Here is a 115343-nt window from a genome sequence, read left to right as displayed (position 1 = left end):
TAAAAGTCGCTTTCTGGTACATCTTCTCCAACTTCAAAGGGACTAGATAGCAAAGTCTCAATTTCTACTTGCTTAATACCCTTATATTGTTTACCTTGCCCACCCTGTCTGCGCTGGATTTCTGCCCATACTGCTTCATCACTAAATCCTTCTAAAGCAGCAGCTACTTTTTGCTTCCGGCGTTCTTTTTTAACTTCATCGCTACTTTCTGCATACTGAAGGAAATCTTCATAAACTGAATTAACCGCCTTTTGCAAAGCATCATCCGAGTCTGGTAGAGAAATGACACTCAGAAGCTGGGAAAAGTAAGCATTGCTGGCAGAGCGAACCAAAAGCCGATTATATTCTGGTTTCCCTGTTGACTCAGAAATACAGAGTTCTTGAGCTTTGGGGCCAAGCCAAGGGCGATGTCCTTCGCACTTTCCTAAGACCTTGCCATTGGGTACTGTTGCATCTGATAACTGACGACGAGCTTTACAAGCCTCACAGCGCACAAAAATATCAGCAAAATCGTTGCCAGATCCGCCCTCATCAAACCATAGCTGACCCCGACAGTTAGCTTGAGAGTTTTCATGGACAAAACCACGCCAATCAATGTCTTTGATATGCCCATTAACACAAGCTTGTACAAAGCGCACAGGTACGACTGGCACTTTCTTTCTGTCAGCATTGAGATATTTACCAGTTACCAAACTACCCCAAGGCAGTAGAGGACGTGTGCGGTAAACTTTGGCATTGGGCGCTGCTTCATTTGGTTTAGGCCAAGTTTCTTCAACTTGAGCAACAAACCAAGTGGGGAAAGCGAAAGCTGTAATTCCAGTGCGAGATGCCTTCGGGTCTTTCTCGTCTACAGGTGGCGCATATAAGGCAATATCATTAACCCCTAAAATGTCAGCGACTCTTTCCTTTAGTCGGTCTTCGTAAATACGTTTTTTGTCGCCGTGCCAGTGGTTGAGTCCGCCAATTAGGATGGAATAATCGGGTAAATCCACCATTGCCCCAGGGCCAAAAGTAGATAAAATTTGGCTTTGGCGAATTTCTCCAGATGGAGGACGCTTTTTGTTTGATTTACTCATGATTCTTCCTCCTCTACCTCAAATCCGTCAGGATTGCGAACCCACAAATTAACTGTTGGCTCAACATCACGTAAACTGCGTTGAGCTTTAAATTTTCGTTCTTCTAGTGGTTTTTTTTCTAATTCCGGGTCAAGTGGGTCGAATAATAAAGGCGGTGCTTCCCCAACCTCACGCTGATATTGAAGGTTAATTTTTTCACCAGCAATCCGTTCCCATAAATCTAGTAAATCCTTAACTCGACCCCTGACTTTTTGACGGAGTGCTTCAGCATCAGCTGCATCAAGTTCTTTATCGTGCATCTCGGCACGCAAGGCGATCGCATCGATGACAAAATTTAGCTCTTTACGGTGCTGAAGAATGTCAATCGCACGAAGTGGTGCTGTCATCCCAGAATGTCCCAAACGTGCTAGAGCAACGGTAATCGCAGCAATCCCTCGATCAATAGCACGAGGAGAGAAAGGCGTAACACTGGTAGCTTCTACTGCCCTATAGAAAGTAGCGTGCCAAGCAAAAAAACGTTCATAGTGTGAGCGATCGCGCGGTCGGTGAACGTTGAGTAATGTAACAACTAATCCGGGTCGGTCTTCATCCCGTCCCACACGACTGGTAGCTTGAATGTATTCTGCGGCTGTTTTAGGTTGACCCAAAACTACCATTAAGCCCAAGCGTGTAATGTCCAGACCGACAGAAATCATGTTGGTAGCTAAGACTACATCAACACGTTCTTTTTGGTCAAATGTTGCTTCTAAGCGGCTCTTGGTATCTGCAACTTCACTTGTGCTGACACGAGAAGTCAATTCTTCCGGTTCATCGTCGATTTTCCGATCCGCAAACAAACCCGAGCTTTTACCGACCCGTTTACGTTTGCTATAACCAATAAGCCGAGAGTTGACTTCATCTTCAACAATCCGCCGACTACCACCCAGTTCACGCAAGGAATTAAAATATCCGAGTAATGTCATGTAGGGGTCAGCCGGATTATCAGGGTTTTTGCTCCCACCTGCTGCTAACCATTCCTTCTGTGCTGCTCCCAACAATGCTAGATAAGTACGTAATAATACTACTTTCAGACTTCGCCCTTGAGCAGCAATTCCGACATAAGTTCGAGCATTCTTTTCTTGAGCCGGCACTGTCTTTGCAAAAAAGGAATCGCGCCGGTCTGGCCCTGGTGGCGGAAATACATCAACTTCATTTCGCCCAAACAATGCCTGAATCTGCTTGGTTGCCCGTCGCACTGTCGCGGTGGAAGCTACAATCTTCGGGCGGATTTTTTGACCATTTATCTCTCGACTGCATAAAGCATCAATTGCAGTTTCGTAAAGCCCTACCATTGTCCCTAAAGGGCCAGAAATCAAATGCAGTTCATCTTGAATAATTAAATCTGGTGGTGGCAAATCAGCATCAAGTGCTTTACCTCTACCTGGATAAACAGGGCTGTAAAAGCCATCTTTATCATGACGTTCTACACGTCCAAATAAAGCACCTGTTTCTCCTACCCAAGGCAAACTCGCAAATTTATCTACTGTAGCGATCATAAAACACGGCAACCGGCGATAAATCGGTTCGTCTACTGCTAATACTGGTAAAGGGCGATCGCCTCTAAAACTACAACGGCGATTGGCGCAACTTATACGCAAGTCTATTGGTTGGTCTGGATTTGGTAATAGCTGAAATGAATTGCGGTTGAATTTAGTTCCGCACCAAGGACAGTTTTCTAAAGGAATGGGTGAAGGTTTGCGATCGTTGTTTAGGAAGGCAATGGTACGCGAACGGGCGCTGTTTTCATCATTGTCTCCCTTCTTGCCCATCCGGTTAGGTGTGGCTGCTTGTCCTACCCACAACCCAATCTCAAACGGCCATTTCCCCAGTTTTTCTACATCTTGTTCCCGTTCCAACTCTAAGGCGCAAATCATCGTCGCCGCACGTCCTAGTTGGTCAAGAGTGAGGAGGCGCAATGTGTAGCGCATCAGCACACTGAGTCCAGCAGAGTCGATACCAGGATGACGTAGCCGCCGTAATACAAGTGTAAAAGCTGCCAATCCCAAATAAGCTTCAGTTTTACCGCCACCTGTAGGGAAGAACAGTAAATCTACCAGTTCTCGGTCTGAATGTTCGGGGTTAGCAATTCCTACCAAGTTCATTAGCAAGAAAGCCAGTTGAAACGGTCGCCAAGTTGGAGGGGCTACAGATTCGGGAGTAATGTTTTTCTTATGAGTCGCACGCTGGCGAATTGCTAAGGCGATCGCTCGATTGGCAATGCGAAACGCATCTAATACTTGTGGGTTATCCAATGCGCTTAAACCCGCAGCAATCCGGTCTTTAGCAATTCCGGCTCGATCTAATAGGTCTTTAGCTACACCTAAGCGTTTTTGCCCAGTCGGACATTTGACTCGTTGCTCATCTATCCATTCAGAATAAGCACTAACCATTGGACTGAGCAGATTTCGCAATGCTTCTGCTGTCGGTGCAGCGGCTAAGGCTTCCATGCCGACTTCGACATCTTTAACCTGGGTTGCAATTACCTTTTCTACGTCAGCAGTTGGTATCCAAGCCGTTCTTACTTCCTGACAGCCACCATTGGGATTTGCAACTGCAATTGCAGAAACATTATGACCAACAGCGTATTCGTAATCATCCCTGTATTGCAAATCAGCAACTTTCTCATCCCAGTCATCGCCATCTCGCCCACGTAAGTTGGGGCGTGGTACAAAGGAATCGGTTGTCTGAATTATTAAATTCGTTTGGAAAGCATAACCAGCATCCCGCTTTTGGTCAGGGCTAGGGCGGCGATGATTAACTAAGAATACTGAAACTGAGCGTGTTCCTGCTGGTACTAATTCCTCAGAAGTTACGGAGCGAACTGAGACAACCAGTTGTAAACCATCGCTGTTTGGAACATCCAAATATGTTGGAGAACTGCTTCCACTAAGGGGAATCTCTAGTTGTTTAGTCGTATTGCCTAAATTTAAACCAAGGTCTAATTGAGTCGGTCTGCCGCTTGTACGCAACGGTACGGTCAGTTCTGCCTCTCTCGGAACTCTCTGCCAATCACCTGTGAAGGTAATTTCTTTTCCTTCGGTATCTGGTTTGGTTAGTGGTTGGTAATCGCCCCACCTGACAGTGACATGAAGTTGGTTAACGGTTTGGGGTAAAAGCACACTTAACCCCATTGAAGAAGGGAAATAGGCTTTACGAGCAAAGGCTTTCTCTGGAATCTTTTCGTCTTCGCCAGAGCCAACACGTCCAACTTCGTCCATTTCCTCATCGCCAGAGTTATCCACAACTGGTGCGCCGTAGGGTACAAGGAATCCCGTGAGATACCACTTGGAAGGAGCTTGATCTAAAGTTTCTTCAGCATGGGCAACATCATCGGGTGTTGGCCCTACAAGGTCAAGTTGTAAGGCATCAATCAGATGCGATCGCACTTCGGCAGATGTGGTCATAATATTCTCTGGGAATTCATTGGCTTGACTGACGTTAAACCTATTTAGACAGAAGCAGATGGGAAGCCAGGAATAGTTAGATTCGTTTCTGTCGCTTTCCGCGTTTTTCCTGCCTTTTTAGTATTCCCTTTTACCTTAGTTTTCTCAGCAGTCTTACCACCTAAAATTTCCGCTTCGGCGCGTTGCTGGTTGAGTTCGAGTAAACGGGCTAATACTTCGTCGTGAATTTCTTCAGGCCAACGGTAGCGCCAAGGTTTTTTCTTCTGGCGTTTACTGGTGTTTTCGTCGTCTTCTTCATCTTCGTAGTCAAGTAGGAAGGTGCAGTCTGTGGAAATATCTGTCCAGCTGTAAGCATTGAGGACAGCGCGATCCATTTGGGCGTGGAGTAAGCGTAGTTGTAAAATATCGGGGTGGCGTTCGTCGGGATCGTGGAAGCGGTTGTATGTGTCGGTGAGTCCTTGGTTATTGCGAACCATTAAGGCGGCGCGGTATTCGTAGTATTCTTTGCCTATGGTTTCTAGGGTGGGGTTTGTTTCCCAATTTTCAGGGAAGGGGAAGGTTTCAAAACAGTCCGAGGGAGAATAACGAAGCGTACTTCCTAAAGATGAGCTAAGGAATTTAGCCCAGATTTCATGTATGCGAGATTGAAGAATAGAGAAAAACTCAGCCTTATTATTGGGAAATACTACTAGTCCCTCTGAATAGACCATCCTAGAAGATAAAATTGCAAAACCAAGATACTCAGTTACCCGTGAAATAACCAACACTTGATTAAGCTGATTTATGGTTTTAAATAACTCTCCCCTTTTCTCAGCATATTGCCACCAATAATTTCGATAGGAAGCACGATTATCAAGTAGCCGCTTAGGTTTGACCTTACTTTCTATAATTTTCATCAAATCATAGTAGTTCCGAGCCTCCTCTTCGCTCATATCACCAAAGTTAATTACATAACGTTTATGTGTATGAGTTGGACTTGAGTTAACCTCTTCACCCCCAATATAAGGAAAAATTCTCTCTGCATTTTTAAGATTATTTTCAATCAATTGGTGCATTTCAGCAATAGGTGTAGCATCAGGATTTGAATTATCAAAAGTAAAACCCATTCCTAAAAGGATACTACCTTGAAAGCTTTTCTCAGCATTCGCCAATAACACCTTTGGATCTTCATTGCCTCCTGCATGAAATAAAAACGCAGAAATTAAATTTACTTCTCTTCTATCTAGCAATTTTCTATTTTCATATTTCCCTTTAAAAACATGAATAACACTCACCACAACCGCCGCTAAACCAGGCCACTTTAACCGCTTTTGAGCATTGTAAATCGTACCGCCCTGCTCACAGAGATATCTCAAACCTGTGCTGCGAGTATCACCTTGGGCAATGGTATTTGTAGCAATCAATCCAAAACATCCACACTGGCGTAAAAGGCTAAACGCTCGTCTGAAAAAATGCGCTACCAAATCAGCATTCCCATGAGATTCGGGATTAACAACTTTCAACCAATCCTGATAACCAGAAGCATGAGCATTTATTGTTGTATTCTTCCCGGCAAATGGCGGATTACCAACAATTGCATCAAACCCCGGATTATCTCTATCAAATACCTCTGGAAATTCAATCTCCCAATTAAATGCTGGAACTGGTTTCTCCCCATACCGCAATTCTGCACAAATTCGCCGGACATCTAAATCATCTTCCTGATTTTTCTGCCATTGATAAAACTTCAACCATGAATTATCACGCTCATCCTTTCTCGCCTTATCCTTATCTTTGGCGAAAAATGAAGCAATAACTAAATCCCCTTTCAGCCGAATATACCCCAACTCTGTTTCTATATTTTTGTAAAATTCGCGTTTGGCTGCGTAATTATCTTCATCTAAATTGTGAATTCCATTGCGATAAAACTTCGCTTTCTCCATTGCTAGATTAAACAAAGGTAAGTTTGGGTCTTTATAAGTTTTGTCTTCATCCCAAGTAAACGTTTTAATTTGTTCAGAAGTCAACCCAACTAAAGAATCTCCCCACTTCAACGCATGGTCTAAAAATGTGAAAGGATGAGCCTTTGCCAAAGTCGCCAACCACAAAGATAACTTAGCCAAATTCACTGCAAAAGGGTTTTTATCCACACCATACAAACATCGTTGCGCCACTAACCGCCGCGCATAAAGTAACGGTTCTTCATCAATTGGAATTTCAGGTAATACGTTTTGCTTATTCCACGCTTCAACTAATTTCTCTGCCAACTGACGACAACTTTCGACCAAAAATGCGCCCGAACCCATCGCCAAATCACAAACTTTCAACTCTAAAATCTGCTCAGGTGTGGGGTTTTCTCCCAAAGCCGATAAAATCGGTCTGAGAGTTTCTTTCACAATCGGCTCAGTCAATGCACGAGGCGTATAATGAGAACCACTACGCCGCCGTTCTTCCCCCGGTTGCAAATACAAAGAACCTACAGGCATTAAACTCGGCGTTTTCGGTGATACCTTGCGTCCTAAAGCTGCCACTACATCCTCTGATGTCCTCGCATCCTTTAATTCTGTTAAGGATTTACCAGTAATTTCACAACCTGCAACATCCTTCAAATATTTCGCGCGATCGCTTGCCTTAGTTTTGACAACTTCCTCAACGCTAACAACAACTGTCACCGAAGATTTAGAACCGAATGGCACTAAGAAAAGCCGAAACACTTGCGGGTTAAGCAGTTTGCAATTGTTTTCGTAATTCATGCCGGGATTTCGTCATCAAGGGGTAAGCTTTTGGGCGACGTTTACGGACTCGTGGTTCACTTCTGCCAGGGCGATCGCTCACAGCTTTGTGAGCAATAACTTTAAGTAAAGTGCGGTAAATTTGGAGACGTTTTGTTGAAGTTGCTGCTAATAATTCGGGAATAAAGTTATTTAAATGATGACGAGTACCTTGGAGTGACAGGCGTAACGGGGGAGTACCATAACTAGTGCCTGCCGACCACATCAAACTACGAAGTAGATTATAAGCAAGTAAATAAACGTAAATTTCTTTGCGTACCATTGAGGGGGTTTTACAGCGCAAAACATCCATACCCAAAGTAGTTTTAAGATGTCTTAAATCTAATTCAACGTCCCATCGCTGACCATAAAGCCCAACAATTTCCAGAGTAGAATAGGTTTTTGTATCTAATAGAGTAGTGATTAAACTAACTTGTTGACTCCGAAAACCAGGAATAAAAATGTAGTAGTAAATTTCGCGTACAGTTATGGAAGTAGGTAAGGCTGAAAATTCATCATTACTCAATCCTGCGGGGCATCTTTTAGGCTTATACCAAGTAACAAGTTTGTCACAATCTCCAATAACTTTGCCTTTTCGCATAGTAGTTGTACGAGATTGGTGTTTGCGAAATACGGCATCACAATCAAGTTGTTTAATAGCAAACATATCGGCGTAAGCACAAAAAGCTCTATCACCTAAAAGCACATCATTTGGTTTGAGAAAACTGTACAACCTCCGAGCTAATTTAATATCATGAGTGTTCAGAACATCTATGCAAAAAGCAGTAGCGGCTCCCGTTAATAAACTGAATATCACACCAATTTTGGCAATTGGGAACCCACATCCTGGTTTTTGAGTGCTAGGTTGAGGGTATTCTTTCTGGTTCTCTATAGTGTCAGGCATAGATACTGTTGACCCATCTATTACCAACACATTCCGTCCACACCATAAATGTTCTTGGGTCACTATCTCTTCTAAATTTTGTGCAGAATAATTGAAAAGCTTCTCTAGTAATTTTTCCGGTAATCTTGCTCGTGCTTGGCAGTATGCACTTGTATCTGTTGATGGAATTTCTACTTGTTCTTGTGCTAGATGTGCAATTATTTTACTCACAGCGTTATGGCAAGTTTTATCAGTATCCAAAACCTGAGATAAAAATGCCCATAATGTTATTAATGGGTCAAATAACCGCTTTTTATATTTAACTTTTAGCTCAGAGATTGCAAGTCTGATCACAGACTCTGGCAATACTTCTTTAAACGGTAGTCCCAAACTTTGGCTAAATTTATCCTTGAGGATTTGTACTCGTAATGTCACAGTAGTAATTATCGTATGTGCTTGCTCGTTTCAAAGAAAGTATTCCATGAACGAGTAAGCTTTTTCTACCTTCAAAAACTTTTTGGGTAACCCTCCACTGTTACCGCTTCTATTTCACAGCCCCTATAAAAAATAGCGATCACAGCCAAGTGTCTACTGCTATTAACGCATTCATACTTGTAATGCTTATGCAGCACGGTTTATAGCTTTTCTTAGTGCCATTCGATTTAGAACCTTTGGGTTTACTCCAAACACCGATAGCAGGACTACTTGCTCTTTCTACCTCATAGCCCATAATCGCTTCATAAACAGACCCAATTTGTTCGACATCTAGAGAACGGTAAGACAGACGTTCTCCATCCAGTACCAACAACCCTTGCAATACCCTGTGAATTACCCCATCTGAAACGCGAGGGGGTTCAAGACTTTCCCCTGTTTGATATTCTGTAGACTGGAGACGACCTTCTAAAAACGGATATTCATCTGGGTCAAATAGTTGTCCATGACGGGCTGGTAAATATAAATCAGCATGACCACCGCCGTCGTAAACTAAACGGAACAGACTCAGCAACCATGCCCAAGCACCATACCTCTGATCCATTGTATCTGGATAGTTGCCTGCATCTTCTCTCAATCGCTCGTAAAGTCCACTAACTGAGTAGTAACGTGTATAAACTGCATCTTGAGACATCAGCCCCCTGTCTTCAGCGTAAAGCAAGAACACCAACCGCAGCAAAATGGTAATCAGTCCACCGTAAATATGTTGAGGTGCAGTGGTGGCGATGTCACTCACTAAGCGGCTTTTACTGGTTGCATCTGCGATTTGGAAGCCACGCAGTAAATCCCATAATGCCTCTAATACCTGCTCTGCTAGCTTAATAGAAACATCGTTTTGATATTTCCGGCTTTTCTCCAGAATTGCAGACAAACGGCGATCGCTAGGGACATTAAACAGTCTGTCAGCCGAGAGCAACATCTCCATTGCACCCAAAATCAGCCGCCCAGATACCTCACACATTGCCTGTACAGGAAAAGTCAGGTGTCCCGATGACTCTCCAAGTGGTGCATAAACCAAACGCAATTCTGTACTGTTGCACAATAGCCCAGTGTAAACTTTCGTTTCTTTCAAAAGGCGCTCAAACTTAGACTGGGGGCTGGCGTGCCAACCAGTAGATTTACTATCCTCCGCCCCAGCGTTGTCAAGTTCAGTACCATCAGGAAGCACCTGTACCAGCATCATCCAGTTGCCATTAGGGTCGGGTACAGCATAAGTGGGTGTCAAAACTTCGTTGTAATCTGGGAGTGCGATCGCTAATTCCTCTGGACTGGCAACTAAATCTTCTGGTTGCCAACCTAAAACATTGATAGTGAAAGCAGGAAAGTCGTCAATTCCAAAGGTTTCCTTGCCTATCTCACTGGGCAGAGGTTCACGTCTGGCAACTGTAGCAAGTGTTTGTTGCAGTTCCACCACATTGCGATTAACCACAGCTTGGGCTGCTGACAATGCCGGCGGAGACACCACCAACCCCACCGGCTGGAGAAAGCCTAACCATTCTTTATGTAAGCGAATTTCTGGATCGTTTGCCATAGTTTATACTCCCTCTAGCCGGAAATCGGCCATAAATAAATTACGCCGACTGGCTCAACTCGCACTGCTTTTACTTTGTAGGCGGCTTCAATTCGGGCTGGTTCTGAAATTAATTCCACTGCGATCGCTTGCAGGCGTTTTTCCCAATGGCGATGGTCTGCATCCAATTGGCGCTGTTCTTCTATGAATGGAAGAGACAACTGCACTGCCTTAGATTCTTCTTGACACTTGATAATTCGGGTCTGCTGTTCCTCCAAAATGTTCTTCATCTCAGCAGCTTCTTTAGTACCCCGATTGGCCAGCTTTTTCTCAGCACTTTCAGCCAAAGCTGTGGCGCGGCGTTCCAGATGGGGAATTAATTCTGCTACATCTTGGGCAGCACTTTTTTTCAATCGCTCTTTTACCGCTTCGGCAACTTCCAGTAAGTGAGGGGAAGCCAGGGAATTTTCCAGTAATTCCAGTACATTATCTTTCTCGCCTTCTCTTAAAGACTGAAGTTTCTTGCGTCCTCGGCTAGTTGGATCTGACCACTCTGCTGCGACTGCAATTACCTGATCGTGTAAGCGAGAAGCCCGTTCCCCGTATAGAGCCAGCCGTCCCAGTGCAATCACTTTTGGCATGGGGTCATCAGTCAGACAAACACAAGCACGAGTTAATTCATCATGTAAGAAACCCTGAGCTAAAAATCTACTCAGTAAACGCTGGACAATTCTGTGTTCTAAATGCAGATGAACTACATCCCCATCTAAAGAACCAGGATCTCGAAATACTACAGGGCGAATCGGTGCTTCTTCTCGCCATTCCCAAGGCTTTTGTCCAATCTTGCGAGGTGTTCTCAGGGTATCAAGTGTAGTTGACCATGTTGGATCTGCACCAGTACGCTGGTCGAGAGCCGGAATTGTCCAACGCGCAGTTACAGGATTGTTAGCAACTTCATTCACATCTACAGGGGCAAGTGTTGGGACTCCCAGAATTTCTAAAGAAGCAGAGATGGCATTACGGAAGTGATTGTCATCTAGTCCCAACCAATCCCGCGAGTCTTTCAACATTTCTTGTAAATTCTCAACTTGTTTAGTCAAATCCTGTTGGCGAAGTCTCGCTTGCTCCAGTTCCTCATTAATTACCTGTGTATTTACTGTTTCTTTGTTGTTAAGTTGCTCTGCTTTATTTATCGAATCAGTAAGATTATTTACTTCTTGGTGGCGAATTCCATTAGCCAGTAAGCGCGACACATTTCTTTCAACTACTGGTGCAAGAGAGCCAAGTTCTTGTTGAATCGTCACTGTTTTCCGCACCAGTACATCTAATACTTTGTCTTCTGTGCGTTGCGGTAAGACAAAGTAGTAACAATGGACAACAGGCGATCGCTGTAATTTGCGGTCAATCCGTCCATTACGTTGTTCCATCCTTGATGGGTTCCACGGCACATCAAAGTGGAACAAGTCAGCACAGTTATTTTGCAGATTCACTCCCTCCCGTGCTGCATCTGTAGCAATCAGGATTCGTAGGGGATGACGTGCTGGGTCAGCGTTAAATGCACTTTTAATCGCTTCGCGGCGTTCTTCTCCAATACCCCCGTGAAATACATCTATGCGTTCCTGTTCGCGGTTAGAATTAGCGATCGCACTTTGTAATTGCTGTTGTAAATAACGTTTCGTATCTGTATATTCTGTAAAGATAATTACTCGCCGTTCTAACCAACCAGCATTCGGCTGACCCAAATCGGGACAAAGATTTTGACGAATCCACTCCACCAGTTGTTGAATCCGTGGATCTGGCTGATAGCGAGAGGAATTAGCGACATCTGCCATTTCATCTAAAATCGCTAATTCACGCGCTGTTTGGCCGGCAGCCTGCATACTAGCTGCTGCCATTTGAGCATCTTCTTCTGCAATTACTTCCTCTTCGGAAAATTCAGCCCGTTCGTCATCAGCACCAGGGGATTCAAACAGCAACGGTAGACTGACTTGATGTGTGGATGGGCGGTGAGCCGCTTGCTTTTCCATCCCCGTCCGATGCACCTTTAAAGTCCGAGCAAATGCCTCTATGGAAGATAAAAGACGCTTTTGTAGTGAAGTGATTACTAACATCGCTGTAGTCTGGGTAGACTTCGCTGCATCTTTGAGCTTTTCCTCACGCAGATTGCGATATTGTTGCAGCAATCGGGATAATTTGAGTTCGGGCGCGTCTTCTGGGAGGTTATCAATAACTATAGGAAGAACGTAGCGTTGGGGAAACTCTTCTCCGATCTCTCGTAAATCTTGTTTTAAGCGCCGCACCATTACAGTGTCCAGCAACTTGCGATTACGAACGGGTACTCCTCGGCAGAAACGCTGAGGATCAAGAATTTCTAATAAGGCGGCGAAGCTGTTGGAATGTCCATTGTGGGGTGTGGCAGACAAAAACAGCTTGTGTTCAAAACGTGGTGCTAAGTCTCGAACAGTTTTGGTAAGTTGGGAATCAACCGCATACTTTGCACCACTCGCAGGTGCAGCATTATGAGCTTCATCAAGGATGAGCATGGAAGCAGCCGCAAAATCACCAAGCCAGTCCCGTAATGGCGCGGTGTATGTTTCATCTCGTAGCAAAGCGTGGGAAATAATGAACCGGGTGTGCGTCATCCAAGGGTTAATTCCATAACCCCGTTCTTGACGACGCGCAGCAATAAACTCACGATCCAGAATCATAAATGTGAGTCCAAAGCGACTCTCCATTTCCTCTTGCCACTGTCGCACTACTGAAGGCGGACACGAGATAACTACTCGCCTAACTTTCTGCCGCATCAACATCTCACGCAGTATCAGTCCCGCCTCGATGGTTTTCCCCAAACCGACATCATCGGCAATAAACAAACCGACTCTAGGCATCAGTAAAGCTTTACGTAGCGGCTCTAATTGATAAGCTTTGACTTCTATACCTGCTCGGTAAGGCGCTTGGAAAAGCTTGGCATCTGTGGAGGTTACGCAATTCCACCGTAATGTGTGCAAGTAAGCGGAAAACAAACGTGGATTATCAAAGCCTCGATTCGCTATGGAATCCCATGATGTCGCCCCTACGATTTTTGCGTCTATTTCTCGTTCCCATAGGACTTCTAACGATTCTCCTAACGCATCATCTTCTAAACAAGAAAGACTAACTTTTGTGTCTTGCTCTGGAGACGGTTTCGACACAACTTCTTCTACAAGATATTGCCGCGATCGCACGCGCACAATCTGTCCAGTTACAATGTCAGTCACTCGTGTCTTCCCCCTTGTAACTGGATTGGTATTCTCCCTCCTCTAATCATGAGAAACTCGCTCCCCTAAACCCTTATGTCTAATGACTGGTTGGACTAGAGTGCTAAGAAAGCAACTATGTTTTTTATAAGTAGCAGGTATAAAATAGCATATTGATCTATTCGAGTCTTAGCACCTGCTACATCTTATGAAGTATTTTTATATACGGCTATATTATTTAGCTAATTATCAAGGAAATTTTAAAGCTTTTATTTGATAAGTAATTTACAGACTATTTTTCTCAGAGGTCTTACGTAGATTAGTTTTCAAGCGTAGGGTAAAAATAAAGTTCCTTAGTGATAATACTTAGCTTTTCTCAAGTAAGCTATAAGCTTCCTTTGATTAACGATCGCTTTATGGTTTTTGAGGAAAATTTCTGTACTAATTTTGTACAATTGCTCCCAAAGTACCCTTGACCGCACGTAAATAGTCAGATGGGGATAGCAGAAGCAACATACCTCGCATTCCACCAGAAACAGTGATCTGCTCAAATAGGGTTGCTGTTTCATCAAGGTAAACTGGATAGTCTTTTTTGCTAGCTAAAGCTGTCACACCCCCACGGATGTATCCTGTTAGTGGCTGAACTTCCTTGAGGGCAACCGTCTCAACTTTGCGGTTTCCCGAAATCCGTGCCAAGGCTTTTAAATCTAACTGAGCATTTCCTGGCACAACAGCAAAACAGATACCTGTTGTGTCACCTCTGACTACTAGAGTCTTAAAAACTTGCTCTGCGGGAAGTCCTACTTTCTGGGCTGTACTTTCAGCAGCCAGATCGTCAGGATCTACTTCATAGCTCAGGATTTGGTAGGGAATACCTAGTTTGTCCAGTAGTCGAGCAGCATTAGTTTTCATTGCTCTTATTCCCAATCCTCAATCACCAGCCCACTAACGCGACTAAATTCTCTTATGTTGTGCGTGACTAGCGTCAAGTTGTTCACTAGGGCGATCGCTGCAATCTGTAAATCATAAGGCCCAATTGGTGTACCAAGCATCCCTAGCTCTGCCCGAATTGTGCCAAAAATCCGAGCCGCCCGATCATCAAAAGGCAAAGATACAAAATTATTTAAGAATGCTTCTTGTAATGTTAAAGTCCGTGTGGGATTATTACTTCGCATTGCACCATAGAATAGTTCGGCTTTTACTACCGAACAAACAACAATATCTGCTGGAGATAGCGATTCTAACCTCTGCCTCACAGCAGACATAGGACGATTCAGATAAACAATACAAGCATTCGTATCTAACAAAAATCTCACTCTAATGGCTCCCTAGTGTCATACTCACCTTGGGGATATCTTTGAATTGGGTCATCTGCTAGTGATCCAGCTGTTTGTTCAAAAAATCCGGCTGGCCATCCCAATTCTTCGGGTGTTTTCGGGGGCGCTGATGGTTCTAGCTGTTGATATATTACTGTTACTTCTATTTCTTTGTCTGTTATCCCCACGGGGATATTAAGATGCAAAATGCCGTCAGCCCCAACATGAGAACATAACTTAATACTTTGCATTACTGTTTTCTCCTATTCCTTGGTTTATCGAGAATTGGGTAGTACCTCATCTATGATGCCGTATTCTTTCTCAATAAAACCCAATAGCTTCTCTTCCACAGGAGTCAAATACGGTCGCTTCAACTCCCCCAAGCTCTGTGCTGAAGCACTTGGAGCATCTTCCAAGTTCTCGTTTTCTCGTGACCTAATGATGCGTAGGCGTAGCCCGCCGTAGGCATCGCTCAAAAACTGCATCTGTTCACATTCAGCAGGCAAGTAATCATAGGACTTCAGGTGTTGCAACCCAACCGTGTGTTCGCCATGCCAAAGTTTCACGGTACAACTCCATCTTAGCTTAGTTGGTTGTCCTGGGTAGCACAATCACTCTCAGCAAGTGTATGGATCATTGGACTTTTCAGTACTTTATAAGTATATATCCGTAGCGACAATGTAATATACATCGTTTATTATCGTTATTCTAAGAACTAGCTAGAAACCAGCGTAAATATTCTATCCAAAATTTATAAATAGTATTAAAGCTATGAACAAAACAAGTTGGTTTCCTGCTTGGCTGCCTAATCCACAATCGTGGATGAAGGCTATGATATTAGCAATACCAGCGTACTTTGGCGCAACTGTAATTTTTGCCTTTGAATTTTGGCGTTATTCTTTAGTAGGCAGTCTTCTAGTTATTACAGGTAATGGCGGTAGCGGTCTACTTTTTTTCTTTATTATTTCTGTCGGTGCATTGTTATTAGCTCTGATTTGGTTTTCAATTTTGGCAGGAGCGTATTCATTTCTACTCAAGTTTCTATGGTCAAATTCACCACAATGGTTAAGATTACCAAAGTTTAGCTTATTAGTTATTCGAGATTTCGGAATACTTGTGTTATCAATTTTGCCAATTGTTGGTATTTTTACAATTTATACTTTGTTTATTACTGGTTTGAAACAGAGCTTGACTGATTTCAGAACACCTAAACTAAGCTATGATGTTTTTCTGCTAAGATTTTGGTGGCTTTGGTTCATTTCTGCTGCTTATCTTTACAATTTGTTTATGAGGAAAAGAAGTATTGTCATCAAGTGACAGTAATATTTTCAGTATAATAAATATCCTTGACCAAGCTGCTGTAATAATTTTAAAAAACTGGTTAGAAATTCGTTGCTGGTAGTTTCACCTCCCAACACTGTACTCCTTCTCAATCACACTCAATAGTTTCTCCTCCACCGCAGTCAAATATAGTCGCTTCACTTCTTGGTTGCATTTGTTTGTAAAGTTTGTAATTTCAATTGCTAATGAACTGAATGCACTTTCAAGCTATTCTATTAGCCTGAACCACATCTTCTTAACTATATCTTTAGATAACTAGATATATCTTTATGCAATTTATACCAAATAATACTTAAAAGCCAGTATATTAAATAGCTATCGTGATTAGTAAACTCCTATGTCTGCCTCAAATCCAGAAAGTATAAACTCTGCCTTAAAAGTTGCAAGTATAGCTTCTAGTGCGTTGCTTGAAATAGCTCCTCCTATCTCGGCATCTCTTATCGAAGAAATCGAAAAAGAGCAAAAAGAAAAGCGAAAATCGAACAAATAACAAATACAGTCATAAATTTTAGCCTTAAACTTATGAGAAATAAATCAAAATTACATCCAGGCAAAGTCATACATTTATTTTCGGAAATTCAAAATCATCTTCATAATGGAACTATTTCCCATGAGTTGAACCAAATTGCTAAATCTACTAGGGATAAAGAAATATTAGAGATTTGTACCCGTGCCGCAGATTGTCTAGAAATTGAGATCGATACCAAATTTTATAAAGTTAATATAGAGCAGCATTCTCACTCTTTACAAACGCTTGTCAAGCATATAAAAAAAGCTAAAGAACTTTTTGACAAAGTTATAGAAATCATTCCTGATAGCAATCCAAAGTGGACAGAATCTTTATTTAAAGCTACTGAGTCTCAATTAATCTCTTTATCAAATTACTATTCTCTTCTCGATAAAATTCCAGATATCACTGATATTCATGGTGAACCAATTAAAATTGGTGATCTCGTAGCTATTGATTGTAAAGATGAAAAGGACAGGAGCTACCAACATTATGGATTAATTACACCTAGCCAACAGGGTTTTAGAGTTGCCCATTTTTTTACAGGAGCAACAGTAAAAGTTCAAAATAGCCTTGTGGAGAAAGGTTTTGGTTATGTACATGAAGTATCCTACTCTCCAGAGTGGATAGTTAAAGAGCATTTGTCTGATTCTATTCCTTTTAGCCAAGTTGAAGGACGTATAAAAGAGTCAAGAAAGGAGGAGAGAAGAGTTTGGAACAAGCTTAGTTATAATTGTGAGCATTGGGCAAGGCAGATGTTTTGTGGAGAACCAATATGTACTCAGATTGAAGAATTAAGAAATAACAGCAATTAAACCCTAGAAAGATAAATATAATTTTAAAAAACAAATTGTTTAATTAATAAAATAGCCGAAATCTCAAAATTCTTAATAATATAATAAGTGTTAGAAAATTTTAAAAATTTACCCTATTTAAGGTTAGTAGATAAACAAAAATTAACAGAAGCTTCTGCAATCTATTTCGCTGTAGCTCGCGATCAAGTTCTCTACATTGGTCAAGCAGTAAATCTTAGAAGCCGTTGGCTAAATCATCATCGTTTACCACAATTAGAAGCAATTAACCGTCGGTGTGAAGTCAAGCTATTTTGGTTAAACTGCTTACCGATTCAGCTTAATGAACTAGAACGCCAGTACATACAGTACTATTGCCCAACTTTAAATCAAAGTAAAGTACCTCAAAAAAAGTTGTTACCTAGCTTTCAAATGCTAACACTGTCGCTCAAAAAATTAAACGGGCGAGTGCTGGTTTTCGGAGTATGTCCTACTAGTGAAAAACTTCCGCTCAAAACAATAGTTATAGGTTATCTGGCTAACTATACAGAAACTCGGCTTGCAACAACATTAGTTCGGAAGAGTTTGCAAGCTGTAAATAGAAAGCCCAATAGTTTATTTAGATGGATTGAGTACGACCGGCTTAAAAATGGCGCTCGTTGGTTAACTAGGTGCAATGGTATCGAAACAAGGCTGATTCCTTGGTTTGAAGAACGCATTATGCACAACCCTAGTATGTACAGAGTCATGGAAGAGAAACGTTTTGGAGTTTGGACTTCAATCCCATTAAATGACTATGAAGCAATGAGGCAAGACGTGAAAGCTATGTCATTTACTCAAAGATTGGAATTAGCACGAAACTCAGAAATTGGCTGGAAATTATTTCCTTTGGAATGTGGTTCACAGTTGAAAGTTGTCAGTGGTGTAGAGCTTCTCTGTCTTACCAGTGAACAGCTACAAGTATTACTGGATAAGAAGCCCTACATACAAGAACAGCATCCAGGTATATGTGCTATTGATAAAGATCCAGTTCCTAAGTTACTATTTTAGAGTTTTTTTTATTATTTCCGAAATGTACTGCTGAGTTATATTTCTGATAATCGGACACTAGACTTAGGGCTAAATTGTCTTAAAAAAGAATCTTTAAAGTATGATTCATCACAACGAATAATATAATTTCTTAACTCCGGATCAGCCCTAAACCATTCTCCACTCATTCTTAAATGTCTAAATTTGGTATGGAGGTATGTTTCCAACTCTTGAGATTTTTTAACACTATCTACTGGTATAACTTTCAGAATTTGTAAGAGAACTGGACTACTAGTTTGTAGAGATTGTAATCGCTTCTCAACATCGCTAGCTCTACCAATTTTGATTGCATAGCTATCTGAATTAAAAATGAAATAAATAAATGCTTTATTAGGTTTTATCTTTCCTTCTAGAGAGATACGTTTGTTACCGGGAGTGATTAATTGAACATCGCTATCTGCCCATGAAAGCAGCCATGATACAATAGCTTCAGTAGTTAAAGAATATTGTGCATATAAAGCAATATTCTCCCCTTTTATATGAAGTAGAAATTTTTTCTTCTTGCCTCTAATTTCTGGAGGATGGATATAATAGTGGGACTGGTAGTTAGGTTTAATCCAGGGTAGCTTATCCTCTGGCTGAATAGGACAGCAGTAAGGCTCTGGATTAAGAATAGCAATTACTCCAGTATATTTAACAGGAATCTGTAATCTTTGAGCTATATTGTAATCCATCTTTACCCAGCCTAATCCTTGCAAAATATCCTCTGGGACTTTCTCGATAAAATAGACAGTTAAATTTTGCGTAGACATTTGAGAATTTCTAACGTTGTAGGTCGATGGAAATTTTTGCTAAGTTTTTAAAAATGCTGAAAATATTTTAGTATCTAATTTAACTTAGAAAATAAAAATTCAACGCACTGAAATTATCTTTAGCCGTATTCAGACTCCAAAACGCTCAAAAGTTTTTCTTCCACAGCAGTTAGATAAGGGCGATTCAGCTTCCCCAACGACTGCAACAGACTTTTGACTGTCTCCTCCAGCGAATCGGAATAGACTCGACTGATGCGATCGCTAATCTGCTGCATCTGCCCACACTCCTGGGGCAAGTAGTTGAAGGATTTCATGTGCTGCAAGCCAACTGTGTACTCACCATCCCAAGTTCTGACGGCGCAGCTGAATTCGCCCACATGATTAACGATACCCCAACAGCCACCTTTGCCTCTCAGTTCGGGATTGTCCTTAGCAAGAATTTGGCATACTTCGCCTAACTGGTAGGTGTTGGGTGCTTGGGTGCGTTCCATTATTTGCTGCACTACATTTTTAACGATTCTAGCTGGTGGCACTTTACCCCCTGACTGCTCCACTGCTTTTACCCACACTTCTTGCTGTTGTTGGGGTTCAAGCTTTGTCATTGGTCTGACTTGACGTTCGTTAGTTGGCAAAATGTGATCCATTGGATCACATTTTTCCATCAAATTATCGAAAACAACCGCCGCATCCATTAAAAGATAAGATTGCCGACGACTATGCCCAAAGCGCTCGCGGCAGTATTCCTCAAATGTTTTATGCGTAGAGCGATAAAGCCGTCTGTCCCTCAATTCCGTCAGTGCTTTGCCGGCCTCAAAAAACGCCCGTTCCACCTTCCGCTCCAGGTGCAGGCGATCGCGCTGTTCTTCTTCTGTCAACTCTGGAACTTCAACAGCAGTAACATCAATTGTTGCTGAACCTGGGTCTTCTTGCTGGGAGATATCCTCGTTTACAGAGTTAGCTGCTGAAGCTGAATCGGCAGATGCGCCAGAGGTGGCTTTTTTGCGTCTACGAGGTGGTTTGTTCATCATTCCACCTTTAATTTGCCAGTGTTTAAGCAGGAATTGAGTTCTGCCATTATGTAACTGTATTAGCTAACATCACCTCTGTTGAACCAGCAGTTACTTTGTCCTAGTCAATGAACTGTACAGTAGCTAACGGATTGACAATTATTTTTTAAATAAATTTCTATTTAGTTTTCATGCTGACCTTTTTTCAAATGGCAACACTACACCACCAACAGATTTTTTTGCTTTCTTGCTGCTTTGAGATTTAGACTCATCTACAGGACTATTTTGCTCCGTGGCTGGAGTAATTGTACTTATGGGTAGTTGTGAGTTTTCCTCATCATCGTCCGGTACACGAACTAGTAACTCACCAACTTCGCATTGTAAAATTTTGCACAACTTATCCAGCGTATCTAAAGGTATTGACTTAGCTTGTCCATATTCAATTTTTTGAACATTAGTCAATGACATCTCTAGTCGTCTTGCTAGTTCGTTTTGCGAAAACCCTCTGGCGTTTCTAATTTCTTTAAGTCTTACTTCCACAGCCATAATTTGAATTCATATAAATAGACTAACCCACTCTCAGAAGTCTATCTATTAATAGTATTTATTGTAAATGTTTATCGTATAACCAACTCTTATCTTACCATCTGTTGTATTACCCACTATTAGTTGGTAATATATAAATAACAGAGGGCAATCACTAGTCCTGGAAAAACTTAGCGCGATTGCCCTTTGTCCTTACATTCAAGGAATCTATATCATGACATATCCCAAATACACTCAGCAAGACCTTTCCCGCTATAACCTCCCCCGTCTCAAAAGAATCGCTGCCGAATTAGGCATTACACCCACCGGAGACAAAAGAGCAGCTGACACCTGGGTAAACGCAATCATCGCTCACCAATCCACCAAGCTTCATAAAGTCACGGACAGCCAAGCCCTCGCCCAAGCAGAACTCGACGACTACATCGCCAACCAAGCCCAAGCGATTGCACCCGAACCACTGACAACAAAAGAAATATCCTTTTACGATCACGAAATATATTCAGGCAATCATTTAATTGCCACCATCAGCCACGACGATGACCTAACACAGCCTTGGGTAGTCATGGTAGAGGGTAAAGAGAAGTTTCGAGCTAACACTTATGCAAGATGCCACCGCTTCATCCAATGGCATCACCAAGACAGCACACTTAGCGAACCACTACCCACCCAAACACAAACACCCCCCACGACCGAAAACCGAATCATGGCGCATATCTTCAACGAGTGCCAGAAGTACGGGTTTGAAATTCTCGACGATGGCATTTACAACAGCAACGGCGTAAAGCTGGGACAAGTCGGATGCACTAACGGTAACTGGTGGGTAATCCTGGGTTCTTATGGTCAGCAACAGTATTCCAACTCTGTGTTTGATGCAGTGCGATCGCTGTCGATGGTGGATGTGTCTTGTGATGATAAATCCATTTTTGATGAATATTTTTTAGAGCAACCCTTAGAACAGCTAACTGGCAATAAATTGCAACGGCTGCTGGAGAGGGCGGAGTTAGTGACAGCGTAAAGAGGCAGGGGGGCAGAGGGGCAGGGGTGCAGAGGGGAAAGAATCTGTACAAATCTCTCCTCTGCTCCTCCGCTCCTCTGCTCCTCTGCTTCATTGTCCCTTCATTCACCTATTCATCTATGAAACCGACAATCTCGATCCCTCAACACTGGCCCTACCCTCGCTTTAACTTGGAACAGCGTACACAACAGGGCATCATCCTGGGACTTTATTACTATCCTTTGGGTACAGAATTAGCTGAACAATTTGATGATGGTTGGCGCTATGTACTGATGCTTAACAAGAATTCTGATGAAATATCCTACTTGAAAGAGGATCAAATCCAACCTCTCACGCCAGAAGAATTATTCCAGCAAATTTCCGCAGAGATTGACTTTTATCAACAGCAAATAAGCATTCTCAACCGACAATGGCTAAGGAAGCAAACAACAGCTTTGACCGTAGAGCAAATCATTTGCTGCGTTCGATTCGGCTTTGTGGTGGTTGTGTTCCATTGCACCGTTTGCAATTCCAATTCTCCGATTCAGTAATTCAAACTTTGCTAGATAAAGAATTGGTGCAAGTGCAGAATACCGGACGCGGCTTTTTGTTGGAGATTGCCAAGGATTTTTAGGTTATTAATCCCAGGAGAGAAAAGCATGATTGACCATATTAACGCACTTCAAACAAGTTGGTATCTTTCCCCACCTTGGCGTGGAACAATTCCACCCGTTGAGGTGAATTTACTGGAGAGAGTTTACTTAAGAACCACAAGAACATTTGGCTATTGCTGCGGTATGCAATGGAAGCATGAGTGCTGGATTTATTCAATTGATTGCCGTAATGAAATACTCCACGCCACACAAAACCAAATCATCGGGACGGGAGAATTAGAAACTCTCACCGTGCAAAAACCTGCTTTCGTTCTGGGCGAAAGAGTAATGCTCTGTTCTCACGATAAGGGAACAAAGCAACGGCTGATTTTAGGGATTGGGCTGGTGAATAATTCTTGGTTTTACCTTGTTGAATTGGTGTCGCCAACCTTAACTCAATCACGGACTATATCGAATCGTTTCTCACTGGTTGGTGAAAAAAGTTTGGTGCGCGTGAATGTCTAACTCTCTCTAATCAACAACAAAAAATTATCACCCAACTAAATTTATGTCACAAATCGAAGTAGCTCAAATTATTGAACAGATAAAGCAAGAAATCACTGTTGACTCTAATGGACAAGGTAAAGCCAGTATTCGGGCAACTGCAAGGCTGGCAGATGTACAAGATTCTTCGCTTCGTCGTGCGTTACTAAGTGCGGCACTGCAACCCTCTGCATTAGCCCAAAGCCTTATACAACAGGGATTTAGCCCTGCGGCACTGGAAACCTGGAATGAGGGAATACCTGATATGGGTGTTGCTGCCGTTATTGAATATTACGCTTTTGATGCTGGGCGGCACTGCAAACAGCAAGCCAGACTTGTATGCAAAGCTTTTAACCGGATCGGTGTTCGTGCCTGGATGCAAGACATTATGGGCTGGACAAAACCTGCTACTCAACCACAAGAACAACCCCCTACACCAACCCTCCCTCCAGTTGAACAGCGATTGCATACTCTTGTCCTGGCCATGAAAACTTTAGCTGAGTTAACTGGTGGCAGACTCAACCCGTACATGGAACAGCAATTCAAAGACTATGCCGGCAACCTTTTGGCTGAACATAACAGAAAATTGCTAACCGGCACAAAAGAAAAATGGCTTGGCGTGGTCAACTTTGCAGAGAGCGAACTGGGAAAGAAAGTCCCCCTAAGCGGCACTCACTACCGGGGACATCTTGGGACATGGGTGAGAACATTCTACCCACACTTGGGCGATCGCCAAGAAACGCGATTGGTTAATGGGGTTCAACAGCCCATCTATGTCTACGCTTGTCACGATCCGGCTGTTGCGGCTGGGTTGACCAAAGCTATAGAAGAATTTTTCGCTCACCCCAGTCCTGGTGCAGCGTTAAGGCAGGCGGGGGCTTTCGCTAGTAAGAAAGAACCAGTGCTGACCAAGTGAAAGCGAACGCCCCCACCACAGGAACGTTCGCTAACTAAAGATGGAATTTTTTGCTGAAGCATCGAATATTACCAATAACATTAAAAGCTTCTCTTTCATGCAGTCAAGCAACTAACAGTATTTTGAAATTATTTGTTACAACGATGACTTGTCTAGCAAATAATACACATCCCAGAAAGTGTCGTCACTTCAGGATTCCTAACAATCAAAATAAAAAGCGATTGCCGCTCAATAAGTAACAATCGCCACACAAAAACACTCATTGCATCTCTAGAGTAACAACAATGAAAGCCATAGTTACAGTAGTTGAAAAAATCACATCGGAAGCTCACATTAATATTCCTGACGGTTTAGCATTAACAGCAATTAAGCAGCATATAACAGACCGCTATAACAGTGGCGAGATGCTGACTGAGATGAACATTTTCCACGTTGATTTTGAATCTATTAGCGCTCACATTGATTCAAAACCTTATATTACTTGGCATCAAGGCAACCCTTGTGATCACCGTCAGTATTACTTTTGTAAACTTGGAAGATTTACTTTGACTCTGTTAACTGACACAGAGCAAAACTTAACTCGTACAGAAGTTTACTTTGGGCATTACAAGCAACTTATTTACACGTCAGAAAAAGAGATATCCATTGATTTGGCAACAGTTGAACTCCAAAATTTCTTAAGTGGATTAGCTGTTGAACTTCAGACTTTAAGCCACATTGAATTTAGTGAGGATGAAGTATGACTGTTGCACCATTATTAACACCAGAAATCACCGTCATCGAAACTGTTACCCGACATCCTCTAAACTTTTACGAGTCTCCCTCATGGTTCACAACTGAACTACTGCGTCATGTTCCGTTATCTGGTGTGATTGGTGAGCCATGTGTCGGACATGGGGCGATCGCATCATTACTATCGGTGTGGCCCTACACCAAGCAAATGTGGACGAACGATATTGATCCACATAAAGCGGCTGATTACCAAATGGATGCAACACTATCCGAGTCATGGGCTAAGTTTCCCGATTGCGACTGGATCTGCACTAATCCACCATATTCGGAGTTTGCTGCACCAATTATCAAGAATGCCTACCAGAAAGCGCGTGTGGGTGTTGCCGCATTCCTATTAACCAGCTTTCTAGAACCCTGTGATGACCGGGCTGATTTCTTGCAGCAGCATCCGCCGTCACTTGTACTGATTCTGCCACGCTTCTGTTTTCGGAAAGACAAACGGGGTACTCGTTGGGCTACCGATAACATTACCATCTCGTGCTTTGTGTGGGACAAACGCGCAACAGGGCAGCAAATTATTATTCGTCCCAAGTCGGCGATCGCTGGGTTTTACAAGAACCCTGAACAGGCTATTTCACAAGAACGGGCAGAAGAAATTGTTCGGGCGATCGCCAAAGGAGAATTATGCAACAACTAACTTTATTTCCCGAATCTACTCCTACTTTACCAGTCAACTATTATCCAGAATTTCTGAACAAGGAAGAAGCCGACGAACTCTATCAACATTGCCAAGAACTGCAATGGCAGCAAAACCAAATCAGGATGTTGGGTAAAACTATGCCTGTTCCGCGTCTGGAGTGCATTTATGGTGACGAAGGGTGTGATTACCTCTACTCCAAGAGTGTACTGCTCAAACCATTACCTTGGACTTCATCGCTGGCCCAACTGCGAGATAGGATTACTGCTGCTAATGGTTACAGCTTCCGCATTGTCATCGGCAACCAGTATCGCAGTGGTATCGATTCAATCGGCTGGCACAACGACAGTGAAGCTTCGATGGGGCTAAATCCTGCGATCGCATCCATCAGTCTGGGTTCGGTGAGGAAATTCCAAATTAAGCCCATCGGGGGCAAGCCTACTGACTTTTGGCTGGAGCATGGGAGTCTGCTGGTGATGCTTCCAGGTTGTCAGAGTACTCATCTGCATCAACTTCCAAAGACTAATAAGGTCGTTAGTACACGGATTAATCTAACTTTTCGACCGCACGTTGGGGGTAAAAGATGACCTCAAGTTATCGCTATTGCTGAGGTTTATATCCAAGATTATTAATATTCAAGGAGGATTTTATGGGATTTCGTAATGGTAAACCCTCTAAACAGTTTACTGCAATTCCCAACAGTTTAATTCGTGATCACAACGTTACTGATTCAACATTTAGGTTAATTTCTTGGGTAGCTTCTCACGATGAAAACTTTGATATTAATTTTACGGTAATCGAAAAACATTTGGGGTACAAACGAGACAAAATCCGTAATGCTATCAAAAACGCTGAACAAAATGACTATTTAGTGAGAGTTCAAGAGAACAATCCGAACAATGGTAAGTTTGACTGGCAATATTACATTTTTACCAGCAAAGAAGACACAAAGTTATTTCGAGAAAATCATTCATCCATAGGTGAGTCATCCGTAAGTGGGTCATCCATAGGTGAGTCATCCGTAAGTGAGTCATCCGTAAGTGGGTCATCCGTAAGTGGGTCATCCATAGGTGGATCGTCCATAGGTGGGTCATCCATAGGTGGGTCATCCACCCCTCATATAGAAAAACAATTAGAAGAAAATAAATTAGAAGAAAAACACATACAAGAAACACCCCCAACTCAGAACGCACTTCCCGCCCAAGAATCGTGTGTGTGTGAAACTGAACAACTAAACCTTGAAAAACCAACTCCAGAAAAACCAAGCTTAGAAGAATCAACCCCAGAAGAACCAACTCCACAACAACCCGCTTTCTTGTCAAAAAATTCTGAGTCTTTGCAACAAACCGATAACCCCTCAAAAGGATCAACTATTGCGGCGGGGTCGTTCGGTAAAAACGAACAATCGAACAATCCTAAAAAACCAAAATTTCAGTCAATTGAAGACTTGGTTGACATGGTTTTAGTAGACCCAAGCATCATGGCAACTGACTCGTTACCAGCCGTATACAGGACAGAAATCAAAATACGTGGTTGGCGTTTCCCCTGGCGTACCGCTACCAGAGACAAGATTTACCAAACCTGCGATCGCCGACTGGTGGAGTTGATCGCAAAACAGAGGGCTAAGTGGAGTGAGCATGAATCTTGGCAAGAGAAAATCCCCACTGTCATCAAGTCAATTAGTAACTTAGAAGGCTCTAAAGCCGGACTAGAAGAATTACTGGGCTATTGGTCACAAGTTGTTAAACCCTCAGCAATACCAGAACCAACAACACAACAAAAACCGGATGAAACACAACCCATCGGTTACTACTCAAATCGTTCTCTTGATTGGCATAAAGCCACATTCTCTGAACTTCTAGATCGCATGGATGAAGTTGGTAAAGACAAAGCGATCGCTTCTTTTAGCAGCCGTTATGACCAACAAGACCCAGGTGCAACGCTCAAATGGTTGGATTGGTTAAAGCTGACACATCCCTCCATGTATTCCTATTTACATCCGCAAGCTGCGTGAGCAATATGGAATCTAGATTTTCTAGAAATCAAAATTTTCAAATGAGGTGAACTATGACACAAGACAAAACAAACTTCACATCGCAACAAGACCGCTTACCCCCACAAAGCATTGAGGCTGAAGAAGTAATACTCGGTGGCATCATGCTCGACCCAAATGCCATGAGCCGAATCAGCGATCGCTTAGTGACAGATGCTTTTTACATCAATGCCCACAAAGACATCTATCAAGCAGCCCTACGACTGTACAGCCAGGGATTACCAACGGATTTGCTTTGCATTACCAACTGGTTGTCTGATAATGGCTTATTATTCCGTATCGGTGGACGCAATAAATTGGCCAGTCTGGTTGACCGTACTGTGTCAGCTGTGAACATCGATGTTTTAGCTGACTTGGTAATGGAAAAATACCAAAGGCGGCAGTTAATCCTTGCTGGCACTGAGATTGTTCAACTCGGTTATGCCACCGAAACCGATTTACCTGTAATTCTCGACGAAGCCGAACAAAAAGTCTACAGCATTAAGTCTGAGCATTCTGCCTCTGACTTGGTTCATATTTCTCATGCCCTAGCCGACACTTTTACCGAAATTGAAGTGTGACTTGAAGAAGATTTTGGACAGGTTTGGAAGAAGAAATTGGACAGGTTGCAGGCTGAAATACTTATAACTTCGTTAAGAGAAGAATAAAGCCATTGTCCATTTGGAAGAAGAAAATGGACATAATAACAAAAATAGAACAAGAAAGTGGACACAAATGCAATAAACTGAAAAGGAGAATTAAACTCCAATCAATGCTTACATTTGAAGAGTTTGAGCAATGGTGTAGTCAACTCAAACTGACTCAGAATACCCGTAGTCTTATAGCTCAGATTCGCTTATCTCCACCATCTCGGAGGGTACAAGGGAATTATGGCAATGTTTGTGGGAATTATTGCAGTCAAAAGATGGGTCATACCATTCAGTTTGAATCCCATCGGGGAGAACTAGCACATATTATTGACAAATTAGAGCATAACCGACAAGTTTTAGAATATTACGACCAACCGCCACCAATAGAATTAAATTACATTTCAAAAAGTAATCGCCAAGTTCGTACAAGCCATACTCCAGATTTTTTTGTAATCGAAGTCAACTGGGTAGGATGGGAAGAATTTAAACCAATTAGTGAATTAATCAAAAAAGCACAACAACAACCAAACCGCTACGTCCAAAATGAAGCAGGAAATTGGCTTTGTCCACCTGGAGAAGAATATGCTCAAAAATACGGACTTAACTATCGGCTGAGGACAGATATCGAACAAAATGTAATTCGGTTGAGAAATTATCAATGGTTGGAGCCATATTTTCAAGACGAAGAGTTAGAAAAAAAATCAGAGTAATAATCAAAGAATAGTATCTATAGTCAAAGGGAATCCGGGAATAACTTATAGTGAATTGCTATTAGCCATAACTGGAATTAGCCCTGACAAAATCAATAGTTTAATTGCCCAAGAAAAGTTGTTTATCAATTTTAATACTGCCCCATTAGCCGAACCAGACCTTGTTCATATTTTCCCCACATTAGAACAAGCCGAATTTTATGAGAAAGAAGAATTATCAGGTCTAACGAAAGATACCTCAAGTCAGGGCAACAAAGAAGTTCAACAACTACTGCTCAAAGCACGTTCTGAAGATTTAGAAACCGCTAATGCTCGATATGAGGGCCATAAAGCCATACTTAGAAGAAAATTCTCCACCTATTACCAAAGCCAGTCGCAGTATTCGTCGTTGGCGTCAACAATATCAGCAAGCACAAAAGCTATATGGAGAAAATCATGGTTATGTAGGCTTACTCCCTAAACATTTAGATAAAGGGCATCATCAAAAACTAGAACCAGCACTCTTAGATTTTATGGCAGAATTCATTAAAAAACATTACTTTACTGCCAAAAATAGACGAGTGAGTGGAGTTTATCGAGAATTTCAATTAGCCTGTAGTCAACAAGAACCTGTTTTTAAACCCCCCTCAGAAAAAACATTTCGTGAACAGATTAAAAGACAAAAAAATTACCAACTCACTCTAGCCCGCCAAGGCTCAAAAATAGCTAAACAAACTAAACCATTTCACTCAAACAGTGAAATACCCAAAGACGGAGAGTTACCCTGGGAAAATGCTCATATTGACCACACTTGCTTAGATATTAACCTAGTGAGTTCCTTAATTTCTCTAGCAACTTGCAATATTAGTAGTGCTATTGACAGCGAAAAAATGAGCTTAGGTCGCTGTTGGGCAACTTTTCTAGTAGATGGTTATAGTAAACGAATTTTAGCAGTGTATATTTCCTTTGAGCCACCTAGTTACCGTAGTTGTTTAATGGTAATTCGGATTTGTGTCAAAAGATTTAGCCGATTACCTCAAACCATAATTACCGATAATGGAAAAGAGTTCCATAGCGTTTATTTTAAACAACTGTTGGCTTATTACAAATGCAATCATAAATACCGCCCATCAGGAGAACCTCGTTATGGAAGCCCTGTGGAAAGAGTGTTTGGCACAACTAACACGTTATGGTTGCATGAATTACAAGGAAATACTCAAATTCTCAAAAACACCAGACAAATAACCAAGTCTGTTAACCCCATCCATCAAGCCGTCTGGACAATTGGTGAGCTTTATCAATCATTAGAAACATGGGCTTATTCGATTTATGATAACCGACTCAATTCAAGTTTGGGACTTTCCCCATTTCAAGCTTATGAAACTGGTATCCAATTAGGAGGTTCAAGAGAAAGTCGTCGTTTGGAATATGACCAAACCTTTTTAATTTTAACCTTACCTTCCCCCCATAGTGGCGATACCCGAATCGTACAGCCCGGAAGAGGAGTGAAGGTAAATCATATTTATTACTGGTGTCATGCTTTCCGTAATCCAGAGGTGGAGAAAACAGCAGTTTCGCTCAAAATTGACCCGTTCAATGTTAGTGTTGCCTATTGCTATGTTAAGGGGCTTTGGCATGAATGTACGTCGAATCATTATCCCTATCTCCAAGGACGCACGGAAAAAGAACTACAAGTTATTAGTACTGACTTACGCCAACGCAAAAAACATAAAGGTCAGGCGATAGTTTTATCTAATACTGAATTGATGGAGCATTTACAAGGGGCTTATCAAGTCGAGGAAAAACTGCTTAAACAACGCTTACAAGCATTAGAAAATAAAACGGTACTTAATTTAATTGAAGGGAAAGAACTTTCTCCAAACAGTCCTCAATTGACTCACTTTGATGAAATAGAAAATAATTCATCAGTCTTGATAAATAACGCTAATAATGAAGAAACTCTTGAATCTTACGGAGAATTTTAACGGATGGAACAACAGCGATTACCTCAAGAATTATTAAAGGCTCCTATATCTGAAAGGGTGACATTTTTTGTGAATTATACAATGGCTCATCCTCATCTAATTCAGACTTTTAATCAGGTGATGCAATCAGTTTATCAAGCACCAGGGATTTCCTTAATTTTCGTAGTAGGAGCAACTGGAGTAGGGAAAACTACCCTACTGCGACGTTTAGAGCAAAAACTAACCGAGAAAGCCTTACCTGAATTAAAGCACAATCAGGGTAAAGTCCCTGTAATTGGTTTAGAAGCTAAAGCTCCAGAATTTAGTCAGTTTGATTGGAAAGATTTTTATATTCGTCTATTAAAAGTACTAAACGAACCTTTAATCGAAAAAAAGATTAATTATGGGCAATCTTGCTCCTCGTGGCGGAGTGCAGTGGAATCGGCTTTGATTCATCGTTCTCCGGATGCTTTTTATATTGATGAAGCACATCATCTTGCTATGTTACCTAGTGGTCGGAAATTAAAAGATCAACCCGAAACTCTCAAATCTCTAGCCAATCTAACTCAAGTGAAAATTATTCCCACTGGAACTTATGACTTATTACCTTTAATTGATTTAGGAGATCAGTTATGCCGACGTAGTAAAACCATTCATTTTCAACGGTATCATGCTGATAATTCGCAAGAAGCTAAAGCTTTTAAAAGTGTGGTGCAAACTTTTAGTCAATATCTTCCTTTACCTCAACAGCCAGATTTATTATCTAATTGGGAATTTCTTTATGAGAGGAGTTTAGGTTGTGTAGGTATTCTTAAAGATTGGCTTTGTGTAACACTTAATGATGTTTTAGAGAGTGATGGAAACGCTCAGACTATTACTTTATCTGACTTGCAACGTCATGCTTTAGAGGTACGTCAATGTTTGGTAATGCTGAAATCTATTACTATAGGTGAACAACAACTACAAGAGTCATCAGAGGATTTACTCAAACTACAAAAAGACTTGAAATTAATTCCCTCATCTCATGGTACTGCTCAGGAGAAACACAATCAAAGCAAGAAAGAGAAAAAACTACTCATTCGCCGATTGCACAAACTTCTCCTCGCCGTTATCAGGGCAAACGCATCTAAAGTATAAGAATCCTTTAATAGCAAGGGTTTTGGCGTTTTTTAATTTAGCCTATTTTTTCATCAAGATCCTTGCCCAGCAAGGGTTTCAGAAATCCCGTGCGTTCGCCCTGTCGCCGTTATCCCTTAAAAAAGCAGGAATCAGAAAAGGAGGATAAAGAAACAGATTTTTTTCATTCCTTTTGATTTAGGAAATTTTACAATTCAAAACCTACCTAAAATCAGTCATCTTTATCCTCTACAACCAATAGGTTTAGGAACTCCTAATACTGAGAGTTTAAGTAGCTATTTACAAAGATTAGCACAACAGCATTGCCTTCGCTCTTGGCAACTTTATACTTATGAACTTGTTCCTTTGATTCAACATCAGGAATATTTATTGCATAAAGATACTAAAAAAACTTCTCTTAAACAGATATTTTTAACTAACAAAAAAACTGCATCTAATTTATCAGTTATAAATGGACTTCAATCTATTACTCCAGTCATTGTGACAGCTATAGAGCAATTAACATCACGTCAAGATTTATATTCTTTAACTTTAATGAGTTGGCTGAAAGTTTTTGATTCAGCAGAGTTGCTTTTGAAACCTTCTTGTGCTTGGTGTCCTTATTGTTATCAAGCCTGGCGAGAGCAAGGGCAAGTTATTTATATTCCTTTGCTCTGGTTAATTGAATATGTTAAATTCTGCCCTCAACATCAGATTTCTCTAGAGAATACCTGTCCTTCTTGCAATCAAAAAATGCTAAATTTTTGTCAACCAGGTTATTGTTCTCATTGTGGAGAATGGTTAGGTCAAACAAAGTATCCCTTGAAGTTGACTACTTATTTTCGCTCGATGGGATGTTTGTCAACCTATCAACGTAACATCTCTTACTTACAAGAGTTAATTGCGATTACACCTTATTTGTCAAAACAACCTCAGATTAAAGATGTCTATTCGTACCTTCATGAACGTTGCGTGCATCTTGATGAACAAGGGTTAAAAGACCTCTCTTTTTCATTCTGGATGAGTTCCCACTTAATCGCTAAACCTCAAAGCTCTGACACTGCTTATAAACCACGTATTTCTTTGCATTTTCTTTCTGAAGTTTTTCGTTGTTTTAATATAACTCCTCGTCAACTTTTCCTTTAATTCTCCCGGTTCGCCCATTTTAAATTGAGTTAGAAAAAAGCTGGACGATTTAATGGGGGTTATAGCCCATAATACAAATGTACTCTCCTCCCGACTTTGCGCGTAGTTTACCGCCGTAGGCATCGCATAAAAATAGAGTTTTTAGAGCAGGGTGGTAGTTCAAGGTAAATTTATAGTAATGGCTAAAACCATTACTACACCTAGATTTTCTGGTTTTCGGCAATTTCTCGAACTCCAAAAAAAATGAGCGAACCGGGAGTTAATTTTTCTAGATGTTATCTTTTTCATGTTTTTGGAAGGTAAAGTTGGACATCTAGTTTTGGAAGGTAAAGTTGGACAACCTGTCCAAAATCTTCTTCAAGTCACATGAAGCGCGTCATGCTGGTACAGGCTCACCAGCAGCAAGGACTGGATTTTATGACCTGGACAGTATACTTGGCGGTGGTTTTCGCAAAGGACGGTTGTATGTACTAGCTGCTCGTCCTTCTGTTGGTAAATCCGCTTTGGCTGGTAATCTCGCTCTTAATGTTGCCAAAACTGGGAAGATGCCGATCTGCGTTTTCAGCTTGGAAATGTCTACTGATGAGTACGTACAGCGATTTTTAAGCAGTGAATCTGGCATTGAAAATAATTTTCTAGAAACTGGGAATGTGAATGAAAGCCAGTGGCAACCCTTAAGCGTGGCGATCGCAGAGTTAAGTGAACAACAGATTTTCATCAACGACGAATCTTGCCCTTCTCTTAATCAAATCCGTAGCCAAGTCCGCCGAATTTCATCCCATTACGGTGGTGTTGGGCTTGTCATCATTGACTACTTACAACTTATGGCTCTTGATACTGATTCACGGGTGAACATGGCTCAACGAGTCGGTGAAATCAGCCGGGGATTAAAAAGATTAGCCAAAGATTTGGATGTGCCTGTACTGGCTTTGTCCCAACTCAACCGCGAAGTTGAACACCGTAACGATAAACGCCCTGTACTAAGTGATTTAAAAGACAGTGGTGCTGTTGAGCAAGACAGTGATGTTGTAATCATGCTTTACCGCGAAGAAATGTATAACCCCGATACACCAGATCGTGGCATTGCTGAGTTAGTCGTTCGCAAGCAACGCAATGGCCCCACCGGTACAGTCAAGCTTTTGTTTGACCATCAGTTTACCAGATTCAAGAATTTATCTCGTGGTCGTAGTTTTTAAGGCTCTACTGGAGGATAAACATTGTTTTTTATGCAAGACAGGGAACTGAGAATGATTGAAACTTACCAACAACTTTTACAACAATGGGCGGCTCTTGCCCCTGATGAATGCTCTACTGCTGACCGGGATTATAGATTCAAGATTAAGATACTACCCAAAGTCGAAAAGTGTTCTTTCGACAACCCTTGGCGCTCTGTTACTTCAGAAAATCTAACTTGGCGGCTTCATGTAGCTGAAGATGTAATTCTCAGACAGTTGAATTTTATTCTTCTAACAGTTCTACATCGCTGTTCTGACCGTCAGTCCAATATCAATTTCACTTTCACAGAACTTGGAGCTATCGCCACAATCTGCAACGGACTGCGTTCAAAGCCACATCCACATCCAGCGATCGCGGCATTAGACGCATACATTCAATTGCTGGAGTTTTAAAACTCATGAAAGCGCTATCTGTTCGTCAGCCTTGGGCATGGGCAATTATTTATGCTCTCAAAAATATTGAAAACCGTGGCTGGCCTATCAATTATCGGGGCGATATTCTCATTCACGCCGCCAAAACCTGTACCAAGAAAGAGTACCAGCTAGCGAGAGAATTTTGCCAAGGGATGGGGGTAGTAATCCCAGAGTTAATCTCTCTACGTCGCGGCCAAGTTATTGGCATTGTCACAATAGTTGATTGCAAGTTTTCACAAGTTGCATCTGGCTGGGGAATGGCTGGGCAATACCACTGGAAGCTGGAGAATCCGCGAGAGATTACACCAATTCCCTACATTGGGCGGTTAGGAATTTTTGAAGTGCCAGATGATTTGGTGATGGAGGTGGCTGCATGATTAAAACAGCCCCAAGCAATACCCTACCTCCGAAAGCAAAATCAGTAATAGCTGAGTTATCTGCAACACCCGAAAAATTCTTAGAGGACGACCTTAAAAGCTCACAAATTCATGGTCAAGGATGCCTCTATCCGTATCTCGAAAAGAAAAAGCTACTTGATGGTTCAATAGTTTTTTACCCACGAGTTATAGGTGAGCGTGACCTAAACAACCCGATTCAGTGGCGATGGGGATACAACTGGGAAGAACGAGTTGATGGAATATGGAAAGGGCGAAGTATAGGTTCAATTCCCCCTGGCGCTGTGACAATGATCCGTCTAATGCAACAACAGGGGGCAACAAGAGAAGACATCATCGCCTTCATCAAAAAAGCGAAAACCAAAAACCTATCACCAAAATTAGATGTCTGCAAAAATTTTGAGAACACAAAATTAAAACCAGTACTCCCAGATGATGCACCGATCGCCGTAGTACTATTCGCTGGTGGCGGTGGGATTGAAGCGGGGATGTTACAGGCTGGTATTCGCCCAGTCATTGCAGTGGAACATGACCCAAATAAACCAGACTTGAGCAGGGCGATCGCCAAAAGCCATCACTACAACTTTAGCGAGTATGGCTGTAGAATAATCCAACTAACAGTTCAAGAAGTAGTACAGTCAGGATTTATTGGTTTTCCCCGCCGCCCCGATTACCTCCACGCCTCCCCGGTGTGCGCCAACTTCAGCCAAGCTCACACTGCAAAAGCAGGTATTGGGATTGAAACGGCTGATGATCTGACGGCTGCCTTCGCAGTTGCAGAAGCCATCCGACAGTTGCAGCCACGGGTGTTTACGCTCGAAAATGTCCCACGCTATCAGATTAGTCAGAGTTTCAGTATCATTCTGTCAGCTTTAGAACAAGAGGGGTACTCGGTTGATTACAACGTGGTCAACATGGCTGATTTTGGGTTGCCCCAGGCGCGGCGGCGGTTAGTCCTGATTGCAAGTAGGGGGTTTCGGGTTGCCCTACCTTCGGGAGCTACACCTTGTGGTTGGTACTCAGCGATCGCTCACCTCATCCCTACAATGGCTGATTCACAGCTGCTACCTAAACAGCAACAAGCTTTGGAGAAATTTTTAGCCGGGAATGCGCCGACACCACTGCTAATAGAAAGAGTGGGGGGACGCAAGTTACCCAAGTACAAGCCAGGGTCGCACCCCGCTAATACCATTCTGCGATCCCACTTCACAGATCACAAAGGCTGCAACCGTAGTAAGTTCGCTGATATCTGTTTGCCTGATGGTACGGTCAAGTCTTTGTCTATCCAAGGTACAGCCATTTTGCAAGGATTTCCGTCCTGGTATGAGTTCCCAAAAGAGACTGCTACGGCGGGGTCAATCATTGGCTATTCCGTGCCTCCCAGTTTTGCAACACAACTATTTATATCTGCACAGAGCAAATTATTAGGAATGACTGTATGACTAACCTTGTCCCTCTGCATGACGAAGATTTGGGGGATTGGTCGGAATTGGGGATTTTGGGTTTTCTTTCGGGGTTGCAGTAGGAATTCTATCGAGGGCGGTTGGTGGCGGTGGTGTCAGGGTGAGGGTGGAGTGTCTTGCGGGGGCGAGGGGTGCGCGGTTGGGTTTCGTTGGGAAACTTGTTTTCAGGTACGTTTTGTGGTTTATCTAATAGTCGCACATCTTTCCAATCTGTATCCTCGTGAATATCAGCAGTTAGCGTATGCATGTCTTTTAGCAATTTGGTGAGTTCGGCAATCATTTATACTTTGTTTATTTATACTTGCTCTGCGAAGTACATAAGTATTTAATAGATATATATACTGAAACGTCTTGTGCTTGAAAACAAGGTACAACATGAGATTCCAAAGAGTCCACAAATCGACCGCTACCAGTTCCCAAACACCCCAGAACAACCCACAATTGGCACATCGTCCCTTTGGTATCCAGGCTCAACAAGTATCAAAAACGCCTCTTACGAAGGTGGAAATTGAAAATCAGACCTTGCAGCAACAAAAGTTTGAGACAACGGGGCTGGAAATTAAGCAGAAGTATGGCACGATCACACCAGAGGAGCAAGAAAAGCTGGGCGTGTTGCAAGCCAAGATAGATGACTTCTGGGTTCAGAAAAAGCAACAGACTAAGGGACAGCCTGATTTGCTGGAAATTCTCATTAAGAATCAGCAGAGAACTCCGATAACAGAGTCAGCCACAACAATTCAGCCTCAGCTTTCTATTGGGGAAACGGGGGATAAGTACGAGCAAGAAGCCGACAAAATAGCAAGTCAGGTAGTACAGCAGATTCATGCACCGATGCCTAATCATAAAATAGATAAGAGCCAGCCCGATCGACTAGGGGCTGAGGTAGATGTAATCGACAGGAAAACGACAAAAAGTGAGTCAGCTAAAGTGGCAAGTGTCACAGATGGCATACAGTTTAAAGAAAACAAAGTAAGCGGGGATATTATCCAAAGGGTTAGTGTTAAAGAAGCTATTACAAAGTTTGAAAAAATAGCAGAAGAACAAAGAGTAGATATAGAAACAGCACGGCAGCAGAGAGCGAGAAAACCAAAAGCAGCCCAGGTAGCGTCTGAGCCTATCAAAGCAGAGATAGAAGCGCAGCAATTGGAATCACAACCTTTATCAAGCATTTCGGCTGAATCACAAGCATCGGACTTTAAACCTCAAGAATCGCAGGTAAACTCACAAGAGCAGGAAAGTGAGAGTTTAGAGGGAGATAAAACCGGGAAACAACGCTGGCAGAAATTGAAGAAGATAGTCAAAACAGATTCATCTACGAGTCAAATACCTGGCAAGACGAAAACTTTAAACTATTCGGATTCGATATACGGAGAAGATAGCGATGAAAATTACTGGCTAGAGGCATGGGATGCACTGCATCGACCTGCCTTTGAACTCGGTGGGAATTATTCGAACCAAGGTGGGAAATTTGCAAAGTGGGTCCAAGAGTGTGGAATTATAGAATGGCTGGATGAGAAGGAGAATAGAGATCAAGACATGAGAACGGCGTTCGATGAACAAAAGAAAAATGGTGTTGCTGATTTCTGGAAGTGGAAAGAAACTTCGGGATACGCTACAGATTCTTCATCGCCGCCAGATACAATTTCCTTCTGGGATTGGCTAGAGCTAAAAATGCAAAAGGAAGAATTTGAGGAAGACGAGAAGATTAAGGAGAGAAACTCATACCTTGGAATACAGTCTGACCCAGAACGCGAAGAGGAAATCAGGCAAACAAGAGAAGAAAAAAGGCAAGAGAGAGTTGAATATCTAAAGTCAAAAGAAGAGCGTAAAAACAAAGAAGTCACCATTAGCGGCGGTCAATGGACAGATGCCTCTGGAGATTCTGTTAGCTCGATGGATAAAACAGCTTTAGGTGCGCCGGATGGTGGAGAGAATTGGATGATCTTTGTTTTAAGCCCCGATGGTAAGTTCTATGCAGATGCTCATGAGGAAGGTAAGTATCACCACTCAAGCGCCTTAGCTGGAATTCCAGTCAAGGGTGCTGGAGCAATCAAAGTTATAGGTGGCACGCTTGAAGAGATATCTGATAAAAGCGGTCACTACAAGCCCGATATGCATCAAATGTACACCACTTTAATGCAGTTGCAGAAATGTGGCATAGACCCCAAAACTTATAAGGTATATACAAGAGATTTAGGCGACATACAAGGCGATCAGTGGATTGAGAAATATCTCCAAACTCCAGAGTATAAAAAATATCGCGCAACTCAAATAGCCAATGCTTTTACTATGAGTGGTAGAGATCATAGGGATAAGAAAGCCCAGCAGGAAAAAAGAAGTTAGGGCGATCACTAGCTAGAACGGCAAAACTAACTGGAGAGGTGAGACTAAAAGCTTAATTACCTATGTGTCTTAGAAAATATCAAACGAGTATACTATGCTTCCAACCTACCTCTAGCAAGTTTTACCGCTCTAGAATATTTCACCCTTATCTTGGGCAAGGAGTCCAGGGCAACACTTGAAAAGGGAAATAAAATAGGGGACTTTTAAAATCTTGTCCATGCTTTACATATAATTCGTTTGCCATGTAATACTCTTCAGTTCAAGTTTTGTACTTTATGCAAAAAGAGCGAAAAACTTTTAAAGCTGCACTATACAGGGATTAGACGCAATAAACCAAGCCCAATGCAACACCCTTGGCTGAATGCGTGTAAACCAATGGTTGTCAAAATTTGGTCAAACATGAATCCACCATTACCCAAGGAACAATCGTCGGCTGTGGAGGGCGGTTGTTACTTGGGCACAGGAGAGGCGATCGCTTACCATAGGCGCACTTTCACAAAAATACTCTACTGAGTTATTCACATCAATAGAGTATATAAATTTACTATAATCATCTTTTACAAACATTCAATTTATAATTTGGCAACTATTTATACCTCTCTATAAGTACTCAACATCTTATCTACAGCGATCGCATCAAGCACTGCCGCTATCTCTTGACACCATAGGTCATATTCGTGCGTTACCCCTGGGACTCTTCAAGGGCAGCGATCGCTACGCAAGAGAAATCAACTTCTCATTTTCGCTTTTGTATAGCAGAGGAGAAAAAGTCGTAATTAGCAGGGATAACGACGTTGTTTCCATGAATTCGCCTCCACATAGTTAGTGGAGGCAATAAGTCTAGCGGCGACAATTACGGATTTGCAAGGAGCCTGCACAAGAATTGAGAATTTAGCTTTCACTTTCTCGCTTATTTGCCGACCAATGGTCGGCAAATATGTTTCGATATGCGAGTAGACAACATCATAGCTATTGTTAAATCCGTTTCTACGACTGGCTATTCGGCATCGCGCTCCGCTCCCGTCTCTAAAAAGTAATCCACGCCCATACAACTAACTTTCTGGCAAAATGCCTCGGATTCGCTGATAAGTTCTTGTATTCTGGGATATCCCTTCTTTGTGCAAAGCCGAATGATTCCTATAGATATGAAACGACTCATCAAAAAAAACCCTAACCCAGTTCGCAAGAAAACAGAAGCAACCCCACCACCAACTGAACCCATTGAGATGCTTGAGAGCCAAAATATTCCTGAACCAGTAATTGAACACAATCCACCTGTGTACATTGAAGACTACGTTTCCGAATCCGAATACATTTCTGAACACTATCGCCCCCTCCGCTCCGTGGGTAACTCCGGGTGGCAACCGTCTGATGTGTGGCGCGAGTTGAGGGTTGATGATTTTTGTCGTGGGTGACAGTATTTAAACAGCACTATGCCTGCGGTTCTTGCTAGCCTACGCTAAAATATAATGCCTGCATTTTGGAATAATGGCAATTGAATTACTTGGTTTTTTTTGGCATTATCCAGGTTGGATAAGGAAATACCCAGCAACCTAATACTACGATTCTCCAGTTCAATTGACTCAAACAGCGCTTTGGCTATCTCAAAAATCGTAGATAGTTCACTGATGGGAGCAAGCATTGTCTTACTACGGGTTAAACGCTGATAATCAGAAAACTTGACTTTTAGAGTTAATGTGCGTCCTCGCGTTTCATGCTGCTGTAGCCGTTGCTCTACAAGGGAGGCAATCTGCTCGATTTCTTGCAACATCTGGCTGATATCGCTTAAGTCTTGTGCAAATGAGGTTTCTGCACCAATGGACTTGCGAACTCGATTTGCTTCAACTGGGCGGTCATCTTCTGCCCTGGCAATCTTATAGTAATAATTACCTGCTTTACCAAAGTGGTGTGTTAGCTCCAGGAGCGATCGCTTCTTTCAAATCTGCGCCAGTGTGAATGCCGAGTGAGTGCATCTTCGCCGCCGTAACTTCTCCAATGCCGTGGAACTTCTCAATCGCTAGCTGCTCTACAAATGCGATCGCATCCTCTGGCAAAATCACTGTTAGTCCATTGGGTTTATTTTGACCTGATGCCATTTTTGCAAGAAACTTGTTAATCGACACGCCTGGCGGTTGCTGTCAGCTTATTTTCCTGGAAAATCGCAGTTTTAATGTGTCTTGCAATAGTTGAAGCGTAGGTGATGTTTTGCTTATTCTCAGTAACGTCAAGATATGCTTCATCTAGCGCAACCCCTTCCACTAAATCAGTGTAACGTTTGAATATGGCGTGGATTGAAGTGGAAATATCTCGGTAAACATCGAATCTCGGTCTGACAAAGATAAGCCCAGGACATTTCGCAAAAGCGGTTACTGAAGGCATTGCGGAATAAATGCCAAACTTACGGGCTTCATAACTGGCTGCTGCAACCACACCTCGCTGATTCGGACTGCCACCGACTACTAACGGTTTACCTCGGTAGCTAGGGTTGTCCCTCTGTTCCACCGATGCGTAAAACGCATCCATATCTATGTGAACTATTTTTCTCACTTGCAAGCAGAGTGAAGCATTAGAAAGTTAGGCTAATCGGTGCTTAGTAAAATACTATATTACCAGTCTTGTAGTACATTAGCACTACTTTTTCAAATACCAATTATTCGTTCTGAGGTGATGTTCGGGTAAATGCGTCATTGCTCACACTTACCATCAAAGAGTGACATCACACACAACATTTTTTCTTGGTACGGTGGTGAGAACAATCACTATCTTGGGCACTATCCCTTATTCCATTAAACTCATTCTTGATTGGGTGAATGCTGAAATATTAACCTTGGTTATTGTTAAGACTAATTTAGATACAACAACCCTATGCCAAAACAACGAGTGTCACATAAGCAAGCAGGTAATTAGATTGATTTTTAAGAGATATATCCTTTTAAAAAGTATCCACTTACAAGAGTGTCAACCTAATCAATTACCTTATTTAATTAGTTGCAATACAATGTTTCTAAAGATTTATATCCCTAGTTTTAATCCCTTAATGCAAATATTTTTATGCATATTTACCACAGTAATTATTAGTAGATTGTGCGGCACAATTTCTTTTGCACTACTGCTTTACATCACAACATAGTTAAGTTTACCTAAAGCCAAAAACTACTTGCCATATCTACTGGATGTTTCGCAGCAGTCTCTAGCTTCATACCAAGAGTAATTATTGGGTTAGCTGTAATGTTGATTAATTCTGGTACAAAATAGCCATGTTAATTGGGGCAGGTTTGGAATGTTTATTGTTAGTCTTCATTTAGCTTATTTAGGCAATTTGCATGGATATTATTTTATATAAATATAACATTAAAATTCCAATGATTAATAAACATATTAACTACCCTAATTCAATCTTAGGAGTGATTTTATCGTTCATTTTTGGGCTGTTTTAAATACTGTTTGTTCTAAATTTCTGATAGGCTAAATTTCTGATAGGTTAAATTTTTAATATGCTCCAAATAACCTTAGACAAAAAGGCATTACTAGCACTGATGCTGCTCGTGCCAGCTCCAAGTATTGGTGTTGCAACCCAATTGTACTTCCTACCCGGATTAGAAGGATACTTAGTAGCTTTACTATCAAAAGTATGGCTTCTATTATTTCCAGTTATTTGGTTGTCTTTTGTCGATAAAAATGCTTTAAAAATTCAATATCCTAAAAGATCCGACTTGCTGGCTGGAGTTGGATTAGGATTAATAATGTTATTTGTTATCTTAACTGTTTATTGGCTATTGGGCTGGCGGTGGATTGATACTGAATATGTTCGAGAACGAGCAAGGCTAGTTGGATTCAGTAGCTTTAATATTTATTTACTAGGTGCAGGATATTGGATATTTATTAACTCTTTGCTTGAGGAATTTGTCTGGCGTTGGTTTGTTTATCGTCAGTGTGAAATTTTAGTATCAAGTCGTTTAGCTGTAATACTGTCTGCACTGTTTTTTACGATTCACCATATTATTGGTTTAGCAGCTTACTTCGACTGGCGTGCAACAGCATTATGCTCCTGCGGCGTGTTTATTGCAGGTATTATATGGTCATGGTGCTACTTAAATTATCGTTCAATTTGGATTGGATACATTAGCCATATTTTTGCAGACATAGCAATTTTCCTCATTGGTTGGCAGCTTATATTTGTGTAATCAAGATAAACTAATATGGGAATAATAGCTTCCTTCAGGTAATGATAATGACATAAACCATGAGCAATACGTTTTTAATTCATGATTGTTAGAACGAGGTTTTGTTGGGTTGCAACAAGACAAGACGATTTCTCAAGGGCAGTGACTCTCAAAAAAATACTCTACTGAGTTACTCATCTCAGTAGAGTATATAAAACTACATTTATTACCTTTTCACTAAAATTTATTTTATACAATAGTAGGTATTAACACCTCTGTATAAGTACTTGAAATATTGATTGTAGCGATCGCCAACTTTTCTTTTCCATTAATTCACCTCCACATAGTTAGTGGAGCGACAAATTAAAAAATCGCTGTACAATTTCAAGCAATTCATCTTGACTAAAAACGATTGTCTCTTGCCATTAATGCTGACCTTGGATTGTATACGCACTCATCACCGTTCATCCCGCAACCACTCTAATCCAATCCTCAAAGCTGCCTCCGCCGTGTAATAAATCTTTTGTTCCCCGAATATGCCACCTGTCCGGCTGATAATCCGAAACTGCCAGCAATGCCCTGGCGTGTAAAAAACCATTAGGACACTGCTGTTGACACAGAGTACGGTATCAACTTTAACTTGAGACATTTACTGGTGTTGTGGGTGTGATGATGTATTTAAATAAAAGAACTCAGGAGTCAGGAGTCAGAATTCAGAATGACTCCTGAATGAAAAATCAATGAGTAAAAGGGTTCAAATTCCCACTGTCTATACGGTGTCTACAATTGCTTAGGGTTTGAATCTCCAAGCGATTGTGATTCTGAATTCTGAATTCTGTCTTCTGACTTCTTCTTTAATTGTCTGGGATTTCTCACCCAATCAAACCCAAATGCCGATGAAATGCTTCAACAGCATTCGCCACACCATCTTCACCCCTAATCTTCTCACCCAACTCTTGTGCTTTCTTCCGCATCACCTCATCGCCCAATACGATTTCAATCGCTGCTGCTAAAGTTTTATCTGACACTTTCTTGTACGGTATCGGTTGTGGGCTGACTCCCAACCGAGTTAGCTTTTCTCCCCAAACTGGCTGATCTGCAAAAAAGGTACAGTAATTGATGGTGTCCCTGCACGTAACACTGCCGCCGTTGTACTAGCTCCTCCGTGATGGACTACTGCTGGCACTTGAGGAAATAACCAATCATGCGGAACTTCCTTGATCACAAACACTCGTAGCGAATCTTTTATATTCACCGTTCTTCCAACGTTACCCCAGCCTGACAATATAATCCCGCCTTGATGGGTTTTCTTTAAGGCTTCCACGATGTAATGTGTGAGATATTCTGGATTGGGCATCGTCATGCTCCCAAATCCAAAACACAAAGGTAATTGCTTTCGCCCAAGAAAATCCTCTAGTTCCAAGGGTGGCTCGTATTCGGAGGCTTGGTCAATAAACCAAAACCCAGTTACATACACCCATGCAGGCCAGTCACGGGGTTTTGGGATAACGTGCGAACTAAACCCGTACAATACAGGGATTCTTGATACATTCGCCGGAGTATTCTGTCTGAAGCGTCTGCCCAAATATGGTAAAGGCGGCAATTTCAAAGTTTCTGTTCTAAAGTGATTGAGCAGTTGACGATATCTTTGCCAGTGCAAAAACTCTACTAGTAAGTAGCTGCCATAGTTGATTAATTTCTTTAGCGGGTTTTTAGTTATTTGAGCAAATCTCAAAAACCCAAACATCCCTGTAGGAGTCAACGGCAGAACTGATGCAAAAAAGCAAGATACGCCTAATTTCTCTGCAATGTGATATCCAAAGGTAGCTAACGGCGTGTAGATAATTACCTCACTTCCCTGACACGCACTCCAAGCTGATTCCAACTGTTGAAGTAAAAGCTTATCTGCTTCTTCTTTTTCAACTTTTCTCCCGCAATCAATCGCTGTCCTTGTTTCGATTGTAGAAACTCTTCCATATTGCCAGCGATCGGTGCAAACTTTAAATCAAACTTCCTAACAAATAACTCAAAGTTCTCATGCGTTGCAATCGTTACTTCATGCCCCGCACGCTTCAAGCCAATAGCCAAAGCGCAGTATGGTTGCAAATCTCCTCTTGAACCTACTGTTAGGATCGTAATCTTCAGTTTTCGACTTGGTGCTATAGGTAGACTTTGGCTCAAATGCTTTTTCAAAATGAAAACTCCAGTATTCAAAAATTGTACTAATTTCCTGTGCCTCTGGGCGATAAACCAATACAGTTTAGATCAGCCCGTTTTTTCGTAACTGGTCAAAACAATTCACGCATGATCAATCTCATGAAATGGTCAAGGGAATCCCGTTATCTTTGGGTTTTAAATTGAGAATAAATGGCACAGCTTTCAATACCCAATCGGACACGGGTGTATAATTAGCAGCTTCTTCTCCAAAACTAATAGAGAGCATATCTGTATGAATAATCCCTGGATTAAGGGGTATAGCTGCCATACCAAACCGCAAGTATGTTATGCGGGGTCTAAATCCCCGTTACAAAACTTACTTGCGACTTGCGAAAAAGTCACTTGCGACTTGAGTTTAATCCTTCTATTGCCCACTTAGAAGCGCAGTATGGTGCAACTTGGGGTGAAGTCGAACGTCCCCAGCCAGAACTAAAGTTGACAATAATGCCCTGTTTGTTTTTTACCATTTCTGGTACGAAATGGCGAATTATATTTGCTACTCCTTTGATATTGATATCTATACAGATCAGAAAATTCTTCAGATGATATTTCCCACAAAGGTGCTGGATAATTGGTAATTGCCGCATTATTAATTACTATATCTGGCGGTTCATATTTTTGAAGTACGTCTTGGGCTCATTTTTTTGACAAGGTGTTCATCTGCCACATCTACAGATGTGAAATCGTTGGGCGCACTAAATTTTTGGCGTATTTTATCAATAGCATCTGATGAACGGGCGCAACCAATAACAGTATGTCCCTGTTGAATAAAACCCTCGGTCATCGCATAACCTAGACCTTTACTTATGCCTGTAATTAAGATGAGCTTACTCATATATTTCTGGTATTATTAGATTTCAGTTTTTTTCGGGTCGGTTTCGTGGAGGTAAGGTTCGTCCATCATAAAACTGAGTAACTAACTTACTTAGTCCGAGCCATGCTAGTGCAAAGATTAAGGGAGCTAGAGTTTCAATCACAACTACTACAACTGATGTTGTCTGAAAAATAAAAAAGCATTGGAGTCCAAGCCAAAGTAAGTACTGTTGCAACTCCACTCCCAAATCTCAATCGCTCAATAATAGAAAGCGCCGAGCTACAACTGGCACATTTTTCCGTATGAGAATGATACCTCTCCAGAAGCACGGACTTTGCCAATGGGGGAGAAAAAGTCTCTTTGCCAAATGGTTCAGCATTATATTGGTTTACCCACTGACGCAATTCAAATACAAAACTATCTGCTTTGGTTGGAAGGTAAAAGGCTTTATTAAAGTTAGGGCTACCTCCTTTAGCTTCAAGATACCTTTCTTGATAGTGGAGAAAAATTTGATCGTCTTCTAAAACACCATTTTGTCCAATGTGGTAATACCAACGCGGTCTGAGCTTAATAAACCAACCTGGAAGTTTATCAGGAAACTTAAAAGGAAAACGTGCAAATACACGACATTCTCCTTTACGTATGGGTGTAGCATAAACAACGGTTAGAATTCTGCCGCGCTGGGAGTTGATGTCGTGCCACATTAAACTTGGAGCGACAAAGGTTGTAGATAACTCTCCTGATTGCCCTGGTTTCAAACCTTGTTTCCAAATCCCTTTGAATCCATGTTTCCCAGATTCAATCACTTCAAGTTCCAAAGGTGCTGCATTTGCCCTATTGCCTACCGTTTTATGGTGTGTAAACGATATGTGGCTAGGGTCTAGTATATTTTCTAATAGTGTTAATGCATCATAAGGTACATCTCTAAATGTATTAATTACAACCCATCCTTCTGGAGATTCTTCTAATGGTTCAATTATTGGAACTTCGGTTTTGGCGGCATTTTCATATTCACCAACATATACAAATAGTAGTCCTTGCTTTTCAACTGTTGGTAATGATGCCACACAAGCTCGTTTTGATATCTCTGCTGTTCCACCTTTGACTTGTTGGGGAATCCTTTGACAATTTCCATCGCCAGAAAAAGCCCAACCGTGATAGGGACATTCCAACAGCCCATCGTCACTAATCCTGCCTTCAGACAACGGTGCTAAACGATGAGGACACTGGTCTTCAAAGCTTCTCCAAGATTGGGCAAGTCTATCCCACCAAATTACAATATCTCTTCCCAGCACTGTAAAAGGCGTTGGTTTTGATTTGTCTAAATCCTCTAGGTAATGGATGGGATACCATGTCTCTTTATAATCAAAACTATTCGGATCGCTACCGCCCCCAGGCTGTTTTGAGTGAAAACTATCTCTGATATTGACTTCTTTCTCAAACATTTTTGATGTTTATTAATTTTTATTGCCTACTCTCAGATTTATTTTAGCTAGTATGAACATTGGCTGTATGGCGATCGCATTTCCATAAATGATTTTATGAATAGCTACTAAGCTCGACTTTATCCAAAATTAAGAACTTGGTTCTCCTTATAGAGCAAAAGCCCTAGCTTTTTGGCAAAAACTTTTTCCATTCGCTAAAGCCGATGTAACGAGCTTTTCCCTGACGCACTACTTCAGCGAGTGCCGTCATAGTTTCTTCCAAAGGCGTATTTTGAATCGTAGCGATGGCATTGGTACAGGTCAACGTATGTCAAAAACCCAAAAGAATTTTGACTTCTAGACAATGATCCTACTGCGATCGCTTTTAGGCATCTGCCCGAAAAAGATATTTATGTCCAATTAATAAATTCTTACAATTTGGGACTCGTATTTTCCATCGATTTGGTGTACCTTGTTAATTCTGTGCAATTATTAATACCTAACTTCTTGCAACTTTACTCAGACAAATTTTAAACCAATGCCTTCGAGGAAACATCAATGAATACTTCTAATGAGATACATACAAAGAAAATCATCAAAAAATCCGACAAGCTTACCCTGAGACAGATGAAGTTAATCGAGGAGGCTGAAGACCAACTTCTTCAAGCTAATACTGACAATTCTACTGCCCCTGTGGTTGAAGTTGAGGAGAAAACAGTAGCGATTTCAGAGCCTAGAGTTCCTGACTATATTCCATTGCTTGATAATCCTCCAGTACAATCTGTGGGAAATTCCGGCTGGCAAGTGTCTGATGTCTGGCGGGATATTCGGGTAGATGACTTTTGTGGGTGATACTCCTGATGAACATAGGCAAAAAAGAATACGTTGCTCCTACGGTGTACGTACTGTCACAAACAGGAGTTGCTCTTTGGTAAAGAAGCCTACTAAATAATCAACGATAGCATTAAAGTTGAGTGCGTAGACGCTTAGGCGGCAAGGCGATAGACATTGCAATAGCTCAATGGGTAAACGAAAGAGAAAACATCAGAAGACATCCTTCCCTTGGATGGTAGAAGAAGAAAAATCTGTTTATTACAAAGACTGGTAACGAAATAGTTACAGATGCTGGATGGGAGAAAATTTCATTTAAAGAAGCGAGAAAACTATTTAGTCCCAGAAACTTTTCAAGAATGGTACGAACTGTTCCTAGAAAAGACATCTCCAAAATAGTATCATTCTGTGATAAAGAACATTAAAGAGTGATTTTGGCACAGGAGCATGAGCAATATACTGAATTACATTGAAGAGAATCCTAAACAAACACAAAGGTTAATAGGACTTGAATATGAACAGTTACAACAATTAATCCTAAATGCGGAACGTTTATATCATGAAAAACAAGCTTCGCTAGAATCTAAGAAAGTTAGAGTTATTGCTGGTGGAGGAGGTCGCAAACCAAAATTACCTATTCCCGAACAAATCATTTTAACTTTGGTGTATCTCCGGCATTTAACAACCTTCCAACTTCTAGGTATTCAGTTTGAAGTAAGCGAGTCTACCGCCAATGATACATTTAACTATTGGTTGCCTAACTTGCGAGAATTACTGCCATCAGTTTGCTTGAACAAATAAAAAAAAACGCTTCTGACTATGATGTAGTAAAAGAAATACTCACAGAATATGAATTAATAGTAGATAGCTATGAACAAGTTAGAGAAAGACCTGGAGACAATAATGAGCAAAAGAAATATTTTTCAGGCAAGAAGAGTAATCATACATTTAAAACTCAAATGATTATTTTACCTGATGCTAGCGATATCGTTGATGTTGTAGCAGGTGAACCTGGGCCAAAAAGCGATATAACTTTGTTTCGAGAATATCGGTTAGAGTTTGATGCCAAACAAAGATTTAAAGGGGATAAGGCATATATTGGAGAAGATTTAATTACAACTCCAATTAAGAAACCAAGAAATCGAGAACTAACAACTGAACAAAAAGAACAAAATAAAATATTTTCATCTAAACGGATCTTTGTTGAACATCGAATTCGATCAGTCAAAATATTTCGAGTTGTTCAAGAAAGATTTAGGTTAAATCCCCCACAAATATGAGCAAGTAATCTTGACGATTTGTGGACTAGTAAGGTTACGAATTCGAGCGCTAATATTACCATTAGAAATATCGGCTATATCATCAGGTTGAAATTACCGCATATAACTAAATATTTTTGCCTAATTATCAACAGTAAATATCTCAAAGTCTTATTTTATCGTACAGAGTAACTAATTTAAGATGATTGCATTTACGGGCTACAGCCTAGCCACACAAAGGCTTTAACTGTTTTCGGAGATGTCTAAAATACAGATATCCCTCTTCTGTCACTTTCCGAGTATTCTGAATAAAAGGATTAAAAGAAAAAACTCTGGAAGATAAGCAGGGCAATGGATGTAGAATTACAAATCCTGAAACATTTGGCAAGAGATGCCCACCCAACAGTTGCCATTATAGATGAATATTGTGCAGAGTATAAAGACCTGTTTAAGGAAGTAAGAAATTATGAGTGCTTCAAATATTTACATCTGGGAATAATGTCACCAATTAAAAGAAAATCGTTACCAGAGATAGCGAAAGCCGTAAGTATAAATTCTGCACAGTCATTACATCATTTTTTAGCTAATTCAGATTGGTCAGTAGAGGAATTAAAACAACGAAGATTAAATAAACTCAAAAAAGTCTTAGATGGCAATGCGATTACAGTAGTAATAGATGAAACAGGAGACAGGAAAAAAGGTAGAAAGACTGATTATGTAGCCAGGCAATATTTAGGGAGTGTTGGAAAAGTCGACAATGGAATAGTTTCAGTCAATGTTTATGGAGTTTACTCTAATATAACTTTTCCTTTAAGTGTAAAAATATTCAAACCAAAAGGGACGCTAAAAGAAGGAGATAAATATAAAACTAAAATAGAGTTAGCATCAGAAATTATTACAGAGCTAATTGAATCAGGCTTTACTATTAAATTAGTACTGGCGGATAGTTTATATGGTGAAAGTAGCGAATTTATTAGAAAACTAGCTGAATATAAATTAGATTATGTCGTAGCGATAAGAAATAATCATGGAGTCTGGCTGCCAGCAGGACAGAGGGTTAGAGCGAACAAGTGGTGTAAATTTGAGAGAACATTTAGCAATGATAAATCAGAAATTAGATACATTAGGGAAATAATTTATGGTAAAAAAGAGCCATAACTTACTGGGAAATAACTACTGACCCAGAAACTATGCCAGAAAATTCAACAACATTTGTAATGACAAATCTTCAAGGTAATCTCAAGAAAACTTTAGGTGATTTATATGGATTAAGAACCTGGGTAGAATATGGTTTTCGACAGTGTAAGCAGGAATTAGGCTGGACAGATTATCGTTTCACAAATTTTCAACATATTGATAGATGGTGGGAAATTATTTTTTGTGTTTACACAATGATTAGTTTAAATTCTTCCACCTTGTTAGGCTTAAATAAATCTGGTCAAATTGAACCTGAGTTACAAGAAAATAGTGATGTTGATTTTTCTAATCATCAACAATGGAACCATGAATGCGGATGGAAAAACACTTTAAATAATTTGCGTCTCATTGCCCAACCACTATTACTATTTTGGTTGATTTATCCCTGGATACATATTTTCCAAAATTCTAATTTATTGCTGGGATTCAATCAATTAATTAGTGCAATGAATCAATTTAAACCCTATTATGCTTCTGGATAATTTCATTTAGTTACTACTTGCTTATTCCGGAGAGTGACAGAAGAGGGATATAGCGTTTCTCAATCTAGTGAGGTACGTTTTTAAAGCTACTTGTTTTGATATAAAAGGTTCGTGTGTACTTCAGTAGCCTGGGAAACGCGATATCTCGAAATACTTTCAGAATCTAACGTAGATATAGATTTAGATGATGAATCAGCAATAGTTGTAGCGGTTGAGCAGGCATGGGTGAGGTTTGTTCAGCTTGGTTGGGTTCTATTGGGTTATCTGTAAATCATTGTGAGGTCTGGTTGAGACTTGCAAGTGCAGCTTGCGATTCGCCCAGATGCCTTTGGTCGTTTGTACATTCGTTCCATGTAGTCCACCAGCGTGGGGAAAGTGACGAGTAGCTGAACTTCGTTCGCCCAATCCAGTGTGTAAGCAAGCACAAAATCAGCCACTGTGACGTGTTCACCCACTACAAACTGCCGATCCAACAAATGGTTCTCTAAAACGACAGCCATACTGGTGAAGTCTTGCCGAGCGAGAGGTATTTCAGCAGGCAATCTCAACTCTTCTGGGTATATAAACGTGTGGCGAGCGATACGCCATAGCGGCTGTTCCAATTCGGTGGCAGTAAAGAGGAGCCAACGATAAAGCTGTGCTCGCAGAAGCAAGTCTGTAGGTACCAGGTTAGATTCTGGGTACTTCTCACCGAGGTACAAAGCAATGGCTACGGATTCAGTGATGATATGTTCGCCATCGATGAGTACAGGGAGCTTGCCAGTGGGATTGATGGTGAGAAAATCGGGTGTACGGTGTTCACCTGCCCGTATATTGATGGAGATTGCTTCAAATTCCACCCCAAGTTCCTGGAGAACCCAGCAAACTCGAATTGATCGCGTGGGAGCAAATTCATAGAGTTTCATGAATCAACCTCAGTGATGTGCAAATATCTTTCATCTTGTTGTTGGTCAGTGGTCAGTGGCTATTTACAAAGGACAAAGGACGAATAACAGATGTTGGTATAGGCTCAGATGGGGAATGGCACGCTTGTTAATCGCAAAGCCCTGATATAACAAGATTTTGAGTGTGGGGAGTGTGGGGGGTAAGACTTCTTCCCCGTCCTCCCACACCTCCCACACCCTGCCAGCAAGGAGGTTTCAGCTTTTCAAGCGTGCCATTCGGCTCAGATGGTTTGTTCGCAGTTGATCATCCACGGTGTCCCAAACTGATCGGTCAACATGCCAAAGCGCGATGACCAGAAGGTTTGCGTGATCGCCATCTTCACCTTGCCGTTTTCTGCTAGAGCGTGAAAAAGCCGTTCTGCCTCAGTGATTTCAGGAACGCTAATTTGTACGTAGAAACCTTGCGGGGTTTCAAAGTATCCTGGTGGGCAGTCAGATCCCATCAGGAGGCGATCATCTAGTTCAAGGCAAGCGTGCATGATTTTGTCTTGCCATTCCGGTGAGACATTTTCGGCGGAAGGTGCTTCTTTGTGTGTCATCATCATAGTCATCTTGCCACCCAGACATTGTTCATAGAACTTGAACGCTGCCTCACAGTTGCCGTTGAACATCAGGTAAGAATTGAGTTTCATTGATTTCTCCTTTTGTAATCGATTCTGCGTTTTGATGAGCGGATCGTTCGCATATAAACATCATTTGCGCGGTTGTTGATGACGTTACTCTTGCTGCTGCGTTTCAAGTTGAGCGCGAATGCGGTCTTCCTGCTCCCCTTAAGGCGGGTGTCAGGACTTCACCAAAATCCTCTGCCTCGAATACGGGACGAATCTCAATCTCGGAGTCTCCTGGCATAGGGTTAGGGCAGCGCTTGACCCAAGCAACTGCCTCTTCCATTGAGTTCACCTGCCACAGCCAGTACCCTGCCACTAGCTCCTGCGCTGGAGTGAAAGGTCCTTGGGTGACGGTGCGATCGGTTCCTGAAAAGTGAACTCGCACCCCTTTTGAGCTAGGATGAAACCCCTCAGCGGCGAGCAAGATACCTGCCCTAGCTAATTCTTCGTTGTACTGCCCCATTTCAGTTAAAAGCTGTTCGCTCGGCATGACCCCAGTTTCAGAGTCTTGGGTTGCTTTGACAAAGACCATGACTTTCATTGTGAAATCTCCTGTTGAATGGTTTTGAGTTAGATTGCGAGGGTTGGGTGTGCTGATTAGCGCAAAGCGCAACTCCGAAGGAACCGCTAATCAGCAGCGACACGCTTAAGTTCATCAATCTCGATCTTCTTCATTTGCAGCATGGTAGTGGTCACTTTTTGAGAGGTTGCCGCGTCGGGGTGGTTGAGTAACTCAATCAGAATGCGAGGAATAATTTGCCAGGAGACACCGTATTTGTCTTTGAGCCAGCCGCATTGCTGTGCGGTTTCATCCCCCATAAGCAGACAATTTTTGCCAGTAATCGTCCACGTCCGCCTGGGTATCGCAAAAGATTTGGAAGGAAATCGCCTCGTTAAATTTGAAGGTCGGACCACCGTTGAGTGCTGTGAACGGCTGACCATCAAGTTCAAAGCTGACAGTCATGACGGCTCCGGCTGGTTTTCCGTGAATTTCCTGTCCAGCGTCTCCATATCGACTGACGTGGACAATTTTGGAATTGCGAAAAATCGACGTATAAAACTGAGCGGCGGCTTCGGCTTGATCATCAAACCATAAACAGGGAGTGATTTTGGAATTGTTTTGCATGAGGGTTCTCCTTGAGTTCAAGCGGTTAAGGACGGTCAACAAGAAGGGTGTGGGGTGTGGGGTGTAGGGTGTAGGGTGTAGGGAAGACTGCATTAGTCCGGGCTTGAACCCCCACCAATGCTATCGTCTTGACTCATACGGGGCTTGTAACCAAGAGTGTTGTTGGGGCTAAATATTCACTACACCCCACACCCCACACCCTATACCCCGCCCCAACGGGGCTTGGTCAGGAGCTGTGCTGGTAGTCCCGCAACTTCGATGACAGGACGGATTTCGACGGTGCCGACTTTTGCACCTGGGATGCGGGTGGCGATCGCAATGGCTTCATCCAAATCCTGAGCATTAACGAGGAAGAATCCACCCAGTTGTTCGCGGGTTTCGGCAAATGGTCCATCGGTCACGAGTGATTTGCCATCACGGACTTGGACACTGGTTGCGGTTGCAACAGGATGGAGTGGAGCCGTCGCCAGAAATTGTCCTTGAGTATGCAAGTGCTGGGCGAGTTGGGCAGATTCCCCATAGCAATGCTCCCGCTCGGTGTCGCTCATGGCGTTTTCGTCCATATAAATCAGCAGCAAATATTTCATTCGGTTGCCTCCTTTGTGATTAAGTCGAACGGGAATTGTCCAAATCGACACCTGAGTGCAAAAATTTTGTCTAGTACAATTGAACTTATCTCCCTTTATCAGTCAGTCGAACGGCAATTGCTCAAATCGACACCTTGCCCAAAATTCTTTATGTCTCTTTGTCAAAGGTATGGCTTCAATCCCAAAAATAGATGTGGCTCAAGCAATTGCTGCCCTTTATCGAACTGAATGGGGGCGCATTGTCGCTATTCTGATTCGGCTGGTCGGAGATTTTGATGTAGCTGAAGAAGCTGCACAGGCAGCATTTACAGCGGCAGTGAATCAGTGGGAAAGCGACGGTATTCCTGATCGTCCCCGTGCCTGGATTATCCGAACTGCCCGGTACAAGGCGATCGATCGCCTCCGACGACGCACGAAACTGACCGAAAAACTGGAGTGGTATGCGGCATCTGGCTTAATTCCATCCACTGAAGAACCAACCTATGACAGTGATGAAATTGAAGACGATCGCCTGCGATTAATCTTTACCTGCTGTCACCCGGCACTGGCAACGGAAACTCAAGTAGCGTTGACCCTCCGAATGTTGGGTGGACTGGAAACCGACGAAATTGCCCGCGCCTTTCTTATACCGACTGCAACAATGGCACAACGGTTAGTTCGTGCTAAACGCAAAATTCGAGATGCAGGCATTCCTTACAAAGTACCTGAGACGACTGATCTCGCTCCCCGGATAGAGGCAGTCCTGACAGTCATTTATCTCATCTTCAACGAAGGCTATGCCGCAACCAAAGGAGATGCGCTCGTGCGGGCTGACCTCTGCATCAAAGCGATTCGCTTGGGGCAACTGGTGCGGCAATTACTGGCACCCCAACCCCCATCTGAAGTCACAGCACTGGTGGCGCTGATGTTATTGCACGATTCGCGGCGCAATGCGCGTCTAGATGAGGCAGGCGATTTGATTTTGCTAGAAGATCAGGATCGCAGTCGTTGGAACCATCTACAGATTGCTGAGGCGTTACCTCTGGTAGAGGAAGCGTTGCGGGGTAGAACCGGAGTGTATGCCCTGCAAGCGGCGATCGCAGCCCTCCATTGTCAGGCAACCCGCGCCGAAGAAACAGACTGGGCGCAGATCGTGCGGCTCTATGAGGTGTTGGAACGCTTGCAGCCCTCACCCATTGTTACCTTGAACCGAGCAGTGGCGATCGCAATGGCAGACAGTCCTCAAGCCGCATTTGGACTGATTGATAGCCTTGCTCCAGAACTGGACAGCTATCATCTCTTTCATGCCACCCGTGCAGATTTATTCCGGCGTGTTGGAGCGTTAGAGGAAGCGACCCAGAGCTATACACGGGCACTAGAATTAGTGACAAATGACAGTGAGCGTCGTTTTCTGGAACGTCGGTTGCGCGAAGTTCAACCTAACATTCAGTCCGGCTAAGGCTTTACAACAGTTTAAAGCGCCAGGCATCCATGATGCCGTGGAAAAAGAAATGAAAAATCTTCTAACAGGGTGAACTTGTAACTTAACAAAAGGCAAAAGAAGACAAGTCGGCTTAGTACTTTAGTACTGTTATAATCCAATCGTTTCATCAAGTTGTGTTAGGGTGCAGCAAATCACCAATCGGCTCTCTGGCACATCCACATCCACCTCAACTGATAGAGGATTCCGACATGGATAACAATCCCAGCATTCTCTCGCACGTTTCGATTGGTACTAATGATTTTAAACGAGCGATCGCCATTTGTCGTAGTGCGGTTCCTGCGGCGAGCGTTCGCGGAGCCTCTCGCAGAGAAGCCATCGCTCTGTGAATATAGGGCAATGCAGCGTTCATTGATGTGCAGTTATTCAATTTCTCCTCTTTCTCCCCACCCTCCCCACACTTCCCACACTCAAAAATCTTGTTATATCAGGGCTTTGCGATTAACAAGCGTGCCATTCTAGTCTGCGGCAAAATTTCACTAAGCCTAAGTGTTTAAAGTATAAAATAACACTTTAAATACTTAGCTGTCTGGAGAAAAGGTATTAATCGTATTTTATGTCGGATAAAAGATAAGGGTATCTTATTTTGTCTTCAACCGCGATCGGGTATACTTAATTTTTAAATTCAAAGCTGTGACTTTAGCCATAAGTTGTCACAATAGGACAACTTATGCTTGGATCGAGGAGTGAAAGGAGATATAACTGGCATCACCGTAACTTGGAGTCCGGTTGATGTTACTGCTTCGCTTGCAGGCTGAACTGCTGGTAGGCTTGAATCAAAGGCAGAAGCGAGGCTAACTTTCGGACAACTTTTAGCTGGTTTTTCAACTGTGTGACAAGTGATTCCTTGGTTTTCAACTTTGAGACAACTTTTAACTGTATTAGTTTTATGGCAGAAGAAATTTGCCTACGATAGTATCAGTGTTTCACGTTCAAAGGCAGACAACTTATACCTTGTGCTTTGGACAGATTTTGTCTAAAGTCACAATACTGAACTTTCTTCAGAACTACCGAGTGCGATCGCATAATTAGTCAACTCCAAACAGACGAGGCTTGGGATCTAGATTTATACCTTTGGTTGCACGATTAGATAAGGTTTGCTGCCAATTTGATGCAAGCAAAGGACAAGCAGCCAGTTCAGCAGAAGCTTCTCGATCATTTATTTGATGATGCATAATATCGTTAGCCAAGGCAATCGTCCATTGAGGGAAGGGGCGATCGCACAGAACAAAGAACTGCTCCCGTTTCACATAACCTTCCTTGAGAACACGGAAATACCAGCCAGTCTTGCCTGTTTTCTGAACTTGCAATGCTAGATCCTTTATTTGCCAACGTCGTGATATTTTCCAACAGGGTTGACGAGGCTGGGAAACCTGGATACATGCTGTTCCAATCTCATAGGTATCGCCAATACAAACTGATGTTTCTGTCATTTCTGCAACAGTAAAGTTTTCTCCAAATGCACCGTACAACAGTTCGGATTGATTGAGTGCAACCTGCCAAGTTGGATAATGCTGAACAGCATAAGCGAGTACTGCTTTTTCAGGTCCTCCATGATATCTCAAGTCAGCCTGTCCATCGCCATCTAAATTAGTTTTTCCCAACCAAACTGCTTCTTCAACTGGGTCTTTGAAAAACCCAGTTGACCATCGGCGATCATTTAGATCATGAGAATTTTCCACACCCAGATATTTAGGAAGACCTACCTGAATAGAAATTAGATAGGGTATTTTCATTAAGATATGGACTCACGGATTGCGGTATATTGCATATACTAATTATAAAAAATGGGGGATAATTTATTTTTTGGAAGTCTCTAACTCTTCAACCGCATTGCGATAGAGAATCAGAGAGGTTTGATGCAAAGTCGCTAGTGCTTCTAACTGATCGTGAAAATCACAATTGAGAAGACGATACTTATCCACGCAACATCTGATTATTTTTCTCAAAATAAGCTTGAAGAAAGAAGGTTTTTCTTTCTTCAAACTTATTCCTTGATTATAAACTGCTGTTGAATAAGACTACCCAGGAATCGAAGGCTACTTCAGGTCATTGATAGAAGCGCCGAAGTTGATATGGAAAGGTGTATTGTCAATAACCAAAACTGGTACTGATTTCACACCCAAACCTTCTGCTTCAGAAATACGTGAGCTTTCATTACCAAGATTTACTATCTCAAGGGCATATTGTGATGGGTCAAGAGCTGTTGTGAATTGCTGTTCAGCAGCCAAACATACTGGGCATCCTGCGTGGTAAAACACTGCGTTTTTCATATTCTAATTTACTCTTAACTATTAGGCGTTGCTAGTCCTAATCCTAAATATAGGAATCCGGTTTGATTACTTAAACTTTTTTAAGATAAAAGGCTTAATGAATAAGACTTTCAGTCTCAGTACACTCTCAAAATTGAAGTCGGATTTCTATAGTACGAAGTACGAAAACTTTTAAATTAGTTAGGACTCCTAAACAATAAGTGAAGCAAAATAATTTGTCAAGGGGGTAGAAAGAGAAAACCCAGGAAATAGGTTTTTTTTCAGCCTCTCATTCTACATACTTGCCCAAATAGCAGCGATCGCGGCATCATAGTTTGGCTCAGAAGCAATTTCTGGTACAATCTCGCGGTAAGTTACCTTACCACTTTGATCTACCACGTAAATAGCACGGGTCAGTAGTCCTAATTCCTGAATTAGTAGTCCCCAGCCCCTAGCAAAATCCATACTTCGGTAGTCAGAGAGCATAATAATATTCTCAATTCCTTCGGATACGCACCAGCGACTTTGAGCAAATGGCAAATCTGCTGATACTGCATAGGCAACTATGGTATTACCTAGTCCTTTGAGAGCATTGCTAAACTTTTTCGTTACGATCGCACAGACTGGAGTATCTAGCGAAGGCAATGTGAGGAATAGCCGCACCTTTCCTCTAGAACAATCTAGCGGCAGCACTGGCGACAGATCGCTGCCGCTCACCCTAATATCACGTGCCATATCGCCCTCTTTGAGTTTTAAGCCTACTAAGGTTACGGGTTGACTGTGGAACGTAACCATTTCTACCTCATGTTGTTAAGAAAATTGAGTTGATGATTTAAAGAAGATGATGTTATCCTTACTTGTAATTAGGAGTCCTAACTTTCAGCAAAACTCAACAATTTCCAACTAGACGTGACTACCAATCCATTTGACACATCACAAGACCCCATTAGACAACGAGTGATGGTTGGGCTGAACAAAATTAGCCTCGCCCTAAAGACCTGTGCATGGCAAAACGCAGGACAGCAAGGGCTAACACCAACACAAGGACAAATCCTAACTTTACTACGTTCCACGAGTAATTTAGGGATGCGGTTGTCGGAAGTGGCTGATGGACTTGCAGTCACACCAGCGACAGCAAGCGATGCAGTGACTGCACTAGTAGAAAAAAACTTAGTTCAAAAGAGTAGAGCACCAGATGATGCTCGTGCTATAGCTATTACTCTGACAGAGCGAGGGGTGCGTGAAGCAGACAGTGTGGCTAGCTGGCCCGACTCTTTGCTGAGTGTCATGGATGAGCTTTCCGTATTGGAGCAAGAAGTCTTCTTACGTTGTCTGATTAAGATGGTGCGATCGCTCCAAGAACGGGGTCAAATTCCTGTTGCTCATATGTGCGTTACCTGTCACTTCTTCCGTCCCAATGTTTACTCTGATTGCGATCGCCCTCATCATTGTGCATTAGTGAATGCACCTTTTGGCGATCGCCACCTGCGCCTTGAGTGTCCAGAGCATATTACCGCCGAACCACAGGTAGCCGAGCGAGCTTGGCAAATATTTCTTTCTCAAACAAGGAACTGATCAAGTATGCAAAACCTTAGTTTAAAGTCAACAGAGAATTACGAGGAGTATCATTAAATCTAAATCAGATAACTCATAGATAGTAGACAATCTTAACTGTTGACTCAGTGTAATAAGCTAATTGTCATTCAAATTGCATCTTTGCGTCTCCTCGTCTTTCTGGGGATTTTAACCATGCAACTTGGATGCAGATGAGCTTACTAAAAATAAAATTACCTGTATATCTTCGCTTTACGCTCTTGGCATCCTATGCGGAAAGTTTTAAGCATTCATATAGTTTTTTTCAAATTTGTCCCTGACATAAGATTGCTATATATTAATTAGCTTAAGAATATTTTCTGTGCGGTGGGATCTTAGACTACCAGTACCAAACCCCTTGAATACTTATTGCTATTGAATATATAGATAATTATCTTGTCAACTAGCTCATACAAGCCTTTATGGGCGTAATTAGTCATAAATACCCACCCACGTCTTAGATTTATTAGAGGAAAAAGATTTTCAAATTGTTCACAATTTATTGCATAAAAGCTTATAGGCATCGTGATAAGTAGTTAAGAACAAAAGATAGCGATTAATTTTTGATGTAAAGCGCAATTAATCAAAGAGTACCCTTTAGTGTACCCCCGATATTACCGGAATTTTATCGCTGCTCTTGTAGAACTATTTAAGAGCTTACCCAGGTTTAAAAACTATGTTTACAGCAACTAAAAATATTGACATTTCAGAAGCAGTTAATAAAGCCTACCGTAGCCCATTCAAGCGTTGGGATGAAGTAAGTTGGATTCGGACAAAACCTGTGCGACAGGATTCAATTTCTGGGCTACCATTCTCTCCAGAATTAGTCCCACTTGCCTCGCATCAGGCAATTGCGATAGATTCTAATCGTTGGATGACTGTGCTTGCTTATCGGCTGTTGGCGCATCTACAATTCACGACTTTGTTGGAGTTGAATCATGTCAATCCCGTATGCAGTACATTAGCCCAAGGAAGAGCGCCTATTTCTTTGACTACTGAACAGAAAAACGATGCCTTACGTATTTATTGCGATGAAGGTGGTCATGCACTTTTTGTAGAAATGTTGTCAATGAAAGTAGAAGAAACTTTTAGTCTTGACCATTCTGTAATTGGACGACCACAATTTGAACGTACTTTGGATAGGCTCATTTCTGAACATCAAAGTCGCATATCACCCAACCTCATTAAGCTCTTTTTTGTCACTATTTCCGAGACATTAGTAACAAAAGTTCTTAACGATGTCCCTGCTGACCCTCGTGTAGCATCAGTTGTGCGTGATGTTATTGGCGATCATGCTGCGGATGAAGCTTTGCATAGCGTTTATTTTCGCCACTTGTTCCCTATACTGTGGCATCATCTTTCACCCTACGAACAAGAAGAAATGGGTCAATTACTGCCACAATTAGTCTGGGCATTTTTGGGGCCAGATCGTCAGTACGAGTACAACATTCTTAGACATTTAGGATTTAATAGAGAAGAAGCAGACGGAATTCTAGAGGAAGTTTACGTATCGAAAGAAGTAGCAGCAGGAGTCAAACAAGCAGCCAAACCTACATTAAAAATGTTTGATGCCTGTGGTGTATTTTCGATGTTTTCTATCCAGCAATCTTTTGCTGATTACGAGTTGCTGTAGTCTTATATACAGGAATCAGACTTGAGTTTTGCTAAGTATACTCAGAAGATTTTTTAAAAAAATCCTCTGAGAACAAAAACATCACCTGGCAGGCTTTTAGTCAGCTTGGCTTTTCAAAAATCAAATGGGATTCCTTCCTATAGCAGTCTTAAATAATTCGTGAAATCTTCTCTTTCTTTTTTTAGTTTATTTATTAAGGTGATAAACATGAAAAATGCCATAGTAATTAGGCATTTAGCTTTTGAAGACCTCGGAAGTTTGACCAACGTTCTTAAGCAACAAGACTATAAAGTGACCTATGTCGAAGCAGGACTTGATAGCCTAGCTGAAATTAATCCTCTGACTCCGGATTTGCTCGTTATTCTTGGGGGACCTATCGGCGCTTACGATGAGCAGGATTATCCCTTTATAGTTGATGAGATGCGTTTACTAGAAAGTCGTCTGGCATCAGATTTACCTACATTAGGAATATGTCTGGGCGCTCAACTGATGGCACGTAGTCTTGGAGCCAAGGTATACCCTGGGAAAGAAAAAGAGATTGGCTGGGCACCATTAGAACTCAGTAATGCTGGTATTGATTCCGCCCTAGCTTACTTAGCGGTAGAGCATACATCTGTATTGCACTGGCACGGGGATACCTTCGATTTACCCATAAACTCTACTTTACTTGCCTCTAGTGCCAAGTACCAAAACCAAGCATTTTCCTGGGGTAAATCTGGTCTAGCATTACAGTTTCATCCAGAGGTAACTGCTTCTGGTCTAGAGCGTTGGTTTATTGGACATGCTTGCGAGATCGCTCTCACTTCTGGTGTTAGTGTCGCTAAATTACGCCAGGATACAGCTGACTATGCTGCCACCTTAGAGGTTCAAGCCACCAAGTTTTGGCAAGCTTGGTTGGCATCAGTTTTTGCTCCTGAAGCAATACTTGTCGGTTAAGAGGGAAAGGGGAAAGAAAAAACCTTTCCTCAAAACCAAATTCTGATTTGAAAATGCTTTATCTCAAGCAGTATTGGCTCCTGAAGGCAATAATTCAGTAAACAGAATACAGAACATTTAATTAATTCCATTAGAACAATACAAAAAATAATGAATATCGAAGTTTTGGAACGCAGTTTTGCGTGTATAAAACCTCATGCCACAGAGTTTGTAGCTAGTTTTTACAGTAATCTATTTACTGATTACCCCCAAGTTAAACCTTTGTTTGCCAACAGTAATATGATTGAGCAGGGAAAGCATTTGATGAGTGCCTTAGTACTGTTAATTGATAATTTACACGAACCAAATGTGCTAACGGACACGCTTAAGCGCTTGGGAGCAAGGCATATAAAATATGGGACTATTGGAGAACATTACCCGATGGTAGGTACATCGCTATTAAAAACATTTAAATCTTACTTAGGGACGGACTGGACACTAGAGGTAGAACAGTCTTGGACAGATGCTTATGAAGCCATCTCCAGCGTCATGCTAGAAGGGACAAAGGATATGTGACTAGTTTTGGATTTTTTCAAGTCAACCGAAGGCGATCGCATCGCTATCGAGGATGAAGACCGACTTTCTTTCATCCCTCATCCCTACTTTCATAGGAGGTACTAACAATAGATACATACATATTGGTAGATTGTGATTTTCACGATGAGTTAGAAGCATTGGCAACTCTGCGTCAGCAGTGCAGGATCGTGTATCGGAATGCGGTAGATAAGGTGGTAGAGGTACAAGAGCGAATTGTAGATGTTTACGCCGTAAATAAAGCTGATTTTCTCTCTTTGAAGGATGGAACTGAAATCCGGTTGGATCGAATTGTATCGGTTAACGGTAAACCGATTGCCTACTGCTCAAATTAAAAAGAAGAAGCGATGTCTGGCGACAAGCCGCTTCTCTACGAGACGCTCCACGAATGCATCTACGCTCTTGATGGGTTACATCAATGTAAAGGCATCAATCAATTGGACTCAACTCCTCAGAATAGTCCATTAAACCTATCTATAAAGGACTAGGAAAATGACAAGAATAGAGCTTTGTATTGAACGCTTATTGCAGGGGACGTTTGAACTAAAAGCGTTGAACCTGTTGTTTGTATTTCAGGTGAACTGCCCGGGTTGTTTTATCTACGGTTTCCCACTAGTCAATCAGATTTATCGGCAGTATCAGGATAGTGGACTCAATGTCCTGGGACTGGCAACAGCGTTCGAGGATTTTGATTACAACACCGCAGAAAATACTCAATTGCTATTGACAGAAAAGAAGACAGTCGGAGCTACACGAAAGGCTTTAGGAGAGAACTATTCGCAGTCAATCGACTTTCCTATTGCTATGGATTGCCTGATCACAACCGCAAAATTGGAGTCACCAGAAAACATGAAGTTTTTATGCGAGGCGATCGTTGGTTTTGATAACCTTAAGAGAACACAGCAAGATCATCTCCGCCAGAACATAAAAGCCTACTTGCAGAGAACAAAGCAAGCATCGGTAACATTTTCTCTGAATCAACTTCCAGGAACTCCTACATTTCTTTTGGTTGATCAAAACCTGCAATTACTCGAAGGATGGTTCGGACATACTGATGAAGCAACAGTAATTGATTTACTAGAGCGATATACAGGAACTTTAACTGCAATTTGAATTAGGGATTTGGGACTGGGAAGATTCCCAATCAAATCTTAAAATAATTTCTTTCCCAGTCCCGGAACGCCCAGGTTTCACCAAGTTGGCTCACTCGTTGGGGAACCCTGAGCCGAGATCCTTATGAGTCAATAATTAGCCGACAATATTTGATTTTTCACTCCTTAATTATTGACTGAATTGTGGACTCTAGCAATAGTTTTCAAAATGGCAAACCCAAACTTAGAGTGAATTTCTCCTTGAGGATTTTCACATTATTTGGCATACTATAACTAATTATGAATAGTTGGACATCATCCAATAGTTTTGATTGTCTGTAAATTAATAAAACTTTAGAAAATTTAAAATACTTAGATAATTATTTATGTAGTTTTTTGTTTCAAAAAAGCAACATTATTTAACACAAATAGGCTAATTATTTCAAATCAAGTTATTTGTATACGACTTGCTGTACTATTTGATTTTATAAGGTAATAGAAATCAAAAGTAAATAATTGTTACACTATCATGTATTTTATTAGCAATTATTGTTATTTAAGACATTGATTACTAATAGCAACATAATGAATAATTATTTATGACGATTTTACTTAGGTTTTTTAAAAAGTTTATTACCACTCTTACTGAGGGGATAAAAACATGAAGCCCATGTCAGCAATACGGCGGAAAGAGTTTAGTGATAATTTAAACTTAAAAATAGATCAATTACGTCAAGAAAAATCTCCTACACTTATTAACCAACCTATTAGTAAGAATGGTTGGCAAGAACCGTTTTTATCTCCATTAGTAACTGTTCATGCCGCTCTTTTGCGAACTGGCAAGGTTCTTTTTATCGCTGGTTCAGCTACTGACCTAAGAATTTTCGAGCAAACCTGTCCTAATCCTAATACTACTTCCATTAATAGCTGCCCAGCAGATCCCAATGACACCACTGTTTGTCCTCCGTGGGGGTTAACTGACTCTTGTACAGTCTGGGACCCAAATCAAGGTACTTTTTCCCGTCCGCCTGTACCGCTTGATAACACAGGGAAACCAATTGATATTTTCTGTGTTGGTCATTCGTTTCTACCTGATGGTAGGTTATTAGCTGGTGGTGGAACTTCTGGATACGCTCCAGACCGAGGTACAACATCCACTCTTGTTTTCGATCCGATTGACGAAAAATGGATCAAAGTAGCGTCCATGAATAGTGGCCGTTGGTATCCTACTTTCGTAACGCTGGGTAGCGGCAGAGTCTTCAATATGACTGGTATAAACAACCAGGGGAACGATGTTGATTTCAACCCAGAAATCTTTTCTAGATTAGGGTGGACTTCTTTTTCTAAAGCAACAAGCAAGTTCCCAACGTATGCACAGTTATTTCTCCTGAGTGATGGTAGAATATTTTACTCAGGTGGTTCGTTTAATGAAAACGATGTCATCACGTCTCGCATATTAACCTTGCCCAAGGATTTCTCCAAACCAATCAAAGAGCTAGAAGTGCCTGGATTGTATGAAGATCCAAAGAATCTCAATCCTGAAAATCCTGAAGATCAACGCAACCATGCCACTAGTGTATTGCTACCACCTGCCCAAGACCAGAGGGTGATGATTATTGGTGGTGGGTCAAAGTTTACTATCGGCGGTTTGACGACTGAAACAGTATATATTGCGGATCTCAAAGAACCATTACCAACTTATCAGCAAGCACCATCTTTAAGTAGGCCCCGAATGCATGTTAATGCGGTGATTTTGCCAGATCGTACAGTATTTGTTTGTAATGGTAGCACAATAGGTGAAGACACAAAAGTAGCCCTACTGCCAAGCGAAATATATAATCCCGCTACAAATACTTGGACAGTTGTAGAAGCGCAAGGAGTTCCTCATGTCTATCATTCAATAGCATTACTCCTGCCAGATGGAAGCATAGTTACAGGCGGGGGAACTCCTACAGGCGCTTGTAATGAATTACGTATGCAGGTTTATAAACCGTCGTATATGTCGCAGCCACGACCAGCGATCCAAAGCATTCCCGAAAAAATCGGTTATGGTGCAAAATTTACAGTGCAGACTCCTCAAGCAAAAAATATCAAATGGGTCAACTTGATTAGACCAAGTGCAACTACCCATAGTTGCGATACTGAACAACGGCTAGTAGATGTGCGAATCACCTCAAAAGATACCTCCTCCCTCGATGTCAAGATAACACGTAACCGCAACCTAGCCCCACCGGGATGGTACATGCTCTTTATTACTGACAAAAATAATATTCCATCAGTGGCAAGTTGGATTCAATTAACTTAGTACCAAGTTGAAATATCAATCGTTCTACAGGACTATGCTGTATCAAGTGCATTGAACCTGTCTTCTAATCATAAAAACTAAAAATTTTGGGGGTAAAAATATGGCTGTGAAATTAACACGTCGGCAGTTTAATGGGTTAATAATCGCCACTACTACTATAGGTGGACTGGGAGTTTATCCAAGCAGTGTATCTGCACAAACGGCAAAAAAGGGGCTGGTTATTGTTGGTGTGGAGCATGGTGATATTGTCAAAAATTCTCAAGCAAGCATCGTTTCTAACATAGATGCTACCTTAGCATCTGACGACGATTCTAACAGAGAATATGTAGGTAATATTGTCACAGAAGATTACGCTGGAATGATAGAAGACTATACTAAACTACCACCCAGTAATACTCCAGCTAGCTCTATTCAAGCAATTATTTTACGGTTCTTAAATTTAGAAACAGGAAAAATTACTCGTCGGATTGTGAATCAACCAATCCTCTCTCCTGGTGAGCGATTAACTGGTTTAACTTACTTAACTGATGGTACTCTCTTAGTAGCTATTACCCCTGATAGTGCTAGTGCAAATGGATCTGAACCAACTCGTTTCGTAATTCTAAATAAGTCTTCTCAAACTATATCCGTTTCTGGGCTAAAAGTTGATGAAGCACTTGATAGTTTGCTGTTGCTGAAGAGTGGTTCACTTATTGGTCTCGTTACAAAAAAAGATGGTACAGGGCCCGCTCAAATAGTAGATGTTAACCCTAAGACTGGCAAAGTTAGCTTCACTAATCGGATTAGTTTACCCGCAGATCGGAGATTCAGCTGTTTGGCTGAATCTCCCGATGGAACACTTTATACAAGCGTGTTCCGAGCAAATGCTACTACAGAACTATTAAAACTAGACTTGGCACAAAAAACAGTTAATGTTGTGGCAAAATTAACCGTCGATTGTATGTCTTGGTATCATGGTATTCAAAGCCTAATATTCACTCCAGTAGGCCAACTTGTGGCATTAGGTAATCTCGAATATCGATTACCTAATTCCGTTTATACTATAGGAGTGGATACTGGAGTGATGACTAAGGTAAGAGACTTGGAAGCTTCCAGAGCAACACTTTTAACAAGTACATCCACCAACTGGGGAATCAGTTAGGGGAGAAAATCCCATTTTGTGAAAGAGTTACGGAATTGACGCTCTGCGCTCTAAAGAGATTGAGTCGGTATCCGTGTTATTTAGTGCCGCATCGCTGAAAACCCATACTCCGTCTACCTTTGATTCGGAGTAATTTATTGACCAACAAAGAGTTACTAATTAGCTTTCCAGTACCTATCAAATATGAGTCCTATAGTCCAATACCGTTCAGTTAAGCCCAAAAACCTTGGTAAAGACGCGAAATTGTACTTCGTCCCGCTACGCTAACGCGTCTCTACAGGTTTAAAATCAGTACCAAAAATCCTTAACTGAACTGTATTGACTTCTAGTCGCTCGGTGAGTAGTAAATTAGACTTTTCAAACAACCTCTAAAACCCTTACAGAATAGTAATTACGTTAGCGTAGCGGGGCGTAGCCCATTACGAATTACGAATTACGCCAAGGGCTTGTACAAAAAAGCTATTCATCTTCGTCTCCTGATGGTCGTTCGCTCTCGCTTTGTTGGCTGTTCCACTCCAAAACAATACGCTCTAGCATTTCATCCTGCGTACAGTTATTTACAATAGCGTATTCCTTAATTAACTCTGTTACTTTTAGACTAATCTGGCATATATCTAGTGGGTTATTCCTTGCGGTTTTCATGATCTTTTAAGAGAATATTTAAGCAGTTTTGCTGTTTCTGTTACTAACTGCTCCACCAAAGGTTTTTGGATCTACAGACGCAAGAGCCTTCAGTATTGTCAGTAAAAGCGATCGCTGGAATTTATTTTTCTTTTGAAGACATAAATGTTCGTAATTTTTGTATTAGCCTAGCTCCTGTACTATGATTTGGTGTTGTTTGATTTTGTGAATTAGTTGATTAACTACGATACAAAACTTAATTCTTGATGATTTTTGCAATATAAACCTCTTTCAGGAATTAACCAAAAGAATTATTGCCATTCTCTATCCTCAAGTTCCTTTATCGGCAACAATAAGGTGGCTTCAATTTCTTGCCTAATAGCAGCTGTCACTTCACAATTGCTATGCAGGCAATCGAGTAGTAACTGATTAGCATCATAGTAGCGTTGCAACACTTGCTCTTGCTCAGGGTTAAACTGCCACTCGTGGTTAATATTGCGATAATTAATCACTGTCTTGTTTACCTGTTGGGCCCAAGCTGAATAGTTTGTTTGCGACCATAGCTCAAACCGTTGTTGACTTTGACCAGAATTTGGCAATTCGTCAGAGAGTTGTTGCAAGGATTTATGGAGTCCAACATCCAGAACAATACCCAGAATGTTGCTCATAGCTTCTCCGCAGGCGTGGATGTGGGCAAAGTCCTGACTCCCATCAATTGCACACTCTATCAGCAGGTCATCTAATGCCACATCCAGAAACATCCCCTGGTCGAGGCTGCTGGCTAGGGCAAAGTGCGAAGCTATGTGAGGAGTCCGACTCAAGGCTAGGTAAAATGCTCTCACTGTCGCATCTTTGGAGTGGGTAGGAATACTGCGAGATTTTTGGCTAGCCCAGGTCAAAAACTCTTGTAAATAAGCGTCTTGGGCAACGAGTGTATCAATCTGTTGCTTCATCAACAGTACTAGAGAGTCTGCACTCCTGAGCATGGTGGCGGTTAACAAGAAGATTTCGCGCCAGTGGGGGTCGGTGATATGACTGACTAGACCGAATAGCGCTTGCCCAAATGCCTCTAAGTTATGGCTGGCAACGATTTTCCTCGCTGTGAAGTATTCTTGAAATGCTAGATAGGAAAAGGAAAAAATTCCCCGCGCCCGTTCTGCCAGTAGTCCATGTTGAGCCTCGATTGACTTCAGCACTGCTTCACTTTCTATTTGCAATTCTTCTGCATCCATTGGCAGGTTGCTTAGATTGTCAATATAATCACCAATGTATTGCTCAACGATGCGTTGCTCAAAAAAGTACTGACCCTGCTCAAATGTCGCGGCTGCAATCTGACTTAATAACTTGAGTTTTTGTGATAATAAAAACCCTCCGTAAACGTCATCCCGTTCAACGCCTCTGGCTTCATCCCATTTGCCTAATAGAAGGTCTAAACCTTCTTTATAAAAGTCAGTCCGCTTAGTCGGAAATTTTTCTTTCCCGTGAAACACCCAACAGGCAAGATGCAGAAATAGGGGTGTAACGACGAGTTGGCGAAATTGCCAATTTTCATCTAATTCCAACTTCTGAATAAACTTAACAGAGTGGGCAAGACCATCTTTTTGGTTGGTCTTGGTAAAGGCCAGAAACCATTTTTGAGCGAAGGCTCGGATTTGTTCTAAGGTAAATGGGGCAATTTCAACATCGGTAAAGCTTCGGAGTCTGAGTTTTTGAGCTGCTGTTCGACAAGTCGCCACGAACCGATTTTTGTGATACTTCTCTGAAAACCTCCGAATCTCGTTTAAGACAGGATTGCTTTGTTGGTTAAGAACTTCATCCATGCCATCAAGCAACAGTAATACCCTACCTTCATTCAGCAAGGTTTCGATGACTGAGGGATCGGAAATTCCGGATGTGATAAATTCCTGGCGGATGTAGTTTAATAGGCTGAACTCGTTGGTAATCTTAGACTCTTGGGCAAAGTTTCTCAGTGTGATGAAGACTGGCACTTGATTTGCCGCAAATGCACTTTGGTTACATTGAATGGCAAGATGTTGCAAAAAGGTGGTTTTACCTACTCCTGGTTTGCCTAGCACCCTGAGCTTGGAGTGTGTTTCAACTGCCTGTGTACCAGGTATTTGTTTCTCGTCAACTTCACCTAAGCCAATACGGTCAAATTCTTTGGGATCAAGGTTTTGCAGATCGGTGATTTCTAACCACTGAAGGCTGGCAATTGACTCCAAAATATTCACATCTATATATATGTCATCAATCGCAACTGGACGGCCGATATCCAATAACTGCAAAATACCACACTGGTCTTGAATTTTGTCGAAGCGTTGCGATCGCACTTTTTCCACTAACTTATTAATATCCGACGCAAGAGGCTGCGCGTATTCTTCTCGTTCCAAAAATTCTGCTGGAGGATTAGTCGCAATCTCCCGCCAATTCAATTCTAAAATCAAACAAATTTCAATAAAGGTATGACGCTCAACTGGACGACCACTCAAAAACCGCCAAATTGGTTGTCTAGTCTTGAGGTTGACTTCTGCTGCTAGATTGTCTTGTGTCCAACCCTTACGGGCAAACGCTCTTTTAGCCTCTTGAATCCCAGTGAGTGATGCTTGGAGCGATCGCTTGACCATAAAAAAAACTTCTAAAAAAAACTTCTAAAATCAAGAACTCAAATTTTTATTAACATCTTTGATCCTAAAGTTTTTTTTGTGGTAATCACTCTCTCCTTGGTTAAGGATATACACGCTTAAGAAAAAATACTCTAGCTCTAGTGAGATGCTGTTACATATATTAATTTTTGTAATAAACTCAAACATTATGAACTTATTTTAATACATTTCAAACTTGAATAAATACTTAATCTCAAGCACCCATCTGTCATGCTCTAGGAAGTACAGATTAAGGGCTGATCAATATTCTTCCTTATTCACTATGATTTTAGCTTGAGGATAAATATGAATTTTTTATTAGTTAGTAAAGTATATAAAATCATTGAGCTTGCTGAATTAATCTATTGCCCAAAGTCATCAGATATCCTGTTTGGCAAAGTAAATATACCAGAAACTTTTCTAGACAAATTGTCTAATTATTTAGAAGATTTTGAAATGACAGGAAGAACATCAATCAGAGTACTACATAAATATATAGACGATTTTTCTTTAGAAGAAAAAGGACAAGTTATAGCCCCAGGGCGAACGCACGGGATTTCTGAAACCCTTGCTGGGCAAGGATCTTGATGAAAAAATAGGCTAAATTAAAAAACGCCAAAACCCTTGCTATTAAAGGATTCTTATACTTTAGATGCGTTTGCCCTGGTTATAGCCCTTATATGGCTTGGTCAATATATATCCTGTGAACAACCATCAGACTTAAACGATTTAACTGCACAAGCACTACATCTCATCCCTCAAAACTATACAACTAGTTATATTATCGAAAAGGCTTTCCTAGCTAAATATCTTCGCTCCGGGCTGAAAAAAATAAATAATAACCACTGCAACAATTAAATTGAATAGCTGCGTGCGGTCTTTTCTATCTGATAGCAGCATTTAATGATGATGTCGCTCCTTCTTTGAAGATATACGACCTATGAATGCAAGATAGAGTGGATGTTTGGGTTGAGCAGGAAACTCATAACTAATAACATCTATAGCATTGTTAAAACAATTCACAATTCGCAATTCGCAATTTGCAATGACGCTCTCTACGAGACGCTAAAAGCGAACGCGGACTCGCTACCGCTACGCCAACGCAATTACGTTTTGCCACGGGGATTTAGACCCCGACCCAAAACGGGCTGCCTGTAGAGGTAGGGGACTTAAACCCCCAAAGTTCGTTAAATAGTTGAGTCCTAACCTTGGTTCCCGTTATGCTTTGGAAATACTAACATATAGTTGATCTTTAGCAAGTCTAAACATTTTGGTAGTGGTAAATATGTAGTGATAATAGAGATTTAATAACTAAAATTATTTATTTTTAACTTTGGATAAAAAGACTAGAAAAATAGTTGGAGTTTACATAGGTGAGCGCAGCGAAGACGGAGCTAGAGGATTATGTAGTGGGGAGAGAGGAGGCTAAGGGTAAATCAATTGAGAACACACATCCTTGATGGGGGAGATCACGAACTGAGAGTATACCCTTGTTTAGCGACACGGAGCGTCGTGAAATTGTTAGCCCAATCCCCACTCCTGATTTATCTGTTCCTATCTGAGAAAAAGGCTTAAAGAGTTCTTCCGTATCACCAGGCGGGAGTCCTCCACATTGATCCTCTATTTCAAGCAAAACACGCTCACCTACAGCCTTACCGCGTATCCATACAATCCCACCCTTCTTGGTGAACTTAATGGCATTTTGAACCAGATTCGATAGGGCAGATATTATTAGGTGACGATCTATTAAAACCTCCAATTCCGGCGCTACCTCAATACGCACCTCAATTGATTTCCCACTTGCTTCAAACCATGCAGTAGCCTCAACTTCACTGACTAGGTGAATAACTCGATATCTCTTATATTGGACAGTTGGGTCGTTCCACAGTCGCACCTCAACAAGTGAACGATCAATAATTTCTCTCATACGCCTATGGGCATTTTCAAGAATACGAGATGTACTTCCATTGGTTCCGACTTTCCCTGTGATTATAAGTTGGGAAGCTAAAGTAGCGGAGGTCAAAGCATTTCGCAACTCATGTGCTAAAAATCCAAGACGTAGAACCTCATCCCGCTCTGCATTCTCGCGCTGACCTCGATTAAACTCTGTAACCGCTTCAGCGATAGCGATATCGAGGCAGAAATTTAATCGATTGAATTCACGAGGGGATGTTATTTCACTACTATTTGCCTGAATATACTGAGTGATAGATTGACAAAGAGCGCCGTAGCCATGAACAACCTGAGAAATGCTGTAGCCAAGTTTTAACGACTCTTTCCCCCGGCGCTCTGCTGCGGCTCTGTGAACACTTTCTATAGAATTGTTATGTGCTTCCCCAGATTCATCTATATCAGCATCAGCACGTAATACCTCAATGAGTTCATCGTAGAACACAGGTAATCCTCTTTCCATTTCGTCGCTCGAACTTCTGGAATCAGCAAGACGCGCGATCTTTTTTGAACACAAGGCGAGAATTTCGTCACGTTCTGCTAATAAAAATTCATGTAACATTATGAATGTTCTTAATTTTAGACTTATTCTAGCATCAGGAGATCGCTAGAACAGCGATCGCACCCACCCCGATCCACCCCAGAACAATTTCTCATCTCCTCGCCGAGGCTAAGTATTTAACCCACATTACGCACGTCATTTTGTAGTATAAAAAGCAATATAAAAATCTGGAAATAGTTACTAAATTATCCGAGTATAAATACTAAATCTCTATTATCACTATATATTTATCACTACGAACATTTTTTCGTTGTCTAAGCTGAATAATGCTACTGTTACAATATCAGATATTGCTGAGGATAACGGTATTATCAACATCATTAAGATAGTGTTAATTACTGCCGGAACAAACGTTAGATAAATAACTTATTTGTCAGGCAGTAATTATCTATAATCGCAGCCCCATTATTGCCTTAATGTATAAACTTAGGTTAGAAATCACTCAAGTCACTTAGTCGTGAACTGTTCCATCGGGCATTTTTGTTCCAGTCAATCCGACTCTCCGCATATTTGCCCCGTCGATATCTGCGCCAGTCAGGTCTGCCTTATCTAAATATGCCCCGTCCATATCTGCCCCAGCTAGCTTTGCTCCTTTCAAGTTAGCTTCACTCAGTTCCGCTCCCCTAAGATCAGCTCCGGTGAGGTCTGTCTCACCTAAGTTTGCCCCCCTCAAGTTGGCTCCACCTAGCTTGACACAGCTTAAATCAGCTCCACTTAAATTTGCTCCCGTTAAGTCTGTTCCACTCAGGTCTGCATCAACCATTTCTGCACTAATTAGGCATACTTCAATCATTCGTGAATCAGCATAAGTTGCCTGATTGAGTTTCGCCTGACTAATATGTGCATCAGTTAGATATGCTCCCTTTAAGTCTTTACCAATCAAGTCCGCTCCCTTTAAGTGAGCCCCAATTAGATTTGCATTAGTCAGACAAACCTGAATTAAGCTTACGTTACTAAAGTCCCGTTCTCCTGCTGCGTATCGTCTCAGAAGTTCTGGAGTTTTCATAAGAAAAAGCAATGATTGCTTATTGAAAGTTAAGTAAATTTTATCAGTTAAACCATAAGTTTATTGTTAACTAATGTAACTAATTATCAATTATCGTCCGAAAGCGATCGCTCATAAGAGTGACTAGCAACTTGGGTTATATCTGCGAAACAGGCTTCAAGAACTAAATATTTTCTCTTCTGCTTTCTCCTAAAAAATCGTTAGGACAACAAAAGGAATTTAAGGAGAGGGAATGGCGTAGGCGCAGCCCGCCGTAGGCATCGCTTTGTTGGTTAATTCCTCAAAGAGAGTTATATTGCTAAATTGATCTGGACTACATTTTGTGTGCGTCGTTAATCAACTTATACAATTCAACTATCCATCCAACTCTTGTATATACTCGATTTCAAACGCCTGATTGTTACACTCTTCACAAGCAGATCAATTAGGAAGCATCTGGAAATCTTTTTGAGAACAGACTGTATATTCATCAAATGAATCTAGGCTTGAAAGTAAACATCTATATCAAACAACACTAATGTCACATACGTTGATTAATTTAACATTGCCAATAGTCATTCAAGAAATTGAGAATGTCTTATATGAGTACCCTGAACATCCTTATCAATTAGCTTTTTCGATTCATGAGTTACGCCAAAAGTTAATTGCCCATATTCTAAGTCATGTCCCTAACCGCTATGTAGTCGAAGGGGTACAGGAATTATCCAGCACCCCCAAAAGCCGCTACTCTTTCCCTCTACAGGAGCGGATACAGATAGAAACAGTGGTTCACGGTAGTATTCTGCATATACTGCGCGAAAACGCTGATTGGCTAAGTCGCCAAATCCTAACTCTGTCTCTTGTTGGGTCAGTTTTGCTCCCTAGTCTGATTCAATAACCTCATGCTTTTGGGCAACAATACAGTAGAGAATATATTTTGCGCTAGGGTCAATATTTGCTTTTACGCTAGCGCAAAGTATGTACTATACTCTGCCGTTTACTATGAGTAAAAATCCCACTAGATAAAAGGTTTCAGAATAAATTTTCTGTGCCGGAATTATCCTGAAGTGTACTAGTTTTTACGACAGCTGCGATATTTTATGTGATAAACCAAACCTCGGTGTGCAAGATCGAAGGAGTCAACAGTAGCCATCCCTTGACCTTTGGCAGTCATCGCAGTATTCACCCGCATATTTACACTGTCACCACAGCCCGACCAAACATCAGCTACTGTCGCCAAGCTATCTCGAACATTATAGTCAGTTTCGCCACCAAAAGTCCGAGAAAAAACTGGGCCGCGGGTACCAGCAAAAAAGTACTCTGCTCTTAGTGTCCCAGTGGTTCCGGGAGCAATATAACCCCGATAATCAGCATCATAAAGGGAAATTTGAAAACCTTGGGGTAATTTGATCGGAATACTCAAATTACAGCTTTTACGCCTTTCTGCGACGACATTTCCGATGGCTGCAAACTTGTCAAATAAAATGGTTAGCTCTTGACCATCGGGACTAACGCTCACACTGGCGGATTCATTGGGACAACCGCTACCACCATAACTTGCACCTAAAATTTCAACTTTGGCATCAGCAAAGGCGGGGCTAACTGAAGCAGTAATTAATGTAACGACAGCAAGAAATACTTTTACAAATTTCATAATTTTTTGATCGCGAATCTACTAACCAGATTTACTGTGACATTCTGCTGTTGGAAATCAAGGTTGAATTGCGTCTAGGTTGTATAAGTTGTACTGAAAGCCTTCAAATCGTTACAAAAATCTCAAATTTAGTTGCTTAAAATTAGGATTCAGAGAGTACTATGGATATCTGAAGGTAGTAGCTATTATGCTCTCCAACACAATAATTAAAATGGAAAGCTTAAAAGCGCTCTCTCGCTACAATATCCTTGCTACTCTATTTTGATTCTGTTACCTACCCAAAGTCGAATTACTGAAAAAATAATGGGAGTGTAAAACAGTATGGTAATAAAACATCAAGAAAAAATTATTACCCTTTGGATTGTTTTCTTGTTGGGACTTCTCTTTCACAGTCAGTTGGGATTAATGCCTCTTTTTCACGGTCTTAGTGTGGCTGACTCCCACGCACAAAGCATAGCAGAAGTTGCCCCGATTATGTGGTTAATGTTGGGCTTTTTTGTCTTCCCGATGGCTGCAATCGTTGCTACTGTGTTTACTGATTCGAGTCGCTACCGAAGCATTCACTTTGGTTTAACCGTATTATATACCGTACTAAATTTTTGCCATCTTGTTGCAGATTCAGTGGTGCAACCGATCGCTTGGTATCAGGTTGTGCTTATGCTGATTTTGTTCATCATCGGTCTGTTACTCAACCTTGTTTCCTTCCAGTGGATGAAAGTTCGTCTGGTTAAGAGACCTCCAAAGAATAATTTATCCCACAAAGAACAAGAGACAGAATTTATTCAAGAATAATGATATATGGGTAGAGGCATACAGATGTATACTTCTACTACAGCCAATTTATATGTTGTAAATATTTTTTAAAATGGAATTACACCATACGAGAGATAAACGCTCAAAAGTTATTAAATAAAGGTTAAAAATAAAATATCTTAGTAAAAATCGTACAACTTATACACTAATCAAACGCTTGATTAAACATGATCTCTAATCTTAGAGTGTCATACTAACCTTTATCAGCAAATTGACAAAGTTTAGTGAAATATATGTTTAATAAAGCTTTATTAACGAATCCTCGCAAATTGAGTATACCTACAACAATCAGTCAATCGATGATGAGTAAGCATTTTTGCCCTAACTGTTCAGACATTTTACTCCGTCATGTGCGTTTGGGAGAACTTTACTGGCGCTGTAGTTACTGCTATGAGGAAATGTCCGTTTAGAAAACGGGGGTGGTACGCTAACGCAAAATTGTTCGCGTAGCGTCTCGCCAAGAAAAGAATGGGAAAATGGTAATAAGAAATTTAATAAACCTGGACCCAATACTTTTCGGATAAACCCAACAATCTCTCTTTTGATCTGGGGAAAGGTTAAAGGGGAAGGGGTAAGGGTTTGAATTTACCTTTACCCCTTCCCCTTTCTCCCTTAACCGAAAAGTATTGAACCTCGACCGAGAGAGTCCTTGCACGGTCGAGGCAATCAAAGCGCCCTCTAGAAAGTGGGCGCTTTGAGTTTATCCACTAGTCTACTGGACAATAGCGCTTCCACTGGACTACTTACCAGTTCCGCTAATGGGGATTTGAAATCATCCATTTTCCCCCAGGGCTAATATGGTCGTGCATTTTTATTGTCAGCTTTACACAGCAAAGATTTTGAAAGTTAAATGGCGGCTTACGACAGCCTCGCTAATTTCACCCCTACTTATTAGTCTTTGGCATTGCACTGTCAAGGGTTTTCGCCAATTCTAAGTTCCTGTTTGGAACGCTTGAGTGCTTCAAATAAAACTTGAATTTGGGTGTAAGCCTCTTTGTGGGAAATTGTACCTTGGTTGCTTAATCCATAGATGTCGCTAATCTGGTGCGTAAATTCCTGTAAATTAGCGTTAAAAAGGAGGTTCTCTAAAGTAAATTTTCCCTTGTAGCTATTCATAAGCTCCTGCTCTAAAGATAATTAAAAAAATTGATTCATTATTGGTTCCTATGCCCATTTGTGTCGAAAACTATAAGTTCAATGAGAACAGGCTTGTTACGTTGGTTGTCGTCAAAACTTATTCGACCGTAATCGCACAGATGTTATTCATAATCTTTCTGTACTGTAATTAGGATTTTCAGCACCAAATATGACTGAAAAAATCGTAGTCTTAGAGGAGGCGAGACTTGTGGGTAGGTCGAATAAAGATTAAAAGATAACCTCCTGATTAGGTCAAATAAAAAGCTCTTTTCCTGTAATATGACAGAGGGTTGTTTGGTTTGCTCATTTAGTGATTGACTACGAGATAAAACGTAAAGCTTTGAAGAACGTATAAGTTAACAGCTTTTACCACCCTTAGACCGTGGCGGAACATCATCAGCATAACGTGATACTACAATTTTTCTTAACCCAAGCGGATTGCACTAGGGTTATTTTTACTGGGGGGTATTTCCAACTGTTCGACATCGTTACTAGGGCTAGGCGCAACACCCAGTAATGTCAAATTTTCTCTAATTGGGCGTTTCTTGAACTCTGCTTCTTGAATATCCCCAAGTATTTGCTTGGTAATGTACTTGGTCTTCTTTCTCCCTTTTTCTTGCCAATGATAATAAGCCTGGGGATAGTCCTTTGCACCCCTAGTAATGGTGCGCCAATGAATAGTGCCGTTACCCTCACCCCAATTTCTGACTCAACGCAATGTATTTCTTGAGAGTTACCGTTCACCGATAAGGTAAAGCTGATCCGCCAGGAGTATTTCGCAGAGAATTAGTATTTGTTGCTATACATCTAGAAAAGCAAGTGTCCAATTAAGGCGGCTATAAAAGGACACTCACCATAACCTACTCAAATTTCTTCTTGAACCAATAAGCCATTCCAGCATGGCAACTCTACCAGACCTTCCGCGATCGCTTACCGCTTTCATACAACGAGTTATTTATTGCACTGTTGCATTGTGTATTTGTCGGATTAACCTATTGTTTACTAGCTGTATCGTCACTTCTGCTGCTTCCAAACAAGGTTGTACTCTCTCTCAACAGCCGCCAGCAGCTTTGCCTGTAAGGATGACAGATACGGTTTAGCTTGTTTCCCCAACCCCTGCAACAGCCAATCTACAGAAGAGTCACGGCTGGCCACTTGATGCAACTGCCGTAACCTCACACATAACTGCTGCATAAAAAAGCAATCTTCATCAAGCAATTCCAGTAACTTCAGGTGTTCAATCTTCACGGTATAGTCGCCGTCCCAAGTCTGGAGTGTACAGCTGTATTCCCCAACGTGACTTACCACGCCCCAATAACCCGCTTTACCCCTCAAGTCTGGATTATCTCTGGGCAGAAGAATGCATATTTCCCCAACGTGGTGAGGATTGGGTACTTTCGTCCTTTCGCGTATCCTATCTACAACATCTTTCACGATACGACCAGAGGGAATCTTATTGCCAGCTTGTTCTACTGCCTGCTGCCAGACATCCGCTTGCACAGCTGGTTCCAACTCTGCTTTCGCCAAAAAGCGCAATTGTCGTTCGTTGGTCGGCATTGGAATTTGCCGACCATTGGTCGGCAAAAACTTTTGAAGATTCTCATAAACCACAGTAGCCGAAATCTTCAAGTACGCCGCGTCACGACTATAATTGAAGCGATCGCGGCAGTATTCTTCAAAAGTCCGGTGCGTGGAACGGTACAGCCGTCTGTCCCTCAACTCCATCAGCGCCTGGCCTGCTGACAAAAATGCCCTTTCTACCTGACGTTCCAATTGCAAGCGTAAGCTTTGTTCTTGGTCGGTCAACTCTCTTACTTCAACAGCCGTCACCGTAATTGTTGCTGAGGCTGGGTTATCCTGCCCAGAATTATTTTCCTTTGCAGAGTCGGTTGCTGGCTTTGGTTCACCAGATGCCACAGGAATAACTTTCTTGCGTCTGGATGGTGGTTTGTTCATTATTCCACCTCCAGGCTGACAGCAGTTGAACAAATATTGAATTGTGTCATCATGGAAATATAGAGTTTTTATTTATGCCCCCAACCTGTATGAAGGATGGGTTTTTCGTTGCTTTTTATATTTTGCACTGATGAAAGAATACTTTGACGAAAATCAGTCCAATACCACAGTTAACAAGAAAGATTTTAGAAGTCAGGAGCCTGAATTCAATTCTGACTTCTGACTTGTGACAAGTGAATTCAATTTCAGCTTATTCTAGAAAATACCCTCTTCAGCACATGGGTAAAACAACGGCTAATGCTTGATTATTTAACGGCGGGTATTGCATTTTGGATGACTTTGTTTGGAGTACAAGAGTCGTTGTTAGAATTTCGCCTGGGTTATCTCGGTCGCTACTGGTTTCTTGCGATTAGTGCTAGCTTACTTCTGAGCTTTTTGCTCTCGGCTCTGGTTATTATCACGCTAATCATTAAATTTGCGGTAGATCCGTTCACTTTTCCAGATAATGTTATTCTTTGTGCGATTGCTGCCTTCATCTTTAGTCTGATGCTCACCTTTTCACAGTGGTTGATACTTCGCCAATCCGAAATGACACCGAGAGTTTTTGCTGGAATTAACACGGTTGTTGGAATTATTGTCTATTTTCTACTGGTGTGGATCAATGAAGGTACTCTGGAGTGGAGTGGCAATCCCATTAACGGCTGGAAAACTGCCCTCGTCTTTTTAGCTGGTGGCGTAATTACCGGAACAGCCACAGGTAAGGCTTTGGATTTCTATTGTGAGCGAGTAGAACAGCGATTAATTCAGCTTGAGAGAGACAAGGTAGCAAGAGAAACCAGAGAGAGAGAACGGATAGAAATAGAAAGAATAGAAAGAGAAAAACAAGAAATAGAAAAGCTAGAAAGGGAAGCCCTAGAAAGAAAAAGGATCTCAAGAGAAATCGCTTTGGAGGAGGAAAGAAAGTGGTATGAAGAACATGGTGATGATGATTTCGATTATGAAGATGAAGATGATGAAGAATAATATCTTGACTTCGTGTTATCAGTTATCCAAAATACTACAATCTTAACCCTACAATTGTTAGCTTCGACAACTATTCAATCAAAGTATATATTTAATATGGCTATCAAACACCCTTTTTTACTTGCACTGTTAACGCTCTCCATTATCTGTGTTGGTACGAGTTCTGGCTCTGCACTACTGACAGATATTGCTCAACAAACAGACAACCAAAAGTCCCCATCGATTATTTTCTTCCTGCCCAAAGAACGACCTCAGACCGGAGTCGGTTGGGAAATCACTACCACTTCTGGGAAGGCAGAACTAGCCTTGGCGAAACATTTGGTGAACATCGGTGCAAAAGAATACGTCGCTTGGTGGTGTCCTCACTGTCATGAACAAAAATTACTCTTTGGTAAAGAAGCCTACCAGATCATCAACAACAGCATCAAGGTGGAGTGCGATAAGAGAGGTATCAATCCCCACCCAGATTTGTGCAATGCGGCAAAAGTCCCCGGTGTACCAACTTGGGTTATCAATGGACATCAGTATAGCGGCGTGCAAAACCTTAAGGATCTTGCGAAAGCTTCTGGCTACAAGGGGGATATGAACTTTCGTTACATCCAAAGCGAATAAGGAGTATATTTGCTTTTTATACCAATTTAATGTGAAGTTGCACATATCTTGATACCCCTAAATCCACCCTGTTTATTAAGCTACCGTGTATACACAAGTCGGATGTTAAGTAGGTGCAGAGGATTTTTGAGAAGCAAAAACTATGGATAATCCAATCTTAATTCACGCTTCGACGACACCAGGAAGGGTATTTGGAGACCCAAGGCTGATAAAAAGGGGGCAGCATTATACGAGGCGATTCGTAAGCACCAATCGATAAATATCCGGCAAATCAGTCGAAATTGGGCAGAACAGATGGGTTATTATCGGTTTTTGGAGAATGAAAACGTAACATTATCAGAACTAGTACGTAGCCTTTCGGATGATTGCGAGTTTCATCTGGCAAAACGACACGTATTGGCGATTAGCGATACTAGCGAGATTAACTTGCAGTCTCATGCAGGTAGGCTGTCACCGTCAGGATTAGGAGTAGTAGGCAATAACACAGATGTCGGGTTTTATATCCATCCAACATTGGTATTAGATGGTGAGAGTGGATTTCCACTGGGGTTAAGCACAGTAAAACTGTGGAGCCGAGCTATAAACCATGCAGATAAACATCAGCGAGACTATCAAAATTTACCAATTGAGCAGAAAGAATCTTACAAATGGTTAGCATCGGCATCCAGTAGTAAGCGATGCTTTGAAGTGGGTGGAGCAAAAATGGTAACTCATATTGGCGACCGCGAATCGGATTTATTTGAGGAATTTGCAACTGTACCCAATAAAAATAATCATTTACTGATAAGAGCTTGCCAAGATCGTCGATTGTTAGGGCGGTCTGAATCACTATTCGACTACTTAAGTCAGCAGCCTTGTGAAGGTACTTATATAATTAACGTTCCCGCAGACTCACGTCGAAAGCGAATGCCAAGAGAAGCAATGCTTATTGTTCGTTGTGGACAAGTTGAGATTCAACGCCCCGATAAATTAGGCGTTTTTGGCTATCCTCCTAGTGTTACCCTTTTTGCTGTTGAAGCTCTGGAAGTCCAACCACCCGCAGGACAAGAACCGATTCATTGGCGGTTGCTGACAACTCACGTTGTTGTCTGCTTGGAACAGGCACTGCAAGTCATTAAGTGGTACGGATGGCGATGGAAGATTGAACAACTTTTTGCCACTCTCAAAAAAGCTGGATTGAATATCGAAGCGACTCAGTTAGAGTCTAGTATTGCAATCCAACGCCTAACAATCCTTGCTTTGTCCGTAGCCGTGCGAACCTTACAAATGGTTGAGGGACGCGATAATACTCAACTTTCTGCCGAGCTTACCTTTTGTCAAAAGCAGCAGCAATGCTTATTAGGACTTCAATCTTCTGTTGAAGGCGATACCAAAAAATTACAAAATCCTTATCCACGGGGTTGTTTGCCCTGGGCTACTTGGATCATTGCTCGACTTGGTGGATGGTCTGGTTATACCTCTGGTAGGCCTCCTGGAATGCCTACCCTTGTTCATGGTTTAAGACAATTTGAATCCATCTTTATCGGCTGGAAACTCGCTCTGGATGGACTTGTGTATACACGGTAGGTTTATTAAGGGGGGCTAGGGGGGATCGAATTCTATGCAGCTTCATAAAAAATTGGTATTAAGCTGAAGGCAAAGTATTTGGTGGTTGAGAAAGTTGAGCAAATATGTTTAAAGATTGATCGTTTGAGCAACTGACAGTCATAAGCTTTCCTGTTTATCAAAATTTTATAAGGTATTAAACATCTAATATCAAGTTAATAAATGTTGGCAGCTTAAGTTCACGATAAAAATCATGATTTTCCCTTGCTAAGGTAATCCGAAATTAGCAATTCTGACAAAAGAAGGTTTTGTCGCAACAAACTACTTTTGTCAGTAGTTAGCAACGCTGTCAATAATAGTACGAGCAACTGCTTTCAATGAAGAACAATTGTCTGTTGTGTTTCCTGTGTTCCCGATTTAGCTGAGTTTCCCTAATTTCTATGAGTTACAAAAAATACGTTGCTGGCATTGCAAACATTGCCAAACTAAAGCACCAATATTCCTTACATATTTGTAGTACATTAGCTTACAAGCAAAGGCAGTATCCGCAATCGTAACCTACAGATACTAGATAGTGCTAACTTAAACACCTTTTATCTATCTTTAATACTTAAAGTGCGTGCAATGTGTTGCAGAGATGGTTGTAATCAAGAGATGCAATAATACTTGGGGCGATCGCGGTTGATAGTCATGTAGAAAAAAGTTTATAACTATGACTCATTTTGGTATCCTCTGTCCACCCAGCACTGGACATCTTAACCCAATGACAGCATTGGGGCAAGAATTACAAAGACGTGGACACTGTGTCACTCTATTTGGAATTGCTGATGCTAAATCTAAGGCACTAGCAGCGGGACTAAATTTTTGCATGATAGGAGAGTCTCAGCATCCTTATGGAGCAACCGCACAGTCTCTAGCAAAGTTGGGGCAATTAAGCGGTTTTACCGCTTTGCAATATACTATGATCTTGATGAAAGAAGGAATAAATCTTCTACTTAGCGAAGCACCGCAAGCTATTAAAGCAGCTAGTGTAGAAGCGTTGTTAGTAGATCAACTTACAGTGGAAGGTGAGACTATTGCAGAATTTCTGCAAATTCCTTTTATTACTGTTTGCAATGCTTTGCCAGTTAACCAAGAAGCCAGCATTCCACCTTTTTTCACATCTTGGAGCTATAACACAGCATTGTGGGCACGTCTACGTAATAGAGCAGCTTATTTGCTGACGAGACAGCTCACAAAACCACTTACTCAAGTTTTAGACATATATCGGCAAAAGTGGAGCTTGCCACTCTACTCTCAAGCACCTCACAAAGATAGCTTTTCTCAACTTGCACAACTGAGTCAATTGCCACAAGAGCTTGACTTCCCAAGGCAGTCTTTGCCCAAGTGCTTTCATTTCACTGGCCCTTACCAAGATCCAACTGGACGAGAACCCACACCTTTTCCGTATGAAAAGTTGACTGGACAACGGTTAATTTATGCTTCGCTTGGAACTATACAAAATCAATTACTAGAAATTTTTCACACTATTGCCTTAGCTTGCATTGGCTTAGATGTCCAACTAGTAATTTCTCTTGGTGGGTCTAGTGGTTCAGAATTAATACAAGGATTACCTGGCTCTCCGTTAGTTGTTAACTATGCACCTCAACTGGAACTACTGAAAAAGACAACCCTTACCGTTACCCATGCAGGCTTGAACACGGTTTTAGAATCTTTAAGCAACAGTATACCTATGCTAGCTATCCCAATTGCTAATGACCAGCCAGCAGTAGCAGCACGTTTAGCTTGGGCAGGGGCTGGAGAAGTTGTGCCTTTATCTCAATTAACTGTTCCCCGTCTACAAACGAGCATCCAGCAGTTAATGACAGAGGATTCCTACAAAAAAAATGCTTGTAGATTACAAACAGCTATTCGTCGCGCTGGAGGAGTCAGTCGTGCTGCCGATATTGTGGAACAGGTAATAAATACAGGAAAGCCTGTTTTTTCCTAGCGTGGCAAAACTAGCTAGAGCAAAAACTTAAACGTAGTAAATTCGTTATTATTGAAAATTTTGGTTTACCTATTTACGCCTATTTCAATCATGAAAAATCTACTCTAGCGAGTTTTACCAATCTAGGTTTTTTCTCCTCTCGCAAATAAGTAATATTGCTAGCGAGTAATCTACATAAAAAGTGAAAGTACACTTCTGAGCTTAATTCAGATGAGAATGTCAAAAAGTAGATTTTATGTTTTTTATATTAGTACCTTCCACTACCTGTTATCTTCGTCCCAAGCTGTTGCACAAATCGTCCCTGATGTTTCGTTACCTAATAATTCTCAAGTCACGAATCAGGGTAATATCACCACTATTGATGGAGGTACGAAAGCAGGTAATAATCTGTTCCACAGCTTTGAAAAGTTTTCTCTTACAACTAGAGACACTGCTTACTTCAACAATTCAACTGATATTCAGAATATCTTTAGTCGGGTAACAGGTTCATCCATATCAAATATTGACGGCATACTTCGAGCTAACGGTACTGCTAACCTGTTCTTGATAAATCCCAACGGGATTATTTTTGGCCCTAATGCTTCACTAAATCTTGGTGGTTCATTTATTGCTAGTACGGCAAATAGCATTAACTTTGCTGATAAATTTTACTTCAGTGCCACAAATCTCAAAACTACACCCTTACTAACTATTAGTGTTCCAGTTGGTTTGCAAGTGGGAAGCAATCCAGGGGCAATTATTGTGCAAGGTACAGGCCATAGTTTAACTGTTTCTACCCCCTTATTTTCGCCCATTTTAGGGTCTGCTACTAACTCTAATAGTCTACAGGTGTCTGAAGGAAAAACCCTCGCTTTGATAGGAGGTAATGTTGACCTAGTGGGAGGTATTTTGACGGCTCCTGGAGGACGGATTGAAATAGGCAGTGTCAGTTCCAGTGGGGTTAAGCTCAATCCCGCTTCTAATGGGTGGATTTTGAATTACAAGGATGTACAAAATTTTCAGGATATTAGATTATCTCAACAAGCTTTAGTAGACGCTAGTGGTATCGGTAGCAGTTCAATTCATCTAACCGGCAAGCAAATTTCACTAGCCGATGGTTCGATAGCATTAATTCAAAACCAAGGAACTCAAGCAAGGGCAAGTATAAATGCAAATGCCCTTGACTCCATAAAATTAAGTGGCACTTCCTCTGATGGAAAGATTGCCAGTGGGTTGTTAAGTGAAAATTTAGCAGCAAATACAGGTGATATTGAAGTGTCGGCAAAGAACTTAATTATTCAAAATGGAGCAGCTATATATGCTAAAACTTTCACAGAAGGAAACGGTAGCAATATAATTTTGAATACCTCAGAATCGACGCAAATAACCGGTTTCTCTTCTATTGATCCTACTAAGGTTAGTGGAATTGGTACTTATACTTTCTCTTCTGGTAATAGCGGAAATATCAGAATTAACACAGGAAAATTAGCACTTTTAAATGGAGGAACAGTAATATCTGGAACATTTGGAGCGGGTAAGGGAGGAAATTTAACTATTAATGCCAATGAGGGAGTTCAATTAAGTGGATTTAATCCTTTTGTTTCTCTGGCATCAAGCCAATTAGGTGTTGGAGCTTTTAGTACTGGAAATGCTGGTATTTTAACAGTTAATGCACCAAAGGTTCTTTTACAAAATGGCAGTAATATTAATTCTTACACTTTAGGAAAGGGGAATGCCGGGAATGTTGTAGTTAATGCTTACAATTCTATAGATATAACGCGAGAAACCTCTGATGGATTAGTTTATGACCAACCTTTTGGTATATCATCAACCGCAGCTTTTATTTCTACTGCACTACAACAATTACTAGGATTGCCACCAGCTACTAATGGAAATGCTGGTGATGTGACAATCAATACTAACCGATTAACTCTCAGAGATGGCACTCTAGTTAATGTAAGTAATTTTGGATCTGGTAATGCCGGAAATTTAAAAATTAATGCTAACAATATTAACTTAGATAACTCAAATATTGGAGCAGCAACTGCGTCAGGACAAGGAGGGAATATTTTCTTGCAAGCAAATAGTTTATTAGTACGTCGTAATAGTACTATCAATGCTACATCAAGTGACCCAGACTTAATCTCTGCCCTTGCTGCAAACTCTGGCTCTAGTGTAACAGGCTCCGCAAATGGCGGTAATATCATTATTGATACCAATCTTTTGATTGTCATAGAAAACAGTAAGATTACAGCCAATGCCTTTAAAGGAAGAGGCGGTAATATCAACATCAATGCTCTCGGATTCTTTTCTTCTCCTGATAGCAAAATTACAGCTAGTTCAGAATTCGGATTGAATGGTAATATCCAGATCAACGCTTTGGATAATAATTCTGGCATCAATAAAGCTGCACCAGAAAGGATTCCAACAACTCCTCAAATTACCCCAGCTTGCCAAAAACAAGTAGGCACAGGAACCAGTAGCTTTGCTGTTAGTAGTCGCAATCTACAATCTAAGCCTAACGACCTAATACATAACAATATTGAACAAAGTAACTCTTTTCCTATTTCAGGTATTAATAATCTGTATAATCCAAAATCATTAAGAAGTGATCAACCTACACAAATCATAGAAGCCAACGCTTTGATTCGGGATTCTCAAGGGAATTTTGTTTTGACGACAGACCAAGCAAATTTAGCTTTGGATGATGCTTCACTATCTGCAAGTTCTTGTTTTTCAGTATTTCAGTGATAAAAAGATATAAAAATGATCTCACTTCAATCTTGCTTTAAATATCTTTTCTCAGGCATTCTAGGGCTGTCTCTAATTTTAATTCAATCATCTTCCCCTGCCCAGACTGTAAAAAAAGAAAAAGAATTTCTCAAAAATCAAGCGGTATCCCTGACTTCTTCAGGTCACGAACAATTAGCTCTAGACCGTGCGGATGAAGCTTTAAAAACTTGGCAGGAATCTACGAAAATTTATCGCCAACTAAACGATAAAAAGGGAATTACGGAAAGCCTGATTAATCAAAACCTTGCTTTCCAAGCATTAGGATTACACAAACAAGCTTGCAATACACTTTTAGAAGCTTTAAACTTTAATACAAATATAGGTATTTGCGACACGACTTTGCAGCAACCTGCTCTTACTGAAAAAGAGCAACTCACGACATTAATTGGTAAGCAGGAAGCAACATCGGTTAACTTACTTGGATTACAGAATCTCGGAGAAGTCTTGCGGATTTTGGGAAAGTTAAATGAATCTGAAACAGTTCTACAAGAAACATTAACGCTAGCAAAACTTGTATCTTCATCAAAGATTAGTGGGATTTATCTGTCTCTAGGTAATATTGAACAGACAATTTATCAGCAATTACAAGATAAATATTCTTGGATAGAGGAACCACTTTTTCGAGAGCAGATTGCTAACATTATTCCACAAAAAGCGCAAAAATCACTCTGGTATTACCAAACACTAGAAAACATCCCAAATATCTCAAAATCAGCTAAACTGCAAGCTCAGTTGAATCACTTAACTTTACTGATCAGTTGGGAAAAATGGCTCAGTCATCAACCAAATCAAGCGAACCTCCATCAGAAAGTTAATCAACAAATTAGAGTATTGGTAAATCAAATAGATGGCAATTCTTCTGCCTTTTTGGAGTTATCACCTGAGCCATCTATTCATGCTCGGTTGAATTTTGCTAATAACCTCAGCCAGATCCCAGATGAACAATTGAAATCAGTAGCGATTCGATATGCTAAATTAGCCTTGAAAATGGCTGAAACTATTAATAGTATCCGATGGTTATCCTATAGTTTTGGTACTTTAGGTAAATTATCAACTCAAACAGAACAAAAACAGGCATATTTTACGAAGGCTTTAGGATTCGCTCAATCAATTCGGGCTTCGGATATCGCCTACCAATGGCAGCAGCAGTTAGGATTAATTTACCAAAAGCAGGGAAAAACTGAGTTAGCGATTCAGAACTATAATGCTGCGCTCGCTAACATGACTCAAGTTCGTGATAGTCTTTTGTCAAGTAACGGAGATTTACAGTTATCGTTTCAGGAGGAAATGGAGCCAACCTATCGCAATTATATGCGATTACTGTTAGCATCTCCTAGTCCTGATTTAAAAAAAGTAATACAGATAAATGAAGGACTGCAAATAGCACGTTTAGAAAACTTTCTCCGATGTGGCAAGCTTGACCTTGTTGCTTTGAACCAGCTTCAAAATCTCAAGAACGTTCCATCTGTAATTAATATTATTGACTTAGAAGATACTATAGAGATAATTGTTCAGTCTCCCGATGGCTCACTTCACCATCATTCTGTTGACTCTAAGTTAGTTCGATTCCAGGTGAATCAGCTTTTAGAAGCATTACAAGGCGAAAAGCTTATTAACATCAATGAAAACGCTATTACTGATTATTCTCAAAAAATTTATGAATATTTAATTACACCAATTAAAAGATATATCCCCTCATCAGGTACGCTAGTATTCACTTTAGATAAATCTTTTCAAAGCATACCAATGGGATTATTATATGATGGAAGACATTATCTAATAGAGCATTATAGTATTGCAGAAACTCTAGACTCTAGGGTAAGGCAACCTAGAGTTTTGCATGAAAATCAAATGATAGCTTTGATAGCTGGACTATCAAAAATTAGCCCCAGTTATATAGATAAAAATGCACCTAAAAACATGGAAAATTTGCCCCCATCTAAACAAGAGGTAGAAAATGTTGAAAAACAAACTAAATCTTCAGTCGCCTTGTTAGACGATAAGTTTACCCTTAAAAGGTTCAAAGAAGAACTGACTCAAAATAATTTTCCTATTGTACATATTACTACCCACGGACAATTCAGTTCTGACCCACTCAAAACAGTACTGGTAGCCTATGACAAACTAATTAATATTAGAGACTTTGACAGCTTAATCAGAGGTAAAACTGAAAATAGTCAAGATGCAATTGAGTTACTAGTTCTCAGCGCCTGCGAAACTGCAAAAGGCAACAAGCAGTCAGCGATGGGCATTGCAGGGATAGCTGCCCAGGCAGGTGCGCGTAGTACTGTCGCTACTTTGTGGCGCGTAGATGCCAATTCTACCGCTTTGCTTATGCAAGAATTTTATAGAGGGTTGAATAATGGCTTACCTAAAGCAGAGGCACTACGTCAGGCACAATTGAGTTTACTGTCTAATCCCCAATATCAAAAATCTTACTATTGGGCCCCGTTCCTCCTGGTGGGAAGTTGGTTGTAGAATTTCACCATCTTCAAACCTTCTTGCGCTTTTTGTAACTCTTTTGAATTATTACTACTTTTCGCTACCTCAAAAGCCTTGGTGTATTGGCGTTTAGCTTCCTTTGGCAACCAAGCCCTCAGATAGCGATCGCCCAGTACTCTGTAAAGAGTTGGATTTTGGCTAGGAGTTGCGGTCTCCGTCTGTGACTTCAACATCTCAATTGTTTCATTTAAAAGATTTTCTGACGCATAGATTGCATCTATATCAAGAACAGTTTCATCTGCTGGTAGTCCTAATTCTTTAATGCGTTTAATATTTTGTGCAATTTCTTCTTGTGAAGCTACAGACAATAGGTTAACAGGCGTTGAGTCATAGCTAAAAGCATTACCATCTTTGTAAGCAAAGACATATATTGTATATATGCTCCCCGGTTGAAATTCCTTTTCATCACTTGGGTAGGCAAGCCGAGTTTGATTTACAATTTTTTCCCATCCAAACTCGTAACTTTCTACTTTGACTTTGTAAGAAGTAGCACCCTTAACGGGAGTCCAAGTTATTTCCGGTCGAGGATTCAATGTTGAAGTGCTGTAAGGAGAAATAATGGTCGGCTCATCGCTCTCTTCTGTACCTCCTTTAGGACGAAAGCATCCTACGACATTGTTAGGGTTGCAATTAGCATTAATGGTTTCAATTTTGGGGCATTTATCTGAAACAATACCACTAGATAATTTTAAAATCTTCCCAGAACTATAACAGAGAAAGTCAATAGTACCACCATTTAAAACTTCTATGCTTTCTTTTTCACAAATCAAGCTTTTGGTACCAAAGCGTTTCTCGCCTCTGTCCATTATCCTACCAATTGCATCACAGCGAACTTGGCTTCTTTTAACTCTTATTAATGGTACACTTGCGACCAATGGTATATCTTTTAGTATCAAAAAACTTAAGCAGAAAGATGCCCAATATTTTGTACTTAATTTCACAAAAATTTCTCTATTTTTACTATTGCTCTCTTTTATTAGCTTATCATTTTTTCAGTATCCGATCTAGTAATTCCTGTCTCCAAATAGTAACGTCTGAATCTGTAGAATTAGCAAGTAAACAGAATTCTATAGAAATTCTGGCATCATCGATTTTACCTAATGTTTCTTGCGCTTTAGCCAATAGGCAATAAGCATCTATTCTTTGATTATCTAAACTCAGTGCTTTTTGTAAATATTTTTCAGCATCACTTATTTTATTTTGTTCTAAGCTTGCCCAACCCAAATTTTTATACAATGCGGCTTGTATTAATGGGTCGCTATTTTTTTTTAATCCTGACCAAGCTAAAGAAATTGCTAGATTGTACTTACCCATTTTAATCTTAAGTCTGGACAAGTTGTTAATAGCTATTATCGCTGAAGTACTACTTTTAATAGCTATACTATATTCTTTTTCTGCTAATTTATAATTTCCTTGCCCATCATAAAAACGCCCTAAATTATAATGCACTTTCCAATCATTTGGAGTTAATTTAAGCAACTTTTGATAAACATCTTCTACACATTTATTATCTGATAATTGCTGACAGCTTATTCCTAAGAGATTGTAGGCATCTATATTTTGATCATTATATTTTATAGAAAACTCATAATTTTTTTTAGCTGCGTTAAGATTACCTATTAGCATGAGCCGAGAAGCTTTATTCAAATAATACTTAGATATATCCTGTTTATTTGAAGGATTAATTTGTATTGCCCAACCAAAAGAACTTTCTGCACTTTGATAATCATTCCTTGTTTCTGATTTCTCTCCTTGAGCAACTAAATAATTAGCTACACTAGGTGCAGATAACTTGCCTATCCCAAAAATTATTAATGCACCTGCTACAAATCTTCCAATCTTAAAAACTTTAGACTTGAGAAAATGATGAACTTTACTTTCCCAAGGAAGCTTTTGTATTCGTTTAGTTATTATTTCTGTAGTTTGTGGTCGAAACCCTGGAAAAGGATGTATCATTTCATCGATTAAATCTGCTACAGGCTTATCAATCTGCGGTGCTTTATCTCTCCAGATTAGCTTTCCTGTTCTATCTTCTGTTGGTAACTGCAACATTGCTACGCCAGTAACCAAATTGACGATAGTTCGTCCCAACGCATAGAAGTCAGATTGCGGTAACGCTCGACCATCCATTTGTTCAGGTGCTGAGAACCCAATTGAACAAACTGCTGTTATCTCATATCCAGTTCCTCCTCCTCCTGTTATACTATCTCTCCCGCTAGACCCCACTTTTGCTAAGTAAGTTCTAGTAATTTTCCTTACAGTACCAAAATCAACAAGTGCCAGATTACCAGTTGGTTGATAAATAATATTTGTTGGTTTGATATCTCTATGGAAATATCCTATCTTGTGTACATGATCAAGAATATCCAGCAATTGCAGCATCCACTCTAGTGCTACATTTTGAGAAATTTTGCCATTCGTTTCTAACCACTGTTGTAAATTCTCTCCTTCCATCTTCTCCATTACTAAGCAATGCAATTCTAGGCGTGGTTCCTTTGGTAGTGTAAAAGTAAAGTAATCACTACTAGCAGCTTGAGGAATTCCCGGATGAGACAAGCTGATTAATGCTTGTACTTCTCGTCGCACTAGCTCAACGTATTTAGGTTCATTCCACCTTAATACTTTCATCACTCTTGTTCGAGGTTTTGTTCCCCATTTTGGCTCAATATCTTCAACCTCAAAAACATCTGTATAGCCTTCTATGTCTTTTTCTAAAGGTCGCAATGGTCGCAGCAAACGAATACGTTCATTTATTAGCAAGGGAGTTCCACAAGCTAAACAATTTTCAATATCATCAGGGTTATGACGCAGGTTACAAAGGTGATTTATGCAGTAAACCACTTTTACTCCTGATTGTAATTATTTGATTTTGGACGACTATAAGTTTTATACACTAACCCTAATGGATCAACTAAAATATATTTTCTAATAACTGGTTGTAGACTGTAACTTATTTCTTGCTTTATTGTTTTTTTATTAACCTCAATCAACGAGCGCTGCTCTAAAGTTTCTAGTGCTATTATTACCTCAGAAGTTGATACATCTATATTTTTTTTAATATTCTCAAGAAGTTTAGGAAATGAAATCGAAGTCAACTCTTCTGATGTTTTCTCTGCTAAATGAATCATTATATTTTTTTGAATATCATTTAAAAGTCCAGCTTGCCTAAATTGTTGATTTAACATTGATTGAAGTTGCTGACCCATTAAGGTAGTTTTATATTCAAAGAACTTTTCTACATCACCTCCCCAAAAACGATTAATTCGTTCAGCAACTACCTCCAATTCGGAAGGATTTCCCCGATAAGTTTCAATTAGTTTTTTACAAAAATCTCCATATAAACCTTTATCATGCAGCATAGCCATTCCTGCATTTTCGTCTAAACCTTGTATTTTAATAGATGAAATTAAAAGAGTTGTATTTACCTCAATAATTTCCTCTAAAGGCAGTTGACTTGTGATGATTGTATAGCTTTTCTGTTGCTCATCTGCAAGTTGAAATAGGAACTTTCCATACTCAACTCTCTTTTCAAAATTTTCTGCTTGTACTAACCCTTCAAGTCCGTCTAATACAAGCAAATGAGGGCGTGATTGCAAAGTTTCTAATAAAAAAATAATTTTTCTCTGTAAACATTCATCATTTATTTTTAATCTTAAAACCTTAATTAATCCGTCAACTAATTCTTCAAGTGACGAACAAGCCTCAATTCTTTTCCAAACTACACATTCATATATATCTGAATTATCGGTAAGTATTTCTTCTATTAATTTTGCTACTAATGAACTTTTTCCAACTCCTCCAACTCCAATTAAAGCTATACTACTCTCTTTAGAAGAAGCAATCCTTCGTTTTAAATATTTTATTTCCTTTTCTCGACCATGAAAATATTTCGTTTTTGGTAATTCTCCATAAATTAAAGTTTTACCTACTAAGCGCTCATTCTCACCTTCAGAAAATCCTAACTTTTCTACATAATCATTTTTTGCTAATTTAAATAAAATATTTTTTAAATATATTTTTTTTACTTTCACTCCATTACCAATAACTTTTGAAAGCATATTCCATAACGGCGGTGCTACTTTCTGTTGTAAATAGTAGGAATTGTAGCCCCCATCGGTTGCCATCTCCTTATAATCCTTGCCATCCCAAGATCCCTTAATTACAACTATTTCAGCTTCTGATAAACGCCTTCCTACACTTTTAAGCACTTGCTCTTCTAATATCTCTAATATAGTATTTATGTCTAAATTGTTATCAGTAATCATGCTAAGTCTTAGTTGTTGTGGCATAGTGAGCAGAAACAATACATTCGTTGTATACTGCAAACGGCTAATAGATGAACTTTTACTCTATCGGCTGGAAGCTTTGCTTGATAATACTTTTAACGATTATTGAAATATTAAGTTCTAAACCGTTTTTAGTATAAGTTAGAATTCAGCTTAAGAATTCTATACAATTAGCAGATAAGATGACTCTGGGGTTTAAAGACACGAATAAACCCGTGAAGGAAAATTAAAGTGTAGCATTTTGCTGGATTTGTACTGAATTTTTCTAATAACCCTAGTCTGTATTCTTCTTATACTGTATTTTATTTTCGCTTACGTACAACGTTCCAATATCTACTTTATCTACATTCTTCATATTTATTATCAAAAATTGGCTTTTCAATAACCTCTTAAAGTTATATGCTTTAAATGTTACTTTGCAGAGGTAGTATTATTGCATCATTAAAAACATTGTTGCAGTTAAAAGTGAGCTTCAAAGATGGTAAATAATTAGCCAAGGTCGTTAGTAATCGCACTTATTAGGTTTTACGGTCTTGCTAAAATATCTCAATTAAAAAATTAAGCTAATTGAAAGGAGGTATGGAGGTGAAGATACAAGAGTACGACAACTTAACGCATAAAGCGCCACTAAGGAGTAGCGCTTTGTGCGAGTTTCAAATTTCATAGAAATCCAGAGCGGGGTTGATCTCGAAGGAACAAAACGAGTGGCATTTATAGTTTGGCGACTGTGATTCCACCAAGTTTGTCCGAGAGTATAATCCGCGCTGCCAGATCCATTATAGGGTCTACCGCTTGGAAAGTCCATTCCTTGTGGTGTATTTTGGCTGTCAAAATTCATAAGTTTTTGTAAGGTTAAGTTTGATGAAGAAAAATTGCGAATTTTATGGCAAAAAGAAGTAGCAGCGCGAATAACAGTTATCAGTTATTAGTCAGAGTCTTTGATAACTGTTAACTGTTGACTGATAACTGATGCAACCCCCTCTGAAGCTTGTAAACCGAGTTATCAGGGGAAAATATCGTGAAAAACAGAGAACGCCCCAAGAGCGCAGTGTTAGAGCGCATGGGGTCGAGTGCAGCTTTCGCATGGCAATTTTGTGCTGTGACGAAGGGAAATTTTCGGAATATCCAGGCTAGAGCAAGGGTTTCGCAGCTTGAAAGAGTTCTCTCTAAGGAATTCCGAGGGAAGAACCGATGAATGCAGCGACAACTGAATATCCAAACAATCTCACGGCTGCGGAATACCATGAGTTGTTAGCTGGTAGCGCCATTCATCCGGCGTTAATTAAGCGCAACTTTTTCCACATTGAGGGGGAATCAGTTTATGATTTCCTGTTCATATCTGATAAGATCCCACGTAAGAATGCGGGTCGGGTAACAGATGGATACATAAAAATGTATCAACATCTATTACTAGGTGGGACATGGATTCAGTCACTTGACCCATTCAAGAACTGGCAACCGATGGAGTGGGGAAGGATCAAGCCGAACTTTCCTCGCATTGATTGGCAAAAAGGTAAACCCGTCAAATACGAGTCGCCGCCCAAAACCCCCAACCGCGTTACCTACTTTGATGTCGCTAACCCCATCTGGGACAAGGTTGCAAAGCGTTATTTAATTAAGCGCTATCATTCACTTTTAGCATTGCGCTTACTGGATCAACTCAATCCACTAATATTTTGGGAGTGGGTAAAGCAACATCCAGAGATTCCGGTTATCTTATGCGAGGGCGAAAAAAAAGCGGCCTGCTTGCTTAGTTTAGGGTTTGTAGCGATCGCACTTCCGGGAATTTGGAACGGGCGAGTCGGAAGACGGGATTTTGATGAACGATTGCATCCTGACTTAGTACCGATGGCTCAGGCGGGACGCAAGTTCATTATATTATTTGACTACGAAACTTCTTCTAAAACTAGGTGGTCGGTGTTTCAAGCCACTGTTCGCACTGCAAAAGCAATTGAATCGGCAGGTTCTGAATGTGAAGTTGCATTACTGCCGGGGCCAGAAAAAGGCGTTGATGATTTCGTGGTAGCTAGGGGTGAAGATGCCAATGTCTTACTAACTGCAATCATAGACGATGCCAAATCACTTGCCGACTACCAGCGCTCCTATCGAGCTAAGAAATGGGGACTCTCTAAGTACAAACCGGATGTGACAGTCAATATTAAATATTTGACCCAAGCACTCTGTATTCCTGATCTGGAGGAAAAATGTTCATCAGTTCAGCCACTTTACGATATTTCACAAGAGCAATTGTTCACCCCAAGTGTTAGCTCTATAAGCTGTGGGGAGGGAGAAAGAAAACAAGAGTTAATAATTTCTGACTGCCCTGACCCTAAACCAAGTACCCAAAATCCCAAAAAGTCTTTCCGTTTTCCAGACAAAGGACTAGTCGTACTCTGGAGCGACATGGGTACAGGCAAAACTGAACTTATGCGCTGGTGGCGTGAGCAAAACCCCGATGCTCGGTTCCTCAACAACGGGCATCGCGTCAACCTGCTGAAGAATTTAAGCGATCGCCTGAGAACTGCGATGTATTCAGACTTGGGTTACACAGGTTTAGCTCAAGCCCAAGCCCTTAGTATTACCATTGACAGCTTGCACAAACTCAATACGCAAGCGCTGATTTATGGCTGCATATTTATAGATGAAGCTTGCCAATACCTTACCCACCTACTACACAGTAATACGTGTAAACAGCACCGTGCAGCAATCTTGGAGGTACTGGAATATATAGTATACAACGCGCCACTAGTCGTCCTTGCCGACGCACACATGGATGATTTAACCGTGGACTTCTTTCGGGCAATGCGACCAGTAGGTGAAGTACCTTACATCGTCAAAAATGAATGGAAAAATGGCTCACGCACTATATATTGGTACGAAGGCAGTAATTCAAGCGCCCTAGTTGCCCAAATCTCGGCAGCCCTGATGCAAGGTCTGAAAGTCATGGTTGCAAGTGACTCCAAGCGTTTCATCAAAAAACTCGAAAAGTCTTTTACTATTAAGTACGAAGATCCTAACTCTGACCAATCCCATACACCCCAAAAATGGCGCATCTGGTCTGTCCACTCCGATAATTCCGGCAGTGATGAAAACGTCGCTTTCATTAAAGATATCACCAACGCCGTCAAAAACTTTGATGCCTTGTTCACCTCTCCCAGCCTGGGTACTGGTGTCGATATTTCTGAGTATCATTTCGATTTGGTGTTTGGTGTCTTTCACGGCGTTTCCCAAACTGCTACTGAATGCGCCCAACAGCTTTACCGTTATCGTCCAAAAGTCCCGTTTCATATTTGGGTGGCAAAGCGTCCTCCCTTTGGTTACAAGGATACAAACGCATCCAAGATTAAAGAGCGCTTGCTCCAAACCAATGAAATGACCGCTTTTCTGTTGCGGATTGACAGAGAAACAGGCAAGCGGGGCGCAGAGAAAGATTGGGCGCTTGAGGCTTACTGCCAAATTATGGCTAACCGCCACTATTCTCTGAATAATCTGCGTGATGACTTGCGATCGCTTCTCACCGAAATGGGCAATACATTTATATATGTGGGAAATGATTCAGATCCTCAATCCCTTGAAAGTCTTAAAGCAGCAGCACAAGCTTTGGATCGTGCCCACAATTCGGCTGTTGCCAGGGCTAAGAATATTACTTTGAGTGAGTACCGCGCCCGTCAGAGCAAAGATTACCTTGACCCTAATGAAATTTTTGAATGCGAAAAGTTCCGCATTTCTGATTCTTACGGCATCGAAGTAACCGAGTCGCTCGTAGAAATGGATAAAGGTGGTCGCTTAATTAGAGCGATCGCTGGACTTGAAGCCATTTTAGCCCCACCCGAAGAATCGTTTACTGACCCGAAAACTGGGCAAACTTATCCTACCCCACCAACAATTGTCACCCAAAAAGACCGCACCGAGCGCGACAATCTACCTTTGTGCATCGACTGGGGCAATTATTCCGCACGGTGGCTGGCTAGATTTAACCTGGGACTGCATCAAATTCTCACTTCTTTAATGAAGGGTGATGAAGTTACCGCCGATGACCCCACTTTGCTCAAGATGACGGAGATCGCTATACATTGTGCTGCTCACGTCAAAGCAATTCTTGGGTTTACTATTCCTAGTGACTGTAAACCTATTTGGTTGCTAGCTACTTTAGTAGAGCAGCTGGGGCTAAAACTGACTTTCCGCAAGCAAGGTAAACGGGGGCAACAGGTGAAACTTTTTTCTTTATCTAAAGAGGAATTAGAATTTGCTCAAGAGGTGATTGCTCATCGCGTGGAAAAGCGTAATCAAAAAGAAAATCGAACCTATTACGCTGCTCAAACCCCTGCTGCGTATAGTGTAAACCCCAATCAGCAGGACGTATCCACACCCCCCCTTAATGCTATAGGGAACTCCCATTGCCAGGGGGAGGATACTACCGCATTTGAGTCGCCTCCGACCGATCGCATTACCCTACTCCACTGCGTAGAAATACTTCGCTCTGGTATTAAGCAGGGGGTTGACGCGATTAAAGGCATCCTTAAGCGATGGGTTGAGGATTTGCGCTGGGAGACGGTGCTGGAACTTGAAGCGATCGCCGCAAATGAACTGCGACTTGTGGAAGCTCAAGTTCCTGAATTTTACAGCTTGCTAAGTGAAGAAGTATTGCCGATGGAGGGATAATCTCATGGACTAACTAATATTATTGGCGTTTCCGCTCAAGGGTTTTGTCCGGGCGGCTGTCAGCCGTTCAGTCTCCAAGGTAAGTGCCTTGGGTGGTATCGTCCCCTTTCTGAAGAAAGCGCAAGCAGAAAAATATTGCCACGGGGTCAGCAGTACTAAACTTTATGCTGTGTAGAAGCTGGTAAGAAAGAAATGTATACACAAGTCTGGGGCAAAAATCAACAGAAAATCCCTCTGGTTTTTTCTGGGAGGGCGGTAATAGAGGTATCCTCTGACCAACGACAAATCTATGGTTTCACGGCTGAAGATCCGAAAACTATGATTATCGGATCTATCTAGGAACGGTCGCTTTGGGTCATATTGAGGCAGTTTTTGTATAGGGGAGGTGAGTTATTTTCTTTACAGAGGTAGACGTATTAACACGTTGCTACGGTTAACTCAAGAATTTAGGCGTGAATTCACGTTTAGGAAATTTTAGTAAATGTTGCTCCCCTGGAATCGATAATTAAAAAAGGGACACACCATTCGGAACAATCTTTTTTTGTGTAAGGGAGATCCAAGAAATAAAATGCCCAGCCGTCGCTTTCGCCCTTCGGGGCGAAAGCGCCTATCTACCTCGGTTTTGCCAAAAATATTATTGATACGGCGGGGCATTTTATTACTGGTAAGGGCCTAAGAGGCTGATTGGATTTTATGTAGGAACCTCAGAACTCTCGATGCTAACACCAGGGGCAGAAAACTCGGTGCAGAGGATGGCAGATGTTACCAACACTGCCCAAATAGTGGAGCTGTGGAAGAGTAGCAAGCGCTCGCCGGAAACCCGGCGTTGCTATGAGACAGATATCCGTTATTTCATTGCCTTTGTGCTAGGTATAAGCCCAAAACTTGTACAGTTGAATGATTTAGACTTGCGAACAGTAACAATGAACGACGTTCTAGCGTTCGCTGATTATCTGGAAACCAAGGAATATGAGGTGTCCACCCGTGCCAGAAAACTTGCGGCGATCAAAAGTCTGCTGCGGTTCGCTCTGAAAGTAGAATGGACAAAATTTAATGTCGCCGCCGAAGTGCCGTTACCCGAACCCAAGGATAAGTTAGCCGAACGCCTTCTTTCTGAGTTAGAGGTGATGACAATGATTGCCCTGACCCCAAAGGGTCGCGATCGGCTAGTAATCCAACTGCTTTATTATACTGGTGCTAGAGTGAGTGAGATTGCTGTTTTAACCTGGCGCTCGGTACAACCAGGGCGCGATGGCAACGGACAAGTTACGCTCTACGGCAAGGGGCAGAAAACCAGAACCGTGGTAATTCCCAAAAGCATTTATCAGGAATTGCTGGGACAAAGAACCAATAATAGTCCTGACGCACCCGTGTTTGTTAGCCGCCAGGGTGGTGCTGTAGGTGAGCGGCGAATCCGTAAGATTGTTGCAGAATCTGGAAAAAGGGCAGGGATTTCTGAGAATGTGTCGCCACACTGGCTGAGGCACTCTCATGCAACACATAGTTTAGACCGGGGCGCACCTGTGCAACTGCTGCAAGCAACCTTGGGACATTCATCGCTGAACCAAACTAGCCGTTACACTCATGCTCGTCCCAATGATAGCACCGGGCTTTATTTACCAAAGTAAAGTTGTTGGTGTTCGGTAAGCTCAATTTTAATGCGATCGCTTCATCTTCAGGCAAGTCAATTTTCCCGATTTGGGTTGTAAGGCACTTACCCGCAAAGATACGAAAGTACGATCCAGGTCCACGCCACACAATGAGCAATTAAGAACAAGGCTGGGATCTTTTTTTTGTGGTTCCCCCTAAAAATACACTTCTAAAAGAAAAACCTAAAAATCGGTGAAAAAAAATAAACTAAAAATGACTTTATAGTTAATCAGTAATACAACAGGTCAAAGAGCATACTTCTAACAGTTAACTACACAAATATTACAGGTGTAGGTTTGGGTTAAAGAAAATGGGCAAAGGTGCTTATTTTAAGAAACTTGTACAAGATTCTTCCCTGCTTCTGTTGCTTTCATGCCAAATCAAGCTTATTGGAATAGCCCGCTTTTTAATCGCTATCACGCTATAAAATTATAAAGTCATTTTTAGTTTATTTTTGAGAGTGGGAGCATAACTCTAATTGCACAGGACTCAAAAAATCGAGTGCCTTGGCACTAATTTAGGACTTACGCATTGACAGAATAACAAAATATTGAATTGATAAATATGGGTCGTCTAGTAGTGGATATCGGAGAATGAGAGAAATTACTAAACCCTCCACAGCACAATGTAATCTAGACATCTACACCTTATTTTTGCTGTCAGAGCCAAAGTATGGAGGATGCAGTAGGTTAGCCGAGATATTGGGAGATGTTTCACATGATAGCGTCAATCGCTTTTTATTGAGAGAGAGATACGAACCACAAGATTTATTCAACATAATAGAGAAAATCATCAACTTGGTAGGAGGGATATTAAGTGTAGATGATACAGTCATAGAAAAGATTTACAGCGACCCAAACAATGCGGAATTAATCAGTTATTTTTGGTCAGGCAAAGCCCACAAAACTATTATTGGCTTAAATTTAATTACTTTATATTACAGCGATGTTAATGGTAATTCAATCCCAATAAATTACAGAATATATGACAAAAAGGAGGGGAAAACAAAAAACGATTATTTTAGAGAAATGGTGAGTGAAATAATAAACTGGGGAGTCAAGCCAAGAATGGTAACAGGAGATAGTTGGTATTCAGGAGTAGAAAACTTAAAATTTCTAAAAAACCAGAAACTGGGTTTTCTATTCGGAATAGAAAAAAATAGAACCGTCTCAAATGAGCCACACAAGTATTGTCAGGTAAGCACTATGGCTATTCCCGAATCAGGATTAAGGACTCATCTGAAAGAATTTGGATTTATAAAGTTGTTTAGGAAAGACTTTAAAAAAGAAGACTCTAGACATTATATTTTATATTTGCCCAATGAGGAAAAAATCCAAGACATAACCAGGAATGAATTTATCACAATTCATGATAGCCATTGGGGAATTGAAACTTTTCATCGAGCCATAAAACAAGTATGTGGAATTTGTCGGTTCATGGTTAGAGATACCTATGCAATCAAGACTCACATATTTTGTTCACTTCAAGCTTTTGTTAGATTGGAGTTTATGCGCTCTGAAAAAATAATTAGTAATTGGTACGAAGTACAACGGAATATGTTCACATTAGTTGTACGTGAGCATATTTTTGCAAACCTTAGCAGTGACGGCATTGTCTAAAATTCATAGATGATCTTGTTTGTCAATGCGTAAGTCCTATAATTGTTTAAAACTGACAAATAATTCTTTAATGGACACATCTCTTCATAAAAACATTGCTTGAGGAATGCGCTGAGGCATTTGGCGATGATACTATCAAGGTAATCCATCATGATGAATTACACGATTTAATAAGCGTGGGCAGTCCCAGTTTACCTAGATGACACGTGAACATGAGCAATACAGGGCGTAAAAAAAAGCTGGCATCTTTTAACTGTGACCAAAGGAAGTGGGAGCAGTTTATCGCCTGTTGCAACTCGAAAGGCACAACAGCAACAGCCACGCTGCTCGAATTTATCGATCTCTACTTAGGCGATTCACAAGATAATATTGATACAACAGGTGGTAACGATTTAGACGAACGCCTAGACTCAAAGATTAAGGCAAGTGTTGAGAAGTACTTAGTTAAAAGTGATAATAATAACAGCAGTTCAACCAGTGAAACGATAAGAGCTATTTGCGAAAGACTTGATAAGTTGGAGTCAGAGTTTTCAAATGAATCTAATAGCAACCAAGCCACAGGAATTGATAATCTCGCCAATTTAGAACAAAAAGTGGAGAAGATGTATGCCCGAATGACACAGTTGGCTGAGGCGATCATTAAAATTCAAGACTATCTCAACAACCAACAAAAGCGGGGACAGAAATCGTACTACAATAATTCATCCTTCAAAGTGCATACTCCCCGAATGCAACCGTTAACTGAAGAAGGTTTAGCCAAGAGACTTGGTGTAAGTGAAGAAAGTGTACGCAAGGAGCGAATTAATCTTCCCCCACCGCTTTTTGTAGCATGGTGTAAGGGCAAAGATAGAGCAGGGTTGGGGTGGGAATTTAACGAAAATACGGGATTATATCAGCCGGCAAGTTAGTATTAACTGTAACAAGCGATTGGGCGTTTTTTTGCGGTCTTGAGGAGTTTTACGGCGTGCATGGTCTGCTAAAAAAAACCTGCCTTACGGTCATATTGAATGGCGCACTCTAAAGCAGGAATGTAAAAATCAGTGATGGTGTTGTGGGTGTTGCTGGTGTAACTAATTTTCCAAGAATATTCACGCAGGTTTTTCAACTTTCTAACCAGTTATCTAATTTTAAGTTGGGAATATTAATAAAATCTTTGATATTGTTAGTAACAAGAATATCGTCACGAGAACGAGCTACAGCAGCAATCAAAGCATCAAATTCTCCGGTTGGTTTCCCAATTTTTCTGAGTTCGCTTTGAATCTTGCCAAATTCGATAGCTTCTTCTATTCCAAATGGTTCTACTGGTAGTAATTCAGTAAACTGCGCTAATATATCTAGATTTTTGGCCATCTGTTGAGAACAATAAACGCCTTTATATAGTTCTGCAACTACAATGATAGAGAGATAGCATTGGCTGAAAAAGCGATTAAATTTAGTAACAGCTTGGAGATTTTCGTTCAGCAGTGCAATGCAAATATTGGTATCTAGCAGATACATTAGCCTAAATCCTGATTATCAAGTGAGTCTATGGTTCTGCCTTTATAAGCATGGCGCTGTTGGTCAATCTCTGTAAATATTTCTCCTAATTCCGGTTGGTTCTTCCAAACCCCAAATAATTGATTGAGTCTAGCTAGTCTCTCCTCGTTTGTTAATAGTGGTTGTGGTTCTATAATTTGATTGGCAATAAATTCTACGTCTATGATTATCTCTGTCCCATCTGGAATATTATTAAGTTGTTCTAGAATTTCAATATTTTGACCACGTTTTATCCCTCTAACCTTCATATTTGATTATCTCCTGTAATTATTAGTTGACGGTTAACAGTTGTCTGTTAACGGTGAACAGCCCCCAATCATCAATCTCTAGATTAAAACTCATTTGTCCATAATTTAAGGATAGCTCAGGTTGCACATAAGACACTTTCGCTTTGATTTCATCCATAGCCAACCACAAATCTAATAACGCTTTTTCTTCAGTCAGGCGTTTCTTTTCATCACCAATGCGTGGAATTACTTTTAACGCTACTTCAAATATCCGCATAAATAAGTAGCTTTATCAACATAGGGAAAACCATCATCAAGCGGTAGGCTATCACTTGCCCCAAGGAGATTTCCAACGACTGGATGCCCTGAACTTGATTATCTTGGATGCGATCGCCTAATTCATTAAATACCGGATCAACAGAATACCCAACTGAATTCTGACTCCTGACTCCTGAATTATGTTCGATAATTAATCGTTTCTACTTGTTGAGCAACTCTAAGTCCCAGGTATAAAAACCAATCTGCTCAGGAACCCTAGTGAATCGCCCTGTGCGATGACCCCGTGATAACTCATTCAATACCTTGTTTTTCACTTCTCTAATCTCAGTCGCAGTGAGTTCGCCATAGATTCCGTTGGTAATTTCTGAAACGCTGAAAACTTTACCCGAATTATTTTCTAGAAAAGTTGTTAGTGCATCAATTAAAAACTGACCCTGAAATTCTTCGAGCATTGGTATGTCTTTGGGCTGGGGCGGCAAAACTTGTTTCTTATTTTTGCCTTTGACTCTGGTGGACGAATTTCTAGTCTCAGGTTTTGGTAGCAAAGTTAAAGAGAGAGTATAACATCCCGGTTCTCCTGGGACACTGAACCATTTGTTAGTTTCCTTACCATGAGTCAGGGATGATTGAACTCTGCTTTTGATGACCTTGAAGGCATCCGGTTCTAACTCCCCATAGAGCATTTTGACAATAAAATCGATGTGAACAATTGTGCCAATGTGTTCTGCCAAAACCTGTTCAATAGCTTCCGGGCGAGACAGGGATTGGAAAATAGGCAGCATGGCCGTCTCGGTTCCATAGAGCGCTCGCTGTTGAGTTGATGTTTCTATCGGTGGCTCTAGGAGTACTGGAGTATCTGTAGCTGCATCAGATTCTTCACCTGACCAAGCTTGTATAAGTGTGAATATATTTTGTTGAGTGGAGTCAAGCAATTGTGTTGCGACTGTTGATGTATCCTGTGAATCGTCTAATAAAGGATGGGTAATAGGTTCAACATCATCATTAACAGATTCCTCACTTAAGAATAAGAAGAAGTTTTTTCCTTTTTCAGAGGTGAATTCTTCATTATCATTATCTACCTCCTCAGTCAAAGACCAGTTAGATAATAGAGCTTCTACATGAGTGAGATTGGCTTTGGCTAGGGAATATAATTTTTCGTACTCTTCTACAAGAGGTGCGTAGTAATCTTGCAATGCTAATAATGACTCGATTGCTTTTTGGGGAGGCTCTAAAGGAAAGGGGCTATTCATCAAGTTTGAAATTAACTAAACTTTGCGACACTCGTATAGTTATGAAACAACATCGAGTGAATTGGAAAGGAATTGACAGTTTCACACCTATTGTAAAGTATTTGAGTAAGTTGAAGCTTCGCTTTGTTTTTCATATTGTCAAAGCGATTCATGCTATAGACTTCTTGGCATTTGTGGGGAAAGGGGAAGGTGGGGCCTGGGGATAAGGAGCGGGTGTAAAGGAGAAAGGATAGAATTTTCCCTTTCCCTTGCCTTTAACTAATAATAAAACCCTCACTTTCTTAGGAGGGTTGTAGTAGAGCTACAAGTGAGAATTGGCAATTAGTTAGAGGTTCTGCACTGAGCAATAATTTCCATAGCTCTTCTTTGATGTTCAGGGATGGAGTTGAGGGCAGATATAAGTAATTCCCGCAGAATCTCAGACTGATTTCTTCCAACCACCTGTGAATAGAGCTTTAAATCACTCACATATTTTGGTTCTACGCGAAGTGTAACACTGGCAGAATTATGTTTATTTGACTTGGAACGCATAATTTGACTCCCCTTCTAATATGCTTTTACAAGTATGGGTGTAATCGCATAACCTGAGAATAAAGTAATATTGTAATAATATCATAAAAACATTATAGAAGTTAGAATATTTAGCTTAAAAATCGATAAATCAGCATAATATGTCAAAAGTAAGAGACAAGTTATCTATGAAGAATTCCAAAAAGAAAAAAGCTTCTCTACCAGTTTATCTAGATGAGTTTGAACGTAAAAGATTAGAGAAAATCGCCTCTGATTGGGGTACAAGTCTATCAACCACAATCAAAAGGCTGATTAGAGAGAGAGAAATTAATTATTGAGTAAGCTCATCAATGAATAACTGAATAAAGTAGGACGATAATCTTTGAATTCTGTCTTACATTCTGTGAAAAAAGTTCACAAAAAAGCTTGTTAAGTTTGTCTCAAGCTTTATTTGATGTGATAGTATGATGCAGTTACTAACAGTAGAAAGAAAATAAATATGGGGAGTATTTATCTCAAACAAATTCTGCTTTAGTGTTGCAACTTGGCACTGCTATTTTTTGGCAATCGTTAATATTAAGTAGCGATTGTAGATGCGTAATGTCAAAAGTTATTTGATTCTGACAAATGTATTCTTCTCTTAAGTTTCGAGGTAACACAATTAGACTTATCTGACTATTTATGAGAAACAAAGGAGCGATTGTTTTGGTAAGTAATACAAAGGAACGTGGTTCACGCCAAAGAGCTAAAACTAAGAATCAGGTGATTGCCAAGCTGATTGGCAAGGTAGGTTTGAAATACCAATATCAGATATATGCGGTTGGTACAACTTTGATTGTTGCGAGTCAAACAAGACCAGCAGAAGCATTTGGTTTGTTTAACCCAGCACAAATAGCAATGACGTGTATGTTTAGTGGAGCATCGGCTCAAGGAAATGCACTAATAAATGGCCAGGGCGAACGCACGGGATTTCTGAAACCCTTGCTGGGCAAGGATCTTGATGAAAAAATAGGCTAAATTAAAAAACGCCAAAACCCTTGCTATTAAAGGATTCTTATACTTTAGATGCGTTTGCCCTGAATAAATGGCTTACCAGGAGTGATAAACGCAGCGATAACAGTGATGTTATTCATTTATTTCGTGTCATCAGGAGTGAAGGTCGCCAATGCATTAGGTGACGGGCAAGAAGTAACGCAAATGGTTCAGCAACCAGTAGGGATATTCTTTATAACTCTAGTGTTATTCATTGCTCAAAACATTCTGTTTGCGAATGTTACAGCAGCTTGCAACTAAAAGACAACAACTTCTGGAAGCGTCGAGCAGAAAGGGGTGCCAATTTCTGCTCATTTGTTTAATTTTAATAACTAATGATGAGTCATAGAGAAATCAAACAAGTCAATCAATCGTTAGGAAAGAGCGCACCGATTGGAATCTTTACAGGATTTCAGTTTGCTGTAGTGATTCCATTATTTGGTCTAGGTTTCTTTTTAGCTTTTGCATTGGGATTAAATCTAGCTTGGAGTATATTGATAGGTTGCTGGTTAAGTGCAACAGCATTAGCTTTATCAGGGAAAAAACCTCATTTATTTTGGTCAAAGATTTATCCAATTGTGCCTGTATGGTCGAGAGGGTATACGAGATACTTAACACCACAACAAAAACAAAGGATTGGAGCGAAGAAAATTTATAGTCCGTGGAAATGATGAAGATTAGTTATTCTCAAACCAACACGAAAGTAAGTCCATTTGAGGACTGGCTAGATTTGACAACTTTTGTAAAACTCAAAAGGGGTGGTTATAGTATTGGTGCTTACTTGCTGAGTAAAAAACTTCTCAGCGACACGAATAATACATTACAACTAGTATTTGGATATAGTTGCACAGGAATTCATCCATTATTTAATTCGAGTGAAGAAGTAGAAGCAATAGCCAAAGCTTTTGAAAATGGGTGCAAAGAGATAGGGCTAGGGGAGAAATTTACATTTCGCTGGAGTTCGTTTTGCGATGATAGTAATGCAAAAGAGTGTTTCTATAGGCGATTGCAAAATCCTGTATCAGATGAGAGCGAGTTTCTGGACTGGGGGCAGTTAGGGAGAATTCAGGAATTGACACGTTTGCGTCAGAGGAAAAATATAACTCTTAGCGTCTACACGACTTTCACTATAGTACCAGGGGGAACAGAGAGCGGCGACCCGATAGACCGAGCATTGGTAAAGCTAGCAGATTTTCTGACAAGACGATTTACACCCACAGGGGCGACGGAAGTTACGAAAAAGAACTTAAAAAGGATATTAGAAAAAGCGATAGATGTTTCACAAAGACATCTACAGATATTAACAGAGATGGGTTTTGACCCAAAGCCAAAAAGTGCAGAGCAACTATGGAAAGAGTTAAGTAAGTGTGTGGGAGCAAAGATTGTAAAAATCCCGCATACTTTAGTATTTGATTCATTGGGACTGAGGGAGGAATTTAACGAAACCCCAGCAACAAATAAATCATATATAGATCAAGCTCATGCGACATCAGTATTGATGAATAATGGTATACCTTTCGCAGATAGAAAGTGGGTATGTCTGCCTGATGTTGAGGGCGGTAAAAAATATGTCGGCGTGATGGTTTTGTCGCAAAAACCAGAAGTATTCGCATCAACAGAAGCACAAATAAGGTTTCTGTGGAATATATTTGCACGAGAGCCAATTTCGGATGTGGAAGTGATTACCGAAATCAGTCCTGCCGACCAGAAACTAACCCGATTGGCGCAACAAATGATTACCCGGAGAGCGCGAAATGCAGAAATCAGCGCTCAAAAGAAAACAATTGACGTAGCTTCACAAATAAATGTTGAGTGGAGTGTAACAGCCCAAAAGCAATTGTACACAGGGGACACACCAGAAACATTAGGGTTAGTAGTGTTAATTTATCGGGATACACCTGAAGAAATTGACGATACTTGTAGATTGATTTCTGGGTATATTAACCAACCAGCAGAACTAATTCGAGAAACGCAATATGCTTGGCTGATTTGGCTGCAAACATTGGGAGCCAAAATGGAACAGTTATTATCACGCCCTTATAATCGTCGATTAACATTTTTTGCGAGTGAAGTGTTGGGATTGACCAGCACAGTACAAATTGCCAAGGCTGATAATCAGGGTTTTGAATTAATCGCAGATCAAGGTCATTCCCCGGTACATCTAGACTTGTCGATAACCAAGAATATGATGATTCTAGGAACGACAGGCTCGGGAAAATCTGTTTTGGTTGCCACAATCATAGCAGAATGCTTGGCAAAAGGAATGTCAGTTTTGATTATTGACTTACCCAATGATGATGGAACGGGGACATTTGGAGATTTCACCCCATACCACAACGGGTTTTACTTTAATATCGCCAAAGAATCAAACAATCTTGTCCAGCCTCTTGATTTATCAGCAATTCCAGAGTGGGATGTAGAGGGGAGAAAAGAAAGAATAAAGCTCCATAGAAATGATGTGAATCTGATTATCTTGCAGTTGGTTTTGGGTTCACAAAAATTCGATGGGTTTTTGGCACAAACAATTGAGTCGCTGATTCCACTAGGCACAAAAGCGTTTTATGAACATCCAGACATCCAACGTCGTTTTGAGTTAGCACGAATCAGCCAAATTGGAACGCCAGAGTGGGATAATACGCCAACTCTAGTAGATATGGAGCAATTTTTCTCAACAGAATATATTGATTTGGGTTATGAAGATGAGAATGTTGAGAAAGGGCTTAATTATATTCGTTTGCGTTTGAAATACTGGAAAGCAAGCGCGATTGGGGATGCGATTTGCAAACCTTCCACCTTCCAAACAGATTCTAAGTTAATTACTTTTGCGCTAACCAATCTGCAATCAGATAAAGATGCAGAAGTATTTGGGATGAGTGCATATATGGCGGCTTCCAGGCAATCACTATCTTCACCTAATAGTGTGTTTTTCATGGATGAAGCCAGTGTCTTACTGAGGTTTTCTGCATTATCCCGATTAGTAGGTAGAAAATGTGCAACGGCTCGGAAATCTGGTAGCCGAATTATCCTTGCAGCCCAGGATGTAATTTCCATTGCCAAATCTGAGGCGGGAGAACAGATTCTACAAAATATGCCCATAAGGTTGATTGGGCGGTTGGTTTCCGGGGCGGCGAAAAGCTTTACTGATATCCTTTCGATTCCTCACTCAATTATTGAGAAGAATGAGCTATTTCGGCCTAATCTTCAGCAAATGTACACAACATGGTTGCTGGATTACAACCGGACTTACATTCGTTGCCGTTATTATCCCTCCTACGTGATGTTGGCACTAGTTGCCAACAGCAGAGAGGAGCAGGCAACGCGCAATCGCTTTCAAGCTCAATATCCGAACAAGTTTGAATGGGTGTCGGAGTTTTCTAAGTATTATGTGAAGTGCATCAAACAGGGACAGTCATTATGAAAAGTCTAATTGCTTTTGCAATTCAACAAAAAATTCTTTTGGCAATTTTAGGTATAGGAGTCGCCAGCTTAAGTTTTCAAATGTGGAAGTATCAAGATGAGCAATATCAAAAATTATTGGCTAATCAAAAAGTCCTTTGTGAAAAATCTTTAAAAGATGCTGATGACTTGATTTTCAAAAGTCGAACTCTCTATTCAGCTTTCAATTCAGGAAATGGTCGTCATGCTATTCCTAAAGATAAAATTCAGCAGCCAGGGATTAACACACAGTTGCAAAAGAAATCTTATGTATTAATTAGAAGTAAAAAGCATCCTTTGATTCCAAGTAATACTCCACATTATAAAAGTACTTACTTTGAAAGTTATTCCAAACCACCAGGAGGAGAAACAAATGTTGATGCAATTGTGATTGCCGAGCCTTTGAACGATTTTGAAGCTCTTGTTACTAGTCCCTGCTCACCAAAACCTTTTGCTGTATCTTTTGAGGATCTATATGAAATCACACAAAAGCATGATTTTACGCCCAATGGTAATTTATCTTGGCGTTAGTTCTCTCTTAACTGCGACGATATTGATTGGCGATAGTTGTAATCAAGCTTGGGGATTAGAATTACCATTTTTGACTCAATTTCAGCAAGTTTATACGAGCTTAAAAAGCCGAATATCAAGCTATGAAACTGAGTTGAACCAAGCTTTAGGGCAAGGTTATGGAGAAATAAATGCTGAAATAACTCGACAACTCGGGGAGGCAGTTGATTCTACAATTGGGTCTTTGGGAATTCCAGACCCCCTAGAATCAGGTGAAAAAATCAAAGAAGTTATTCGCTCACAAAATCCAGATATGACTCAGCCCAATTCTAATACTCAAGCTGAGAATGCAGAGTTGTCATGGCATCGTCAATATACTCTAGGTCAATCTCAATCAACTTTAGGAGTTGATGGACAACGAGTACAGGCACAAGAGGCTGATTTAACTAATATTGCATTAACTACTTCTTCAACTAACGCTGACAACGCGCAGTCAGACATCGTAACTCAAGATATTCTCAAAAAAATGGCAACTCAAAATCTACAGAATGTTGTCATTTTCAAAGCAATACATGGAGAGACTCAAAAACAAACACGAGCCTTAGCAGCAGCTAATGTCAATTTGGTTGACATCTCGAAAAATATTTCGTCACAATCCCGTAAAGAAGATGCACAAAGTCGATCTGTGGCTATGCAATTGTTGGAGGCTGGTGCTTATAACGACGCTTTCTGGGAGAGACAATGAGAAATAGGGAAAAGGGGAAAGGGAAACACATATTTAATGGGTGTGGGTTTCAAATATGGACGTGACTAATCGCACTGCGGGTATTATCTTGTTTAATACTATGTTTTCAAATACTTGTTCTATATTTTATAAATAAGTGAGCAACTTAACAGTTGCAAAATCTACCTCTTTTGCTTTCGCTCCTCCTTTCTGTTAAAAGCATTTTCAAAATGAGGTTTAACAATGTATCTTCTTTGTCTAACTAATTTAATTCCTTTTATTCTTGCTCAAACGAATGGAAATGAGGCTGATAAAAATCTACCAACTGATGCTGGGACTATTGTACAAGGCGCAATAAATGGTTCGGAGATTTTTGTTTCGGCATTTGATAATGACTGGAAACTATTTGCGAGTGGTCAAAACCCCGTTTATATCGCTATTGTTAATGTCTCGATGCTGGCGGCGGTAGTTTTAGTAAGTTTTTGGTCATTGCAATGGTACGAGCAAATAATGTCAGAGGGCTTTTCGAGTGGAGTTGTCAAAGAAATGGCTTTCCCAATGATAGTAATTCTGATGCTCAACAATAATGGAGCAATGCTTGCGACTACCTCCTTGGCATTCAGAAATGTTTCAAATAAGTTAAACTCTACTGTATTGACTGTTACAAGAAATGGTATAACCCTCAAAGAAGCTATTCGGAGTGTTAATACAGATCAAACTTTTATTCTCGCTGCGAAGACGGCAATGGCAGAATGTGAAAAACTGGCTGATGTCGAAATAGATAAAGATGGAAATCAAATTACTCCGAAGAAAGATTGTAAAAATAAGGTAGCTCAAGAAATTGACACTCAAGCATCAGAGTATAAACAAAAGAAAAGGATTCAAGGGCAAAATAATTGGAACCCTTTAGATGTAGCTGGAGGAGCAGTCAATACAATTGTTCAGGGACTATCTTATATAATTTTTAGTGGTTTATCGGCAGCTTTTCAGTTTCTCGTTCAGTTTTCTTTTCTTTTGACAGCTTATGTGGCACCGATATTCTTAGTATTATCTATGCTGCCGATAGGAGCCAAACCCATTTTTGCTTGGCTTTCGGGGTGGTTAGCACTAACATTAATCCTTATGTCTTACTCAATTATTGTTGGTGTAGCTGCTAGTTCTATAGTTAATTCCCCGTCAAACAATCCACTACTTCTACAGTTAATAGAGGCAATATTTTCACCCATACTTGCAGTAGCAATTGGAACAGGTGGAGGAATGGCTCTGTTTTCTGGCTTTACCAGTGCAGCCAAGTTTGTAGTGATGCCAAGAAGAGATTAAAACAAGTCGCAAGTCGCAAGTTGCAATGGGCTAACGCCCCGCTCCGCTAACGCAAGTAAGTTTTGTGACGGGGATTTAAACCCCGACTGAAATGGGTGCTACATCTAGATTGCAGGTTCTGAAATCCTTTAATTTACGATAATGTTTGAGAAGTAGGAGAATGGAATGCAATTATTAGAAAAAAAAGAAATAAACTTCACTCCCATATTTTTGATGGGGAATGCGGTTTTACTTATTGTTCTACTTTTAATTCAAATAATTAATTTTGCTCGGATTGGGAAAGTTGCAGATTCCAAAACACCGACTTTAGTTGAACTAAATGATGGGTCTTCGATACGAGTGTCCCCTATTGCCAACAACGAACGCTCACCACAAGCGATTACCTACTTTGTGGGACAGACAATGACGGGGCTATTAAGCTGGACTGGAATTCCAAAGTCTGATGACTCTAACTCCGACCCAACTAAAAAAGCGGTACTAGATGCTGGTGTACAAGTAGGGGAGAAAAAAATCACGACGAATGTATGGGTTATAGGATTTGCATTATCTGAAGATTTTCGAGGTAATTTCTTAGAGGAATTAGGCAATCTGACACCAGTTGACATTTTCAACGGCACGACGCAATCAGTTTTGGCCGTGCGGTATTTCTCGGAACCCCAGAAATTGGCATCAGGTCACTGGTCAATTGATATGGTAGCCAATCTCATAGTCTTTCAGGGTAGTAATCAAGTTGGGAAAGCGATCGCATTTAATAAAACTGTATTTGTCAGAGCAATTGATACACCAAGTCCTCCGTCTAACTCATCCTCCATTCAACGAATCGCATATAGCGTTCGCAAAGCGGGATTAGAAATTTATAAGATCCAAGATTTAGAAATCGGGAAGTAATCAAATGGCAGTCACAGATGTACTATCTATTGAAGAAAATGACGCAATAGATGCGTTAGAGGAATCAGTTTTGGCAACTCCCAAAGTCCCCCAGGATAAAAAAAGTTTTGCAGCGATGAATGGCGTAACTTTTGAAATTGAGTTCTCAGATCGAGAAGAAGCAAATGAACCTCAAACGCGCCCACAACCAGAAGAGATTGTAACCACTCGCGTCATTTCTCAGCATCCCTTACTCAAAGCTGGGGTAATCGGGAGTGGAATTTTTCTACTGATTGCAGTGGCAGGTGGGATGATAAATACTTCTATGGATGCTTTAAGCAATTCCAGCACAGTCAAACCGGAAGCGATAAAGCAAGGGGTATCTGGCAACGCTCAAGATTTAGAATCACAATCAGAAAATCCTGGCAAGATTAAGACGGCACTAGCGATTACTTCCCAAAAACCGGAATTAGAAAGTCTTCGTAATACTTCAAGAAGCAAAGCCCCAGTTAAGGAAGAAAACACCATTGTAAAAAGTAGTCCTGTAACTGCATCAACTAGTTCCCCACCAATAGTTTCACCACCAACCCAACGACAGTACACCTCTATTAGTCCATCTCAACCAATAGTTATTCCTCCGAATCCCACTATATTTAGAGAACCTCTAGCAACAAAGTCTTTCTCCACCCTTTCGCCTAGACCGCGACCTCAATCCATAGCTTTAGTTTCATCATCAAGCAATAAACCAAACCTAGATCCAATGCAACAATGGTTGGCTGTTTCTAATGTTGGTAGTTTCAGCGCTAATAATACTGATACTACGGCTGAAGAACCAATTAGTATCCAAGGGCTATCAGGTGGCACTGGTAGACCTAATGTGACAGTAAAAACTTCAAGTAATGAGTCACAAAACATTGATTATAATGCTAGACGTGTGATAGTAGGAACTCGGATACAGGGCAAAATAGAAACCCCAATTGCAATAAGTGCTGGCAATGCAAATCAAGTTCAAAAATATCTGATTAGACTAACCTCAGTATTAAAAGCATCAGATGGCAGTGAGGTTTTACCCGTAGATTCTTATCTGGTTGTTGTGCCGAATGGCTCAAATAGTGGCGAATATATTCAAATGTCTGCCATCGCAGCTTTAATTAATGTTGATGGTCAGACATTAGAAAAGACTATACCGGAGAATTCCATTATTATTCTCAATAAGAATGGAGAAACTCTCAGGGGGCAATCACGTCAAGGCAGTAGTTTGGGTAGCGATTTCATGACAGCAGTAATTGCTGGAATATCAAAAGCTGCTGAAGTAGAAAATAATCCCAACAGCCAAACTACTATAAGTTCATCT

General features: G+C 40.8%; 100 protein-coding genes and 9 pseudogenes (2 of these 109 only partly in view). 62 read left to right on the top strand and 47 right to left on the bottom strand.

The features are described 5' to 3' along the window. The 10 genes from drmB to FD724_RS32665 all read right to left on the bottom strand — a co-directional run. A protein-coding gene (drmB, locus tag FD724_RS32710; RefSeq protein ID WP_179075868.1) for a DUF1998 domain-containing protein crosses the window boundary here: on the bottom strand, positions 1-1076 show its 5' portion. Its footprint begins 799 nt before the window's first position; only the first 1076 of its 1875 coding nucleotides appear in the window; it begins with the start codon at positions 1074-1076; the stop codon falls past the left edge of the window. Next, entirely contained in the window at positions 1073-4519 is a 3447-nt protein-coding gene (gene drmA, locus FD724_RS32705) for a DISARM system helicase DrmA (protein ID WP_179075867.1), read from the bottom strand. The genes drmB and drmA overlap by 4 nt, the downstream gene beginning before the upstream one ends. Before the next feature lie 44 nt (positions 4520-4563). Next, positions 4564-7251 (bottom strand): Eco57I restriction-modification methylase domain-containing protein, encoded by a 2688-nt coding sequence (locus FD724_RS32700; RefSeq protein WP_179075866.1) that lies wholly within the window; start codon positions 7249-7251, stop codon positions 4564-4566. Then, positions 7220-8587: an IS4 family transposase gene (locus FD724_RS32695; RefSeq protein ID WP_179075865.1), complete on the bottom strand. Its 1368-nt coding sequence runs from the start codon at positions 8585-8587 to the stop codon at positions 7220-7222. Before FD724_RS32695 ends, FD724_RS32700 begins: the two co-directional genes overlap by 32 nt. A 139-nt stretch (positions 8588-8726) precedes the next feature. Further along, a complete protein-coding gene (locus tag FD724_RS32690) occupies positions 8727-10175 on the bottom strand; it encodes a type IIL restriction-modification enzyme MmeI (protein WP_306297105.1) in 1449 nt (482 codons plus the stop codon). A 14-nt stretch (positions 10176-10189) separates the two neighbouring features. Then, positions 10190-13411 (bottom strand): DISARM system SNF2-like helicase DrmD, encoded by a 3222-nt coding sequence (gene drmD, locus FD724_RS32685; protein WP_256874628.1) that lies wholly within the window; start codon positions 13409-13411, stop codon positions 10190-10192. A 420-nt stretch (positions 13412-13831) separates the two neighbouring features. Beyond that, entirely contained in the window at positions 13832-14302 is a 471-nt protein-coding gene (ybaK, locus tag FD724_RS32680) for a Cys-tRNA(Pro) deacylase (protein WP_179075864.1), read from the bottom strand. Positions 14303-14307: 5 nt separating this feature from the next. After that, positions 14308-14706 carry a type II toxin-antitoxin system VapC family toxin gene (locus FD724_RS32675; RefSeq protein WP_179075863.1) on the bottom strand — a complete coding sequence of 133 codons (399 nt, stop codon included), beginning with the start codon at positions 14704-14706 and terminating at the stop codon, positions 14308-14310. Next, on the bottom strand, positions 14703-14957 hold the full coding sequence (locus tag FD724_RS32670; protein ID WP_179075862.1) for a hypothetical protein: 255 nt from the start codon (positions 14955-14957) through the stop codon (positions 14703-14705). The genes FD724_RS32675 and FD724_RS32670 overlap by 4 nt, the downstream gene beginning before the upstream one ends. A 24-nt stretch (positions 14958-14981) precedes the next feature. Further along, the gene (locus FD724_RS32665) at positions 14982-15272 is read right to left on the bottom strand and encodes a hypothetical protein (protein ID WP_256874627.1); all 291 of its coding nucleotides are present in this window, start codon (positions 15270-15272) and stop codon (positions 14982-14984) included. Positions 15273-15477: 205 nt separating this feature from the next. Here FD724_RS32665 and FD724_RS32660 point away from each other — a divergent pair, with 205 nt between their 5' ends. From FD724_RS32660 to FD724_RS32645, 4 genes are all read left to right on the top strand, one after another. After that, positions 15478-16023, top strand: coding sequence for a hypothetical protein (locus tag FD724_RS32660; RefSeq protein ID WP_179075861.1), 546 nt, complete (start codon positions 15478-15480; stop codon positions 16021-16023). Positions 16024-16384: 361 nt separating this feature from the next. Continuing rightward, entirely contained in the window at positions 16385-16537 is a 153-nt protein-coding gene (locus FD724_RS32655; protein ID WP_179075860.1) for a hypothetical protein, read from the top strand. Between the two features lie 32 nt (positions 16538-16569). Further along, a complete protein-coding gene (locus FD724_RS32650) occupies positions 16570-17370 on the top strand; it encodes a hypothetical protein (RefSeq protein ID WP_179075859.1) in 801 nt (266 codons plus the stop codon). Positions 17371-17457: 87 nt separating this feature from the next. Beyond that, positions 17458-18396, top strand: coding sequence for a GIY-YIG nuclease family protein (locus FD724_RS32645; protein ID WP_179075858.1), 939 nt, complete (start codon positions 17458-17460; stop codon positions 18394-18396). Positions 18397-18431: 35 nt separating this feature from the next. Here FD724_RS32645 and FD724_RS32640 read toward each other — a convergent pair whose 3' ends face one another. The 3 genes from FD724_RS32640 to FD724_RS32630 form a co-directional block, all read right to left on the bottom strand. After that, positions 18432-19187 (bottom strand): GIY-YIG nuclease family protein, encoded by a 756-nt coding sequence (locus FD724_RS32640; RefSeq protein ID WP_179075857.1) that lies wholly within the window; start codon positions 19185-19187, stop codon positions 18432-18434. A 119-nt stretch (positions 19188-19306) separates the two neighbouring features. Then, complete coding sequence (locus FD724_RS32635) at positions 19307-20212, bottom strand: hypothetical protein (protein ID WP_179075894.1); 906 nt, start codon at positions 20210-20212, stop codon at positions 19307-19309. A gap of 171 nt (positions 20213-20383) precedes the next feature. After that, positions 20384-20740 (bottom strand): helix-turn-helix transcriptional regulator, encoded by a 357-nt coding sequence (locus tag FD724_RS32630; RefSeq protein WP_179075856.1) that lies wholly within the window; start codon positions 20738-20740, stop codon positions 20384-20386. A gap of 214 nt (positions 20741-20954) precedes the next feature. On the opposite strand from FD724_RS32630, the gene FD724_RS32625 reads away from it, so the two are divergent. From FD724_RS32625 to FD724_RS32545, 17 genes are all read left to right on the top strand, one after another. Then, positions 20955-21755: a hypothetical protein gene (locus FD724_RS32625; protein WP_179075855.1), complete on the top strand. Its 801-nt coding sequence runs from the start codon at positions 20955-20957 to the stop codon at positions 21753-21755. 119 nt (positions 21756-21874) lie between these two features. Then, on the top strand, positions 21875-22285 hold the full coding sequence (locus tag FD724_RS32620) for a hypothetical protein (RefSeq protein ID WP_256874626.1): 411 nt from the start codon (positions 21875-21877) through the stop codon (positions 22283-22285). A gap of 108 nt (positions 22286-22393) precedes the next feature. Beyond that, positions 22394-22852: a DUF1392 domain-containing protein gene (locus FD724_RS32615; RefSeq protein ID WP_179075854.1), complete on the top strand. Its 459-nt coding sequence runs from the start codon at positions 22394-22396 to the stop codon at positions 22850-22852. 43 nt (positions 22853-22895) lie between these two features. Beyond that, positions 22896-23786 carry a hypothetical protein gene (locus FD724_RS32610; RefSeq protein WP_179075853.1) on the top strand — a complete coding sequence of 297 codons (891 nt, stop codon included), beginning with the start codon at positions 22896-22898 and terminating at the stop codon, positions 23784-23786. Positions 23787-24070: 284 nt separating this feature from the next. Beyond that, on the top strand, positions 24071-24529 hold the full coding sequence (locus FD724_RS32605) for a hypothetical protein (RefSeq protein ID WP_179075695.1): 459 nt from the start codon (positions 24071-24073) through the stop codon (positions 24527-24529). Next, a complete protein-coding gene (locus tag FD724_RS32600) occupies positions 24526-25215 on the top strand; it encodes a hypothetical protein (RefSeq protein ID WP_179075852.1) in 690 nt (229 codons plus the stop codon). The genes FD724_RS32605 and FD724_RS32600 overlap by 4 nt, the downstream gene beginning before the upstream one ends. Then, entirely contained in the window at positions 25203-25802 is a 600-nt protein-coding gene (locus tag FD724_RS32595) for an alpha-ketoglutarate-dependent dioxygenase AlkB (protein ID WP_179075851.1), read from the top strand. Before FD724_RS32600 ends, FD724_RS32595 begins: the two co-directional genes overlap by 13 nt. Positions 25803-25864: 62 nt before the next feature. After that, complete coding sequence (locus tag FD724_RS32590; RefSeq protein WP_179075850.1) at positions 25865-27229, top strand: helix-turn-helix domain-containing protein; 1365 nt, start codon at positions 25865-25867, stop codon at positions 27227-27229. A 53-nt stretch (positions 27230-27282) separates the two neighbouring features. After that, the gene (locus FD724_RS32585) at positions 27283-27828 is read left to right on the top strand and encodes a DnaB-like helicase N-terminal domain-containing protein (RefSeq protein WP_179075849.1); all 546 of its coding nucleotides are present in this window, start codon (positions 27283-27285) and stop codon (positions 27826-27828) included. Positions 27829-28019: 191 nt separating this feature from the next. Continuing rightward, a complete protein-coding gene (locus FD724_RS32580; RefSeq protein WP_179075848.1) occupies positions 28020-28607 on the top strand; it encodes a TnsA endonuclease N-terminal domain-containing protein in 588 nt (195 codons plus the stop codon). Positions 28608-28915: 308 nt separating this feature from the next. Beyond that, positions 28916-30571: a DDE-type integrase/transposase/recombinase gene (locus FD724_RS32575; RefSeq protein WP_218651548.1), complete on the top strand. Its 1656-nt coding sequence runs from the start codon at positions 28916-28918 to the stop codon at positions 30569-30571. Between the two features lie 3 nt (positions 30572-30574). Beyond that, positions 30575-31687: an ATP-binding protein gene (locus tag FD724_RS32570; RefSeq protein WP_179075846.1), complete on the top strand. Its 1113-nt coding sequence runs from the start codon at positions 30575-30577 to the stop codon at positions 31685-31687. A 144-nt stretch (positions 31688-31831) separates the two neighbouring features. Beyond that, positions 31832-32812: a TniQ family protein gene (locus FD724_RS32565; RefSeq protein ID WP_179075893.1), complete on the top strand. Its 981-nt coding sequence runs from the start codon at positions 31832-31834 to the stop codon at positions 32810-32812. A gap of 332 nt (positions 32813-33144) precedes the next feature. Further along, positions 33145-34008, top strand: coding sequence for a DnaB-like helicase C-terminal domain-containing protein (locus FD724_RS32560; protein ID WP_179075845.1), 864 nt, complete (start codon positions 33145-33147; stop codon positions 34006-34008). A gap of 51 nt (positions 34009-34059) precedes the next feature. Next, on the top strand, positions 34060-34440 hold the full coding sequence (locus FD724_RS32555) for a hypothetical protein (protein ID WP_179075844.1): 381 nt from the start codon (positions 34060-34062) through the stop codon (positions 34438-34440). A 5-nt stretch (positions 34441-34445) separates the two neighbouring features. After that, complete coding sequence (locus FD724_RS32550) at positions 34446-34838, top strand: ASCH domain-containing protein (RefSeq protein WP_179075843.1); 393 nt, start codon at positions 34446-34448, stop codon at positions 34836-34838. Then, positions 34835-36298, top strand: coding sequence for a DNA cytosine methyltransferase (locus FD724_RS32545; RefSeq protein ID WP_179075842.1), 1464 nt, complete (start codon positions 34835-34837; stop codon positions 36296-36298). Before FD724_RS32550 ends, FD724_RS32545 begins: the two co-directional genes overlap by 4 nt. 88 nt (positions 36299-36386) lie before the next feature. Here the strand turns inward: FD724_RS32545 and FD724_RS32540 are convergent, their stop codons facing one another. After that, the gene (locus FD724_RS32540) at positions 36387-36566 is read right to left on the bottom strand and encodes a hypothetical protein (protein WP_179075841.1); all 180 of its coding nucleotides are present in this window, start codon (positions 36564-36566) and stop codon (positions 36387-36389) included. 128 nt (positions 36567-36694) lie between these two features. Here FD724_RS32540 and FD724_RS32535 point away from each other — a divergent pair, with 128 nt between their 5' ends. The 3 genes from FD724_RS32535 (at position 36695) to FD724_RS32525 (ending at position 40077) form a co-directional block, all read left to right on the top strand. Beyond that, a complete protein-coding gene (locus FD724_RS32535) occupies positions 36695-38662 on the top strand; it encodes a hypothetical protein (protein ID WP_179075694.1) in 1968 nt (655 codons plus the stop codon). Between the two features lie 342 nt (positions 38663-39004). Further along, positions 39005-39175 carry a hypothetical protein gene (locus tag FD724_RS32530; protein WP_218651547.1) on the top strand — a complete coding sequence of 57 codons (171 nt, stop codon included), beginning with the start codon at positions 39005-39007 and terminating at the stop codon, positions 39173-39175. A 617-nt stretch (positions 39176-39792) separates the two neighbouring features. Next, complete coding sequence (locus FD724_RS32525) at positions 39793-40077, top strand: hypothetical protein (RefSeq protein ID WP_179075839.1); 285 nt, start codon at positions 39793-39795, stop codon at positions 40075-40077. Between the two features lie 44 nt (positions 40078-40121). Here the strand turns inward: FD724_RS32525 and dinB are convergent. Then, a pseudogene (dinB, locus tag FD724_RS32520) lies at positions 40122-41185 on the bottom strand (DNA polymerase IV). Positions 41186-42156: 971 nt separating this feature from the next. Between dinB and FD724_RS32515 the strand changes: the two are divergent. Further along, positions 42157-42846: a CPBP family intramembrane glutamic endopeptidase gene (locus FD724_RS32515; RefSeq protein ID WP_179075838.1), complete on the top strand. Its 690-nt coding sequence runs from the start codon at positions 42157-42159 to the stop codon at positions 42844-42846. 436 nt (positions 42847-43282) lie between these two features. Here the strand turns inward: FD724_RS32515 and FD724_RS32510 are convergent, their stop codons facing one another. From FD724_RS32510 to FD724_RS32480, 7 genes and pseudogenes are all read right to left on the bottom strand, one after another. Next, positions 43283-43474 carry a hypothetical protein gene (locus FD724_RS32510; RefSeq protein WP_179075837.1) on the bottom strand — a complete coding sequence of 64 codons (192 nt, stop codon included), beginning with the start codon at positions 43472-43474 and terminating at the stop codon, positions 43283-43285. Positions 43475-43697: 223 nt separating this feature from the next. Next, positions 43698-43853 carry a hypothetical protein gene (locus FD724_RS41260; RefSeq protein WP_256874625.1) on the bottom strand — a complete coding sequence of 52 codons (156 nt, stop codon included), beginning with the start codon at positions 43851-43853 and terminating at the stop codon, positions 43698-43700. A 41-nt stretch (positions 43854-43894) separates the two neighbouring features. After that, the gene (locus FD724_RS32500) at positions 43895-44710 is read right to left on the bottom strand and encodes a glycosyltransferase (RefSeq protein WP_179075836.1); all 816 of its coding nucleotides are present in this window, start codon (positions 44708-44710) and stop codon (positions 43895-43897) included. Continuing rightward, positions 44671-45039: a glycosyltransferase gene (locus FD724_RS32495; protein WP_179075835.1), complete on the bottom strand. Its 369-nt coding sequence runs from the start codon at positions 45037-45039 to the stop codon at positions 44671-44673. The genes FD724_RS32500 and FD724_RS32495 overlap by 40 nt, the downstream gene beginning before the upstream one ends. Before the next feature lie 100 nt (positions 45040-45139). After that, positions 45140-45877: pseudogene (locus tag FD724_RS32490) on the bottom strand (SDR family oxidoreductase). 22 nt (positions 45878-45899) lie between these two features. Further along, positions 45900-47301 (bottom strand): annotated as a pseudogene (locus FD724_RS32485) (Rieske 2Fe-2S domain-containing protein). 187 nt (positions 47302-47488) lie between these two features. Next, a pseudogene (locus FD724_RS32480) lies at positions 47489-47609 on the bottom strand (aldo/keto reductase); the annotation flags it as partial. A 229-nt stretch (positions 47610-47838) separates the two neighbouring features. Between FD724_RS32480 and FD724_RS32475 the strand changes: the two are divergent. The 4 genes and pseudogenes from FD724_RS32475 (at position 47839) to FD724_RS32460 (ending at position 51319) form a co-directional block, all read left to right on the top strand. Then, positions 47839-48132, top strand: coding sequence for a hypothetical protein (locus FD724_RS32475; RefSeq protein WP_179075834.1), 294 nt, complete (start codon positions 47839-47841; stop codon positions 48130-48132). A 426-nt stretch (positions 48133-48558) separates the two neighbouring features. Beyond that, positions 48559-49482: pseudogene (locus FD724_RS32470) on the top strand (transposase family protein). Between the two features lie 239 nt (positions 49483-49721). Then, positions 49722-51049 (top strand): annotated as a pseudogene (locus tag FD724_RS32465) (IS701 family transposase). A 111-nt stretch (positions 51050-51160) separates the two neighbouring features. Further along, the gene (locus FD724_RS32460) at positions 51161-51319 is read left to right on the top strand and encodes a hypothetical protein (RefSeq protein ID WP_179075833.1); all 159 of its coding nucleotides are present in this window, start codon (positions 51161-51163) and stop codon (positions 51317-51319) included. On the opposite strand, the gene FD724_RS32455 is transcribed toward FD724_RS32460, so the two are convergent. The 5 genes and pseudogenes from FD724_RS32455 to FD724_RS32435 form a co-directional block, all read right to left on the bottom strand. Then, a complete protein-coding gene (locus FD724_RS32455; protein WP_179075832.1) occupies positions 51310-51954 on the bottom strand; it encodes a glutathione S-transferase family protein in 645 nt (214 codons plus the stop codon). The genes FD724_RS32460 and FD724_RS32455 overlap by 10 nt on opposite strands. A 260-nt stretch (positions 51955-52214) precedes the next feature. Next, positions 52215-52625 (bottom strand): VOC family protein, encoded by a 411-nt coding sequence (locus FD724_RS32450; RefSeq protein WP_179075831.1) that lies wholly within the window; start codon positions 52623-52625, stop codon positions 52215-52217. Positions 52626-52709: 84 nt separating this feature from the next. Beyond that, positions 52710-53142 (bottom strand): annotated as a pseudogene (locus FD724_RS32445) (YciI family protein). Between the two features lie 86 nt (positions 53143-53228). Next, a pseudogene (locus tag FD724_RS32440) lies at positions 53229-53727 on the bottom strand (VOC family protein). Between the two features lie 200 nt (positions 53728-53927). After that, positions 53928-54314: a YciI family protein gene (locus tag FD724_RS32435; protein ID WP_179075830.1), complete on the bottom strand. Its 387-nt coding sequence runs from the start codon at positions 54312-54314 to the stop codon at positions 53928-53930. 169 nt (positions 54315-54483) lie between these two features. On the opposite strand from FD724_RS32435, the gene FD724_RS32430 reads away from it, so the two are divergent. Both FD724_RS32430 and FD724_RS41255 read left to right on the top strand, forming a co-directional pair. Continuing rightward, a complete protein-coding gene (locus FD724_RS32430; protein ID WP_179075829.1) occupies positions 54484-55752 on the top strand; it encodes an RNA polymerase sigma factor in 1269 nt (422 codons plus the stop codon). Between the two features lie 233 nt (positions 55753-55985). Further along, positions 55986-56123, top strand: coding sequence for a hypothetical protein (locus tag FD724_RS41255; protein ID WP_256874624.1), 138 nt, complete (start codon positions 55986-55988; stop codon positions 56121-56123). Between the two features lie 699 nt (positions 56124-56822). On the opposite strand, the gene FD724_RS32420 is transcribed toward FD724_RS41255, so the two are convergent. The 4 genes from FD724_RS32420 to tpx form a co-directional block, all read right to left on the bottom strand. After that, positions 56823-57530 (bottom strand): MOSC domain-containing protein, encoded by a 708-nt coding sequence (locus FD724_RS32420; RefSeq protein WP_179075828.1) that lies wholly within the window; start codon positions 57528-57530, stop codon positions 56823-56825. Between the two features lie 63 nt (positions 57531-57593). Continuing rightward, positions 57594-57719, bottom strand: coding sequence for a hypothetical protein (locus FD724_RS41250; RefSeq protein ID WP_256874623.1), 126 nt, complete (start codon positions 57717-57719; stop codon positions 57594-57596). A gap of 114 nt (positions 57720-57833) precedes the next feature. Continuing rightward, the gene (locus tag FD724_RS32415) at positions 57834-58067 is read right to left on the bottom strand and encodes a thioredoxin family protein (protein WP_179075827.1); all 234 of its coding nucleotides are present in this window, start codon (positions 58065-58067) and stop codon (positions 57834-57836) included. A 273-nt stretch (positions 58068-58340) separates the two neighbouring features. Further along, positions 58341-58841: a thiol peroxidase gene (tpx, locus tag FD724_RS32410; protein ID WP_179075826.1), complete on the bottom strand. Its 501-nt coding sequence runs from the start codon at positions 58839-58841 to the stop codon at positions 58341-58343. Between the two features lie 114 nt (positions 58842-58955). Between tpx and FD724_RS32405 the strand changes: the two genes are divergently transcribed. The 4 genes from FD724_RS32405 to FD724_RS32390 all read left to right on the top strand — a co-directional run bounded on the left by FD724_RS32405 (position 58956) and on the right by FD724_RS32390 (position 62763). After that, the gene (locus FD724_RS32405; RefSeq protein ID WP_256874622.1) at positions 58956-59621 is read left to right on the top strand and encodes a MarR family winged helix-turn-helix transcriptional regulator; all 666 of its coding nucleotides are present in this window, start codon (positions 58956-58958) and stop codon (positions 59619-59621) included. 694 nt (positions 59622-60315) lie between these two features. Continuing rightward, on the top strand, positions 60316-61272 hold the full coding sequence (locus FD724_RS32400; protein WP_179075825.1) for a diiron oxygenase: 957 nt from the start codon (positions 60316-60318) through the stop codon (positions 61270-61272). Between the two features lie 207 nt (positions 61273-61479). Further along, positions 61480-62208, top strand: a complete 729-nt coding sequence (locus tag FD724_RS32395) for a glutamine amidotransferase (protein WP_179075824.1) — start codon at positions 61480-61482, stop codon at positions 62206-62208. 150 nt (positions 62209-62358) lie between these two features. Then, positions 62359-62763, top strand: a complete 405-nt coding sequence (locus FD724_RS32390) for a globin family protein (protein WP_179075823.1) — start codon at positions 62359-62361, stop codon at positions 62761-62763. A gap of 21 nt (positions 62764-62784) precedes the next feature. On the opposite strand, the gene FD724_RS32385 is transcribed toward FD724_RS32390, so the two are convergent. Continuing rightward, entirely contained in the window at positions 62785-62922 is a 138-nt protein-coding gene (locus tag FD724_RS32385) for a hypothetical protein (protein WP_179075822.1), read from the bottom strand. Between the two features lie 29 nt (positions 62923-62951). Here FD724_RS32385 and FD724_RS32380 point away from each other — a divergent pair, with 29 nt between their 5' ends. The 4 genes from FD724_RS32380 (at position 62952) to FD724_RS32365 (ending at position 67318) form a co-directional block, all read left to right on the top strand. Then, positions 62952-63116: a hypothetical protein gene (locus tag FD724_RS32380; protein WP_256874621.1), complete on the top strand. Its 165-nt coding sequence runs from the start codon at positions 62952-62954 to the stop codon at positions 63114-63116. A 157-nt stretch (positions 63117-63273) separates the two neighbouring features. Then, positions 63274-63894 (top strand): hypothetical protein, encoded by a 621-nt coding sequence (locus tag FD724_RS32375; RefSeq protein ID WP_179075821.1) that lies wholly within the window; start codon positions 63274-63276, stop codon positions 63892-63894. A gap of 639 nt (positions 63895-64533) precedes the next feature. Continuing rightward, a complete protein-coding gene (locus FD724_RS32370) occupies positions 64534-66177 on the top strand; it encodes a glyoxal oxidase (protein WP_256874620.1) in 1644 nt (547 codons plus the stop codon). A gap of 100 nt (positions 66178-66277) precedes the next feature. Further along, positions 66278-67318: a hypothetical protein gene (locus FD724_RS32365; protein ID WP_179075820.1), complete on the top strand. Its 1041-nt coding sequence runs from the start codon at positions 66278-66280 to the stop codon at positions 67316-67318. Between the two features lie 459 nt (positions 67319-67777). On the opposite strand, the gene FD724_RS32360 is transcribed toward FD724_RS32365, so the two are convergent. Then, positions 67778-67960, bottom strand: coding sequence for a hypothetical protein (locus FD724_RS32360; RefSeq protein ID WP_179075819.1), 183 nt, complete (start codon positions 67958-67960; stop codon positions 67778-67780). A 290-nt stretch (positions 67961-68250) separates the two neighbouring features. Continuing rightward, entirely contained in the window at positions 68251-70563 is a 2313-nt protein-coding gene (locus FD724_RS32355) for an NACHT domain-containing NTPase (RefSeq protein WP_179075818.1), read from the bottom strand. A 324-nt stretch (positions 70564-70887) separates the two neighbouring features. On the opposite strand from FD724_RS32355, the gene FD724_RS32350 reads away from it, so the two are divergent. Both FD724_RS32350 and FD724_RS32345 read left to right on the top strand, forming a co-directional pair. Then, a complete protein-coding gene (locus FD724_RS32350) occupies positions 70888-71169 on the top strand; it encodes a hypothetical protein (protein ID WP_179075817.1) in 282 nt (93 codons plus the stop codon). Positions 71170-71205: 36 nt separating this feature from the next. Beyond that, positions 71206-71439 carry a DUF3775 domain-containing protein gene (locus tag FD724_RS32345; RefSeq protein ID WP_179075816.1) on the top strand — a complete coding sequence of 78 codons (234 nt, stop codon included), beginning with the start codon at positions 71206-71208 and terminating at the stop codon, positions 71437-71439. 544 nt (positions 71440-71983) lie between these two features. Here the strand turns inward: FD724_RS32345 and FD724_RS32340 are convergent. Continuing rightward, positions 71984-73093: a sensor histidine kinase KdpD gene (locus FD724_RS32340; RefSeq protein WP_179075815.1), complete on the bottom strand. Its 1110-nt coding sequence runs from the start codon at positions 73091-73093 to the stop codon at positions 71984-71986. A 451-nt stretch (positions 73094-73544) separates the two neighbouring features. Next, the gene (locus FD724_RS32335) at positions 73545-74099 is read right to left on the bottom strand and encodes a pentapeptide repeat-containing protein (protein WP_179075814.1); all 555 of its coding nucleotides are present in this window, start codon (positions 74097-74099) and stop codon (positions 73545-73547) included. A gap of 517 nt (positions 74100-74616) precedes the next feature. Here FD724_RS32335 and FD724_RS32330 point away from each other — a divergent pair. Further along, complete coding sequence (locus tag FD724_RS32330; protein WP_179075813.1) at positions 74617-74976, top strand: hypothetical protein; 360 nt, start codon at positions 74617-74619, stop codon at positions 74974-74976. 174 nt (positions 74977-75150) lie between these two features. On the opposite strand, the gene FD724_RS32325 is transcribed toward FD724_RS32330, so the two are convergent. Then, positions 75151-75732 carry a DUF4360 domain-containing protein gene (locus FD724_RS32325; RefSeq protein WP_179075812.1) on the bottom strand — a complete coding sequence of 194 codons (582 nt, stop codon included), beginning with the start codon at positions 75730-75732 and terminating at the stop codon, positions 75151-75153. A 321-nt stretch (positions 75733-76053) separates the two neighbouring features. Here FD724_RS32325 and FD724_RS32320 point away from each other — a divergent pair, with 321 nt between their 5' ends. Continuing rightward, positions 76054-76524, top strand: coding sequence for a hypothetical protein (locus tag FD724_RS32320; protein WP_179075811.1), 471 nt, complete (start codon positions 76054-76056; stop codon positions 76522-76524). A 933-nt stretch (positions 76525-77457) separates the two neighbouring features. Here the strand turns inward: FD724_RS32320 and FD724_RS32315 are convergent. Both FD724_RS32315 and FD724_RS32310 read right to left on the bottom strand, forming a co-directional pair. Then, a complete protein-coding gene (locus tag FD724_RS32315) occupies positions 77458-77661 on the bottom strand; it encodes a hypothetical protein (RefSeq protein ID WP_179075810.1) in 204 nt (67 codons plus the stop codon). Positions 77662-78696: 1035 nt separating this feature from the next. Further along, entirely contained in the window at positions 78697-79638 is a 942-nt protein-coding gene (locus FD724_RS32310) for a hypothetical protein (protein ID WP_179075809.1), read from the bottom strand. A 297-nt stretch (positions 79639-79935) separates the two neighbouring features. Here FD724_RS32310 and FD724_RS32305 point away from each other — a divergent pair, with 297 nt between their 5' ends. The 6 genes from FD724_RS32305 to FD724_RS32280 all read left to right on the top strand — a co-directional run bounded on the left by FD724_RS32305 (position 79936) and on the right by FD724_RS32280 (position 90058). Beyond that, entirely contained in the window at positions 79936-80661 is a 726-nt protein-coding gene (locus tag FD724_RS32305) for a hypothetical protein (RefSeq protein WP_179075808.1), read from the top strand. Positions 80662-80757: 96 nt separating this feature from the next. Then, on the top strand, positions 80758-81273 hold the full coding sequence (locus FD724_RS32300) for a hypothetical protein (RefSeq protein WP_179075807.1): 516 nt from the start codon (positions 80758-80760) through the stop codon (positions 81271-81273). 237 nt (positions 81274-81510) lie between these two features. After that, a complete protein-coding gene (locus FD724_RS32295; protein ID WP_179075888.1) occupies positions 81511-82839 on the top strand; it encodes an IS4 family transposase in 1329 nt (442 codons plus the stop codon). Between the two features lie 691 nt (positions 82840-83530). Beyond that, positions 83531-84808, top strand: a complete 1278-nt coding sequence (locus FD724_RS32290) for a glycosyltransferase (protein WP_179075806.1) — start codon at positions 83531-83533, stop codon at positions 84806-84808. Between the two features lie 216 nt (positions 84809-85024). Continuing rightward, positions 85025-87538 (top strand): filamentous hemagglutinin N-terminal domain-containing protein, encoded by a 2514-nt coding sequence (locus tag FD724_RS32285; RefSeq protein ID WP_179075805.1) that lies wholly within the window; start codon positions 85025-85027, stop codon positions 87536-87538. 15 nt (positions 87539-87553) lie between these two features. Then, the gene (locus tag FD724_RS32280; RefSeq protein ID WP_179075804.1) at positions 87554-90058 is read left to right on the top strand and encodes a CHAT domain-containing protein; all 2505 of its coding nucleotides are present in this window, start codon (positions 87554-87556) and stop codon (positions 90056-90058) included. On the opposite strand, the gene FD724_RS32275 is transcribed toward FD724_RS32280, so the two are convergent. From FD724_RS32275 to FD724_RS32265, 3 genes are all read right to left on the bottom strand, one after another. Then, positions 90019-90888: a hypothetical protein gene (locus tag FD724_RS32275; RefSeq protein WP_256874619.1), complete on the bottom strand. Its 870-nt coding sequence runs from the start codon at positions 90886-90888 to the stop codon at positions 90019-90021. The two genes, FD724_RS32280 and FD724_RS32275, sit on opposite strands and share 40 nt — an antisense overlap. Positions 90889-91066: 178 nt before the next feature. Next, positions 91067-92923 carry a serine/threonine-protein kinase gene (locus tag FD724_RS32270; RefSeq protein ID WP_179075803.1) on the bottom strand — a complete coding sequence of 619 codons (1857 nt, stop codon included), beginning with the start codon at positions 92921-92923 and terminating at the stop codon, positions 91067-91069. A gap of 2 nt (positions 92924-92925) precedes the next feature. Continuing rightward, the gene (locus FD724_RS32265) at positions 92926-94347 is read right to left on the bottom strand and encodes an NB-ARC domain-containing protein (RefSeq protein ID WP_179075802.1); all 1422 of its coding nucleotides are present in this window, start codon (positions 94345-94347) and stop codon (positions 92926-92928) included. A 1212-nt stretch (positions 94348-95559) separates the two neighbouring features. On the opposite strand from FD724_RS32265, the gene FD724_RS32260 reads away from it, so the two are divergent. From FD724_RS32260 to FD724_RS32245, 4 genes are all read left to right on the top strand, one after another. Next, a complete protein-coding gene (locus tag FD724_RS32260) occupies positions 95560-99030 on the top strand; it encodes a plasmid replication protein, CyRepA1 family (RefSeq protein WP_179075801.1) in 3471 nt (1156 codons plus the stop codon). Positions 99031-99746: 716 nt separating this feature from the next. Then, a complete protein-coding gene (locus tag FD724_RS32255; protein WP_179075800.1) occupies positions 99747-100658 on the top strand; it encodes a tyrosine-type recombinase/integrase in 912 nt (303 codons plus the stop codon). Positions 100659-101333: 675 nt separating this feature from the next. Continuing rightward, entirely contained in the window at positions 101334-102299 is a 966-nt protein-coding gene (locus tag FD724_RS32250; protein WP_179075886.1) for a transposase, read from the top strand. A 212-nt stretch (positions 102300-102511) separates the two neighbouring features. Next, on the top strand, positions 102512-103207 hold the full coding sequence (locus FD724_RS32245) for a hypothetical protein (RefSeq protein ID WP_179075799.1): 696 nt from the start codon (positions 102512-102514) through the stop codon (positions 103205-103207). 193 nt (positions 103208-103400) lie between these two features. Here the strand turns inward: FD724_RS32245 and FD724_RS32240 are convergent, their stop codons facing one another. The 5 genes and pseudogenes from FD724_RS32240 to FD724_RS32220 all read right to left on the bottom strand — a co-directional run bounded on the left by FD724_RS32240 (position 103401) and on the right by FD724_RS32220 (position 106122). Further along, a complete protein-coding gene (locus FD724_RS32240; RefSeq protein WP_179075798.1) occupies positions 103401-103796 on the bottom strand; it encodes a type II toxin-antitoxin system VapC family toxin in 396 nt (131 codons plus the stop codon). Further along, entirely contained in the window at positions 103796-104083 is a 288-nt protein-coding gene (locus FD724_RS32235) for a hypothetical protein (protein ID WP_114083957.1), read from the bottom strand. Before FD724_RS32235 ends, FD724_RS32240 begins: the two co-directional genes overlap by 1 nt. A gap of 22 nt (positions 104084-104105) precedes the next feature. Next, positions 104106-104345 (bottom strand): annotated as a pseudogene (locus FD724_RS32230) (hypothetical protein); the annotation flags it as partial. 196 nt (positions 104346-104541) lie between these two features. After that, positions 104542-105591: a hypothetical protein gene (locus tag FD724_RS32225; protein ID WP_179075797.1), complete on the bottom strand. Its 1050-nt coding sequence runs from the start codon at positions 105589-105591 to the stop codon at positions 104542-104544. A gap of 321 nt (positions 105592-105912) precedes the next feature. Continuing rightward, entirely contained in the window at positions 105913-106122 is a 210-nt protein-coding gene (locus FD724_RS32220; RefSeq protein ID WP_147262545.1) for a hypothetical protein, read from the bottom strand. 167 nt (positions 106123-106289) lie between these two features. Here FD724_RS32220 and FD724_RS32215 point away from each other — a divergent pair, with 167 nt between their 5' ends. The 9 genes from FD724_RS32215 to FD724_RS32180 form a co-directional block, all read left to right on the top strand. Next, complete coding sequence (locus FD724_RS32215) at positions 106290-106439, top strand: ribbon-helix-helix protein, CopG family (RefSeq protein WP_179075796.1); 150 nt, start codon at positions 106290-106292, stop codon at positions 106437-106439. Positions 106440-106782: 343 nt separating this feature from the next. Continuing rightward, complete coding sequence (locus FD724_RS32210; RefSeq protein WP_179075795.1) at positions 106783-107118, top strand: hypothetical protein; 336 nt, start codon at positions 106783-106785, stop codon at positions 107116-107118. Positions 107119-107468: 350 nt separating this feature from the next. Then, a complete protein-coding gene (locus FD724_RS41245) occupies positions 107469-107804 on the top strand; it encodes a hypothetical protein (RefSeq protein ID WP_190938608.1) in 336 nt (111 codons plus the stop codon). Then, complete coding sequence (locus FD724_RS41765) at positions 107801-110551, top strand: helicase HerA domain-containing protein (RefSeq protein WP_306297108.1); 2751 nt, start codon at positions 107801-107803, stop codon at positions 110549-110551. The genes FD724_RS41245 and FD724_RS41765 overlap by 4 nt, the downstream gene beginning before the upstream one ends. Continuing rightward, positions 110548-111099 carry a hypothetical protein gene (locus FD724_RS32200; protein ID WP_179075794.1) on the top strand — a complete coding sequence of 184 codons (552 nt, stop codon included), beginning with the start codon at positions 110548-110550 and terminating at the stop codon, positions 111097-111099. Before FD724_RS41765 ends, FD724_RS32200 begins: the two co-directional genes overlap by 4 nt. After that, positions 111044-111823, top strand: a complete 780-nt coding sequence (locus FD724_RS41235) for a hypothetical protein (protein ID WP_256874651.1) — start codon at positions 111044-111046, stop codon at positions 111821-111823. Before FD724_RS32200 ends, FD724_RS41235 begins: the two co-directional genes overlap by 56 nt. A gap of 222 nt (positions 111824-112045) precedes the next feature. Next, on the top strand, positions 112046-113122 hold the full coding sequence (locus FD724_RS32190) for a hypothetical protein (RefSeq protein ID WP_256874650.1): 1077 nt from the start codon (positions 112046-112048) through the stop codon (positions 113120-113122). A 165-nt stretch (positions 113123-113287) separates the two neighbouring features. Continuing rightward, on the top strand, positions 113288-114010 hold the full coding sequence (locus FD724_RS32185; protein WP_179075793.1) for a hypothetical protein: 723 nt from the start codon (positions 113288-113290) through the stop codon (positions 114008-114010). Positions 114011-114014: 4 nt separating this feature from the next. Next, positions 114015-115343: the 5' portion of a hypothetical protein gene (locus tag FD724_RS32180; RefSeq protein ID WP_179075792.1), read on the top strand. It continues 201 nt past the right edge of the window; the window shows 1329 of its 1530 coding nt (coding positions 1-1329); the start codon lies at positions 114015-114017; the stop codon falls past the right edge of the window.

This window comes from Nostoc sp. C057, assembly GCF_013393925.1.
Taxonomy (GTDB): domain Bacteria; phylum Cyanobacteriota; class Cyanobacteriia; order Cyanobacteriales; family Nostocaceae; genus Nostoc; species Nostoc muscorum_A.
The sequence above is the reverse complement of the archived record's forward strand: the minus strand, read 5'-3'. Positions and strand labels throughout refer to the sequence as shown.

What these genes read in the sequence shown, in the direction of transcription:
- FD724_RS32585 (WP_179075849.1), top strand. Translation starts at nt 27,283, where the DNA reads ATGACACAAGACAAAACAAACTTCACATCGCAACAAGACCGCTTACCC.
- FD724_RS32370 (WP_256874620.1), top strand. Translation starts at nt 64,534, where the DNA reads ATGAAGCCCATGTCAGCAATACGGCGGAAAGAGTTTAGTGATAATTTA.
- FD724_RS32325 (WP_179075812.1), bottom strand. Translation starts at nt 75,732, where the DNA reads ATGAAATTTGTAAAAGTATTTCTTGCTGTCGTTACATTAATTACTGCT.
- FD724_RS32690 (WP_306297105.1), bottom strand. Translation starts at nt 10,175, where the DNA reads ATGGCAAACGATCCAGAAATTCGCTTACATAAAGAATGGTTAGGCTTT.
- FD724_RS32610 (WP_179075853.1), top strand. Translation starts at nt 22,896, where the DNA reads ATGTCACAAATCGAAGTAGCTCAAATTATTGAACAGATAAAGCAAGAA.
- FD724_RS32605 (WP_179075695.1), top strand. Translation starts at nt 24,071, where the DNA reads ATGAAAGCCATAGTTACAGTAGTTGAAAAAATCACATCGGAAGCTCAC.
- FD724_RS32700 (WP_179075866.1), bottom strand. Translation starts at nt 7,251, where the DNA reads ATGAATTACGAAAACAATTGCAAACTGCTTAACCCGCAAGTGTTTCGG.
- FD724_RS32265 (WP_179075802.1), bottom strand. Translation starts at nt 94,347, where the DNA reads ATGATTACTGATAACAATTTAGACATAAATACTATATTAGAGATATTA.
- FD724_RS32275 (WP_256874619.1), bottom strand. Translation starts at nt 90,888, where the DNA reads ATGGACAGAGGCGAGAAACGCTTTGGTACCAAAAGCTTGATTTGTGAA.
- FD724_RS32580 (WP_179075848.1), top strand. Translation starts at nt 28,020, where the DNA reads ATGCTTACATTTGAAGAGTTTGAGCAATGGTGTAGTCAACTCAAACTG.
- FD724_RS32570 (WP_179075846.1), top strand. Translation starts at nt 30,575, where the DNA reads ATGGAACAACAGCGATTACCTCAAGAATTATTAAAGGCTCCTATATCT.
- FD724_RS32245 (WP_179075799.1), top strand. Translation starts at nt 102,512, where the DNA reads ATGAGCAATACAGGGCGTAAAAAAAAGCTGGCATCTTTTAACTGTGAC.
- FD724_RS32200 (WP_179075794.1), top strand. Translation starts at nt 110,548, where the DNA reads ATGAAAAGTCTAATTGCTTTTGCAATTCAACAAAAAATTCTTTTGGCA.
- FD724_RS32310 (WP_179075809.1), bottom strand. Translation starts at nt 79,638, where the DNA reads ATGAACAAACCACCATCCAGACGCAAGAAAGTTATTCCTGTGGCATCT.
- FD724_RS32660 (WP_179075861.1), top strand. Translation starts at nt 15,478, where the DNA reads ATGAACAAAACAAGTTGGTTTCCTGCTTGGCTGCCTAATCCACAATCG.
- FD724_RS32305 (WP_179075808.1), top strand. Translation starts at nt 79,936, where the DNA reads ATGCTTGATTATTTAACGGCGGGTATTGCATTTTGGATGACTTTGTTT.
- FD724_RS32335 (WP_179075814.1), bottom strand. Translation starts at nt 74,099, where the DNA reads ATGAAAACTCCAGAACTTCTGAGACGATACGCAGCAGGAGAACGGGAC.
- FD724_RS32300 (WP_179075807.1), top strand. Translation starts at nt 80,758, where the DNA reads ATGGCTATCAAACACCCTTTTTTACTTGCACTGTTAACGCTCTCCATT.
- FD724_RS32395 (WP_179075824.1), top strand. Translation starts at nt 61,480, where the DNA reads ATGAAAAATGCCATAGTAATTAGGCATTTAGCTTTTGAAGACCTCGGA.
- drmA (WP_179075867.1), bottom strand. Translation starts at nt 4,519, where the DNA reads ATGACCACATCTGCCGAAGTGCGATCGCATCTGATTGATGCCTTACAA.
- FD724_RS32640 (WP_179075857.1), bottom strand. Translation starts at nt 19,187, where the DNA reads ATGTCTACGCAAAATTTAACTGTCTATTTTATCGAGAAAGTCCCAGAG.
- FD724_RS32540 (WP_179075841.1), bottom strand. Translation starts at nt 36,566, where the DNA reads ATGCATACGCTAACTGCTGATATTCACGAGGATACAGATTGGAAAGAT.
- FD724_RS32625 (WP_179075855.1), top strand. Translation starts at nt 20,955, where the DNA reads ATGACATATCCCAAATACACTCAGCAAGACCTTTCCCGCTATAACCTC.
- FD724_RS32330 (WP_179075813.1), top strand. Translation starts at nt 74,617, where the DNA reads ATGTCACATACGTTGATTAATTTAACATTGCCAATAGTCATTCAAGAA.
- FD724_RS32595 (WP_179075851.1), top strand. Translation starts at nt 25,203, where the DNA reads ATGCAACAACTAACTTTATTTCCCGAATCTACTCCTACTTTACCAGTC.
- FD724_RS32340 (WP_179075815.1), bottom strand. Translation starts at nt 73,093, where the DNA reads ATGTTACATGAATTTTTATTAGCAGAACGTGACGAAATTCTCGCCTTG.
- ybaK (WP_179075864.1), bottom strand. Translation starts at nt 14,302, where the DNA reads ATGAAAACTAATGCTGCTCGACTACTGGACAAACTAGGTATTCCCTAC.
- FD724_RS32290 (WP_179075806.1), top strand. Translation starts at nt 83,531, where the DNA reads ATGACTCATTTTGGTATCCTCTGTCCACCCAGCACTGGACATCTTAAC.
- FD724_RS32280 (WP_179075804.1), top strand. Translation starts at nt 87,554, where the DNA reads ATGATCTCACTTCAATCTTGCTTTAAATATCTTTTCTCAGGCATTCTA.
- FD724_RS32650 (WP_179075859.1), top strand. Translation starts at nt 16,570, where the DNA reads ATGAGAAATAAATCAAAATTACATCCAGGCAAAGTCATACATTTATTT.
- FD724_RS32590 (WP_179075850.1), top strand. Translation starts at nt 25,865, where the DNA reads ATGGGATTTCGTAATGGTAAACCCTCTAAACAGTTTACTGCAATTCCC.
- FD724_RS32620 (WP_256874626.1), top strand. Translation starts at nt 21,875, where the DNA reads ATGAAACCGACAATCTCGATCCCTCAACACTGGCCCTACCCTCGCTTT.
- FD724_RS32220 (WP_147262545.1), bottom strand. Translation starts at nt 106,122, where the DNA reads ATGCGTTCCAAGTCAAATAAACATAATTCTGCCAGTGTTACACTTCGC.
- FD724_RS32385 (WP_179075822.1), bottom strand. Translation starts at nt 62,922, where the DNA reads ATGCTTCTAACTCATCGTGAAAATCACAATCTACCAATATGTATGTAT.
- FD724_RS41765 (WP_306297108.1), top strand. Translation starts at nt 107,801, where the DNA reads ATGATGAAGATTAGTTATTCTCAAACCAACACGAAAGTAAGTCCATTT.
- FD724_RS32515 (WP_179075838.1), top strand. Translation starts at nt 42,157, where the DNA reads ATGCTCCAAATAACCTTAGACAAAAAGGCATTACTAGCACTGATGCTG.
- FD724_RS32455 (WP_179075832.1), bottom strand. Translation starts at nt 51,954, where the DNA reads ATGAAACTCTATGAATTTGCTCCCACGCGATCAATTCGAGTTTGCTGG.
- FD724_RS32430 (WP_179075829.1), top strand. Translation starts at nt 54,484, where the DNA reads ATGGCTTCAATCCCAAAAATAGATGTGGCTCAAGCAATTGCTGCCCTT.
- FD724_RS32235 (WP_114083957.1), bottom strand. Translation starts at nt 104,083, where the DNA reads ATGAAGGTTAGAGGGATAAAACGTGGTCAAAATATTGAAATTCTAGAA.
- FD724_RS32375 (WP_179075821.1), top strand. Translation starts at nt 63,274, where the DNA reads ATGACAAGAATAGAGCTTTGTATTGAACGCTTATTGCAGGGGACGTTT.
- FD724_RS32550 (WP_179075843.1), top strand. Translation starts at nt 34,446, where the DNA reads ATGAAAGCGCTATCTGTTCGTCAGCCTTGGGCATGGGCAATTATTTAT.
- FD724_RS32185 (WP_179075793.1), top strand. Translation starts at nt 113,288, where the DNA reads ATGCAATTATTAGAAAAAAAAGAAATAAACTTCACTCCCATATTTTTG.
- FD724_RS32510 (WP_179075837.1), bottom strand. Translation starts at nt 43,474, where the DNA reads ATGTCTCAAGTTAAAGTTGATACCGTACTCTGTGTCAACAGCAGTGTC.
- FD724_RS32415 (WP_179075827.1), bottom strand. Translation starts at nt 58,067, where the DNA reads ATGAAAAACGCAGTGTTTTACCACGCAGGATGCCCAGTATGTTTGGCT.
- FD724_RS32630 (WP_179075856.1), bottom strand. Translation starts at nt 20,740, where the DNA reads ATGGCTGTGGAAGTAAGACTTAAAGAAATTAGAAACGCCAGAGGGTTT.
- FD724_RS32215 (WP_179075796.1), top strand. Translation starts at nt 106,290, where the DNA reads ATGAAGAATTCCAAAAAGAAAAAAGCTTCTCTACCAGTTTATCTAGAT.
- FD724_RS32530 (WP_218651547.1), top strand. Translation starts at nt 39,005, where the DNA reads ATGCAACACCCTTGGCTGAATGCGTGTAAACCAATGGTTGTCAAAATT.
- FD724_RS32615 (WP_179075854.1), top strand. Translation starts at nt 22,394, where the DNA reads ATGATTGACCATATTAACGCACTTCAAACAAGTTGGTATCTTTCCCCA.
- FD724_RS41235 (WP_256874651.1), top strand. Translation starts at nt 111,044, where the DNA reads ATGAAATCACACAAAAGCATGATTTTACGCCCAATGGTAATTTATCTT.
- FD724_RS32635 (WP_179075894.1), bottom strand. Translation starts at nt 20,212, where the DNA reads ATGAACAAACCACCTCGTAGACGCAAAAAAGCCACCTCTGGCGCATCT.
- FD724_RS32355 (WP_179075818.1), bottom strand. Translation starts at nt 70,563, where the DNA reads ATGGTCAAGCGATCGCTCCAAGCATCACTCACTGGGATTCAAGAGGCT.
- FD724_RS32255 (WP_179075800.1), top strand. Translation starts at nt 99,747, where the DNA reads ATGCTAACACCAGGGGCAGAAAACTCGGTGCAGAGGATGGCAGATGTT.
- FD724_RS32365 (WP_179075820.1), top strand. Translation starts at nt 66,278, where the DNA reads ATGGCTGTGAAATTAACACGTCGGCAGTTTAATGGGTTAATAATCGCC.
- FD724_RS32400 (WP_179075825.1), top strand. Translation starts at nt 60,316, where the DNA reads ATGTTTACAGCAACTAAAAATATTGACATTTCAGAAGCAGTTAATAAA.
- FD724_RS32210 (WP_179075795.1), top strand. Translation starts at nt 106,783, where the DNA reads ATGAGAAACAAAGGAGCGATTGTTTTGGTAAGTAATACAAAGGAACGT.
- FD724_RS32285 (WP_179075805.1), top strand. Translation starts at nt 85,025, where the DNA reads ATGTCAAAAAGTAGATTTTATGTTTTTTATATTAGTACCTTCCACTAC.
- FD724_RS32475 (WP_179075834.1), top strand. Translation starts at nt 47,839, where the DNA reads ATGAATACTTCTAATGAGATACATACAAAGAAAATCATCAAAAAATCC.
- FD724_RS32420 (WP_179075828.1), bottom strand. Translation starts at nt 57,530, where the DNA reads ATGAAAATACCCTATCTAATTTCTATTCAGGTAGGTCTTCCTAAATAT.
- FD724_RS32315 (WP_179075810.1), bottom strand. Translation starts at nt 77,661, where the DNA reads ATGAATAGCTACAAGGGAAAATTTACTTTAGAGAACCTCCTTTTTAAC.
- FD724_RS32350 (WP_179075817.1), top strand. Translation starts at nt 70,888, where the DNA reads ATGAATTTTTTATTAGTTAGTAAAGTATATAAAATCATTGAGCTTGCT.
- FD724_RS32190 (WP_256874650.1), top strand. Translation starts at nt 112,046, where the DNA reads ATGTATCTTCTTTGTCTAACTAATTTAATTCCTTTTATTCTTGCTCAA.
- FD724_RS32555 (WP_179075844.1), top strand. Translation starts at nt 34,060, where the DNA reads ATGATTGAAACTTACCAACAACTTTTACAACAATGGGCGGCTCTTGCC.
- FD724_RS32600 (WP_179075852.1), top strand. Translation starts at nt 24,526, where the DNA reads ATGACTGTTGCACCATTATTAACACCAGAAATCACCGTCATCGAAACT.
- tpx (WP_179075826.1), bottom strand. Translation starts at nt 58,841, where the DNA reads ATGGTTACGTTCCACAGTCAACCCGTAACCTTAGTAGGCTTAAAACTC.
- FD724_RS32435 (WP_179075830.1), bottom strand. Translation starts at nt 54,314, where the DNA reads ATGAAATATTTGCTGCTGATTTATATGGACGAAAACGCCATGAGCGAC.
- FD724_RS32575 (WP_218651548.1), top strand. Translation starts at nt 28,916, where the DNA reads ATGCTCGATATGAGGGCCATAAAGCCATACTTAGAAGAAAATTCTCCA.
- FD724_RS41245 (WP_190938608.1), top strand. Translation starts at nt 107,469, where the DNA reads ATGATGAGTCATAGAGAAATCAAACAAGTCAATCAATCGTTAGGAAAG.
- FD724_RS32360 (WP_179075819.1), bottom strand. Translation starts at nt 67,960, where the DNA reads ATGAAAACCGCAAGGAATAACCCACTAGATATATGCCAGATTAGTCTA.
- FD724_RS32545 (WP_179075842.1), top strand. Translation starts at nt 34,835, where the DNA reads ATGATTAAAACAGCCCCAAGCAATACCCTACCTCCGAAAGCAAAATCA.
- FD724_RS41255 (WP_256874624.1), top strand. Translation starts at nt 55,986, where the DNA reads ATGGATAACAATCCCAGCATTCTCTCGCACGTTTCGATTGGTACTAAT.
- FD724_RS32535 (WP_179075694.1), top strand. Translation starts at nt 36,695, where the DNA reads ATGAGATTCCAAAGAGTCCACAAATCGACCGCTACCAGTTCCCAAACA.
- FD724_RS32525 (WP_179075839.1), top strand. Translation starts at nt 39,793, where the DNA reads ATGATTCCTATAGATATGAAACGACTCATCAAAAAAAACCCTAACCCA.
- FD724_RS32320 (WP_179075811.1), top strand. Translation starts at nt 76,054, where the DNA reads ATGGTAATAAAACATCAAGAAAAAATTATTACCCTTTGGATTGTTTTC.
- FD724_RS32655 (WP_179075860.1), top strand. Translation starts at nt 16,385, where the DNA reads ATGTCTGCCTCAAATCCAGAAAGTATAAACTCTGCCTTAAAAGTTGCA.
- FD724_RS32240 (WP_179075798.1), bottom strand. Translation starts at nt 103,796, where the DNA reads ATGTATCTGCTAGATACCAATATTTGCATTGCACTGCTGAACGAAAAT.
- FD724_RS32390 (WP_179075823.1), top strand. Translation starts at nt 62,359, where the DNA reads ATGAATATCGAAGTTTTGGAACGCAGTTTTGCGTGTATAAAACCTCAT.
- FD724_RS32670 (WP_179075862.1), bottom strand. Translation starts at nt 14,957, where the DNA reads ATGCAAAGTATTAAGTTATGTTCTCATGTTGGGGCTGACGGCATTTTG.
- FD724_RS32450 (WP_179075831.1), bottom strand. Translation starts at nt 52,625, where the DNA reads ATGAAACTCAATTCTTACCTGATGTTCAACGGCAACTGTGAGGCAGCG.
- FD724_RS32225 (WP_179075797.1), bottom strand. Translation starts at nt 105,591, where the DNA reads ATGAATAGCCCCTTTCCTTTAGAGCCTCCCCAAAAAGCAATCGAGTCA.
- FD724_RS32260 (WP_179075801.1), top strand. Translation starts at nt 95,560, where the DNA reads ATGAATGCAGCGACAACTGAATATCCAAACAATCTCACGGCTGCGGAA.